At 71.8% G+C, this 111,235-nt stretch carries 108 protein-coding genes (2 of these 108 only partly in view); 53 read left to right on the forward strand and 55 right to left on the reverse strand.

Features of this window, described 5'->3' with window-relative positions; genetic code table 11:
• From ACTWPV_RS03885 to ACTWPV_RS03895, 3 genes are all read left to right on the forward strand, one after another.
• Positions 1–824: the end of an ABC transporter ATP-binding protein gene (locus ACTWPV_RS03885; RefSeq protein WP_443150617.1), read on the forward strand. Its footprint begins 1,246 nt before the window's first position; 824 of the gene's 2,070 nt are visible here — the last part of the coding sequence; the start codon falls outside the window, past its left edge; the stop codon is at positions 822–824.
• The gene (locus tag ACTWPV_RS03890; protein WP_347642117.1) at positions 821–2,536 is read left to right on the forward strand and encodes an ABC transporter family substrate-binding protein; all 1,716 of its coding nucleotides are present in this window, start codon (positions 821–823) and stop codon (positions 2,534–2,536) included. Before ACTWPV_RS03885 ends, ACTWPV_RS03890 begins: the two co-directional genes overlap by 4 nt.
• Positions 2,537–2,970: 434 nt before the next feature.
• Complete coding sequence (locus ACTWPV_RS03895; protein ID WP_443150618.1) at positions 2,971–3,474, forward strand: GNAT family N-acetyltransferase; 504 nt, start codon at positions 2,971–2,973, stop codon at positions 3,472–3,474.
• 43 nt (positions 3,475–3,517) lie between these two features.
• Here the strand turns inward: ACTWPV_RS03895 and ACTWPV_RS03900 are convergent, their stop codons facing one another.
• Positions 3,518–4,354 (reverse strand): NAD(P)H-binding protein, encoded by an 837-nt coding sequence (locus tag ACTWPV_RS03900; protein WP_443150619.1) that lies wholly within the window; start codon positions 4,352–4,354, stop codon positions 3,518–3,520.
• Positions 4,351–5,382 (reverse strand): saccharopine dehydrogenase NADP-binding domain-containing protein, encoded by a 1,032-nt coding sequence (locus ACTWPV_RS03905; protein WP_443150620.1) that lies wholly within the window; start codon positions 5,380–5,382, stop codon positions 4,351–4,353. Before ACTWPV_RS03905 ends, ACTWPV_RS03900 begins: the two co-directional genes overlap by 4 nt.
• Before the next feature lie 83 nt (positions 5,383–5,465).
• Here ACTWPV_RS03905 and ACTWPV_RS03910 point away from each other — a divergent pair, with 83 nt between their 5' ends.
• Positions 5,466–6,056, forward strand: a complete 591-nt coding sequence (locus tag ACTWPV_RS03910; protein ID WP_443150621.1) for a TetR/AcrR family transcriptional regulator — start codon at positions 5,466–5,468, stop codon at positions 6,054–6,056.
• Here ACTWPV_RS03910 and ACTWPV_RS03915 read toward each other — a convergent pair whose 3' ends face one another.
• Together ACTWPV_RS03915 and ACTWPV_RS03920 are read right to left on the reverse strand one after the other, a co-directional pair.
• Entirely contained in the window at positions 6,057–6,452 is a 396-nt protein-coding gene (locus ACTWPV_RS03915) for a peptidase inhibitor family I36 protein (RefSeq protein WP_347642124.1), read from the reverse strand.
• A gap of 234 nt (positions 6,453–6,686) precedes the next feature.
• Entirely contained in the window at positions 6,687–7,208 is a 522-nt protein-coding gene (locus ACTWPV_RS03920) for a snapalysin family zinc-dependent metalloprotease (RefSeq protein ID WP_443150622.1), read from the reverse strand.
• Positions 7,209–7,386: 178 nt separating this feature from the next.
• On the opposite strand from ACTWPV_RS03920, the gene ACTWPV_RS03925 reads away from it, so the two are divergent.
• A complete protein-coding gene (locus tag ACTWPV_RS03925; protein WP_443150623.1) occupies positions 7,387–8,514 on the forward strand; it encodes a serine hydrolase domain-containing protein in 1,128 nt (375 codons plus the stop codon).
• 25 nt (positions 8,515–8,539) lie between these two features.
• Here the strand turns inward: ACTWPV_RS03925 and ACTWPV_RS03930 are convergent, their stop codons facing one another.
• Together ACTWPV_RS03930 and ACTWPV_RS03935 are read right to left on the reverse strand one after the other, a co-directional pair.
• Complete coding sequence (locus ACTWPV_RS03930; RefSeq protein WP_443150624.1) at positions 8,540–9,619, reverse strand: NBR1-Ig-like domain-containing protein; 1,080 nt, start codon at positions 9,617–9,619, stop codon at positions 8,540–8,542.
• A 460-nt stretch (positions 9,620–10,079) separates the two neighbouring features.
• Positions 10,080–10,925: a LacI family DNA-binding transcriptional regulator gene (locus tag ACTWPV_RS03935; protein WP_443150625.1), complete on the reverse strand. Its 846-nt coding sequence runs from the start codon at positions 10,923–10,925 to the stop codon at positions 10,080–10,082.
• A 135-nt stretch (positions 10,926–11,060) separates the two neighbouring features.
• On the opposite strand from ACTWPV_RS03935, the gene ACTWPV_RS03940 reads away from it, so the two are divergent.
• Genes ACTWPV_RS03940 through ACTWPV_RS03955 form a run of 4 tightly spaced genes read left to right on the forward strand, consistent with a single transcriptional unit; the run spans position 11,061 to position 16,284 of the window.
• The gene (locus ACTWPV_RS03940; protein ID WP_347642131.1) at positions 11,061–12,392 is read left to right on the forward strand and encodes an ABC transporter substrate-binding protein; all 1,332 of its coding nucleotides are present in this window, start codon (positions 11,061–11,063) and stop codon (positions 12,390–12,392) included.
• A complete protein-coding gene (locus tag ACTWPV_RS03945) occupies positions 12,392–13,306 on the forward strand; it encodes a carbohydrate ABC transporter permease (RefSeq protein WP_347642132.1) in 915 nt (304 codons plus the stop codon). The genes ACTWPV_RS03940 and ACTWPV_RS03945 overlap by 1 nt, the downstream gene beginning before the upstream one ends.
• On the forward strand, positions 13,303–14,112 hold the full coding sequence (locus ACTWPV_RS03950; protein WP_347642133.1) for a carbohydrate ABC transporter permease: 810 nt from the start codon (positions 13,303–13,305) through the stop codon (positions 14,110–14,112). Before ACTWPV_RS03945 ends, ACTWPV_RS03950 begins: the two co-directional genes overlap by 4 nt.
• Before the next feature lie 3 nt (positions 14,113–14,115).
• Positions 14,116–16,284, forward strand: a complete 2,169-nt coding sequence (locus tag ACTWPV_RS03955; protein WP_443150626.1) for a family 43 glycosylhydrolase — start codon at positions 14,116–14,118, stop codon at positions 16,282–16,284.
• A gap of 25 nt (positions 16,285–16,309) precedes the next feature.
• Here the strand turns inward: ACTWPV_RS03955 and ACTWPV_RS03960 are convergent, their stop codons facing one another.
• Entirely contained in the window at positions 16,310–17,248 is a 939-nt protein-coding gene (locus tag ACTWPV_RS03960) for an alpha/beta hydrolase (protein WP_443150627.1), read from the reverse strand.
• A 58-nt stretch (positions 17,249–17,306) separates the two neighbouring features.
• On the opposite strand from ACTWPV_RS03960, the gene ACTWPV_RS03965 reads away from it, so the two are divergent.
• On the forward strand, positions 17,307–17,948 hold the full coding sequence (locus tag ACTWPV_RS03965) for a TetR/AcrR family transcriptional regulator (RefSeq protein WP_443150628.1): 642 nt from the start codon (positions 17,307–17,309) through the stop codon (positions 17,946–17,948).
• Here ACTWPV_RS03965 and ACTWPV_RS03970 read toward each other — a convergent pair.
• Complete coding sequence (locus tag ACTWPV_RS03970; RefSeq protein WP_347642137.1) at positions 17,945–18,469, reverse strand: hypothetical protein; 525 nt, start codon at positions 18,467–18,469, stop codon at positions 17,945–17,947. The two genes, ACTWPV_RS03965 and ACTWPV_RS03970, sit on opposite strands and share 4 nt — an antisense overlap.
• Positions 18,470–18,650: 181 nt before the next feature.
• Between ACTWPV_RS03970 and ACTWPV_RS03975 the strand changes: the two genes are divergently transcribed.
• Positions 18,651–19,973 carry an MFS transporter gene (locus tag ACTWPV_RS03975; RefSeq protein ID WP_347642138.1) on the forward strand — a complete coding sequence of 441 codons (1,323 nt, stop codon included), beginning with the start codon at positions 18,651–18,653 and terminating at the stop codon, positions 19,971–19,973.
• Here the strand turns inward: ACTWPV_RS03975 and ACTWPV_RS03980 are convergent.
• Positions 19,940–20,446, reverse strand: coding sequence for a hypothetical protein (locus ACTWPV_RS03980; RefSeq protein ID WP_443150629.1), 507 nt, complete (start codon positions 20,444–20,446; stop codon positions 19,940–19,942). The two genes, ACTWPV_RS03975 and ACTWPV_RS03980, sit on opposite strands and share 34 nt — an antisense overlap.
• Positions 20,447–20,466: 20 nt before the next feature.
• Between ACTWPV_RS03980 and ACTWPV_RS03985 the strand changes: the two genes are divergently transcribed.
• On the forward strand, positions 20,467–20,805 hold the full coding sequence (locus ACTWPV_RS03985; RefSeq protein ID WP_443150630.1) for a hypothetical protein: 339 nt from the start codon (positions 20,467–20,469) through the stop codon (positions 20,803–20,805).
• Positions 20,806–20,814: 9 nt separating this feature from the next.
• Here ACTWPV_RS03985 and ACTWPV_RS03990 read toward each other — a convergent pair whose 3' ends face one another.
• A complete protein-coding gene (locus tag ACTWPV_RS03990; protein WP_443150631.1) occupies positions 20,815–21,378 on the reverse strand; it encodes a hypothetical protein in 564 nt (187 codons plus the stop codon).
• Between the two features lie 89 nt (positions 21,379–21,467).
• Positions 21,468–21,878 carry a RidA family protein gene (locus ACTWPV_RS03995; RefSeq protein ID WP_347642141.1) on the reverse strand — a complete coding sequence of 137 codons (411 nt, stop codon included), beginning with the start codon at positions 21,876–21,878 and terminating at the stop codon, positions 21,468–21,470.
• 117 nt (positions 21,879–21,995) lie between these two features.
• Between ACTWPV_RS03995 and ACTWPV_RS04000 the strand changes: the two genes are divergently transcribed.
• From ACTWPV_RS04000 to ACTWPV_RS04010, 3 genes are all read left to right on the forward strand, one after another.
• Positions 21,996–22,442 (forward strand): DUF4383 domain-containing protein, encoded by a 447-nt coding sequence (locus tag ACTWPV_RS04000; RefSeq protein ID WP_347642142.1) that lies wholly within the window; start codon positions 21,996–21,998, stop codon positions 22,440–22,442.
• A 294-nt stretch (positions 22,443–22,736) separates the two neighbouring features.
• Positions 22,737–23,072 carry a hypothetical protein gene (locus tag ACTWPV_RS04005; RefSeq protein ID WP_347642143.1) on the forward strand — a complete coding sequence of 112 codons (336 nt, stop codon included), beginning with the start codon at positions 22,737–22,739 and terminating at the stop codon, positions 23,070–23,072.
• 94 nt (positions 23,073–23,166) lie between these two features.
• Positions 23,167–23,841, forward strand: a complete 675-nt coding sequence (locus ACTWPV_RS04010) for a TetR/AcrR family transcriptional regulator (protein WP_443150632.1) — start codon at positions 23,167–23,169, stop codon at positions 23,839–23,841.
• 11 nt (positions 23,842–23,852) lie between these two features.
• Here ACTWPV_RS04010 and ctaD read toward each other — a convergent pair whose 3' ends face one another.
• Both ctaD and ACTWPV_RS04020 read right to left on the reverse strand, forming a co-directional pair.
• Positions 23,853–25,550, reverse strand: coding sequence for an aa3-type cytochrome oxidase subunit I (gene ctaD / locus ACTWPV_RS04015; RefSeq protein ID WP_443150633.1), 1,698 nt, complete (start codon positions 25,548–25,550; stop codon positions 23,853–23,855).
• Positions 25,551–25,736: 186 nt separating this feature from the next.
• The gene (locus ACTWPV_RS04020) at positions 25,737–27,818 is read right to left on the reverse strand and encodes a SpoIIE family protein phosphatase (protein ID WP_347642146.1); all 2,082 of its coding nucleotides are present in this window, start codon (positions 27,816–27,818) and stop codon (positions 25,737–25,739) included.
• Positions 27,819–27,966: 148 nt separating this feature from the next.
• Between ACTWPV_RS04020 and ACTWPV_RS04025 the strand changes: the two genes are divergently transcribed.
• Positions 27,967–31,215, forward strand: coding sequence for an AfsR/SARP family transcriptional regulator (locus ACTWPV_RS04025; RefSeq protein WP_347642147.1), 3,249 nt, complete (start codon positions 27,967–27,969; stop codon positions 31,213–31,215).
• A 16-nt stretch (positions 31,216–31,231) separates the two neighbouring features.
• On the opposite strand, the gene ACTWPV_RS04030 is transcribed toward ACTWPV_RS04025, so the two are convergent.
• Positions 31,232–32,194: a phosphotransferase enzyme family protein gene (locus tag ACTWPV_RS04030; RefSeq protein ID WP_443150634.1), complete on the reverse strand. Its 963-nt coding sequence runs from the start codon at positions 32,192–32,194 to the stop codon at positions 31,232–31,234.
• A gap of 190 nt (positions 32,195–32,384) precedes the next feature.
• Between ACTWPV_RS04030 and ACTWPV_RS04035 the strand changes: the two genes are divergently transcribed.
• Genes ACTWPV_RS04035 through ACTWPV_RS04050 form a run of 4 tightly spaced genes read left to right on the forward strand, consistent with a single transcriptional unit; the run spans position 32,385 to position 35,125 of the window.
• Positions 32,385–33,626, forward strand: a complete 1,242-nt coding sequence (locus tag ACTWPV_RS04035; protein WP_443150635.1) for a Tm-1-like ATP-binding domain-containing protein — start codon at positions 32,385–32,387, stop codon at positions 33,624–33,626.
• The gene (locus ACTWPV_RS04040; RefSeq protein ID WP_347642150.1) at positions 33,623–34,444 is read left to right on the forward strand and encodes a phosphoenolpyruvate hydrolase family protein; all 822 of its coding nucleotides are present in this window, start codon (positions 33,623–33,625) and stop codon (positions 34,442–34,444) included. Before ACTWPV_RS04035 ends, ACTWPV_RS04040 begins: the two co-directional genes overlap by 4 nt.
• Before the next feature lie 16 nt (positions 34,445–34,460).
• Positions 34,461–34,868: a cupin domain-containing protein gene (locus tag ACTWPV_RS04045; protein ID WP_347642151.1), complete on the forward strand. Its 408-nt coding sequence runs from the start codon at positions 34,461–34,463 to the stop codon at positions 34,866–34,868.
• Positions 34,869–34,909: 41 nt separating this feature from the next.
• On the forward strand, positions 34,910–35,125 hold the full coding sequence (locus tag ACTWPV_RS04050) for a hypothetical protein (RefSeq protein ID WP_347642152.1): 216 nt from the start codon (positions 34,910–34,912) through the stop codon (positions 35,123–35,125).
• A 25-nt stretch (positions 35,126–35,150) separates the two neighbouring features.
• On the opposite strand, the gene ACTWPV_RS04055 is transcribed toward ACTWPV_RS04050, so the two are convergent.
• Positions 35,151–35,300 (reverse strand): Arc family DNA-binding protein, encoded by a 150-nt coding sequence (locus ACTWPV_RS04055; protein ID WP_347642153.1) that lies wholly within the window; start codon positions 35,298–35,300, stop codon positions 35,151–35,153.
• 37 nt (positions 35,301–35,337) lie between these two features.
• Between ACTWPV_RS04055 and ACTWPV_RS04060 the strand changes: the two genes are divergently transcribed.
• Together ACTWPV_RS04060 and ACTWPV_RS04065 are read left to right on the forward strand one after the other, a co-directional pair.
• A complete protein-coding gene (locus ACTWPV_RS04060; protein ID WP_443150636.1) occupies positions 35,338–36,534 on the forward strand; it encodes an RNA-guided endonuclease InsQ/TnpB family protein in 1,197 nt (398 codons plus the stop codon).
• A gap of 255 nt (positions 36,535–36,789) precedes the next feature.
• A complete protein-coding gene (locus tag ACTWPV_RS04065; RefSeq protein WP_443150637.1) occupies positions 36,790–37,689 on the forward strand; it encodes a hypothetical protein in 900 nt (299 codons plus the stop codon).
• Here the strand turns inward: ACTWPV_RS04065 and ACTWPV_RS04070 are convergent.
• Positions 37,649–38,206 (reverse strand): hypothetical protein, encoded by a 558-nt coding sequence (locus tag ACTWPV_RS04070; RefSeq protein ID WP_347642156.1) that lies wholly within the window; start codon positions 38,204–38,206, stop codon positions 37,649–37,651. The two genes, ACTWPV_RS04065 and ACTWPV_RS04070, sit on opposite strands and share 41 nt — an antisense overlap.
• 113 nt (positions 38,207–38,319) lie before the next feature.
• Complete coding sequence (locus ACTWPV_RS04075; protein WP_443150638.1) at positions 38,320–39,525, reverse strand: site-2 protease family protein; 1,206 nt, start codon at positions 39,523–39,525, stop codon at positions 38,320–38,322.
• A gap of 141 nt (positions 39,526–39,666) precedes the next feature.
• On the opposite strand from ACTWPV_RS04075, the gene ACTWPV_RS04080 reads away from it, so the two are divergent.
• Positions 39,667–40,698 carry a LacI family DNA-binding transcriptional regulator gene (locus ACTWPV_RS04080; RefSeq protein WP_443150639.1) on the forward strand — a complete coding sequence of 344 codons (1,032 nt, stop codon included), beginning with the start codon at positions 39,667–39,669 and terminating at the stop codon, positions 40,696–40,698.
• On the opposite strand, the gene ACTWPV_RS04085 is transcribed toward ACTWPV_RS04080, so the two are convergent.
• A complete protein-coding gene (locus tag ACTWPV_RS04085) occupies positions 40,679–41,008 on the reverse strand; it encodes a DUF3040 domain-containing protein (protein ID WP_347622585.1) in 330 nt (109 codons plus the stop codon). The genes ACTWPV_RS04080 and ACTWPV_RS04085 overlap by 20 nt on opposite strands.
• A 297-nt stretch (positions 41,009–41,305) precedes the next feature.
• On the opposite strand from ACTWPV_RS04085, the gene ACTWPV_RS04090 reads away from it, so the two are divergent.
• Positions 41,306–41,794 (forward strand): MarR family winged helix-turn-helix transcriptional regulator, encoded by a 489-nt coding sequence (locus ACTWPV_RS04090; protein WP_443150640.1) that lies wholly within the window; start codon positions 41,306–41,308, stop codon positions 41,792–41,794.
• Positions 41,795–41,905: 111 nt separating this feature from the next.
• On the opposite strand, the gene ACTWPV_RS04095 is transcribed toward ACTWPV_RS04090, so the two are convergent.
• Genes ACTWPV_RS04095 through ACTWPV_RS04110 form a run of 4 tightly spaced genes read right to left on the reverse strand, consistent with a single transcriptional unit; the run spans position 41,906 to position 45,317 of the window.
• Complete coding sequence (locus ACTWPV_RS04095; RefSeq protein WP_347642161.1) at positions 41,906–42,877, reverse strand: glycine betaine ABC transporter substrate-binding protein; 972 nt, start codon at positions 42,875–42,877, stop codon at positions 41,906–41,908.
• A 47-nt stretch (positions 42,878–42,924) separates the two neighbouring features.
• Complete coding sequence (locus tag ACTWPV_RS04100) at positions 42,925–43,692, reverse strand: ABC transporter permease (protein ID WP_347642162.1); 768 nt, start codon at positions 43,690–43,692, stop codon at positions 42,925–42,927.
• Positions 43,682–44,677 (reverse strand): ABC transporter ATP-binding protein, encoded by a 996-nt coding sequence (locus ACTWPV_RS04105; protein WP_443150641.1) that lies wholly within the window; start codon positions 44,675–44,677, stop codon positions 43,682–43,684. Before ACTWPV_RS04105 ends, ACTWPV_RS04100 begins: the two co-directional genes overlap by 11 nt.
• Positions 44,664–45,317 carry an ABC transporter permease gene (locus tag ACTWPV_RS04110; RefSeq protein ID WP_347642163.1) on the reverse strand — a complete coding sequence of 218 codons (654 nt, stop codon included), beginning with the start codon at positions 45,315–45,317 and terminating at the stop codon, positions 44,664–44,666. Before ACTWPV_RS04110 ends, ACTWPV_RS04105 begins: the two co-directional genes overlap by 14 nt.
• Positions 45,318–45,441: 124 nt before the next feature.
• Here ACTWPV_RS04110 and ACTWPV_RS04115 point away from each other — a divergent pair, with 124 nt between their 5' ends.
• Positions 45,442–46,260, forward strand: coding sequence for an IclR family transcriptional regulator (locus tag ACTWPV_RS04115; protein WP_347642164.1), 819 nt, complete (start codon positions 45,442–45,444; stop codon positions 46,258–46,260).
• Between the two features lie 16 nt (positions 46,261–46,276).
• On the opposite strand, the gene ACTWPV_RS04120 is transcribed toward ACTWPV_RS04115, so the two are convergent.
• Positions 46,277–46,978 carry a DUF4142 domain-containing protein gene (locus ACTWPV_RS04120; RefSeq protein WP_443150642.1) on the reverse strand — a complete coding sequence of 234 codons (702 nt, stop codon included), beginning with the start codon at positions 46,976–46,978 and terminating at the stop codon, positions 46,277–46,279.
• Positions 46,979–47,198: 220 nt separating this feature from the next.
• On the opposite strand from ACTWPV_RS04120, the gene ACTWPV_RS04125 reads away from it, so the two are divergent.
• The 4 genes from ACTWPV_RS04125 to ACTWPV_RS04140 all read left to right on the forward strand — a co-directional run bounded on the left by ACTWPV_RS04125 (position 47,199) and on the right by ACTWPV_RS04140 (position 50,434).
• Positions 47,199–47,576 (forward strand): hypothetical protein, encoded by a 378-nt coding sequence (locus ACTWPV_RS04125; protein WP_347642166.1) that lies wholly within the window; start codon positions 47,199–47,201, stop codon positions 47,574–47,576.
• A 104-nt stretch (positions 47,577–47,680) separates the two neighbouring features.
• The gene (locus tag ACTWPV_RS04130; RefSeq protein WP_347642167.1) at positions 47,681–48,286 is read left to right on the forward strand and encodes a Dps family protein; all 606 of its coding nucleotides are present in this window, start codon (positions 47,681–47,683) and stop codon (positions 48,284–48,286) included.
• Positions 48,287–48,349: 63 nt separating this feature from the next.
• Complete coding sequence (locus ACTWPV_RS04135) at positions 48,350–48,853, forward strand: hypothetical protein (RefSeq protein WP_443150643.1); 504 nt, start codon at positions 48,350–48,352, stop codon at positions 48,851–48,853.
• Between the two features lie 81 nt (positions 48,854–48,934).
• Entirely contained in the window at positions 48,935–50,434 is a 1,500-nt protein-coding gene (locus ACTWPV_RS04140) for a hypothetical protein (RefSeq protein ID WP_443150644.1), read from the forward strand.
• A gap of 25 nt (positions 50,435–50,459) precedes the next feature.
• On the opposite strand, the gene ACTWPV_RS04145 is transcribed toward ACTWPV_RS04140, so the two are convergent.
• From ACTWPV_RS04145 to ACTWPV_RS04155, 3 genes are all read right to left on the reverse strand, one after another.
• On the reverse strand, positions 50,460–50,801 hold the full coding sequence (locus ACTWPV_RS04145; RefSeq protein WP_347642170.1) for a TraR/DksA family transcriptional regulator: 342 nt from the start codon (positions 50,799–50,801) through the stop codon (positions 50,460–50,462).
• Positions 50,794–51,147: a TraR/DksA family transcriptional regulator gene (locus ACTWPV_RS04150; protein ID WP_443150645.1), complete on the reverse strand. Its 354-nt coding sequence runs from the start codon at positions 51,145–51,147 to the stop codon at positions 50,794–50,796. Before ACTWPV_RS04150 ends, ACTWPV_RS04145 begins: the two co-directional genes overlap by 8 nt.
• A gap of 91 nt (positions 51,148–51,238) precedes the next feature.
• Positions 51,239–51,613: a hypothetical protein gene (locus tag ACTWPV_RS04155; RefSeq protein WP_347642172.1), complete on the reverse strand. Its 375-nt coding sequence runs from the start codon at positions 51,611–51,613 to the stop codon at positions 51,239–51,241.
• A 236-nt stretch (positions 51,614–51,849) separates the two neighbouring features.
• Here ACTWPV_RS04155 and fdhA point away from each other — a divergent pair, with 236 nt between their 5' ends.
• Together fdhA and ACTWPV_RS04165 are read left to right on the forward strand one after the other, a co-directional pair.
• The gene (fdhA, locus tag ACTWPV_RS04160; RefSeq protein ID WP_443150646.1) at positions 51,850–53,073 is read left to right on the forward strand and encodes a formaldehyde dehydrogenase, glutathione-independent; all 1,224 of its coding nucleotides are present in this window, start codon (positions 51,850–51,852) and stop codon (positions 53,071–53,073) included.
• Positions 53,074–53,511: 438 nt separating this feature from the next.
• Complete coding sequence (locus tag ACTWPV_RS04165) at positions 53,512–54,138, forward strand: hypothetical protein (RefSeq protein ID WP_347642174.1); 627 nt, start codon at positions 53,512–53,514, stop codon at positions 54,136–54,138.
• A 120-nt stretch (positions 54,139–54,258) separates the two neighbouring features.
• Here ACTWPV_RS04165 and ACTWPV_RS04170 read toward each other — a convergent pair whose 3' ends face one another.
• Positions 54,259–56,205: a GH32 C-terminal domain-containing protein gene (locus tag ACTWPV_RS04170; RefSeq protein ID WP_443150647.1), complete on the reverse strand. Its 1,947-nt coding sequence runs from the start codon at positions 56,203–56,205 to the stop codon at positions 54,259–54,261.
• Positions 56,206–56,483: 278 nt separating this feature from the next.
• Here ACTWPV_RS04170 and ACTWPV_RS04175 point away from each other — a divergent pair, with 278 nt between their 5' ends.
• Together ACTWPV_RS04175 and ACTWPV_RS04180 are read left to right on the forward strand one after the other, a co-directional pair.
• A complete protein-coding gene (locus ACTWPV_RS04175; protein ID WP_443150648.1) occupies positions 56,484–58,073 on the forward strand; it encodes an ABC-F family ATP-binding cassette domain-containing protein in 1,590 nt (529 codons plus the stop codon).
• Positions 58,074–58,170: 97 nt separating this feature from the next.
• Positions 58,171–58,683: a MauE/DoxX family redox-associated membrane protein gene (locus ACTWPV_RS04180; RefSeq protein WP_443150649.1), complete on the forward strand. Its 513-nt coding sequence runs from the start codon at positions 58,171–58,173 to the stop codon at positions 58,681–58,683.
• A 526-nt stretch (positions 58,684–59,209) separates the two neighbouring features.
• Here ACTWPV_RS04180 and ACTWPV_RS04185 read toward each other — a convergent pair.
• Positions 59,210–59,674: an STAS domain-containing protein gene (locus ACTWPV_RS04185; RefSeq protein WP_443150650.1), complete on the reverse strand. Its 465-nt coding sequence runs from the start codon at positions 59,672–59,674 to the stop codon at positions 59,210–59,212.
• A 258-nt stretch (positions 59,675–59,932) separates the two neighbouring features.
• On the opposite strand from ACTWPV_RS04185, the gene ACTWPV_RS04190 reads away from it, so the two are divergent.
• Positions 59,933–61,285: a TrkH family potassium uptake protein gene (locus ACTWPV_RS04190; RefSeq protein WP_443150651.1), complete on the forward strand. Its 1,353-nt coding sequence runs from the start codon at positions 59,933–59,935 to the stop codon at positions 61,283–61,285.
• A gap of 21 nt (positions 61,286–61,306) precedes the next feature.
• Here the strand turns inward: ACTWPV_RS04190 and ACTWPV_RS04195 are convergent, their stop codons facing one another.
• Positions 61,307–62,323, reverse strand: coding sequence for a hypothetical protein (locus tag ACTWPV_RS04195; RefSeq protein WP_347642180.1), 1,017 nt, complete (start codon positions 62,321–62,323; stop codon positions 61,307–61,309).
• A gap of 79 nt (positions 62,324–62,402) precedes the next feature.
• Positions 62,403–63,995, reverse strand: a complete 1,593-nt coding sequence (locus ACTWPV_RS04200; protein ID WP_443150652.1) for a peptide chain release factor 3 — start codon at positions 63,993–63,995, stop codon at positions 62,403–62,405.
• Between the two features lie 111 nt (positions 63,996–64,106).
• On the opposite strand from ACTWPV_RS04200, the gene ACTWPV_RS04205 reads away from it, so the two are divergent.
• Complete coding sequence (locus ACTWPV_RS04205; RefSeq protein WP_443150653.1) at positions 64,107–65,612, forward strand: alkaline phosphatase D family protein; 1,506 nt, start codon at positions 64,107–64,109, stop codon at positions 65,610–65,612.
• Positions 65,613–65,665: 53 nt separating this feature from the next.
• Positions 65,666–67,660, forward strand: coding sequence for a SpoIIE family protein phosphatase (locus ACTWPV_RS04210; RefSeq protein ID WP_347642183.1), 1,995 nt, complete (start codon positions 65,666–65,668; stop codon positions 67,658–67,660).
• Positions 67,661–67,923: 263 nt separating this feature from the next.
• On the opposite strand, the gene ACTWPV_RS04215 is transcribed toward ACTWPV_RS04210, so the two are convergent.
• Positions 67,924–68,262 (reverse strand): hypothetical protein, encoded by a 339-nt coding sequence (locus ACTWPV_RS04215; RefSeq protein ID WP_347642184.1) that lies wholly within the window; start codon positions 68,260–68,262, stop codon positions 67,924–67,926.
• 39 nt (positions 68,263–68,301) lie between these two features.
• Complete coding sequence (locus ACTWPV_RS04220; protein WP_443150654.1) at positions 68,302–69,279, reverse strand: hypothetical protein; 978 nt, start codon at positions 69,277–69,279, stop codon at positions 68,302–68,304.
• 377 nt (positions 69,280–69,656) lie between these two features.
• On the opposite strand from ACTWPV_RS04220, the gene ACTWPV_RS04225 reads away from it, so the two are divergent.
• The 4 genes from ACTWPV_RS04225 to ACTWPV_RS04240 are packed head-to-tail and all read left to right on the forward strand — an operon-like array spanning position 69,657 to position 74,990.
• Positions 69,657–70,196 (forward strand): hypothetical protein, encoded by a 540-nt coding sequence (locus ACTWPV_RS04225; protein ID WP_443150655.1) that lies wholly within the window; start codon positions 69,657–69,659, stop codon positions 70,194–70,196.
• A complete protein-coding gene (locus ACTWPV_RS04230) occupies positions 70,193–72,679 on the forward strand; it encodes an Hsp70 family protein (protein ID WP_443150656.1) in 2,487 nt (828 codons plus the stop codon). Before ACTWPV_RS04225 ends, ACTWPV_RS04230 begins: the two co-directional genes overlap by 4 nt.
• Positions 72,680–72,681: 2 nt before the next feature.
• Entirely contained in the window at positions 72,682–73,545 is an 864-nt protein-coding gene (locus ACTWPV_RS04235) for an OmpA family protein (RefSeq protein ID WP_443150890.1), read from the forward strand.
• Complete coding sequence (locus ACTWPV_RS04240; protein ID WP_443150657.1) at positions 73,542–74,990, forward strand: hypothetical protein; 1,449 nt, start codon at positions 73,542–73,544, stop codon at positions 74,988–74,990. Before ACTWPV_RS04235 ends, ACTWPV_RS04240 begins: the two co-directional genes overlap by 4 nt.
• 7 nt (positions 74,991–74,997) lie before the next feature.
• Here ACTWPV_RS04240 and ACTWPV_RS04245 read toward each other — a convergent pair whose 3' ends face one another.
• Positions 74,998–75,993: an endonuclease/exonuclease/phosphatase family protein gene (locus ACTWPV_RS04245; RefSeq protein ID WP_443150658.1), complete on the reverse strand. Its 996-nt coding sequence runs from the start codon at positions 75,991–75,993 to the stop codon at positions 74,998–75,000.
• A 70-nt stretch (positions 75,994–76,063) separates the two neighbouring features.
• Here ACTWPV_RS04245 and ACTWPV_RS04250 point away from each other — a divergent pair, with 70 nt between their 5' ends.
• The gene (locus ACTWPV_RS04250) at positions 76,064–76,585 is read left to right on the forward strand and encodes an LppU/SCO3897 family protein (protein WP_443150659.1); all 522 of its coding nucleotides are present in this window, start codon (positions 76,064–76,066) and stop codon (positions 76,583–76,585) included.
• Positions 76,586–76,618: 33 nt separating this feature from the next.
• On the opposite strand, the gene ACTWPV_RS04255 is transcribed toward ACTWPV_RS04250, so the two are convergent.
• From ACTWPV_RS04255 to ACTWPV_RS04275, 5 genes are all read right to left on the reverse strand, one after another.
• Positions 76,619–77,830 carry a cytochrome P450 gene (locus ACTWPV_RS04255; RefSeq protein WP_443150660.1) on the reverse strand — a complete coding sequence of 404 codons (1,212 nt, stop codon included), beginning with the start codon at positions 77,828–77,830 and terminating at the stop codon, positions 76,619–76,621.
• A 29-nt stretch (positions 77,831–77,859) separates the two neighbouring features.
• Positions 77,860–79,056, reverse strand: coding sequence for an NAD(P)/FAD-dependent oxidoreductase (locus tag ACTWPV_RS04260; RefSeq protein WP_443150661.1), 1,197 nt, complete (start codon positions 79,054–79,056; stop codon positions 77,860–77,862).
• Positions 79,053–79,247: a ferredoxin gene (locus tag ACTWPV_RS04265; protein ID WP_347642193.1), complete on the reverse strand. Its 195-nt coding sequence runs from the start codon at positions 79,245–79,247 to the stop codon at positions 79,053–79,055. Before ACTWPV_RS04265 ends, ACTWPV_RS04260 begins: the two co-directional genes overlap by 4 nt.
• Positions 79,248–79,329: 82 nt before the next feature.
• The gene (locus ACTWPV_RS04270; RefSeq protein ID WP_443150662.1) at positions 79,330–79,980 is read right to left on the reverse strand and encodes a TetR/AcrR family transcriptional regulator; all 651 of its coding nucleotides are present in this window, start codon (positions 79,978–79,980) and stop codon (positions 79,330–79,332) included.
• A 2-nt stretch (positions 79,981–79,982) separates the two neighbouring features.
• The gene (locus ACTWPV_RS04275) at positions 79,983–81,203 is read right to left on the reverse strand and encodes a cytochrome P450 (protein ID WP_347642195.1); all 1,221 of its coding nucleotides are present in this window, start codon (positions 81,201–81,203) and stop codon (positions 79,983–79,985) included.
• 120 nt (positions 81,204–81,323) lie between these two features.
• On the opposite strand from ACTWPV_RS04275, the gene ACTWPV_RS04280 reads away from it, so the two are divergent.
• Positions 81,324–82,796: an MFS transporter gene (locus tag ACTWPV_RS04280; protein WP_443150663.1), complete on the forward strand. Its 1,473-nt coding sequence runs from the start codon at positions 81,324–81,326 to the stop codon at positions 82,794–82,796.
• A 220-nt stretch (positions 82,797–83,016) separates the two neighbouring features.
• Positions 83,017–86,061 (forward strand): MGH1-like glycoside hydrolase domain-containing protein, encoded by a 3,045-nt coding sequence (locus tag ACTWPV_RS04285; RefSeq protein WP_443150664.1) that lies wholly within the window; start codon positions 83,017–83,019, stop codon positions 86,059–86,061.
• A 31-nt stretch (positions 86,062–86,092) separates the two neighbouring features.
• Here the strand turns inward: ACTWPV_RS04285 and ACTWPV_RS04290 are convergent, their stop codons facing one another.
• The 10 genes from ACTWPV_RS04290 to ACTWPV_RS04335 all read right to left on the reverse strand — a co-directional run bounded on the left by ACTWPV_RS04290 (position 86,093) and on the right by ACTWPV_RS04335 (position 95,804).
• Positions 86,093–87,274 carry a phospholipase D-like domain-containing protein gene (locus tag ACTWPV_RS04290; protein ID WP_443150665.1) on the reverse strand — a complete coding sequence of 394 codons (1,182 nt, stop codon included), beginning with the start codon at positions 87,272–87,274 and terminating at the stop codon, positions 86,093–86,095.
• A gap of 3 nt (positions 87,275–87,277) precedes the next feature.
• A complete protein-coding gene (locus tag ACTWPV_RS04295) occupies positions 87,278–88,315 on the reverse strand; it encodes an ABC transporter ATP-binding protein (RefSeq protein ID WP_443150666.1) in 1,038 nt (345 codons plus the stop codon).
• A complete protein-coding gene (locus ACTWPV_RS04300) occupies positions 88,302–89,312 on the reverse strand; it encodes an ABC transporter ATP-binding protein (protein WP_443150667.1) in 1,011 nt (336 codons plus the stop codon). Before ACTWPV_RS04300 ends, ACTWPV_RS04295 begins: the two co-directional genes overlap by 14 nt.
• A gap of 2 nt (positions 89,313–89,314) precedes the next feature.
• Positions 89,315–90,184, reverse strand: a complete 870-nt coding sequence (locus ACTWPV_RS04305; RefSeq protein ID WP_443150668.1) for an ABC transporter permease — start codon at positions 90,182–90,184, stop codon at positions 89,315–89,317.
• Positions 90,184–91,110, reverse strand: a complete 927-nt coding sequence (locus ACTWPV_RS04310) for an ABC transporter permease (RefSeq protein ID WP_347642202.1) — start codon at positions 91,108–91,110, stop codon at positions 90,184–90,186. The genes ACTWPV_RS04305 and ACTWPV_RS04310 overlap by 1 nt, the downstream gene beginning before the upstream one ends.
• Entirely contained in the window at positions 91,107–92,156 is a 1,050-nt protein-coding gene (locus ACTWPV_RS04315) for a LacI family DNA-binding transcriptional regulator (RefSeq protein ID WP_347642203.1), read from the reverse strand. Before ACTWPV_RS04315 ends, ACTWPV_RS04310 begins: the two co-directional genes overlap by 4 nt.
• Positions 92,157–92,190: 34 nt before the next feature.
• Entirely contained in the window at positions 92,191–93,738 is a 1,548-nt protein-coding gene (locus tag ACTWPV_RS04320) for an ABC transporter substrate-binding protein (RefSeq protein WP_443150669.1), read from the reverse strand.
• Positions 93,739–93,750: 12 nt separating this feature from the next.
• Positions 93,751–94,089 carry a hypothetical protein gene (locus ACTWPV_RS04325; RefSeq protein ID WP_347642205.1) on the reverse strand — a complete coding sequence of 113 codons (339 nt, stop codon included), beginning with the start codon at positions 94,087–94,089 and terminating at the stop codon, positions 93,751–93,753.
• 8 nt (positions 94,090–94,097) lie between these two features.
• Positions 94,098–95,060, reverse strand: coding sequence for a DUF6772 family protein (locus ACTWPV_RS04330; RefSeq protein WP_347643122.1), 963 nt, complete (start codon positions 95,058–95,060; stop codon positions 94,098–94,100).
• 273 nt (positions 95,061–95,333) lie between these two features.
• Positions 95,334–95,804, reverse strand: a complete 471-nt coding sequence (locus tag ACTWPV_RS04335) for a PPOX class F420-dependent oxidoreductase (RefSeq protein WP_443150670.1) — start codon at positions 95,802–95,804, stop codon at positions 95,334–95,336.
• A 114-nt stretch (positions 95,805–95,918) separates the two neighbouring features.
• Between ACTWPV_RS04335 and ACTWPV_RS04340 the strand changes: the two genes are divergently transcribed.
• A complete protein-coding gene (locus tag ACTWPV_RS04340) occupies positions 95,919–96,626 on the forward strand; it encodes a ThuA domain-containing protein (RefSeq protein ID WP_443150671.1) in 708 nt (235 codons plus the stop codon).
• Positions 96,611–97,732: a Gfo/Idh/MocA family protein gene (locus ACTWPV_RS04345; RefSeq protein ID WP_443150672.1), complete on the forward strand. Its 1,122-nt coding sequence runs from the start codon at positions 96,611–96,613 to the stop codon at positions 97,730–97,732. Before ACTWPV_RS04340 ends, ACTWPV_RS04345 begins: the two co-directional genes overlap by 16 nt.
• Before the next feature lie 125 nt (positions 97,733–97,857).
• Here the strand turns inward: ACTWPV_RS04345 and ACTWPV_RS04350 are convergent, their stop codons facing one another.
• Positions 97,858–98,763 carry a class I SAM-dependent methyltransferase gene (locus ACTWPV_RS04350; RefSeq protein ID WP_443150673.1) on the reverse strand — a complete coding sequence of 302 codons (906 nt, stop codon included), beginning with the start codon at positions 98,761–98,763 and terminating at the stop codon, positions 97,858–97,860.
• Positions 98,764–99,090: 327 nt separating this feature from the next.
• Between ACTWPV_RS04350 and ACTWPV_RS04355 the strand changes: the two genes are divergently transcribed.
• Positions 99,091–99,714, forward strand: coding sequence for a methyltransferase domain-containing protein (locus ACTWPV_RS04355; protein WP_443150674.1), 624 nt, complete (start codon positions 99,091–99,093; stop codon positions 99,712–99,714).
• A 156-nt stretch (positions 99,715–99,870) separates the two neighbouring features.
• Here the strand turns inward: ACTWPV_RS04355 and ACTWPV_RS04360 are convergent, their stop codons facing one another.
• From ACTWPV_RS04360 to ACTWPV_RS04375, 4 genes are all read right to left on the reverse strand, one after another.
• A complete protein-coding gene (locus ACTWPV_RS04360) occupies positions 99,871–100,875 on the reverse strand; it encodes an NAD-dependent epimerase/dehydratase family protein (protein WP_443150675.1) in 1,005 nt (334 codons plus the stop codon).
• Positions 100,872–101,510 carry a TIGR04282 family arsenosugar biosynthesis glycosyltransferase gene (locus ACTWPV_RS04365; protein ID WP_443150676.1) on the reverse strand — a complete coding sequence of 213 codons (639 nt, stop codon included), beginning with the start codon at positions 101,508–101,510 and terminating at the stop codon, positions 100,872–100,874. Before ACTWPV_RS04365 ends, ACTWPV_RS04360 begins: the two co-directional genes overlap by 4 nt.
• The gene (locus ACTWPV_RS04370) at positions 101,507–102,172 is read right to left on the reverse strand and encodes a glycosyltransferase family 2 protein (protein WP_347776585.1); all 666 of its coding nucleotides are present in this window, start codon (positions 102,170–102,172) and stop codon (positions 101,507–101,509) included. Before ACTWPV_RS04370 ends, ACTWPV_RS04365 begins: the two co-directional genes overlap by 4 nt.
• A gap of 193 nt (positions 102,173–102,365) precedes the next feature.
• Positions 102,366–103,256, reverse strand: coding sequence for a sigma-70 family RNA polymerase sigma factor (locus ACTWPV_RS04375; RefSeq protein ID WP_443150891.1), 891 nt, complete (start codon positions 103,254–103,256; stop codon positions 102,366–102,368).
• A 126-nt stretch (positions 103,257–103,382) separates the two neighbouring features.
• On the opposite strand from ACTWPV_RS04375, the gene ACTWPV_RS04380 reads away from it, so the two are divergent.
• Complete coding sequence (locus ACTWPV_RS04380) at positions 103,383–103,685, forward strand: antibiotic biosynthesis monooxygenase family protein (RefSeq protein WP_347776586.1); 303 nt, start codon at positions 103,383–103,385, stop codon at positions 103,683–103,685.
• Between the two features lie 19 nt (positions 103,686–103,704).
• Here the strand turns inward: ACTWPV_RS04380 and ACTWPV_RS04385 are convergent, their stop codons facing one another.
• On the reverse strand, positions 103,705–104,286 hold the full coding sequence (locus ACTWPV_RS04385; RefSeq protein WP_443150677.1) for a flavodoxin family protein: 582 nt from the start codon (positions 104,284–104,286) through the stop codon (positions 103,705–103,707).
• 129 nt (positions 104,287–104,415) lie between these two features.
• Between ACTWPV_RS04385 and ACTWPV_RS04390 the strand changes: the two genes are divergently transcribed.
• The 4 genes from ACTWPV_RS04390 to ACTWPV_RS04405 all read left to right on the forward strand — a co-directional run bounded on the left by ACTWPV_RS04390 (position 104,416) and on the right by ACTWPV_RS04405 (position 108,331).
• A complete protein-coding gene (locus tag ACTWPV_RS04390; protein ID WP_443150678.1) occupies positions 104,416–105,642 on the forward strand; it encodes a LuxR C-terminal-related transcriptional regulator in 1,227 nt (408 codons plus the stop codon).
• Positions 105,643–105,780: 138 nt separating this feature from the next.
• A complete protein-coding gene (locus tag ACTWPV_RS04395) occupies positions 105,781–106,833 on the forward strand; it encodes an ABC transporter substrate-binding protein (protein WP_347642217.1) in 1,053 nt (350 codons plus the stop codon).
• Positions 106,833–107,660 (forward strand): ABC transporter permease, encoded by an 828-nt coding sequence (locus tag ACTWPV_RS04400; RefSeq protein WP_347642218.1) that lies wholly within the window; start codon positions 106,833–106,835, stop codon positions 107,658–107,660. Before ACTWPV_RS04395 ends, ACTWPV_RS04400 begins: the two co-directional genes overlap by 1 nt.
• The gene (locus ACTWPV_RS04405) at positions 107,636–108,331 is read left to right on the forward strand and encodes an ABC transporter ATP-binding protein (protein ID WP_347642219.1); all 696 of its coding nucleotides are present in this window, start codon (positions 107,636–107,638) and stop codon (positions 108,329–108,331) included. Before ACTWPV_RS04400 ends, ACTWPV_RS04405 begins: the two co-directional genes overlap by 25 nt.
• A 35-nt stretch (positions 108,332–108,366) precedes the next feature.
• Here ACTWPV_RS04405 and ACTWPV_RS04410 read toward each other — a convergent pair whose 3' ends face one another.
• On the reverse strand, positions 108,367–108,984 hold the full coding sequence (locus ACTWPV_RS04410) for a TetR/AcrR family transcriptional regulator (RefSeq protein WP_347642220.1): 618 nt from the start codon (positions 108,982–108,984) through the stop codon (positions 108,367–108,369).
• Between the two features lie 91 nt (positions 108,985–109,075).
• On the opposite strand from ACTWPV_RS04410, the gene ACTWPV_RS04415 reads away from it, so the two are divergent.
• Complete coding sequence (locus ACTWPV_RS04415) at positions 109,076–110,281, forward strand: cytochrome P450 family protein (protein ID WP_347642221.1); 1,206 nt, start codon at positions 109,076–109,078, stop codon at positions 110,279–110,281.
• A 196-nt stretch (positions 110,282–110,477) separates the two neighbouring features.
• Positions 110,478–111,235, forward strand: partial view of a substrate-binding domain-containing protein gene (locus ACTWPV_RS04420; RefSeq protein WP_347642222.1) — the 5' portion only. It continues 217 nt past the right edge of the window; 758 of the gene's 975 nt are visible here — the first part of the coding sequence; the start codon lies at positions 110,478–110,480; its stop codon lies beyond the right edge, outside the window.

Genomic DNA, 111,235 nt, shown 5'->3' on the forward strand with positions numbered 1-111,235 from the left:
GGCGCGTCGTGGTGCTCGGCAAGGACAGCGCCGAACTGGACAAGGCAGGGCGTAAGAGCCTCCGCCGCGATCTGCAGATCGTCTTCCAGGACCCGATGGCCGCGCTCGACCCGCGCATGCCGGTCGGCGACATCATCGCCGAGCCGCTGCGGGCGCACGGCAAGAAAGAGGTGCGCGAGAAGGTCGAGGAGCTGCTGGAGCTCGTCGGGCTGGCCGCGGAGCACGCCGAGCGTTACCCCCAGCAGTTCTCCGGCGGCCAGCGGCAGCGCATCGGCATCGCCCGCGCGCTCGCGCTGGAGCCGAAGCTGCTGGTGCTCGACGAGCCGGTCTCCGCGCTCGACGTGTCCATCCAGGCGGGCGTGATCAACCTGCTGGACGAGCTCAAGAGCAGGCTCGGCCTGTCCTACCTGTTCGTGGCGCACGATCTGGCGGTGGTCAGGCATCTGGCCGACCGCGTGGCCGTCATGTACCTGGGCAGGATCGCCGAGATCGGCACGGTCGAGGACGTCTACGACAGCCCCGCGCACCCGTACACGCAGGCTCTGCTGTCGGCGATTCCGCTGCCCGACCCCGAGATGGAACGCACCCGCAAGCGGATCCTGCTCGAAGGCGACCTGCCCAGCCCGGCCGACCCGCCGTCTGGATGCAGGTTCCGCACCCGCTGCCCCAAGTTCGCCGTGCTCAGCGAGGCGGAGCGGCGGCGGTGTGTGGACGAGGAGCCCTCGGTTGCCAGGCTGGCGAACGCCGTCGACCACGGCGCCGCCTGTCACTACGCGGAGGAAGTCGAGGTCATCACGGCCTCGGACAATCAGGAGGAAGAGTGAAGGTTCGTTACCGTGCAGCCGCTGGGCTGACGGTCCTGGCCATGGCCGTCGCCGCCTGTGGCGGCGGCGGCGAGACCAAGCAACCGAACGCCGAGCAGTCCAAGCAGGCTCAGCAGCAGATGTCGGAGACCCCGGCCATCAGCATCAACCCCGTCCCGTACGAGCAGGTCAAGGACGGCGGCACGCTGACCGTGGCGATCGGCCAGTGGCCGAGCCAGTGGAACGGCCAGCACGTGGACGGCAACCAGGCCGACACCGCGTTCATGCTCGACGCGTTCCTGCCGCAGCTGATGGTCTCCGACGAGAATGCTACTTTCACCGCCAACCCCGACTACCTGACCGACGTCAAGAGCGAGGTCGCCGACGGCAAGCAGGTCGTCACCTACACGCTCAACGACAAGGCCCAGTGGTCGGACGGCACGCCGATCACGTGGAAGGACCTCGAGGCCCAGTGGAAGGCCAACAGCGGCGAGAACGAGAAGTTCAAGCCCGCCTCGAAGGACGGCTGGGACAAGATCGAGTCGGTCGAGAAGGGCGACTCCGACAAGGTCGCCATCGTGACCTTCAAGCAGCCCTACCTCGAGTGGCAGGGCATGTTCAACCGCGGCACCTCGCACCTGCTGCCGGCCAAGCACATCGAGACGCCTGAGGCGTACGACAAGGACTACCTGCAGAAGATCCCGGTCACCGCCGGGCCCTTCAAGGTCGAGAAGCTCGACGAGGGCACCAAGACCCTCACCCTGGTGGCCGACGACAAGTGGTGGGGCAAGAAGCCCAAGCTCGAGAAGGTCATCATCCGGACGATCGAGACGCCAGCCGCGCAGGTGAACGCCTTCGCCAACGGCGAGATCGACGCCGTGGAGATCCCGCCGGGCAGCCCTGCCGACCTCAAGCGGGCCAAGGAAGTCCCCGACGTGGACATCCGCAAGGCGCTGAGCCCCAACTGGCGGCACATCACGGTCAACAACCAGAGCGACTTCCTGAAGGAGAAGTCGGTCCGGCAGGCCGTGCAGTACGCGATCAACCGTGACGTGATCACGCAGTCCGACCTGAAGGACATGGACTGGCCGCTGCAGACGCTCGGCAACCACGTCTTCATGAACAACCACAAGAGCTACGTCGACAACTCCGGCGACCTCGGCAAGTACAACCTGGAGAAGGCCAAGCAGCTGCTCGACGCGGCCGGCTGGAAGCAGGAGGCGGAGGGCCAGCTCCGCAAGAAGGACGGCAAGGAGATGTCGCTGACCTTCGTCGTCCCGGCGGGCGTGCCGTACGCGAAGACGGAGGGCGAGCTGACCCAGGCCATGCTCAAGGAGGCCGGCATCGGCCTGACCATCCGCCCGGTGCCCGATGACAAGTTCTTCACCGACTTCATCATCAAGGGCGACTTCGACCTGGTGCCGTTCTCCTGGATCGGCACGCCGCTCCCGATCGGCAGCCTGGCGCAGATCTACAAGACCGGCTCCGAGAGCAACTTCCCGAAGTCCGACGACCCGGCCGTGGACAAGGCGATCGACGCCGCGGTGTCCTCGACGGACCCGGAGCAGGCCGCCCAGCTGGCCAACGAGGCCGACAAGCTGATCTGGGACATGGTGCACACCATCCCGCTGTACCAGCGTCCTGACATCCAGGCGACCAAGAAGACCCTCGCCAACTACGGCGCTGAGGGCTACAAGTACAACGACTGGACGTCGATCGGCTTCACCGGCTGATCCTCGCGCACGACGAACCCCCGGCCGGGCCCGCCCTGCCGGGGGTTTCGCGTGTCCGTGGAGCCTGTTGGCGGGCTCTGTGGTCGTCGGGTAGGGTCGTGCCCGAATCGGTGCCTTCCGTCGACACGAAGGCATGGTGGTGTGGCGAGCGCCCGGAGGCGTCGCCGGAGGAGCAGGAAGGAGCGAGGAGCGTATGACCGCCCGCTGGGTGGCTGCCGCGAGCAGCATCCGTTCCTCTGCCCGTCCGGGCTCCCTGGGAGCCGGTCACCGCAGCTGAGCCGGGTCGCCGCGTGGTGTCACGCGGGCCCCGCCCTGCGCGCCGGCGCGGGAGTCCTCCCTCTGAGAAGGGCTTCTCCGTTGTTCGATCCATCCCTGTTCGCGGATGCGACGACGTCCACCTCACCCTGCCCGCCGCACACGACTGGAGCACACGCATGACCGACGATCTCACCCTGCGCGCCGAGAAGGCCGGTGACGTGGCAGCCATCAGGGCCGTGACCGCGGCCGCCTTCGGCAGGCCGGAGGAGGCCGACCTCGTCGAGGCGCTCCGCCGCGACCCGGCCTGGATGCCCGCCCTGTCACGGGTGGCGGTCTCCGGTGGCCGTGTCGTCGCCCACGCCCTGCTCACCCGCTGCCTCGTCGGCGAGACACCCGCGCTCGCCCTGGGCCCGGTCGCGGTCCTGCCCGAGACGCAGCGCCAGGGGCTGGGCACGCTGGTCGTCGAGGACGCGCTGCGGGAGGCGCGGGAACGCGGCGAAAGTGCCGTGATCGTGCTCGGGCACCCCCCGTACTATCCCCGTTTCGGCTTCACCATCGCCTCCCGCCACGGCATCGGCGTCACCTTCGACGTGCCTGACGAGGCGTTGATGGCCCTGTCGCTGGACGGTGCGCCGCTGCCGTCCGGCACGATCCGCTACGCGCCTCCGTTCGGCGTCTGACGGGCAGCCGCGGGCGCCACCCTCCCGGCGGCGCCCGCGGCGATCAGCGCCGGAACTCGCGCAGCGTGGTCGCCGGCCGGCCGCCGTAGCGCTCGATGCTCTCGGTGACCCGGTAGAGCGGGTGGTCGCCGGACCCGATGAGGCGGAAGATCGCCCACAGGTGCGTCAGGTGCTCGACCGTGTACGGGTCGCCGTAGACCTTCATGGCCCTGGCCTCCCACTCCTCGGGCGGCACGTCGGCGTACTCCGCCCCGAAGGCGTCGGCCACCTCGCCGATCGTCGCCATCTGCCCCGTCACCAGGCACACTGGGTCGGCGGGCGCCGGGTCGAGCAGCAGGCCGGCCGCAACCCTGGCCACGTCGGCGGCGGCGACGAGGGGGATCCGCGTGTCGCGCGGCCCCAGCGGGAGCGCCAGCCGGTCGCCCTCGGCGGCCACGGCCAGGTTCTCGAAGAAGACCGCGGCCCGCAGGTGCACCGCGCCCACTCCGGCCCGGTCGAGGACCTGCTCGGCCACCCAGTGCCGGCGCATGCGGGGCGTCAGCGCCTCGGGTGAGGCGTCCAGCTGCGACACCTCGACGACCCGTTCCAGCCCTTCCTCCCTGGCCGCCGCCGCCAGCACGGCCGTGGCGTCCAGCAGGCCCGCCGTCACCGGGTAGGTGAGGAACGCCCGGCGCACGCCGCGCAGGGCCGGCCGTACCGAGGTGATCTCCCGCAGGTCGCCGACCACCACTTCCGCGCCGCGCTCGCGCAGCTCGGCGGCCCGGTGGTCGTCGGAGCGCACGAACGCCCGCACCTGCGCGCCGCATTCCAGCAGCAACTCGGCGACGCGCCGGCCGGTGGATCCCTGCGGCCCGCCCGCCGCACCCGTGACGAGGATCATCGTTCCTCCGGCAGGGTCAGGGTGAACAGCCCGAGCCGCTCCAGGTCGCGCAGGAACGGCCCGGCGGGGAACGCCTCGGCCGGGCCGTACACGCCGGGGGAGCCGGGGCCGGCGCCGCCGGCCAGGCGCACGGCGGCCTCCACGGAGGTCAGCGCGCTCATCCGCCACAGGTCGCGGCCGCTCGCCCGCCCCGCGCGGCCCCCGTCCTCGGTGATCACCTGTGCGGCCACGGTGAAGTCGGAGCCCGCCCTGGTGGCGGCGTCGACGTGCTCGCTGCCGAACGCCTGCTCCTCCTGAAACGTGTGCGCCGTGAGCTGCGCCTCGACCTGCCGCGCCGGCACGTGCCTGGGCACGGTCAGCACCTCGGAGAACGGGACGGGCGCGATCATCGTGCGCGGGCCGAGCGGCGGGGGGAAGGGGAAGACGGCGTTGCGCGGCTCGACGTAGCCGATGTGCTGGGCGCCGTCGGTGTAGGTGATGCGCCGGGTGTCGGCGAACAACAGCTCCGCCGTGCTCCTGGCGCCCGTGGTCAGCCGCCAGCCGCTCACCGCGTACGCGGTGATCACCCGGTCGACGCCCGTCACGCCCGCCGCCACGGCGCCGGCGAGCAGGTCTCCCAGGCCGCCGTAGAAGCTCATCGCCGTGACCATGGTGATGCCCGCCCGCCTGGCCGGCTCGGACATGGCGTCGAACATCCACTTCGTGTGGTGCTGCTCCAGGGCGTGGTCCACGTAGTGGCAGCCGCCTTCGGCCGCGGCGGTGGCGACGGGCCCGCCGGTGTGCGTGAAGGGGCCCGCGCAGTGGATCAGCACGGCGGCCCGTTCGGCGAGCCGTCGTAACGCGGCGGGGTCGTCGAGCGCGGCCCGGTGCACGGGCGCGCCGCCGAGCTCGCCGGACAGGGCCTTCAGCCCGCCCTCGTCGCGCCCGGCCAGGATGACCTCGTGGCCGCGGGCATGGAGCTCGGCCGCCACGAGGCGCCCGGTGTGGCCGGTGGCGCCGTAGACGGCGATGTGCTGCGCTGCGGACACGGCTCGCCTCCATGTTCCATACTGAGGGTACGTAACTAGCCTCGAAGTTACGTACCGCGAGTATGCAAGTCAAGGGGAGAACGATGGTCGGCCGCACGCAGGCAGAGCGCTCGGACGAGACCACGGGGCGGCTGGTGCGAGCCGCTCGCCAGATGTTCGGCGCCGGGGGGTACGCGTCCACGTCGATCGACGCGGTGGCCGCCGCCGCGGGCGTCACCAAGGGAGCCGCCTACCACCACTTCGGCGGCAAGGTCGCCCTGTTCCGCGCCGCGTTCGTGCGCGAGCTGGAGGAGGTCTCCGCCGCGCTGGAACGGGCGGCGGGCGAGGAACGCGAGCCGATGGAGGCGCTGCGGCGCGGTTGCCGCACCTTCTTGGAGCACTGCCTCGACCCGGGGTTCCGGCAGATCGTGCTGCTGGACGCGCCGTCGGTGCTGAGCTGGGAGACCGTCCGGGCGATCGAGCACGATCACCTGCTACGGGTCCTGCACGACGGCCTGCGCGTGGCGGTCGCGGGCGGCCAGGCCGCGGACGGCGATCTGCCCGTCCGCGCCCGGCTCGTCTTCGGTGCCCTGTGCGAGGGCGGGATGTTGCTGGCCCGCTCCCAGGACCCGGCGGCCGACCTGCGGCGGCTCGCCGCGGAGGCCGACCGCTTCCTGGAGGCGCTCAGGCGTTGATCAGCCGTGCGAGTCGGTGACGGTGCCCTTGAGCGTGGTCTGGCAGGACGGGCCGTTCGGGCCGTCGAAGCGGACGGAGTCGAAGAAGTCGCGGAAGTCGGGGTAGAAGTTCCCCTGGTCGCGCGGGCTGGTCACCGCGGAGCAGCCGCCGTAATCGGCCTCGGAGAACAGGTGGATCCACGAGTCGGTACGGTTCCAGTCGGACTTGGCGCGGTCGGCCATGCCCAGGGCGGCGAGGTCGGGGGTGTCGGCGTTGATCTCGATGAGGTCGCCCGTGCCGTCGAGGCCGGAGAACATGCAGTAATAGCCGTCACGGCACCGGTCGTACCCGTCGGCCGCCTGGGCCGGGGTCGCCAGGGCGGCCAGAGCGGCGGCGGCGATCGGTAACGCCAGCATGTGAAGCTTCTTGCCCAACGTTCCTCCATGCTTGAAACTTTCCTTCGCCCTGAACATACATCGCACGATCTTGTCAGGAAAGGGGTTGATCGGCCCCTCTTCCGAGCCGTGCTCCGGCGTCCGCGTCGACGACGAACGGCACGTCACCGCGGGCGGGCTGGACGATGAGGAGGAGACGGCGCGCTCGCACCCACCACGTCCTTCGGCTTCCAGGCCACCCGGCCGGACGGAGGGTCAGCGGTCCACGTGCAGCCTGCCGAACTCGATCCGCGGGGTCGCGCCGGCGAAGTTGCGGTCGACCTCGGCCCGCTCGGCGCTGCTCGGGTTCGCGTTCGTGCAGCTCACCGGCGCGCTCGACCCCGACATCAGGTCAGAGCACCGGCCGGTGCGCCGGTCCGGGAGACCCAGGATGTGGCCCATCTCGTGGGCGGCGATGCGCAGCGGGTCGTAGCCCTGGCCGGTCGCCTGCCGGCCCATCCAGATCGTGCCGCGGCCCAGCCCGGTGGGCAGCGCCCGCGGCCAGCCGTTGTCGGCGTACACGACGAAGTCGGCGGGTGTGCCACGGACGAGCCGGACGTTCGACACGCTGGAGTTCCAGACCTGCGCCGCCCGGTCCACGGCGCTCACGAACTCGGCCGCGCGGCTCGCGTCGTACCGGATCGCCCTGACCATGGATGCGGCCTGCGCGGGCGAGCTGACCAGCAGGATCGCGAGGCCGACGGCTAAGGAGAGCATGAGACGGAGGGATCGTGGCATGGGGGCCTCCTCGGGGGTGGGGGTGCTGCAACGGGGGATCGCCCCAGCTCGAGCCGGGCGGAAACGGCGGAGAAACCACCGCAGGTCTAAACCTGTCGTCATCGGCCGGACCAGGGCGTCGGAATGCCTGACGCGGAGATCGTCCCGGCTGCTTCGGTAACAGGAAAGGATCTTGCTTGTGGATCGTGTGAAGGTGATCGGCCTGGCAGGTCTGGCCTGCGCGATGCTGACGCTGAGCGCCACGACACCCGCTACCGCGGCCGCCACGGACCGGCCACGGCTCGGCGACGTGCAGAAGGCTCTGACAGAGCTGGCGAAGAGCTCCAAAGTGGTCGGCGCGATCGGCGCCGTCTACATCGACGGCAAGAAGATCGACAAGGGCTCGGCCGGCACCCGCCTGCTGAACGACAAGGGCGGCAAGATCCCCGCCGGTGCCCGTTTCAGGGCCGGATCTCAGACCAAGGCCATGACCCAGGTCGTCATCATGAAGCTGGTCAGCGAGGGCAAGCTTTCCCTGGACGACAAGCTCAGCGACCTGCTGCCCGAGGTGGCGGAGAAGGACCTGGTGGAGCGGGCCGACGAGATCACCGTGGAGCAGATGATTCACCACACCTCGGGCATCCCCAACTGGTTCACCCCCGCGCTGATCGACTACCTGGACTTCACCACCTACTATCCGCCGATGGAGCTGGTCAAGAGGTCACGCGCGGTGGCACGGACCCAGGACCCGGGGGAGAAGTTCTCCTATTCCAACACCAACTACTACCTCCTCGGACTGATCATCGAGGACCTCACCGATCACTCGGTGGCCGCGGAGTTCGAGCGGCGCATCTTTGACCCGCTGCACATGGATGACACCTACCTGCCGGTCACGTTCCCCGGCCGTATCAAGGGCCCGCACGGGCACAGCTACTACCCCGACAAGAATGGCGAGCTGCACGACGTCGACCGCTTCAACATGAGCTACGGCTACGCGGCCGGAGGGGTGATCTCCACCACCGACGACCTGAGCGCCTTCCACCTGGCGCTCGGCAAGGATCTGCTGACGAAGGAGGAGAAGGACGCACTGAACGCTGGTCGGCCGGCCCCGCCTCCCTCAGAAGAGCCCTCCGACAAGGGCGTCTGCGGGGGTGAATACGGGAGCGTGGCGGGCAGCGCACCCAGTTTCAAAGCCATCACCTACGGTTCGCGAGACACCGGTGTGCAGTTCGTCGTGTCCGTAACGCTTGGTACGGCCCACAACGATCCCGCCGTCGAACCGCTGATCAAACAGGCGGCGGAAGCAGTCCTCTGCCCCGAGGAATAGCACATCCGCGCCGGGGACGCGGGCTTCAGGCCACGGTGACGTCGAGGAAGACGGGTTTCTTGCCGGCCAGCAGCGGGGTGCCGTCCTCGTCGGTCATCTTCCAGAAGATCTTGCAGCGGCCGGGGGAGTCGGCGGCGCGCACGCGTACTTTGATGTCGACCGTCTCCCCGGGCAGCACCGGTCCGATCCCGACCCGTTCCGGCGCCTTGCACGGGGTGTCGTTCATGCGGGTCAGATAGCGGTCCTGCCACGGGACGGTGCCCGCGTTGCGGATGCGCCAGACCTTGTCGAAGGAGGCGCCCCGCTCCACCACGCTCCCGTCGGGGAAGGTCACGTCCCCTTCGAAGGCGGAGTCGTCGCGCGGCGAGACGGTCTGCGCCGGGGTGGGCTGGGCCGTGGGTTCGTTCTCGTCGCTCCCTCCGAGCAGCGGCAGCACCCAGCCGAGCAGGATGGCGGCGACCCCGATCACGCCGGTCGCCGCGGCGAGCACGGTCGCCTTCCTGACCGGCGGCGTACGGCGAGCGCCCGGTCGCGGGCCGGAGGACGGTTCCGGGCCGCCGGAGGATGGTGCGGAACCATCGGGAGGTGGTCCGGGACCGTCGAGCGGTGCGCCGGACGGAGAGGAACCACCGGTCGGTGCGGCTTCGCCCGGCTGCGAGGAGCCGGGCTGCGAGGAGCGGTCGGGGGCGGTGGGGGAGGGACGGGTGGATGGGGGTGGCTCGGGCTGATCGGGCATGCGGGCCTCGATCGTGGCCTCGGCGGCCTCCCCGGCCTGCGCCTGCTCCCAGAGCCTCCGCCACTCGCGCCTGACCTGCTCGGGATCGCGGCCGAGCCGGTCGACCGCCAGGACGCGGACGAACTCCCACGTCGTCTCCCAGCTCGGCAGCGCGCTGCCCCGGGCGGCGGCCGCCAGCGACGACTTCGAGGCCGCCGCGCCGAGCCGGCCGGCCATGTCGGCGAACGAAGGGTCGCCCGCCTCCCCCTTGAGCTCCCAGAGGCGGTGGGCGAGCAGGGAGACGGGACCGGCGCCAGGGTCAGGCCGGATCGCCCGGCGCCCTCGCCGGGATCCCGTGCCTTCGTCCTGCGGTCCGGAGGACTCCGCCATCCCACCCCTGCTTCGGTCGAGCGCCCATGCGGCTGCAGAACCGCACCACGTCCAGACGGAACGAGGTTATCAAAGGTGTCCTGGCCGGCCGGACCCCTGGCGGGAGCCCTCTCGGGTGCGGGCCCCGGCCGGGTGGATGCCACCGCGAATTCACTCGGCCGGGGCCCCGAGGCGCCTCGGCGGCGAGCGCCCAGGCGATCAGGAGCGGCGTGTCAGCCGCCGCAGCGGTGGGGGGAAGGAGACGGTGACGGTGCGGATGCCCTCGTCGCCGTAGGAGCAGGTGAAGCACCTGGTCCTGCCGCGTACGACGTCGAGGGCCGGTTGCCGTCGCGGTGCTTTCCCCCACCACTGTTGCCCGCCGCGCAGGCTCCTGCCAAGCCATCAATGTCCGAACATTGTCCAGCGGACGTTGGACAAATGAACGCGCTGGTCAGAGGGGCATGATGAAGGAACGGGCCGGTCACGGGAACGCGCCGGACAAGCTGCTTTCGCGGGGCGTCAGCCGGTGGGGAACGCGCACCTCTCTCGGCTCGCCCGTGGCGCCGGCGAGGCGGTCGGCGAGCAGCGACACCGCCGACTCGGCGATCAGCGCCTTGCCGGGGGAGACGGTCGACAGCGAGGGCGTGGCGAAACGGCCGTCCTCGATGTCGTCGAAGCCCATCACCATGACGTCCTGCGGCACCCGGTATCCGCGCGAGAGCAGCGTGCGCAGGGCGCCGAGCGCCAGGGCGTCGTTGAAGCAGAAGACCGCGTCGGGCGCGTCCGCCCCCAGCAGTGCCGCCATCGCCTCGGCCCCGCCCGTCCGGTGCCACGCCGGGGCGTGGGCGATGAGCGACGGGTCCGCCGCCAGACCGCAGGCGGCCAGCGCCTGCCGGTAGCCCTTCAGCCGCAGGCGGGCGGTCGCCGCCGAGGGCGCGCGCTGGGCGAGGGCGAGCGGGCTGAACAGCAGGCCGTCGATCAGGTGGGACCGGCTGCCTCCGACGACGAGGCGCTCCTTGTCCGGGTCGCCCTGGGTCTGGTCGACGAGCACGGTCCAGCCCCGCTGGCCGGCGGCGGAGATGACGTGGGTGGCCAGCTCGGCGAAGTAGGGGTTGTCCAGGTCGGGCACGGCCAGGGCGACCACGCCGGAGCGGCCTGACCGCAGGTTCCTGGCCGACAGGTTGGGCCGGTAGGACAGCTCGGCGATGGCGGCCTGCACCCGTTCCCTGGTGGCCGCGCTCACGTGCGGATGGCCGTTGACCACGTTGGAGACGGTCTTGATGGACACTCCGGCGCGCTCCGCGACGTCCTTGAGTCGTGCCCGCACTCCGGTCCCCTTCCGCCGCCGATGACCCTACAGTGCCCGGTTTACAACGCTGTAACGACTTTCGCGCTGCCGGTTTACAACGTTAGAACCAACGATGTAGAACGGGGCAACATCACATGGGCAGGAGTGATTCACATGTCCCTGGAGAGCCTGACCCGGCGACGCGCGCTCGGCCTCGGCCTCGGAGCGATGGTGCTCGCCGGATGCGGCGGGGGCGGCGGCCCGAAGCAGGCGGCCCAGCAGTCGAGCGGACCGGCCACGGCGGCGCCCACCAGCTACACGGGCCCCACGGTGTCCCTCGCCTTCTGGAACGGGTTCACCGGCGGCGACGGGCCCTTCATGAAGCGGCTCGTCGAGCAGTTCAACAGCGCCCACCCGAACATCAAGATCACGATGAACGTCTATCAGTGGTCCGACTACTACTCGAAGGTGCCCGCGGCGGTGTCCGCAGGCAGGGGGCCCGACCTCGGCATCATGCACGTCGACAGCGTGGCCACCAACGCCGCCCGGCAGGTCGTGCTGCCGCTCGACGACGTGGCCGCCTCGCTCAGCCTGACCGAGGCGGACTTCTCGCCGCCCGTTTGGCAGGCCGGCGTCTACAAGGGCGCGCGCTACTCCATCCCGCTCGACGTGCACCCGCTCGGCATGTTCTACAACAAGACCGTCCTGTCCAAGGCGGGGCTCGACCCGGACAACCCGCCCAAGACGGGCGAGGAATACCTGGCCGCGCTGGAAACCCTGAAGAAGGCCGGGGTGCAGGGTCACTGGGCCACGCCGTTCCCCTTCACCGGGAGCATGCAGTTCGGCAGCCTGCTCCACCAGAACGGCGGCCGGCTGTTCGCCGACGACGCCGGCGTCTCCCGCTTCGCCGAGGAGCCCGGCGTGCAGGCGCTCACCTGGCTGGTCGATCTGGTCAACAAGGGCTACAGCCCGAAGAACGTGGGCCAGGACGCCGACTTCATCGCCCTTCAGAACGGCAAGGCCGCCTTCAACTGGAACGGCATCTGGTCCATCAACACGCTCCGGGAGCACGAGGACCTGGAGTGGGGCGTGGCGCCGCTGCCCCAGATCGGCACCGAGCCCGCCGCCTGGGCCGGCTCGCACCAGTTCGTGATCTTCAAGCAGCGCCGGCCCGACCAGAACAAGCTGACCGCCGCCAAGGTGTTCATCAACTGGATCAGCGGCCACTCCATCGAGTGGGCCAAGGCCGGGCAGGTGCCCGCGCGCAAGAGCATCCGCGAGAGCGCGGAGTTCAAAGAGCTGAAGGAGCAGGCGGCGATCGGCTCCCAGATCGACCACCTGTACTTCCTGCCGCCCGTGGCCGGCATCGGCGACGCCTCCGCGGTGGTCGACCAGGCCGTCAACGCGGCGATCCTGCTGAAGAAGAGCCCCAAGGACGCCCTCACCGAGGCGGCGGCCAAGGCGGACAAGATCCTTGAGCAGAACCGGAAGAAGTACGGCGCCTGATGGTCTCGCTCACCCTGAAGGGTGCCGCGTCCCGCACGGCCACCGCCGTTCCCCGGTCGGGACGCGCCACCCCCTACCTCTTCCTGGCCCCCTACCTGCTGCTCTTCGTCGTGTTCGTGCTGGCCCCGGCGATCTACGGGATCTGGATCAGCATGCACGACTGGGACTACCTGCTGGAGGCCAGGCCGTTCGTCGGGCTGGGCAACTACACCGCCCTGTTCGATCCGGAATCGGCGGTCTACGCCGACTTCTGGATGTCGATGCGGGCCACCGGCATCTTCACGCTGTTCAGCGTGCCGTTCCTGGTGGTGCTGCCGCTCGGGCTGGCGCTGCTGCTCCACCGGCCGTTCAGGGGGCGGACGTTCTTCCGCGGGCTGTTCTTCGCGCCGTACGTGCTGGGGGTGGCCGTGGTCAGCCTCATGTGGCGGCTGCTGCTCGACCCGAACCTCGGCCTGGTCGACTGGCTGCTCGGCACCGACATCGGCTGGACGACCTCGCTCCCCTGGGCGTGGATCGCGCTGGTCGGCGTGACCGTCTGGTGGACGATCGGCTTCAACGGCGTGATCTATCTCGCGGGCATGCAGGACATCCCGCGCGACCTCTACGACGCCGCCAAGGTGGACGGCGCCGGCAGGTGGGCCGAGTTCCGCCACGTGACGCTGCCCGGCCTGCGGCCCGTCGCGTTGTTCGTGGTCACCACGACGATCCTGGCCTCGGCCAACATGTTCGGCCAGTCGTACCTGCTGACCCAGGGGGCGCCGGGCGGTGAGACCAGGACGGCGATCTACTACATCCTCGACCAGGGTCTCAGCCAGTACAAGATGGGCAGCGCCGCGGCCATGAGCTACGTGCTGACGCTCGCCCTGATCCTGGTCAGCGTGCTCAACTTCCGCCTGTTCAGGAGGCGCTCGTGAAGCGCTACACGCTGCTCGCAGCGCTGGCCGTGGTGTTCGTGTCGCCGCTGCTGTGGGCGCTCGGCACCTCGCTGAAGAGCCAGTCGGAGGCCACCAGGATGCCGCCGACGTTGTTCCCGACCGAGCCGGTCACCCGGGCGTACGGGACCCTCTTCGAAGGCACGACGCAGACGCCGGTGCTGCGCTGGTTCGCCAACAGCCTGATCGCGGCCACCCTGCACATGCTGCTGGTCCTCGTGGTGTCGTCGCTGGCCGCGTACGCGCTGGCCAGGCTGGAGTTCCGGGGCAAGCGGCTGATGTTCGCCGTCATCGTCGGCACGCTGCTGGTGCCGGGGTTCGTCTTCCTCATCCCGCAGTTCCTGATCATCGACCAGCTGGGCTGGCTCGACAGCCTGACCGCGCTGATCGTGCCGGGCGCGGCGGGCGCGTTCGGGGTGTTCTTCCTGCGCCAGTTCTTCCTCGGCCTGCCCCGCGAGCTCGACGAGGCCGCGCTGGTCGAAGGGGCCAACCACTGGCAGATCTTCACCAGGATCACGCTGCCGCTGTCGAAGCCCGCGCTGGCCACGCTCGCGGTGCTGAGCTTCCTGGCCAACTGGAACGACTTCATCTGGCCGATCTTCGTGATCTTCAGCCCGGAGTACTTCACGCTCCCGCCAGGGCTGTCCATCCTCCAGGGCGCCTACACGATCGACTATCCGGTGATCATGGCGGGCGCCGTGCTGGCCAGCGTTCCGGTGCTGATCCTGTTCGCGCTGACCCAGCGTTACGTCATCGAGGGCATCTCTCGCAGTGGGTTGAAAGGCTGATATATGCATATCGCAGCGGTTGCCTCGCTCATCCTGTCGCTGGTGGGCGCCCCGTCCTATGACAATCCCGTGTCGCGGGACTTCGCCGACACCTTCGCCGACCCCGCCGTGATCCGCGGGCTCGACGGCTACTGGTACTCCTACGGCACCTCCGACCCGCTGCGCGAGGGAGAGGGCGAACATCACCGCCTGCCCATCGCCCGCTCCAGCGACCTGGTGGAGTGGACGTACGTGGGCGACGCGTTCGGGGAGGACGACCTGCCGTCGTACGCGGATCCGAGCACCCTGCTCTGGGCGCCGGACGTCCGCTATCTCGACGGCCGGTACGTCATGTACTTCACGGTCACCAACTCGGCGGGCACGCCACACCAATGGGACTACTCGATCGGCGCCGCCACCGCGCCCACGCCGACGGGGCCGTGGACGCCCGCACCCGAGCCGGTGGTTCCGCCGCGCCCGTCCGGCGACGCGTACTGGAACACGATCGACCCCTCGCAGTTCACGGACGTGGACGGCAAGAAGTACCTGTACTTCGGCGGATTCTTCGGCGGCGTGTGGGTGACCGAGCTGTCCGCGGACGGCCTCAGGCCCGTCGGCCGGCCCACCCAGGTCGCCGTGGACAACAAGTTCGAAGGCTCGTACGTCGTGCGCCGCGACGGCTACTACTACCTGCTGGCCTCGTCGGCGAACTGCTGCGCCGGCCCCACCACCGGCTACTCGGTGCTGGCCGGGCGCGCCACCAGCCCGCTCGGGCCGTTCACCGACCGGGAGGGACAGCCTCTGCTCGCCTCCCGCGCCGGCGGCACCCCCGTGGTCGCGCAGAACGGCAACCGCTGGATCGGCGTCGGCCACCACGCCCAGCTGACCGACCTGGCCGGGCAGGACTGGATGCTCTACCACGCGATCGACCGCGACGACCCCTTCCTGGACGAGCCGTACGGCGTCAACGAGCGGCCCATGCTGCTCGACCGGCTCGACTGGATCGACGGCTGGCCGGTCGTCCGCGCCGGGGCGGGACCGTCCGAACGCTCCTCCGAGCGGCCCGTGACGAGCGGGCACGTCGACGAACGGTTCTCCGGCGGCCTGTCCGGGTGGCGTGACACCGAGGGTTGGGCCGTACAGGACGGATATGTCCGGCATGACGGTGGTGAGCAGGCGACGCTGACGTCCAGGAAGGGCCTCGGCGGCGACCGCCGGGCCGAGACCGACCTCCGGCTCGCCGACGCGCGCCCCGGTGGCACGGCGGGACTGCGGATCGGCGCGGCCACCGCGGTGGTGTCGGACTCCGGCCTGACCGTCACGGCGGGAGGCGAGCGCCGCACGGCCACGCTGCCGGGAGGCGCTTCCACCTGGCGGAACCTGGCCGTCACCGTCAAGGGCAGGACGATCATCGCCGAGGTGACCTCGGCCCGGCTCGGAGACCCCCAGGCCACCGTGAGCCTGGACTCGCCCGTCCCGCTGTCCGGCGCGTTCGGGCTGGTCGCCAAGGGCACGGCGGAGTTCGACAACGTCAGCGTGGCCCGGCTCGCCAAGCCGGTCACCCGCATGGCGCCCGTCCCCGAGCCCGGCAGGAAGCTCGACGCCGAGGAGTTCGGCACCCTGGACCGCGCCTGGCAGTGGGTGCGCGAGGACCCCGCCGCCCGCGTCGCCGGCGGCGCGCTGCGCTGGCCGGTGCAGAACGGCGACCTGGTGGGAACGGGCAACTCGGCGAGCGTGCTGCTGCGCACGCCGCCGCGCGGCGACTACATCGTGGAGACCAAGGTGACGCTCGACCTGGGCGAGGACACCGTACGCAACCACCAGCAGGCGGGCCTCGTCGCCTACGCCTCCGACGACGACTTCGCCCGGCTCTCCCAGGTGGCCATCTGGAACACCCGGCAGGTGGAGTACGGCCGCGAGCTGCCGTTCGCCGACCGGCTGTCGTACGGCGGGAACATCGCCGGAGCCCCGGCGAGGACGACCTGGCTCCGGCTCGCCCACCACGTGGACCGGGAGACCGGGGAACACGAGTTCCGCGCCGGGTCGAGCCGTGACGGCAAGGCGTGGACGTGGGCCGGGGTGTGGACGTTCGGCAAGGACACGTCCCCGCGCATCGGCCTGGTCGCCCACGGCGGGGCCCAGCCCGCGGTCGAGGCCGAGTTCGACTACGTCCGCTTCTACCGCACCCGCTGATCCGGAAGCTCGCACCGGGGTCCTGTCAGGCGGCGAGCGCGGCCCGCAGGAACGCCGCGACCCGCGCCTGCCACTCCCGTGCCGACTCCAGCATCGCGGTCAGCTCGTGCGACCCGTGCACGTGCCCCGGCCAGCAGGTCACATGGGCCGCGATCCCCGCCCTGGTCAGCGCCCGGGCGTACGACTCGCCGTCGCCGCGGAGGATGTCGTACTCCGCCGTCATGATCAGGGCGGGCGGCAGCCCGGTCAGGTCGTCCGCCAGCAGCGGCGAGGCGTACGCGTGCCGGCGCTGCTCCGGAGCGCAGTACTGCTCGACGTTCGCGGCCAGCTCTTCCGGCGTCAGCACGACCGTGCCCGGGTCGACGGCCTGCCGGCCGGCCGTGAGGTCGAGTACGGGGATCTCCAGCACCTGGGCGCGCAGCGCGGGCCCGCCCTGGTCGCGGAGCATGAGGGCGGTGGCGGCGGCCAGGTTGGCTCCCGAGGAGTCGCCGCCGATCGACAGCCGCGCGGGGTCGATGCCGAGCAGGTCCGCCTGGCCGGCGACCCACCGGACGGCGGTGTGGCAGTCGTGGACCGGCACGGGGAAGCGGTGCTCGGGCGCGAGCCGGTGGGCGACCGAGACCACCACGCAGCCGGCCTCGGCGGCGAGGCGGCCGCAGACGGCGTCGCGGTGGCGCAGCTCGCCGAGCCACCACCCGCCCCCGTGGACGTAGACGTGGCAGGGCAGCGGCCCGGGACGTTCGGGCGTGTAGCCGCGCACCGTGATGCTCCCGCCGTCGACACCGATCTCGTGGTCCGTGACCGTCACGGGAGGCGCGGGCCGCGCCACCATGGCGGCCCGCTGGTCCATGCCGCGATGGATGGCGGCGCGCCGCTCGGCGACCGGGGTGGAGGCGTCCGGTACGTGCTGACGGGCTTCCTGGATCCTGGCCAGCATCGGGACGAGCTCGGCGAGCACCGGCATGGTCGGCCTTTCGGTACAGTGACTGTAAGTTTCAGTCACTGTACCGAAGGGGCGACGGATGGTCGAGCGCGTTCGCGAGCTGAAGAAGCGCGAGACCAGGCGGCGCATCGCCGAGACGGCCCTGCGGCTGTTCGCCGGCCAGGGTTTCGACGCCGTCACCGTGGCGGAGGTCGCCAGGGCGGCGGGGGTGACGGAGAAGACGGTCTTCAACCACTTCGAGACCAAGGAGGACCTCGTCTACGGCGAGGACCGGGCCTTCGAGGCGGAGCTGCTGGAGAGCGTGCGCGCCCGGCCGGCCGGGGAGCCGGCGCTCGCCGCCGCCGAACGTTTCCTCCTCGGGCGTTACCGGCGCCTCGCGACGGACCCGGCGTCGGGGGAGCGGGCGCGCATGTTCGCGACCCTTGTCGCGGCCAGCCCGGCGCTGCGGGCCCGCGAGCGCCGGATCCACGCCCGCTACGCCGACGCCCTGTGCGCCCTGATCGCCGGGGAGCAGCGCGCGGCGCCCGACGACATGCGTCCCCGGCTTCTCGCCGAGGCGCTGATGGTCGTGCACCGGGAGTCACTCGCCCTGATGCGCGCCGGCCTGCTGGACGGCACGCCTGGTGACCAGCTCGGGCCGCGCGCCGTCGCCGCCGCCCGCCGCGCCCTGGCCATGCTGGCCGGCGGATTCGCCGGCTACGCCCCAGGCCGCCCCGGCTAGCGCGGCGTCTCCGGGGCCGGCGGGGCGGTGGTGGCGGACGTGGGCGACGGCGGGACCGGGGGCGAGGTCCCCAGGTGGGCGAAATGACCCGTTCGCGGCTTGACCGGCACGGATACGCGCAGAGGAGGCGCACCGCGGAAGGTGAACGTCAGCGGCACCAGGCCACCCCGGATCCCGCTGGCCGTGGCGAGCGGCTGCTCGGCCGTGCCGACGGGCTGGTCGGGCCGCAGGGTGACAGGGCCGGGCAACCGCACCGTGCCGCCCCCTTCGACGGTGATCCGTTCGAGTTGCAGCGGTCTGTCCCCGGCGTTGATCAGCACGCCGTACAGAGGGAACCGCGGCGGCGGTTGGGCCGGGTGGGCGCCACCCAGGAGGAAGACGTTGCGCAGGCGCACCCCGCCCTGACCGTCGGCGTTGGCGCCGTCGTTCTGCGGACGCCACTGCACCCTGTCGATCTCGGCCGCCGAGCACCCGGAGGCGGCCAGCGCCACGGCGACCATGGCAGAGACGATGGGACGCATCGCACCCAACCCCCTTCGGCACCTCCGTCATCGCCCAGTCGCTACCCGTGACGACCCCGTCCAACCGCCGCCCGCCGCGAACCCGTGCAGGCACGGGAAAACCGGCGAAAAGAGCATGATGACCATCGGCGACACGTCCTGTAGCGTCGCGGATAACGCGGCACTACCGGAGGAGCGGTAGATGGCAGAGGACCAGCGACTCGACGCGACAGATCAGCAGAAGCGACGGCAGGTTGTCCGGGCGGTGATCGCCTCGGCCGTCGGCACCTCGATCGAATGGTACGACTTCTTCCTGTACGGCTTCGCCGCCAGCACCATCTTCGCGGAGCTGTTCTTCCCCACCAGTGACCCCACGACCGGCCTCCTGCTCGCCCTCGGCACCTACTTCGGCGGGTTCGCCGCCCGCCCGATCGGCGCCGCGATCTTCGGCCACTACGGTGACCGCATCGGCCGCAAGGCCACCCTCATCATCACCCTCATGACCATGGGCGTCGCCACCGCCCTCGTCGGCCTGGTGCCCACGTACGCGCAGATCGGCATCTGGGGCGGCATCCTGCTGACGCTGCTCCGCCTGCTCCAGGGCATCAGCGTCGGCGGCGAATGGGGCGGGTCCGTGCTCCTCGCCACCGAGTGGGGCAAGACGCGCGGCGGCCGGCGCGGGTTCCTGGGCAGCTGGCCGCAGTTCGGCGTCCCTGTCGGGCTCGTGCTCGGCTATCTCGCGCTGCAGATCTTCCAGCCGCTCGACCCCTACTGGGGCTGGCGCATCCCGTTCCTGCTCAGCATCGTGATGGCCGGGGTCGGCCTCTACATCAGGCTCGGCATCCTGGAGACGCCGGTCTTCACCAAGGTCCTGCGGGAGAACAAGGTCGAGCGCGTCCCCGTACGCCAGGTCATCGTGAAGAACTGGCGGGAGATCGTGCTGAGCGCCCTGCTGCGCACGGGTCAGCAGGCGCCGTTCTACATCTTCACCGTCTTCATCCTCACCTACGCCACCAAGACGCTCGGCTTCGAGGCGAGCGACGTCTACCTGTACGTCATCGTCGCGGGCGTCGTCTCGCTGTTCACCGTGCCGTTCTGGGGCTACATCTCCGACGTGGTCGGCCGCCGGAGGCTCTACATCATCGGCGCCGCGGCCATGGTGGTCTGGTCGTTCGTCTACTGGCCGCTGCTCGACACCCGCGTGCCCGCGCTGGTCTTCCTGGCCATCGTGGCGGCGGCGCCCATCCACGACATCCAGTACGGTCCGCAGGCCACGTTCATCGCCGAGAGCTTCACCGGGCGGTTACGCTACAGCGGCGCCTCGCTCGGCTACCAGCTGGCCTCGGTCACGGCGGGCGGGCCGGCCCCGCTGATCGCCGTCTGGCTGTACGCCACCTATGAGAGCTCGTTCGCCATCGCCGTCTACATGGCGATCTGCGGCCTGATCAGCGTGGCCGCCGCGTTCGCGCTCAAGGACCGCGCCCACATGGACTACGCGGTCGAGTACGACGAGGCCGGCCCCTGAAGCGGGCCCGGCACATGCTTCGAGGATCCTCGAAAGGAGGCCCCGCCCGGCGCGCCCGGCCCTAGGGTCGCGCGGGAAGCCGTACGGCCTGCCGGGCGGGGGAAGGAAACCGACATCACCATGACAGCGAGTCCCTGCGCGCGCTGCGGAGCTCCGATCCAGGCCGACAGGCACGCGCCGGGATGGTGGGTGGACCAGTGGAACGGGCGGCACTGCGGGGGCGACCCGCGCTTCCCGCACCAGGCGCCGCGCAGGAAGCAGGACCACACGCCCTGGATCGTCGCCGGCTGCGTGGCCGCCGTGGGCGTGCTGGCGGCGGCGGTCGTGGTGGTGGTCGTGCTGAACCGAGGGCCGGTCGAGCCCGCCGTGGCGCAGGTGGCGCCGACCCGGCCCAGCACGCGGGAGAAGGAGCCCAGCGCGACGCCGGACCCGCCGAAGGCGGCCGAGGCGCCGGTGCCCTGCGAGCCGGGCAAGAAGCGCGAAGGGCGCCGCGATGACCGAGGTCGACATCGTGGCCTCGACGCACGCCGAGAACCAGGGCACCACCGTCAAGAACACCGCCGCCCTGGCCACCGACGCCTTCGAGATCGCGGTGGTCCACCTGTGGCCCGGCAACAAGAAGCTGCAGAACGAAGCCAGGCAGGCCCTGGCCAGGGCACAACGCCAGTGCAAGCCCGACTACGACCCGCAGTCGGTGCCGCTCTCGATCGGCTACGAGATCGGGTGCGGGACGCCCATTCCCGTCACGGTGACCAGCAAGGAGGGCAAGCCGGTGCTGACCATCACGCAGTCGCTGGACATCGGGATCCCCTTCGACTACGGCTGGGACTGACGTGCGGCGTCAGACCAGGCCGACCATGAAGCCCTCGTCCTTGATCCACAGGTACGCCGCCGGGCGGAACCGCCGCATGCCGTCCTCGATGACCGGGATGTACTTCGGGTTGGAGCCGAGCGGCAGCCGGTAGCCGTTCTTGACCGTGTGGAACTCCCACAGGTGCTCCATCTCCTGGTGGCGTGAGCGGAAGCCCGGGTCGGCGGGGAAGAGGTCGAGGCGGACCATCGTCTTGCGCATGATGGAGTCGGCGAGTTCGACGCGGCGCTGCTGCGTGCGCGAGATGCCGACCCCGGACAGCTCGGCCCACGGCTTGCCCTGGGGATCGTCCCAGCGCACGCCGACGGCGTCGAGGACGAGCCGGCGCGGCCGGCCGATCCTGCGCCAGGCGATGACCGGCAGCAGGCCGATGCCCAGGAAGATCAGCCCGAGGATCCCGGCGACGACCGCGGTGCCCGCGCCGCCCTCCACCTGGCCGGTGAGCGCCGAGACGATCGAGATGAGTCCGATCACTCCCGCGACGGAGCCGCCGATCAGCGCCCTGACCCTGGCGTCCCCGCCGACGTCGATCACGACGGGAGGCGGTGCGAAGCCGGGGTGTTGCGGGGGGCGCGGTGGTTGGTGAGGGCCGTACGTCATGGACGTACCCGTCCTCGGCCAGGCTAGGCGCCGGCGATCACGGCGACCGCTTCGACCTCGACGAGCTGGTGGTCGTAGCCCAGCACGGTGACGCCCAGCAGGGTGCTGGGCACGTCGTGCGTCCCCATGTACTCCCGGTAGACCCGCCAGGCCGTCACCAGGTCGGCCTGGTCGGAGGAGGCGACGTAGACCGTGGTCTTGACGATGTCCGTCAGCGCGGCCCCGGCGCCGTCGAGCGCCGTGACGAGGTTGCGCATCACCTGGTGAGCCTGCTCGGCGTAGTCGCCCGGCGCCACCGTCGCACCCTTGGCGTCGAGCGGGCACGCGCCCGCCACCCAGATGGTGCGCAGCGGCGCGTCCACGGCCGAGGCGTAGGCGTATTCGACGTCCTGCGCCAGCCGCTCGTTGCGGATCAGTCTGACACCCGTGCTCATGGCTCTCCAACGCTTGTGGTCTCGTGCACCGCCACACGATACGCGAGCCCAGGTGGGTGCGACTTATCCGCCCGAGGGAGGGTAGCGGGAAACCGGTCAACGTCAAGGAGGCTCAGCATGAGTACTTCGCACAAGTCGGCGACGCGCTCGCCCGTGCAACTCGCCGCGCTGGTCGTCGGCCTGGTGTTCCTGCTCGTCGGAGTGCTCGGCTTCGTCCCGGGCATCACGACCGACTACGGCGATCTCCAGTTCGCCGGCCACCACTCCGAGGCGATGCTGCTCGGCATCTTCCAGGTGTCGATCCTGCACAACATCGTGCACCTGCTCTTCGGCATCGCCGGTGTCACGCTGGCCCGGTCGTGGCCGGGCGCGCGCGCCTACCTGATCGTCGGCGGGATCGTCTACCTGGTGCTCTGGCTGTACGGGCTGCTCGTCAACCAGGAGAGCGCGGCCAACTTCGTTCCGCTCAACACCGCTGACAACTGGCTCCACCTGGTCCTCGGCGTCGGCATGATCGCGCTGGGGGTGCTGCTGACCCGCGGGCGCGCCGCGGTCTCGCGCTGACCGCCGGCGGTCGACGGGGCGGGGGCGCGCGACGTACCTACGTTCCCGTATATGGGTAGCCATACGGGGATTTCTCACCTCCCTTTCCCCGGTGGGCGGGAGGCACGCTGGTGAGGTGCACACCAGAGGGGAGGGGCCATGCCGCGAGTCACTGAACAGCCGCAGAACATGCTGCGAGCCACTGAACAGCCGCAGAGCGCCCGTATGAGTCTGGATGCCCTGACCGGGAACCGATTTCTGGCGTTTCGGGACAATGTGGCCCTGTGGGTCGGATGGGGCGCTGACGAGCCGGCGGTGTCCTGGGAGTTGTCGGCGACGCCGTCGGCGGTGCCGAGCGCCCGGCGGATGGTCGCGACCCGGCTGCGGGCGTGGGGGCTGCGGGACCGGGTCGAGGCCGCCGAGACACTGGTCGGCATGCTGGTCGACGAGGCGCTGCGGCACACCGCCGGCAAGATCGTGATCAGCTTGTCCGCCGAGGACGGGTGGTGCAGGTGCGAGGTCGGGCAGTGCCCCGGTCCGGCTCGCCGGGCGCGGAAGCTGCTCGACCGCCTGGCCTGCTGCTGGGGTGTCTCCATGACGGCGGGCGAGGAGGCCGTCTGGTTCGAGCTCCCCGAAGCCGGGCGTCCCTGACCCCCTCCGCACCTGGGCCGGGGCCGGCCTGACCGGTCCCGGCCCTCGTGTCCGCCGCGCGGTGCCGCCCGCCGGACCGCCTACCATCGGCGGTGTGAGCACCACGACGGGCAGGCCGCGCCGCGCGGGACGGCCGCGCAAGGAAGACGCCAAGGACACGCGGGCCGTGCTGCTGGAGGTCGCCCTCGACCTGTTCGTCGAGAAGGGCTACGCCGCAACGTCCGTCCGCATGATCGCCCGAGCCGCCGGGCTCAGCGACGCCGGCCTCTACGGCCACTTCGCCGGCAAGCGCGCGATCTACGACGAGCTGCTGGCCTCGGCCGGCCCCGGCGCGGTGGGGCAGGTGATCGTGGAGCTGTTCCCCGGCCCCGAGGCGACGCCGGACGACCCCGAGACGTTCCTGCGCGAGTGCGTCGCCCGCGTGATCGAGTTCTTCGAGAAGCCGGCCGCGCGCAAGTTCAGCCGGCTCCTGCTGCGCGAGGAGATCGCCGACAACCCCGGCGTAGTCAACGAGATGATCTCCCAGGGCACGCGGACGCTCGGCCCGATCTTCTCCCGGTGGGCCGCGCGCGGCCTGCTGTCGCCGCGCGTGCGCGCGCGGCTGCTCGCCGGCGAGCTGGACGGCGGCGAGCTGGCCTGGGAACTGCTGGCGCCGCTGGTGTTCATCCGGCTCACCTACCTGCACGGCCCCGATGACCTGCACGACGAGGGCAGGCGTCGCGCCGCCTCACACCTGGAGCTGTTCCTCGACGCGGCCGTCCGCCGCTAAGTCGCCGTCGCTCAGGTCTCGCGCTTCGCCTGCTCGATCTCCGCGTCGTGCTGCGGGTGCCACATGTGCGGATAGTGCAGGTCGAACGCCGGCCGTTCCGAACGGATGCGGGGCATGGACGTGAAGTTGTGGCGCGGCGGCGGGCAGGACGTCGCCCATTCCAGCGAGTTGCCGAACCCCCACGGGTCATCGACGGTGACGCGCGGGGCGCGGCGGGCCGTACGCCAGACGTTGTACAGGAACGGCAGCGTCGACAGGCCGAGGATGAAGGCGCCGATCGAGGAGATCAGGTGCAGGCCCGTGAACCCGTCGATGGCGCTGTAGCTGGCGTAGCGCCGCGGCATCCCGGCCACGCCCAGCCAGTGCTGCACGAGAAATGTGGTGTGGAAGCCGATGAACAGGGTCCAGAAGTGCCAGGCGCCGAGCCGGTCGTCGAGCATCTTGCCGGTCATCTTCGGCCACCAGAAGTAGAACCCGGCGAACATGGCGAACACCACGGTGCCGAACACCACGTAGTGGAAGTGCGCGACGACGAAGTAGGAGTCGGTGACGTGGAAGTCGAGCGGCGGCGAACCGAGGATGACGCCGGTCAGGCCGCCCAGGAGGAACGTCACCAGGAAGCCGACCGAGAACAACATCGGCGACTCGAAGCTCAGGTGCCCGCGCCACATCGTGCCGACCCAGTTGAAGAACTTCACGCCCGTCGGCACCGCGATGAGGAACGTCATGAACGAGAAGAACGGCAGCAGCACCTGCCCGGTCGCGAACATGTGGTGCGCCCACACGGTCATCGACAGCCCGGCGATGGCGATGGTGGCGCCCACGAGCCCGATGTAGCCGAAGACGGGCTTGCGGCTGAAGACAGGGATGACCTCGGTGATGATGCCGAAGAACGGCAGCGCGATGATGTAGACCTCGGGGTGGCCGAAGAACCAGAACAGGTGCTGCCAGAGCATCGGCCCCCCGTTCTCGGCCAGGTAGACCTGGGTGCCGAACCTGCGGTCGGCCTCCAGCGCGAGCAGGGCGGCGGCCAGCACCGGGAACGCCATCAGCACGAGCATGCTGGTCAGCAGCACGTTCCAGGTGAAGATCGGCATGCGGAACATGGTCATGCCGGGAGCGCGCATGCAGATGATCGTGGTGATGAAGTTGACCGAGCCGAGGATGGTCCCCAGACCTGCCAGCACCAGCCCCATGATCCACAGGTCGCCGCCCGTGATGGGGCTGTAGACCGAGTCCGACAGCGGCGTGTAGGCGAACCAGCCGAAGTCGGCCGCTCCGTAGGCGGTGAAGAACCCGCTCGCCACGATCAGCCCGCCGAACAGGAACAACCAGAAGCTGACCGCGTTCAGCCGGGGGAAGGCGACGTCGGGCGCGCCGATCTGCAGCGGCATGATGACGTTCGCGAACCCGGCGAACAGCGGGGTCGCGAAGAGCAGCATCATGAGCGTGCCGTGCATGGTGAACAGCTGGTTGTACAGCTGCGGGCTGACGAGCTGCAGGTCCGGCTGGATCAGCTGGCTCCGGATGACCAGCGCCATCAGACCGGCGAAGAGGAAGAAGGCGAACGACGCGATCAGGTACATGTAGCCGATCACCTTGTGATCGGTCGAGGCCAGCCAGGCCGCGATGAGCCTGCCCTTGCGGCGGAGCCGTGGCGGCTCCGGCGGCGAGGCGAGCGGCTCGTCCCGGGGCTTGAACGTGGTCATGTACGGTCTCCGTCTTCCCAGCTCAACGGGTATCGGCCGGCCAGGGCCCCTGTACGAGCGTGCCGCCGGCCACCTGCCCGACCAGCCTTCGCTACCCTGGCGCTACCGCCCGAACCACCGCCATACCGCGGGACGACTGATCCGTTACGCCCCCATGGGAGCCGGCCGTCCGCCAGGACCACCGCTTCACCGGTCCTCGACCGGCGCCCGGCCTTTCACCTCGTGCCGGGCGGCCGGCTCAGGGAGCCGCAGCGCGATCATGGCCACGTCGTCGTCGGCCGACAGCGGCAGAGCACTGAGCAACTCGTCGCAGAACCGGTCGAGAGGCTGGCGCGCGAGCGCGCACGCGTGCCTGCGCAGCCGCTCCAGGCCCTCGTCGAGGTGCTCGTCGTGCCGTTCCACGAGGCCGTCGGTGTAGAGCAGCAACGTGCTCAGCGCAGGCAGCGGCTCCCGCGCGGACACGCACCGGGTGTCGTACGGGATGCCGAGCAGCGGGTTGGCGCCGTCCTCGAGGAAACGGCCCGCGCCCTCGCCGGTGACCAGCAGGGGCGGCGGATGGCCGGCCACCGCGTAGTTCAGCCGGTGACCGCCCTCGTCCTTCTCGACCCTGGCCAGCACGCAGGTCGCGGTCTCCTCGCAGTAGAGGGTCTTCATCGCGATGTTCAGCCGGGCGAGGATCTCCCCAGGAGGCTCCTGCCGGTCCACGACCAGTCCTCTGAGCATGTTGCGCAGCTGACCCATGGTGACCGCGGCGCGCAGGTCGTGCCCCGCGACGTCACCGATGGCCAGCACGGTGGCGCCGTCGGGCAGCACGAACGAGTCGTACCAGTCGCCGCCCACGTCGGCGGCGGTGGGGCTGGCGCGGTAGCGTGCGGCGATCTGCATGCCGGGCACCCGCGGCGGTTGCGCCAGCAGGCTGTGCTGCAGGGCCACCGCGACCTTGTGCGTGCGCTGGAACCGCATCGCGCTGCTCAGGTTGTCATGGGCCTGCTCGATCATCTCGCGCAGCAGGGCGACGGTGCTCTGGCCGATCGGCGCGCGGTCACCGCAGGCGGCCGCCGTGACCACCGCCGCGAGCGTGCCGTCGACCACGACGGGCAGGAGCGCGATGCTGTTGGCCCTGGTGGCCTCCAGCCAGGTGCGTGTGCCCGCCGGCACGAGATCACCCAGCGGCGACCCGGGGGCGAACGTCGTGCGGAACGGCCTTCGCCGGCGTACCACGGCGGCGAACCCGCTGTCCGCGGCCAGGCGTTCCTCGCTGAACGGCGGGAGCCTGGGCAGCCCGGCGCGGGCGGCGGTGGCGATGCGCTCGGCCACGAAGTCGCCGCCTCGCGCCAGCCCGTCGGCGAGGTCGATCACCAGGTGCACGCCGCATCCGTCGGCCAGGTCGGGCACGATGACGTTCGCCAGCGCGCCGAGCATGCCCTCCAGGCTCGTCCGGTCGGCCGTCGCGGCGGCGGCCGAGTCGAGCAGCCGCTGGCGCCGCTGCTCCTGCCACTGCTGCTCGATGTCGGTGCAGGTGCCCACCCACTCCACGAGACGGCCGTTCTCCTGGATCGGCACGGCGCGAGCCTGGAAGTGCCGGTACGTGCCGTCGGTCGTGCGGAGCCGGTAGACGTGCTCCCACACCTCGGAGACCTCCTTGACCGCGCTGGTCCACGACGCCTGCGTGGAGGCGCGGTCGTCCGGGTGGACGGCGTTCATCCAGCCGTCGTCGCGGAAGTCGTCCCATGACTGGCCGGTCGTCCGCTCCCATCCCGGGCTCGGCTCGATCACCAGGCCGCCGGGGTCGGCCACCCAGACGATCTGCGCGCTGACCCGGACCAGGCTCTGGTATCGCCGCAGGATGCGGCGGCGCTCGTCGGCCACCGCCTGGAGCCGCTGCGCCACGGTGGCCGGGTCGGTGACGTCCAGGAAGACCGCGAGGACGCCGTACGTGCCGTCCTCGAAGGAGACCCGCGAGAGGCTGAAGGTGAAGAAACGTTCCCGGTCCTCCAGGCACTCGCCGCCGGGGGCGTCGGTGCGGACCACCGGCGTGCCCGTCCTGAGCACCTGGTCGAAGATGGGGACGTAGTCCTCCTGGGCCACGTGCGGAAAGGCGATCCTGAGCGGGGACCCGATCGGCCGCTCTCCGAACAGGGACCGGTACGCCTCGTTGGTGTACAGCAGCCGGTGGTCGGGCCCGCGCGTCACCGCGATCCCCACGGGCGCCGGCTCCAGCACCTCGAAGGTCAGACCACTCACCCGCTGCCCGTAGACACCGTCCATTGCGACTTATCCCCCGATGACGCCGTTCACGGTGATTCGCGAGCCCGCCAGACTCCTACCCTTTCCCGGCGCGACGGGAACACGGCAGGTCACGGCTCCGGCCGCACGACGCCTCAGGACCTTCGGTCCCGGCGATAGCATGTCGGGGATGGCGCGGCATGAGGTGGCGTTCAAGATTCTGGGTCCTCTCGAGGCCGTGGCCGGCGGGCAGCCGGTGCGGCTGCGGGGGCAGCGGGCCAGGGCGGTGCTGGCGATGCTCCTTGTGGCCGAGGGCCAGGTCGTGAGCACCGACCGGCTGGCCACGGCGTGGGGCGATGACCCCCCGACATCGGTGCGCAACCAGGTGACGATCGCCGTGGCCGTGCTGCGCCGGGCGCTGCGGGAGGCCGGCGCCGATCCCGGTGCCATCGTGACGGAGAGCTCGGGCTACCGCCTGAGCGCCCCCGCGACCGACGCGGCGGTCGCGGAGAGCAGGATCGCGGAGGGGCGACGCGCCGCCGAGGAAGGGCGGGAGGCCGAGGCGAGCACGCTGTTCGGCGAGGCGCTGGCCCTGTGGCGCGGCCCCGTCCTGACCGAGATGGAGACGGAGGACGTCCGCGCCGCCGCGGCCCGGTGGGAGGAGATGCGGCTGGCCGTCGCCGAGGAGCGGGCCGAGCTGGAGCTGCGGCTCGGCCGGCACAGCGAGCTGGCGGCCGAGCTCGAGGCGCTGCTGGCCGAGCATCCGCTGCGCGAGCGCCTGCGCGGCCTGCTCATGCTGGCGCTCTACCGGTCGGGACGGCGGGCCGGCGCGCTGGAGGTCTACCGCACGGGGCGGCGGCTGCTGGTCGACGAGCTCGGGCTCGACCCCGGGCCGGAGCTGCGCCGGCTGGAGGCGGCCATCCTGGCCGACGACCCGGAGCTCCGCGCGCCGCCGCGTCCCGCGCGGCAAGCGGGCGCGCCGGTGCTGCTGGTCCCCGCGGAGCTCCCCGCGGGCTCGGGCGGGTTCGTGGGCCGCGACGGCGAGCTCGCCGTGCTGGCCGAGTGCCTGGCGGCGGAGACGGCGCCCGCGGTCGTGGCCATCGCCGGCACCGCGGGCGTGGGCAAGACCAGCCTCGCCGTGCACTTCGGTCACCGGCACGCCGCCTCGTTCCCCGACGGGCAGCTGTACGTCAACCTGCGCGGCCACTCCCAGGGCCCGGCGATGGCGCCGGTCGAGGCACTCATCCGGATGCTCGGCTCGCTGGGCGTGCCGGCCGAGCAGATCCCGCCGGACGAGGAGGCGGCCGCCGGGCTCTACCGGTCGTGCCTGGCGGGCAGGCGTGTGCTCGTGCTCCTCGACAACGCCCTGACCGCCGAGCAGGTACGCCCCCTGCTGCCGGCCGCTCCCGGCTGCCTGGCGCTGGTCACGAGCCGCAGCCGGCTGGCCGGGCTCGTCGCCAGCCACGGCGCCCGGCAGCTCAAGCTCGACGTGCTCGGCCACGCCGACGCGCTGGCCCTGCTGGCTTCCGCGGTCGGTCATGACCGCGTGGCCGACGAGCCGGAGGCCGCGGTGGAGCTCGTACGGCTCTGCGCCCACCTTCCGCTGGCCCTGGGGGTGGCCGCCGCCAACATCGCCGTCAACCCGCACTGGTCGATCGCCGGCTACGCGGCGGCGCTGGCCGCCGACCGGCTGGGCTCCCTCGAGATCGACGGCGAGTCGGCGGTGCGCGCCGCCTTCGGCCTGTCGTACGCGCGGCTCGCTCCCGGCGCCCAGCGGCTGTTCCGCCTGCTCGGGCTCGCGCCCGGCCCCGACATCACCGCCGAGGCGGCGGCGGCCCTGGCCGGCTCCGGCACCGAGCAGGCCGCCCGCCTGCTCGACCGGCTCGCCGCCGCGCACCTCGTCGACGAGCACCTGCCACGCCGCTACGCCTTCCACGACCTGATGCGCCGACACGCCAGAAGCCAGGCCGAGCAGGACGACGCGCCCGCCGACCGGCTCGCGGCGGTCGAACGGCTCTGCTCCTGGTACGTCTCGACGGCGACGCGCGTCGCCCGCGTCGCCTACCCGTCACGGACCTGGGCGCCCACCACCTCACCGACAGCGGCGGAGCCCGGCCAGGAGCCGGTGAGCCGCTCCGCGGGGTCCGGCCAGGAGCCGGTGAGCCGGCCCGCGGGGTCCCGCCAGGAGCCGGTGAGCCCGTCCGCGAGCTCCGGTCCCGAGCCGGTGAGCAGCGCCGACGCGGTGGCCTGGCTGGACGTCGAGCGCGCCAACCTCGTCGCCGTCGCGGCGCACGCCGCCGACGAGGGGCCCCGCCGCTTCGCCTGGCAGATCGCCGAAGTCCTGCGCCCCTACTTCGGTTTCGGGGCCGAGCCCGCCGACGCGGAGGCGCTGGCCGAGGCCGCGATGCGGGCCGCCGCCGCGGAGAACGAGCCGCTGGGCCAGGTGACGGCCCAGCTCAGCCTGGCCATGACCAGCCGCCTGCGCTCCCGCTACGCCGAGGCGGTGGCGGCTTTCGAGGCGGCCGCCGTGCTGGCCCGGCGGGCCGGCTGGCCGCAGGGTGCGGCCGCGGCGCACAACAACCTGGCCGCCGTCCACGTGGAACGGGGCGCGTTGCGGGAGGCGAAGGGGACCTTGCACGCCGCCCGGGAGATCTACCACGCCGCCGGGCAGCTCAGGACCCAGGCGGTCGTCGCCTCCAACCTGGGCGCGGTCTGCCTGCAGCTCGGCGCGCTTCATGAGGCGGAGGCGCACATCCGCGACGCCGAGAGGTTGCGCGAGGCTGCCGGCGAGGGACTCAACGGCATCGAGCTCACCAACCTGGCGAGCGTCCGCCGGCTGCTCGGGCACATCGACGAGGCGCTCCAGCTCGCCGGGCGGGGGCTCGAGAGCAACTGCGAGAGCGGCCGCTCCGTGGAGGTGCCCAAGAGCCTCGGCGTCCTGGCGCAGATCCACCGCGACGCGGGCCGCCTCGACCTGGCGCTCGACCACGCGCGGCAGGCCGAGCGCCTGGCCAGGGAGGTCAGGAACGGCTACGCGCTGTGCCTGGTCACCACCATCCTCGGCACGGTGCACACCGCCGCCGGCGATCACGCGGCGGCCGCCGGCGTCCACACCGCCGTGCTGGGCCAGGCGCGCGCCGCCGGCATGAACTACGTGATCGTCAGAACGCTGCTCGGCCTGGGCCGCGCCTACCTCGGCCTCGGCTCCATGGAAACGGCGATGCCGCAGGTCAGCCGGGCCCTCGCCATCGCGCGCGCCGGCGGATACCGGGTCGAGGAAGGCAACGCCCTCACCACCATGGCCGAGATCCACCGTGCCCTCGGCGACCCGAGGCGCTCGGCGGAGTGCGCCGGGCAGGCCCTCGCCGTGCACCGCGAGACCGGGTTCCGGCTCGGGGAGGAGCGCGCCCTCGCCCTGCGGGACGTCGCGCTCCGGTGACGCCGGGCGCCTGCCGTCAGCGCAGCGGGAACCGGCCGGGGTCCACCGTGGCGAGGTCGCGCAGGAAGCCGCGTTTGCGGGGGTCGTCCCAGTCGTTCCACTCGGCGGCGTCGATCAGCGTCCACACGCCCCATTCCAGGAGCATGTAGCGCACGGCCACCGGCCACAGCGCCAGTTCGGCCTCGGTGAGCCGGACGTGCCGCCGGTACGCCGAGGAGAACGCCGACCACTCGCCGCCCGTGAAGAGCCGGGGCGGCGCGGTGGCCATCTCGTTGTGGAACAGCAGGGCGGCCAGCGCCAGGTCGAGGATGCGCGGCGCGTACTCGGCGTTGTCGGGGTCGATCAGCACGGGTGCCCCGTCGACGTAGACCAGGTTGCCGGCCTTGTAGTCCATGGACACCGCGGCCCGCGGGAGCCCGCCGTCGCGCACCGGCGGCAGCGTCTGCGCCATGAAGGACTCCAGCCACGGCTCGAAGCGGGCCGTCACCTCGTCGCGCAGGTCAGGCGCGTGCTCGCCCAGCACCCGCCGCAGCCCGGTGACGTCCTCCTCGACCGAGGCGGCGTCGTGATCGGGCCAGCCGAACTCCGGCATGCCGTCGCCGGCCGGCCGGGCGGCGTGGATGCGGCCGAGGAGGTCGCCGGCCGCGGCGACGTCGTCAGGGGAGCCGGTGTACGGGCGGCCGTCGACCCACGGGTAGGCCACCCAGACCCGGTCGCCCACCTGGGCCGGGTTGTCGACGCGCAGGGGGAGCGGGGTGACCACGCCGACGTCCTCCCCGGCGAGCGCCTCCACCCATCGGGCGATCGCGGCCGCGGCCGACACGGGGCCGGTGGTCCGCTTGATCACCGCCTTGGCGCCGTTCAGCCGGACGGGGAAGACAGGGGCGTACGGATAGAAGGAGCGCTCGGGCCTGCCCTCTTCCCCGACGGCGAAGTGCTGGAAGACGTCGGCGAAGTCGGCCGCCCGGTCGTGGGTCATGTGCGCTCCTGCGGTTCTGGGCCGGCGGGGTGCCGAATCTATCCGAAAGCCGCCCGCCGCCGACACCGGTTATCGGGCGGGTGCCGGCGCCCTCCCACGCCTGGCCCGCCGGCCTTGCCGGGCCAGGCGTGGGAGTGCGCCGGGGCGGGCAACATCCAGGAGGTCTCCGAACAGAGGGGTGTGGCAGGACATGCCGTCCGTCGTGCTGATCGGCACACTCGACACCAAGGGCGAGGAGTACGCGTGGCTGCGCAACCGGCTCGTGGAGCTGGGCAGCGACGTGGTCGTGGTGGACGCCGGCGTCGGCGTCCCCAGCCAGACGCTGCTCGCCGACGTCTCCAACGAGCAGGTCGCCGAGGCGGGAGGAGGCGACCTGCGGGCGCTGCGCGACGCCGGCGACCGGGGCGCCGCCGTGACCACCATGGGCCAGGGCGCGGCGGAGATCCTGGCCCGGCTGCACGCCGACGGCCGCGCCGACGCCGTGCTGGCGCTGGGCGGCAGCGGCGGCTCGTCGATCGCCGCGCGGGCCGTGCGCGACCTGCCCATCGGCCTGCCCAAGCTGATCGTGTCCACGATGGCGTCGGGAGACGTCTCGCCGTACGTCGGGGCGAAGGACGTCGCGATGATGTACAGCGTGGTCGACATCGCGGGCATCAACCGGCTCTCCCGAGCCGTCCTCGGCAACGCCGCCGCCGCGGCCGCGGGGATGGCCCGCTCGCACCAGCTCGCCAGGGCCCGGCTGACCGCGGGCGGATCCGATCGGCCGCTGGTCGGCGCGTCGATGTTCGGGGTGACCACTCCGGCCGTCGACGCCGCGCGCGAACGGCTCGCCGAGCTCGGCTACGAGGTGCTCGTCTTCCACGCGACCGGCGCGGGCGGGCGGGCGCTCGAAGGGCTCGCGGCGAGCCGGATGCTGGCCGGCGTGCTCGACCTGACCACCACCGAGCTGGCCGACGACCTCGTGGGCGGCGTCCTGTCCGCGGGGCCCGACCGGCTCACCGCGGCCGGCGCGCACGGCGTGCCGCAGGTGGTCGCGCCCGGCGCGCTCGACATGGTCAACTTCGGTCCCCGCGACAGCGTGCCCGCCGAGTTCGAGGAGCGCCTGCTGTACGTGCACAACCCCACCGTGACGCTGATGCGCACCACGGCAGGGGAGATGGCCGAGCTGGGCCGCAGGGTGGCCGCCAAGCTCCGCGACGCGAGCGGTCCCACCGTGCTGTTCGTGCCCCGCCGGGGCGTGTCCGCCCTGGACGCGCCCGGCGGCGCCTTCGCCGACCCGAAGGCCGACGAGGCCTGCTTCGAGGCCATGGCCGAAGGGCTGCGCGGCTCCGGCGTGCCCGTCGAGGAGCTCGACCTGCACGTCAACGACCCCGCCTTCGGCCGCGCCATGGCGGAGCGGCTGCACCACATGATCTCCGGAGGTGCCACGTGAACAGGCAGGACGTGCTCGACAGGCTGCGAAGCACGGTCGCGGCCGGGCAGCCGATCGTCGGCGCGGGAGCCGGCACCGGCCTGTCGGCCAAGTGCGCCGAGGCCGGCGGCGTCGACCTGATCATCATCTACAACTCGGGCCGCTACCGCATGGCCGGGCGCGGCTCGCTGGCCGGGCTGCTGCCGTACGGCGACGCCAACCAGATCGTCGTCGAGATGGCCGCCGAAGTGCTGCCGGTCGTGCGTGACACGCCGGTGCTCGCCGGCGTGTGCGGCACCGACCCGTTCCGCGTCATGCCGCTCTTCCTCGACCAGCTCAAGGCGATGGGGTTCGCCGGCGTGCAGAACTTCCCGACCGTGGGCCTGTACGACGGGACCTTCCGCCAGAACCTGGAGGAGACCGGCATGGGCTACGACCTGGAGGTGCAGATGGTGCGCCAGGCCCGCGAACGCGACCTCGTCACCGCCCCCTACGTCTTCGACGAGACCCAGGCGCGGGCCATGGCCGAGGCGGGCGCCGACGTGCTGGTGCCGCACGTGGGGCTGACCACCAAGGGCAGCATCGGCGCCGGCACCGCGCTGACCCTCGACGAGGCCGCCGAGCGCGTGCAGGCCATGCGCGACGCGGCCGTCGCCGTCCGGCCCGACGTGCTCGTGCTCTGTCACGGCGGCCCGATCGCCGAGCCGGACGACGCCGCTTACGTCCTGTCGCGGACGAAGGGCGTGGTCGGCTTCTTCGGCGCCTCGTCCGTCGAGCGGCTGCCGACCGAGCGCGCCATCACCGAGCAGGTACGGGCCTTCAAGTCCCTCACGTTCTGAAAGCGAGGAACCCGACATGCACGTCAGCCCCAACAGCGTGCCGACGATGGCCTTCGACTGGGGATCGATCAAGTGGTTCGTCACCCCGTCGGCCGTCGAGGGGGCGAGCAGCACCCTGGGCGAGGTCATCGTCAACCCGGGCCGCGGACACGCCCGCCACCACCACCCCGGCGCCGAGGAGATCATCTACGTCATCTCGGGTGAGGGCCGCCAGATGGTGGACGACGGCGAGGAGTTCACCATCAAGGAGGGCGACACGGTGCACATCCCCGCGGGCGTCTACCACTCGACGTACAACACCACCTGGCGGCCGTTGCGGCTGATCGTCACGTACACGCCCGGGGGAGAGGAGAAGGCACTGGAGGCCGCGCCGGACCTCACGCTGCACGAGCCCGGCGGCGTCGCGGAGTGGCGCCAGGCCTGACCCCGCGCGAGCCTGCAACCTTTCGCCCGGCCGGTCGCGTTGTGACGGGGCGAGAGGAGATCACGCTGGCCCGCCTGCGCTCGCTGGCGCCCGAACTTGCCGGGGTCGCCCTGGTGGTGGCGGGTTCGCAGCCGGCCGTCGCGCTGTTCCTCTGGCCGGCCGCGGGCGTGCTCGGCGGGGTGGTCATCAGCCGCTACCGGGTTCGTCCGCAGTGCTCCGGCCTTCAGGCCGGGGGTGAAGCGGACTCTCCCGCGTAGCGGGGCAGGGAACCACGAATCGCCGTCAAGGCGATTCGTGGTGCGCCTCGGCGGCGGCGAGCGCGATCTCAAGCAGGTGCACGATCTGAGAATTCAGGGATCGCCGCTCGGTCTCGGCGCGGGCGGCCACCCGGGCGTGGACGTCGTCGGGCAGCCGGAGCGTCATCCGAATCATGACACCATCGTAGTGTCATATCGGATAGGATCGTACCGTGCAGCTCCGGTACAACTTCCGCCTCTACCCGACCGCCGGTCAGCGTCAAGCGCTGGCGCGGGCGTTCGGGTGTGCGCGGACGGTGTTCAACGACGGGCTGCGCGCACGGCAGGACGCCCGCGAGCAGGGACTGCCGTACGTCTCGGACGCTGAGCTGTCCAAGCGGGTCATCACGCAGGCGAAGCAGACCTCGCAGCGGGCCTGGCTGGGCGAGGCGTCGGCGGTGGTGCTGCAGCAGGCGCTGGCCGACTTGAACACGGCCTACCGCAACTTCTTCGCCTCGATCACCGGCAAGCGCAAGGGGCCGAAGGCCGCCGCGCCCCGGTTCCGGTCCCGCAAGGATCGGCGGCAGGCGATCCGGTTCACCAAGAACTCCCGGTTTTCGGTCACGGCGGGTGGGAAGCTGCGCCTGCCGAAGATCGGGGACGTGCCGGTGCGCTGGTCGCGTTCCCTGCCGTCGGAGCCCTCCAGCGTCACGGTCGTTGTGGACGCAGCCGGGCGATACTTCGCCTCGTTCGTGGTCGAGGTCGGAGACGAGCAGCTGCCAGAGGCCACGAACGAGGTCGGTATCGACCTGGGGCTCACCCGCTTCGCGGTCCTCTCGGACGGCCGGAAGATCGACAACCCGCGGTTCCTGCGCCGCGCCGAGCGGCGGCTGCGCAAGGCACAGCAGGCCCTGTCGCGGAAGGCGAAGGGGTCGGCGAACAGGAAGAAGGCCGTCGTCCGCCTCGCCCGCGCACACGCGAGGGTGGCCGACGCGCGCCGGGACTTCGCGCACAAGCTCTCCACCCGGATCATCCGTGAGAACCAAGCGGTGATGGTGGAGGACCTGTCTGTGAAGGGCCTGGCCCGCACGAAGCTGGCCAAGAGTGTGCACGACGCCGGATGGTCGGCGTTCGTGAACATGCTCGCCTACAAGGCCGCCCGGCACGGCCGGATTTTGGTGAAGGTCGACCGCTGGTTGCCTAGCAGCAAGCTGTGCTCGGCCTGCGGCGCGGTTGCCGAGTCCATGCCTCGGGACGTCCGGTCGTGGGCCTGCCCGTGCGGCGCGCACCACGACCGGGACGTCAACGCCGCGCTCAACATCCTCGCCGCCGGACGGGCGGAGAGGCTAAACGCCTGTGGAGGCCAGGTAAGACCACCGCTCACGGTGGCGCAGGCCGGTGAAGCAGGAAGCCTCAGAGGTGCCGCATGAAGCGGCACGGGCTGAATCCCCGGCCGTCAGGCCGGGGAGCGCGTCAACTGGACCGGCAGCTCGCCCAGCGGCTGCGGGAGGCGGACGCCGAGCGGGAGGCGACCGCGAGCCGGGCGCGGCTGGCCGGGCAGGGCAGCGTGGCAGGTCCTGCACAACAGCGCCGATCCCGACCTCACCCACGACGTCGAGTTCAGGGTCAGGGAGGGAGACGGCACGCTGCTGCTCGTCCCCAGCCAGGTCGAGCTGCTCGGTCACGTGCTGACGGAGTTGCGGCCGCGCGGCCGGGTCACCGTGTCGGCGCGCGGCACGGGCCCGCTGGGGCAGGAGCGCCGGCTCGTCGTCGACGGCCGGTCGGTGCGGCTGGCGGCCGACCCGGGACGCGTGGCCGGGCCGTACGATCTGGGCCCGCTCATCATCGGGCTGAGCACGCTGGGCTCGCTCGCCCATTGCCTGCCGTCGTTCGAGGCGGTGCCGTGGCCCGCGGGCGTCGCCCTCGCCTGCGCCGGGCTCCTGCTGGCCTGGCGCGCGCACCTCGCCGTACGCGCGGGGAAAGCGGCGGCGCGGCCCGGCGTCGTCGCGGCCGCCCTGCTCTTCGGCGCCGTGGACGCGATCACCAGCACGCTGCTGATGAGCAACGTGGCCAGCGGCGGCCTGATCCGCGCGCCGTTCCTCTACTTCCTGGACTTCGTCATCCCGCTCGTCGTCTTCTCCTGGCCGGACCTGCGCCGCGAGCACCGGTGGGCGGCCGTCGCCGCGTCCGCGGCCATCGTCGCGGCCGGGACGGCGCTGCTGCCCGCGCCGCCGCAGCCGCGGGACCTCGTGATCCTGGTGTGGCCGGCCATCTTCGCCGTGGGCGCGACGGGCGTGCGGACGATGTTGCGCCAGGACTCCGCCGACCTGGACGCCCTCATCGCCCGCCGCCGGCGGGCCGCCGAGCGCGAGGGCCACGCGCGGGGGCGGGCCGAGGTGTTTGAGCTGGTCGAACGTGACGTACGGGCCGCGGAGGAACGCCTGCGCCGGCACCGGGGCACCATCGATTCGGTGCTGGCCGCGCACGCCGCCGAGCGCCTCGGCGACATCCGCGGCCGGCTCCGCCTGTCCGGCGCCGCGTCCGCTAGAGCGGGCGGCGGCGCTCAGGGCCGCACACCTGCTTGATCCCGTTGTCGGCCTCCATGCCCCAGCCGATGCGCGCCGCCCGGTAGTCCTGCCTGTTGGCGTCGGTGAAGTGGATCGACCTGACCCGGTTCCCGCTTCCGATCCGCACCCAGCCACTGACCGGTTCCTCATTCACCGGGATGCCCGGCCCTCGCACGACACTGCGTGCCGGGCGGAAGTCACCGTCCCCACGGATGTGGAACCGTACGACCGCCGTCGCGAGCTTCGGCGGGACGTAGAAGAAGAAGTCGCACGTCGTCCAGGTGTACCTGACCATGTAGGCGACCTGGACGCAGACATGCCTGCCGTTGGTCCACGTCCAGGCGATCCCCTTGCCTTCGGCGGAGTCCCTGAACCACTGGTCGGTGCCCGGGCACTTGTCGGTGCCAGCCTCATGGGTGGTGACCGCGGGCCTGAAGGAGAAGGTGGACGACGCCGACCCCGCCGCGGGGCTCGCCGCGACCAGGGTCCCTGTCAGTGAAAGTGCGGCCGCGACGGCCGCAGTCCTCGCTCGCACGTTACTCTCCCCGTCCTCTCGGCGTGCGTTGCGAGGCAACCGTAAGCCCGGCGGGTGCGCGTTTCCCCGTGCGGGAACGCGCACCCGGCTGCCCTATCCTGCGCGGCGGCGGGTCAGCGGCCTGAGCGGTCGAGGGGCCGGTCCGGATGACGCGTCGTCAGGTCGGCGCCCCGGGGGGCGTGGTACGGGTCGCCGGCGTGCAGCCCGGCGGTCTGGATCACGCGGCTGATGTCGCTGGGCGTGAGCAGCCCGATCAGCCGCCCGTCCGGGTCGAGCACCACGGCGCGGCCGTCGGCGCACCCGCCCATCCTGGTCAGCAGGTCGGTCAGCGCCTCGTCCGGCCGGGCGGCGGGCACCTGGCCGGGAGGGCAGGCGATGTCGCGCAGCCGCGTCACCGGCCGCGCGTCCGGCGGCACCTGCCGGATGCGGTTGAGCGTGACCAGCCCGAGGAAGCGCATGTCGTGCTCCACCAGCGGATACGTCGACAGCCGCTCGCGCATGACGACCCGGTCGACGAGCTCGGCCACGGTCTCGTCCGGGTGGGCGATGACCAGCCGGTCCGACATGACGTCCCCGACCCTGACGCCGTGCAGCGCGGAGCCGAGTTGCGCCTGCTGCTCCTCGGCGCTGGCGGCGTTGACGAGGAACAGGCCGATCAGGGCCAGCCACAGCCCCTGGAACCCGCTCCCGGTGACGATCTGCAGGAAGCCCAGAACGATGAGGACGTAGCCGAAGGCCCGGCCGGCGCGGGCGGCGGTCACCGCCGCCCTGGTGCGGTCGCCCCACCGCGACCACAGGGCGGCGCGCAGCACGCGCCCTCCGTCCAGCGGCGCGGCCGGGATCAGGTTGAACACGGCCAGGATCACGTTGACCGCGGCGAGGTAGACGAACATCCCGGCCAGCAGCGGCGCCCCGTCGGCGGCGGCGACGAGGAGCGCGATGGCCCCGAAGATCACGCCGCACACGAGGCTGGTGAGCGGGCCCACCGCCGCGATCTTCAGGTCGGCGCCCGGCGAGCGCGGCTCGCCGCGCAGCTCCGCCACCCCTCCGAGCAGCCACAACGTGATGTGCGCCACGTCGATGCCATGGCGCTCGGCCATGAGCGCGTGGGAGAGCTCGTGGGCCAGCAGCGAGGCCAGGAACAACAGGGCCGTGGCCAGCCCGGCCAGCAGGTACACCACGGGAGAGTAGCCGGGGAAGACCGCGGGGAACCGGCCGAAGGCGAGCCCGACGAGCAGGATCACCACGATGACCAGCACGCTGGCGTTGAGCCCGACCGGAATCCCCCCGATCCGGCCGAGACTGATGGATGAGCGCATCCGCCCTCCCCACGGTACGAGTGTCCGCTCCACGTACCCACAAAAGGCACGTCCACGCAGTGACGCGGGTCGGCGCAGCGTCCAGGAACAACCGTGCGAAGAAGCGGTAGGATCAGCGGTGACCACCGGACACGAGGAACGATGTCGAGCATCAAAGAGGTCGCCCGGCTCGCCGGGGTCTCCGTCGGCACCGTGAGCAACGTGCTCAACCGGCCCGAGATGGTGGCCCCCGAGACGCGGCTGCGGGTGCAGGCGGCGATCGCCAGGCTCGGCTACGTCCGCAACGGCTCCGCCCGGCAGTTACGGGCCGGTCGCAGCCGGACCCTCGGCGTCGTCGCCCTCGATCTGGCCAACCCGTTCTTCATCGACGTGCTCAGGGGCGTGGAGACCGCGGCACAGCCGCTCGACGTCAACGTCATGGTCTTCAACAGCAACAAGGACGCCGCCCGCGAGGCGGGGCTGCTGCAGACGTTCGAGGAGCAGCGACCGCTGGGCGTGCTGATCACGCCGGTCAACGACAGCGGCGAGGAGGAGCGGTTGAGCCGGCTCCTCTCCCGCGGCATCCCGGTGGTGCGCTTCGACAGCTCCGCCCCGCACAGCCACGGCTGTGCCGTCGCCGTGGACGACGTGCTCGGCGGGCGCCTGGCCGGGCTGCACCTGCGCGAGCGGGGGCATCACCGCATCGCCTTCGCCGGCGGGCCGTTCACCGTCCGCCAGGTGCGCGAGCGGCACCACGGTCTGGCGAGCGTGCTGGGCCCGGCCGACGCGCTGACCGTCATCCCGCTGCCCGACCTCACGGTGGTCACCGGGCGCACGGCCGGCGCGGAGATCGCCGGGCTCCCTCCCGACGAACGCCCCACCGCGCTCTTCTGCGCCAACGACCTGGTCGCGATCGGGGCGTTGCAGGAGATGACCCAGCGGGGCCTGCGGGTGCCGGCCGACGTGGCGATCCTCGGCTATGACGACATCGACTTCGCCGCCGCGGCTGCCGTGCCGCTGTCGTCGATCCGGCAGCCGCGCGAGCAACTCGGCCACACCGCCGCGCTGATGCTGCTGGAGGAGGCCAACCAGCCGGCCGGTCACGAACATCGCCAGGTCGTCTACCAGCCCGACCTGGTCGAACGCGCCTCCACCGCCGCTCACTGGAGCGGCGTCAGCTCATCTGGTCGTTGAGCTCGGTGGCGCCGGGGCCGGGGAAGGGGCCGTTGAAGGGGATCGCGGTCGGAGACGGCCGCAGCGTGCCCGACCAGTCCTGGTAGGACAGCAGGATGGCCACCGCGAGCACCAGGACGACGCTGGTGGCCGCGGCCAGCGCCCACAACACGACCGCCGGAGTGCTCAGGGCGTCGAGCCCGCGGGGCGGATCGGGCTCGACGCCCTTGCCGCGCGGCCCCGCCAGCAGCTTGTCGAGCACGGGATCCTCGTGCGCCAGCCGCTCCTCGATCTCCGCGAGCGCTCGCCGCTCGTCTCTGGACATCGCCATGTCTCAGGCCGTCTCCACATGACGGGAACGGCGGCCGGTCTGGAGAGGGGGCACATGCACCTGAGGGACTCCCAACGTGGCTCTCCACATTCTTGCAGTATGCAACATTAGTGACTCCGCTGTCACCGCGGGCGGAGTTCCGGGATCCGTCCCCGCGCGCGTGGCGCGCCGTGGTTGTCGAGGCCGGCCCGCGATCACGCGACCTGCGGATCCACGGAATCGGCAGCCGGGTCGCCCTGCGGATCCACGGCCTCGACCGTGTAGAACAGTTCTATGCCAGAGCGTCAATCCGCCCAGATGAACGGTGAGGATCAGGCCGCTGTCATCTCGGCGGTGCTGGCGGGCTCGCGGCTGCTGGTCGCGATCGCGGCGCGCTCGCTCGGCGCCGTCGCCGACCGGGTGACGTTGCCGCAGTTCCGGATGCTCGTGGTGCTCTCGGGACACGGCGAGACCAAACTCGTCACCATGGCGGAGCTGCTCGACGTCAATTCCTCCACCGCCATGCGGATGGCCGACCGGCTCGCCGCCGCGGGACTGGTGGTCCGCGAGGTCAATCCGATGAACCGGCGGGAGAGCCTGATGCGCCTGACCGATGAGGGCAGGCGCATCGTGGGCCAGGTGACAGCCCGCCGCCGGGACGAGATCGCGGCGATCGTCTCGCGCATGTCGCCGGCGGAGCGCCAGGCGCTGGTCTCGGCGATGACGGCCTTCAACGAGGCGGGCGGCGAGCCGGCGGCGCCGGCCCTGGGAGCCGGCAGTCACCCGCTCGGCTGGCCCGACGCCTGAGCGGGCACGCCACGTGCCACCCGGCCCGACGGGCCCGCAACCTGGGCGAGCGCCGGGTCCGGCGGTCCGTCACCTGATGGACCCCAGGTGACGGACCGCGCGATCAGGGGGTCAGGCCGCGCTGCCGAGGAAACCCTGCTTGTCCAGCCAGTCGGCGGCGACCTTGCCCGGCTCCATGCCCTCGACGTCGACCTGCGCGTTGAGCTGCTGCATGGTCGCGTCGTCCAGCTTGGCGATCACGGGCTGGAGCACCTTCTCGATCGCCGGGTTCTTCTGGTAGGTCTCCTCCCGCAGGGTCATGGCCGCGTTGTAGATCGGGAAGAACTTCTTGTCGTCCTCCAGCACGGTGAGGTCGAGAGCGGCGATGCGGCCGTCGGTGGTGAACACCTCGCCGAAGTTGCAGGTCTCGCCCTTGTCGGTCTCGGTGTAGACGACGCCGGTGTCGAGCAGGGAGATGTTGTCCTTGGGGATGGTCATGTCGTACGCCTTGCTCAGGCCGGGCAGCCCGTCGTCACGGGTCGAGAACTCCGTCTCGATGCAGATCGTGACTTCCTTGGGGTTGGTCTTGGCCAGCTCGGCCACGTCGGAGACCGTCTTGACGCCCAGCTCCTTGGCCTTCTCGGAGCGGATGGCCAGGGCGTAGGTGTTGTTCAGCGGGGTGGGGCCGATCCAGTGGATCTTGTTCTTCTGGAGGTCGGCCTCCGCGGTGGCCTTGAACTGCTCGGCGGAGTCCTGGATCGGCTTGGTGTTCTTCAGGAACTCGATCCAGCCCGTGCCGGAGTAGTCCCAGTACATGTCGATCTCTTTGGACTCCAGGGCCTTGCGGTTGGGCACCGTACCGCCGAGGTTGGTCTTGTCGACGATCTCGGCCCCGTGCGCCTTGAGCAGGTGCACGGCGATCTTGCCGAGGACGATGTTCTCGGTGAAGTCCTTGGAACCGACGATGTACTTGGTCCCCTTGAGCTCGTCGCCCGCGCTGCCGGCCTCGACGGCGTCGGAGGAACCGCAGGCGCTCAGGGTCGTGATCGAGAGTGCGGCGGCTGCGAGCAGGGTGAACGTCCGTCGAAGCGGGCGGGAGAACATTCGAAGCACCTTCTTGCTATGTGATCGGGTGATTACCGAAAGCGTGGTCACATGCCGCGTGGCTTGAGCAGGTCCTCGGCGAGCCCGCCGAGCCAGTCGATGAAGAAGGCGATGCACGCGGTGAGCACGCCTCCGACGATGGTCACGGGCATGCGGTTGAGCTTGAGGCCGTTGACGATCAGCTCGCCGAAGCCGCCGGCGGCGACGAAGGCGCCGAGCGTGGCGACGCCCACGGTCAGCACCAGCGCGGTGCGCAGGCCGGCCAGGATGGCGGGCACGGCCAGCTTGAGCTCGACCCGGCGCAGGATCTGGCCCCTGGTCATGCCCATGCCGCGGGCGGCCTCGATGAGCGCCGGGTCGACCTGCTGGACCCCGACCATGGTGTTGCGCAGGACGGGCAGCACGGCGTAGGCGACGAGGCCGACCAGCGCGGTCTGGAAGCCGACGCCCATGAGGAACGTGGCCAGAACGAGCAGGCCGATGGACGGGACCGCCTGGCCCAGGTTGCCCACGGTGAGGATGATCGGGGTGATCAGCCGGTTCCTCGACCGCGAGGCGGCGATGCCCAGCGGGATCGCGATGATCACCACGAGCGTGGTGGCGGCCACCGTCATCTGGATGTGCTCGACGGCCTTGGCCAGGATCACCGCCTGGTTGAGGCTGCGCTGCTCGATCGAGTCGAGTTCGAGCGTGCTGACCCAGGCGTACAGGGCGACCAGGACGGCGCAGAGGGCGACGGGCGTGAACAGGTGGCGCGCGCCGAACGTACGGCCGAGCTTCCGGGACCGCCCGACGGCCAGGGTCTCAGCGGTCACTGGACACCACGTCTTCCTGCGCGCCGGACCGGGTGCCCACGGCCTCGCACAGGGCGGAGTAGGTGAGCACCCCGGCCGGTGTGGCGCAGCTGTCGGCCCCATGGGCGATCATGGTGTCCAGCGCCTCGCGGAGGCTGGCGTCGGCGGACACCCGCGGCAGGCCCGGGCCGGCCGGCGAGCCCGTGGCGGGCACGTCCGACACGCGCATCAGCGCGAGCCGCTTGAGCGTGGCGTCCTGCCCGATGAAGCTCGCGACGTAGTCGTCGGCGGGGTCGGCGAGGATGGCGGCGGGCGTGTCGTACTGCGCGATGTGCGATCCCTCGCGCAGCACGGCGATGCGGTCGCCCAGCTTGATGGCCTCCTCGAAGTCGTGCGTGACGAAAATGATCGTCTTGCGCAGCTGCTTCTGCAGTTTGACGAACTCGTTCTGCAGGTGCTCGCGCGTGATGGGGTCGGTGGCGCCGAACGGCTCGTCCATGAGCATCACGGGCGGGTCGGCGGCCAGCGCCCTGGCCACGCCCACGCGCTGCTGCTGGCCTCCGGAGAGCTGGCGGGGGTAGCGGTCGCGGAAGGCCGACGGCTCCAGGTTCACCAGCGACAGCAGCTCGTCGACGCGGGCGGAGATCCGGTCGGCCGTCCAGCCGAGCAGGTTGGGGACCAGCCCGATGTTCTGCGCGATGGTCTGGTGGGGGAACAGGCCCACCTGCTGGATGGCGTACCCGATGTGGCGGCGCAGCTGGTCGGGGTCGAGGCTCAGCACGTCCTGCCCGCCGATGCGGATCTCGCCGGACGTCGGCTCGACCAGGCGGTTGATCATCTTCATGGTGGTCGTCTTGCCGCAGCCCGAGGGGCCGACGAAGACGACCAGCTCGCCGGCCGGGATGTCGAGGGTGACGTTGTCGACCGCTGGGGCGGGCTGGCCCGGATAGTGCTTGGTCAGCGAGCGCAGCTCGATGCGCACGCCTTCGGTGTCACGGTCGAACACGAAGCCCCCTCGGGGTGGTGATGTAGCGAACGGCGAAGAAGAACAGGTCGAACAGGATGGCGATGACCACGATGCCCAGCGTTCCCGCGAGGGTGGCGTTGAGCGAGTTCACCGAGCCGAGCCTGGACAGGCCCTCGAAGATCTGCGTGCCCAGGCCAGGGCCGTCGACGACGGCGGCGATGGCGGCGATCCCGATCAGCATCTGCGTCGAGATGCGCACGCCGGTCAGGATCAGCGGCCAGGCCAGCGGAAGCTGGACCCGCAGCAGCAGCCGGGTGCGGCTCAGGCCCATCCCGCGGCCCGCCTCGACGGTGGCCGCGTCGAGGCCGCGCATCCCGGTGACGGTGTTGCGAATGATCGGCAGGAACGCGTAGGCGGTCAGCGAGACCAGCGTGGATCCCCAGCCCAGTCCGACGATGGGGATGAGGAGGGTGAGCAGCGCGAGCGACGGGACCGTCAGGATCCCGGCGGAGATCGCCACCGAGGTGCTCCGCACTTTCGGGGCGTCATAGGCGAGGAGCCCGATCCCGACGCCGGCCACGGTGGCGATCGCTATGGCGATCCCCACGACGAGGGCGTGCTCGGCTGCAGCCAGCGAGAGGGTGTCCCAGCGTGAGACCACGTACTCGCTGAAATTCATGGGGGTACCGGCTTCCTTTACGCTTGCATGGGTTCGCAAACGTATGCGATTAGTTGCGGTGAGCGCAAAACTAGGTGCAACTAGCGCAACAGTAGTGCAATGGTTCTGTTATGAACGGATAGGGATGACGGACAAGCCGATGGTGCCCTCGGCAGGTCTACGCCGGGACATGGAGATCCTCGAACTTCTCGCAGGTCACGGGGATGGCCGCGATGCCGACGGGTTCGGTGTCAGCTGGATCGCGCAGCGGCTGGGCCGGGAGAAGAGCCAGGTGTCCAGAGCGCTGCGCGCGCTCGAACTCGAAGGCATGGTCGAACGCGACCCGATCACCCGGCGCTACCGCCTCGGGTGGCGGCTGTTCGCGCTGGCCGCACGCACCCAGCACGCCAGGCTGGTCCAGGTCGCCGCCCCCTACCTGCGGGGCCTGGCCACCGCCTTCGACGAGGACGCCTACCTGTGCGTGTTGCGCGGCAACCTGGTGCTGACGCTGATGTCGGTGCCGTCGTCGCGGGTCTACCACCGGGTCTGGGAGGGCATCTCCGTGCCGCTGCTCATGGCCGCCGCGGGCCGCTCCCTGGTCGCCGACTGGGACGACCAGCGGATACGCGAGCTGCTGCGCGCCACCACCCTGCCCTCCGGGCTCGACTCGGCGGTCAGCGGCACGGAGGAGTGGCTGGCCGACCTGGCCCACGTACGGTCATGTGGTTACGCCGTGACGGACGTCGAGCTGGAGGACAGCAAGGCCGGGGTGTCGGCGCCCGTACGCGATCACCGGGGGCTGATCACGGCGGCGCTCAGCGTGTCGGTGACCCGGACGCACACGGCGGCCCGGCTGCACGAGATCGGCGCCGCCGTCGGTGAGGCGGCGCGCCAGCTGTCCATCTCGCTGGGCCTGGTGCCGGACGGCCGCCCGGTCATGTCGCCCAGGGAGGGGTCGCTGTGACAGGGGCTGCCCGGCGTCAGGCGCTCGGGGTCGGGAAGCTCTCCGGCGTGGTGAGTCCGGTGCTCTCGAGCAGGCGCTGGTGGTTGAGCACGGCCGCGTTGCACTGCTCGGAGAACGCCCTGACCAGGGTGTTCTGCGTGCTGCCGCGGACCGTGCCGATGAGGCCGAAGATCTGGCCATGGGCCAGGCGCAGCCATTTCACGTACGTGGTGTCGTAGTCGATCCCCGTGCGCCCGGAAATGTCGGACATCCAGCTCTGCTGGTCGTCGGTGGGCCTGACGGGCAGCTCCACGTTCAGCTTGGTCGCGAGGTCGCGTGCCGCCTCGTCGAGCTCGTGGTGCTGCGACGCGATCTCGGAGCTGATCTTGCGGACCTTGGCCGTGCTCGCCTTCTGGACGGCCTCCTGGGCGATGACCATCTCCCACAGGGTGGCGAGCCGGACCTTCTTGATCAGCGAGCGGTCCGTCTCCGACAGCGGCCCCCACTTGGTGAGCCACATGCCCGAATCGCCCTCCTGATCCGCCTTGGGGGTCTCCGCGGCGTCCTGCGTCTCCTCGGGGAACGCCGTGTCCGTCGGCAGCGGGGCGGTGGTCTGCACGGCGGCGACATCAGGCAGGCCGGCGCTCTGCGCGGGGAACGACGGGGCGCACGCGCCGAGCGGGACCATCGCGGCCAGGCCGCAGACGACGATAACCGGACGGCTGCGTCGGAGTCGCATGTGCCGTCATCCCCTCTGGGTTTCAGGGCTCGGGCCCTGCATGGGCTGCGCCGGGTCACTACGGGATACGCGGCGTCCGCGAGAAGCGTTCAGGTGGCGGGCCGAAAAGGCGCGAGGCGTTGGGCCGGAATGCGGCGACAGTCCGTTGCGCGAAGCAACGGACTGCTAGGGTGGGCTCGCACAACACGCTCCCCCCACCTGGACGGATGCCATGAACCCGATGGAACCAGGCGCCTACGGGGCTCATCCTGACTTCGACATCGGGTTCGACCGCCACGGCCGCATCGCGCTCCTGCACCTGAAGGGCCGCCTCGCCGGGGTGGCATCGCTCGTCCTCCAGCAATACCTCGTCAAGGTGCTGGTCGCCCGGATACCGCCGCTGTTCATCGTGAACGTCGAGGGCCTCACCGAGACCGACGACTCGGGGCGCGAGACGCTGCGCTCGGCCGACCGGCACGCACGGGCGTCGGGCGGGCGCATGATCGTCGCGGGTGGCGGCGGGGCGCAGCGCCTGGAGCTGGGCGCCCTGGACCAGGTGGACTCCGTCGACGACGCGTTCGCCGAGCTCACCCGCTCCGGCGCCGGCGACCTGCTGTAGCGGGCGCACGGGTCTTTTCCGATTGATGGGCGAACGTGGTGCTCGTACGCCCTGGTCCAGGGGAATGTTCGGTCCGACGTGACCCGTACAGGAAGGATCGGACCGTGGCCACCATCAAACGCACCGCCAAGTCTCGCCGGAAAGGGTCCAGCCAGCCGTGGATTCACCAGGACGGCGTGGAGATCCAGGAGTTCGGCACGGTCCGCATGTTCCCGCTCGGGCTCACGTACGAAGCGCGGATGTACTCCTGCCAGCGCCTCAACCAGGTGCTCGCGGACACCCAGATCCTCTACAGCCTGTACAAGAAGCACCACTGGCTGATGCGCGGCCCGACCTTCTACCAGCTCCACCTGCTGCTCGACAAGCATGCCGCGGAGCAGCTCGAGCTCGTCGACGCGCTCGCCGAGCGGGTGCAGACCCTCGGCGGCGTGGCCGTCGGCGATCCGCGGCACGTCTCCGAGATCACCGTCATCCCGCGCCCGCCGGACGGCGCGGAGGAGGTGCCCGCGATGTTGTCGCGGCTGATCGAGGCGCACGAGGCGATCCTGGTGGCGGCGCACGACGCGGCCGCCCGCGCCGCCGAGATGGGCGACGACGGCACCAACGACCTGCTCGTCTCCGACGTCATCCGCACGGGAGAGCTGCAGACGTGGTTCCTCATCGAGCACCTCGTGGACACACCGCTGGTCGAGGCGGCCCGCGACCGCTAGAGCGGCCGTTGGAGCGACCGGCCGGTGATGCGCCGCGTGGCGGCGTGAGGCATCCTCTCAAGGGTGACGTCCAGGAGCATCCCCCGCACCATGCTCGTACGCCGCTTGCGCAACCTGGCGGTGCTCGAGCCGGTGAACATCGTGATCTTCGGCGTGGTGGCGTTCGTGCTCCTGCCCGCGCCGCTGAACGCGGTCAACGTGACGGGGTTCGTCCTGGTGGCCGTGCACCTGCTGATCGGCGGCGGCTACTGGGCGATCAAGGTGCGGCAACTGCGCGCGCGGCTGCCGGAGCCGCCGTTCATCGGCGCCTTCGGGTGGTTGCGCCGGTTGTGCGAGGCCGGCCTGATCGCCGGGCTCGTCATCCTCGCGGTGTCCGTGGCGCGCGAGGCTCCGGGGTTCGGGTCGGCGCCGGGGTTCCTGTTCTACCTGCTGGCGGTGGCCGAGTACGTGAACTATTTCCACTGGCAGCTCAGCCACCAGTCCGCCGGGGACATCAGGCGGCTGCTGCGGACGCGGCGGTTGCACCGCTCGCATCTCCACCTCGACATGCGCGCCCATCGAGGGTGAGCGTCACCGGCGGGCATACGTTCGGAAAAGTCCTGCCGTTACGGCCGTCCCGCGCCCGCGTCGCGCGCTAAGAACATGCCGGTGAGTTCATCGTTGCGTTCACGGCCGCGCGCCGACCCGTGGCGCGTGCTGCTCGTTCTGGTGGCCGCCTCCTACGGGATCGCCCAACTGCTCCTGGTCGGCCCGGGAATGGGGCTGGGCTGGGACGAGGTCGTCTACGTCAGCCAGGTCGACCCGCGTGTGCCCGCGGCTGAGTTCATCGCGCCGCGCGCCCGCGGCATCACCCTGATCGTCGCCCCTCTCGTGCTGGTCACGTCGTCGACGGAGGCGTTGCGAATCTACCTGTGCGTGCTGTCGGCGCTGGCGCTGGCCGTGTCGTTCGGCACCTGGCTGCGGGTGCGCCCAGGACCGGTCGTGCCGATGGCGGCCCTGCTGTTCGCGTCCTTGTGGTCGTCGCTGTTCTACGGCAACGAGGCCATGCCGAACCTGTGGGTGGCGTTCTCGGCGGTCGCGGCGACCGGGTGGTGCGTGCGCTGCCTGCGCCAAGATGGCGGGCTCGGCCCGCTGCTGGGGCTGGCGGCGAGTGTGGCCGCGGTGGGGCTGCTGCGCCCGCCGGACAGCGTCTGGCTCGCCCTTCCGCTGGCTGTGGCGCTGCTGATCACACCAGGCCGGCGGCGGGTCAAGGCCGTGATCGCGCTCGGAACGGGCCTGGCCGCGGGCTGGGCCGACTGGATCGTGGAGGCGTACGTGCGCTTCGGCGGGCTCGCCGCACGCTGGCAGGCCGCAGGCGCGGCGAACGAGACGGGCCTGCACGTCTCCCTGTACGAGCACGCCCGGGCACTCAACGGGCCGCTGCTGTGCCGGCCGCCCGCCCACTGCGGGCCCGTCGTACTGCCCTGGCTGGTGTGGTGGAGCACGATCCCGGTCCTCGTCCTGCTCGGCCTGTACGCGGCTCGGCGCTCGGCCCTCCTGGCCGAGTGCGCGCTGCCTGCCGCCACCGGGCTGGCGCTGGCCGTGCCGTACGTTTTCCTCGTCGGTTACGCGGCGCCCCGGTTCCTGCTTCCCGCGTACGCGCTGCTGGCCCTGCCCATCGCGTACGGTGCGGTCTGGGCGCTGGAGAGGTCGCGGCGGGCCGGGTTCGGCCTCGTCGCCGCCGGTCTGCTCGCCCAGTTCACGATGCAGGGGCTCACGCTCGACAAGGTCGTTGCCCTTCGGGTGACCAAGCGGCAGGCCGACGTCGAGGTGGCCGGCGCCCTGCGGGCCGCCGGTGTGCACGGCCCGTGCCTGGTGTACGGCGAGCACGCGGTGATCATCGCCTACCGGCTGGGCTGCGACGGGCACACCGTGCTGGACTGGCCGCGCGGCGACGAGACGCCGTCCGCCGTGCGCGACGCCCAGGACGCGGGCAAGCGGGTGGTGGCCGTCGACAAGGGCCGGCCGGTTCCCGCGCCGTTCCTCCTGGAATGGGAGAAGGGGCGGCTGCCAGGGGCCCGGCCGGGCGCGTGGCACGCGTACTTCCCGCGCGCCGAACCGTACGGCCGGCCGGCGCCCCGATGGTCGCGCCGGGAAGAGCGGGGCTGACTCCGCTCTTCCCGGCCCGGCGCCGTCAGGCGGCTTCGTGCCGACGCTGGCAGCCGATGCAGTAGCGGGCCAGCGGCCGGATCTTGAGCCGCTCGAACGGGATGCCCGCCTCGCAGTGCGAGCAGCGCCCGTAGGTGCCCTCGGACAGTCGTTCCAGGGCCTGGCCGAGCTCGGCGATGGCACGGTCGGCGGCGGCGATGTTGACGAGCAGTTCCTGCCACGTGTCGTCGGCACCACTGCCCTCGCGCGCCGCCGCCTGCAGACCGGTCAGCTGGTTGCTGCGCCGGGACAGTTGCTCCTGGAGCTCCTGACGCAGCGTCTCGGCCTGCACGCTGCTGAGGTGGGTCGTTCCGTTGGTGTCAGTCATGCTGATGTCCTCTCTGGAGCGCGCACCGGTCGCAGATGCTCCGGTACGGCCTCCGCAGGAGCTGTTCGTAGGCGATGAAAGTCCCGCAGCACCGGCACGTGCCGTAGATGCCCCGGTCCATGCGGTCGAGCGCGGCCTCGATCTCGGACGTGCGCGGATCGGCCGTGACGCCAGGGGTGGCATCCGCCGGCCGGGGGCGGGACAGGGCGGCCGCGAGCTGGTCCTGCAGCAGCTCACGGAGTTCTTCCAGCCGCGCCAGGTGCCGCTCGTAGTGCTGCAGGTGCGTGTGGACTGATCTGACGTCGGCCATGTCGATGTTCGGCTCCTTGCTTGCGGGAAACGGCACACCTCCGGGGTGGCCGAAGGAGCGCTCGCGAGCGGGCCCGGGCATGCGTGACCGGGCCTGGCGCCGCGCGAGCGGCAGGAGAAGAGGAGCGCTAGATCAGCGGCGGGCTGCGCGACCCGGCGGTGCGGTGCGCGAGTTGCTGGGGATCGCGGATCCCGCCCGGGTCGAGCCCGGACGCGGGCGACATCGCGAGCCGGCCGGCCTCGTGGCGGCGTTCACCGCGCAGGGGCGGCCACAACGGCAGCACCTGCCGCTCGCCGGTCGCCGTCTGCGGCGGCATGCTCGACAGCTGCGCGTCCCATGCCTCCGGTGTCCACGTCTGCGTGGCGCCGAGGCCGGGTTGGTACGCACGGCCGCCGCCGTGCCAGTTGTAGGTGGATCCGACCAGCAACAGGGACAGCAGGACCAGGCCCATCACGCTGGTGAACGCGATGGGCCCGCGTGGTGTTCTCCACGGTCCCGTCATAAGGCCGACCATAGCCCAGACAGTGGGAAAAGGCATGCGTGCCGGCTCGGCGAAACCGGCGGCCCGCCCGTGCCGCCGAGGCCGGCCCTGTCCGGCTCCTGGGTGACTCCCGTCGCGACGGGTAGAATCGGGCATTGAGGTATGAATTCCGCAGATCGCGGCACAGCCGCGGCGGCTGGAGGTGATGCCCTCTCTCCGAGAAGACCGTCACTCCACTGCGCGAGGGAAGGAACGTCATGCCTGGCAACAAAGCCGTCGTCTACGAAGGTCCAGGCAAGGTCGAGGTACACGAGACCGACTACCCCGAGTTCGAGCTCAAGGACGGTCCGGGGGTGAACCAGGGCAACGTGGGGCGCAAACTGCCGCACGCCGCGATCCTGAAGACCGTCGCGACCAACATCTGCGGCAGCGACCAGCACATGGTCCGCGGCCGCACCACGGCTCCTCCGGGCCTCGTGCTGGGCCACGAGATCACCGGCGAGGTCGTGGAGACCGGGCCGGACGTCGAGTTCATCAAGACCGGCGACCTCGTGTCCGTGCCGTTCAACATCTCCTGCGGGCGCTGCCGCAACTGCAAGGAGCGCAAGACGGGCGTCTGCGAGAACGTCAACCCCGACCGTCCCGGGTCGGCGTACGGCTACGTCGACATGGGCGGCTGGGTCGGAGGACAGGCGGAGTACGCGCTGGTTCCCTACGCGGACTGGAACCTGCTCAAGTTCCCGGACAAGGACCAGGCCATGGCCAAGATCCTTGACCTGGCCATGCTCGCGGACATCTTCCCGACGGGTTTCCACGGTTGCGTGAGCGCGGGCGTGGGCCCGGGATCCACCGTCTACATCGCCGGCGCCGGCCCGGTGGGGCTGGCCGCCGCCGCGTCGGCGTTCCTGCTCGGCGCCGCCGTGGTGTTCGTCGGCGACCTGAACAAGGAGCGCCTGGACCAGGCGCGCAGCTTCGGCTGCGAGACCATCGACGTGTCCGCCGGCGAGCCCAAGGACCAGATCGAGCAGATCCTCGGCGCGCCGGAGGTCGACTGCGCCGTCGACGCCGTGGGTTTCGAGGCCCGCGGCCATGGGCGCGAGTCGGAGGAGGAGCATCCGGCCACGGTGCTCAACACGCTCATGGACGTCACGCGGGCGGGCGGTGCGCTGGGCATCCCCGGCCTGTACGTGACCGGAGACCCTGGTGCGGCCGACGAGGCCGCCAAGCACGGATCGTTGTCGATCAAGATCGGTCTCGGCTGGGCCAAGTCGCACAGCTTCGTCACCGGCCAGTGCCCGGTCATGAAGTACAACCGAGAGCTGATGATGGCGATCCTGCACGACCGGGTGCAGATCGCGAAGGCGGTCAACGCCACGCCCATCTCGCTGGACCAGGCGCCGCAGGGTTACCACGAGTTCGACGAGGGTGCCGCGCGCAAGTACGTGCTCGACCCGCACAACATGTTGTCCACGGCGGCCTAGCGCCGCCGCGGGCCGCGAGCGGAGCGTCCGATCCGCTCGCGGCCCTTTCGTGTTTCCGTGCGATCGCAGTTATCAAGCGTTATCACAGTTTCTCGCGTTTTCTTGTCGCGCCTAACATATAGAGGCGAATGTCCGTTATTTCGTGCCATGTCGACTTGTCTTGAGTAGGGTTGCGTGGAGTGCCCGTATCGAGCTGATGAGTCGATATTGACTTTTTTTCACTAGTTCTTTCCCGGTGCTGGGACTTCGGGCGCGGCGTGGCGTTGTTGCGCAGGTCGCGGCAACTGTAAGCATCGTACCGATCTCGTTGGCTTGCCCGGCCGACAGTCGCGGCCACGGGTCGCATTCCGAAAGGAACGGTACATGTTCACGCTTATTCCCCGAACCGAGAAAACAGCTATGTCCGCCCGGTCCAGAATGGGACATTCGCTGCGGCGTATGACGAAATCGACAGTGCACGGCACCTTGACCATGGCCCTGGTCGTCACCATGGCCCCGGCGGCGCTCGCGAAGGACGACGACGACCGCCTCCGCAAGTTCCGTCACCGCGACCACCACGGACGGTGCAGCCCGCACACGTTCTTCAGGGTCAAGCGCCTCTCGCCGCGCAACTTCTTCGTGCCGCGCACCCGCTTCATCGACGGCCCCGGCGGTTCGATGACGGTGTCCGTCACGCGCGAGCACGAGGTGCTCGCCTTCCTCGAGACCGAGCGGGAGAGGAGGATCGACGTCACCTCCACACGTACCCCCGAGGACCCCTCGCGCTTCCACGTCACCGAGGTGGTCAGAGCCCTGCGCAAGATGGGGCTTCCTCACCTGGAGGAGCGGCACATGGTCTTCACCGGGCACGAATACACCCGGGAGATCACCAAAGGCAAGTACGGCAACATGTGGTACCGCGTCTTCGGCTACCGCGTCGGCTGGTCGGCCTGGCGAGTGCTCGGCACGTGCCGCCACGTCGAGGTCGGCACCGGCATCGCGAACGTCCCCTCCCGGGTGGAGGGCTGGCGTTACTGGGAGACCAAGCATCCGAAGTTCAAGAACCGCCTGCTGTCCTGGAAGTGACGAGGCCGAGCCCGTGACCCCGGACGCACCGGGACCTCGGCACGGTGGGCCGGGGACTCGATGCCAAGTTCGCGGAGGTGGCGGGCTGCCTCGCAGCCCTGGAGCCGTGGCCTTTCGTGGTCAGCTCACCCGGATGTTCTGGAACTGGGCCGTGCCGTCGAAGACGTTGAGCCCGAAGTGGCCGCTCGCGTACTGGTCGTCCTGCGCGTCGATGACGGGCTCGGCACGATCGTCCAGATAGACCTTGATGTTCTGCCCCCGCGTCACGACCTTCAGATGGTAGGTCTGACCCGCCTTGATGGGCGCCCTGTACGTGGCGATGTCGCGGCCGGGCCGCCACAACTTCACCACGCCCGCCTTGCTGTCGACGTTGGCCGTGTAGTGCCTCCCCGCCCGCGGGTCGGCCCGGAACGTGAGCGCCGCCGCGGTGCCGTCGACCAGCCGCACGTCGCCCTCGTAGGTGAAGTCCGACCCGGTGTGGTCGCTGAGGTAGAACGCGTCGCCGCCGGCCGAGCCCTGCTTGCCGGCCGCCACGTCGGTCCACGACCCGCTGACCACCCGCCACTGGCCGGGCAGGTTGTGCTCCAGCGTCGGCTCGCCCATGCCCCACGCGGGGGCGAGCTCGTGGATGCGGAGCGAGACGAGCCTGACACCGCCGCCCTCGACGTGCAGCGCCACGCCCCTGCTGTCGGCGCGCGGATCGAAGGCCACGTTCCTGGTGATCGAGGCCAGGCCGTCGTTGCCGAACACCTCCAGCTGCCCCCGGTCCACCAGGAGCCGCATCGTGACCCGGCCGCGGGAGGGTTCCAGGGGAGCGCCCATGAGCGTGCGGGCCGCCGTGTCGTAGAGGACCTCGCTCCCGGCGTCGCCGCCCGGCCGTACGTCCAGCTTGAACCCGAACCGCTTGGCGGTGGCGCCTCTCACGTCGAACTCGGCCTCCACCTCGTACGTGTCGAGGGACTGGTCCCGCAGCAGCTTCGCGGCCGACGCCGGGGTGAGCCCGCGGCCGTGCCACGAGGAGGTCCGGTAACGCAGCTTCTCCAGCTCCTTGATGGGCTGCCGGGTGACGCGGACGCCGTCGCCGGTCGTGCGCAGGCCGAGCACGGTGGGGAAGCTGGCGTTGCCCGTCCAGGTCGCGCCCTGGTTGCCGCCCATCCAGGCCATCTGCACCACCCTGTCGTCGGGCATGTCGTTGAAGACCTGCCCGGCGTAGAAGGAGCCGCCGGCGTGGTTGGTGCCGTGGTCCATGCGCTGCGGCCTGTCCCAGCCGGTGGTGAAGGCCGTGCCGTCGAAGTCGCCGACGACGTACTCGCCGCTCGCGTCGGTGAGCACCCACTTCGTCCTGCGCCTGTCCCCGTCGACGGGGAGGGCGAAGAAGTCGGGGCACTCGAACAGCCAGTCGGCCGCGTACCTGCTCTGGAACGTCCAGTCGAGCAGGTCGGGGGAGGAGTAGATGTTGACGCCGTTGCCGCCCGCGTCGGACCAGACCAGCATCACCCACCGCTTGGTGGCGGCGTGCCACAACACCTTGGGGTCGCGGCTGGTGCCGGGCATGGTCACGACCTTGCGCCCGTTGTCGTACGCCTTGAAGGTGCGGCCCGCGTCGGTGCTGTAGAAGACCGAGACGCCGTTGGTGCCGGAGAAGACGACGAGCGGGTCCTCGGCTCCCTCGCGCAGGCCGGAGGTGTTGGCCGCGTCGACGACTCCTGCCCCTGACCACAGGTCGCCGGGGTGCACGCCGGGTTCGAGGGCGATCGGCTTCTGGGTCCAGTGGACCAGGTCGGTGCTGGTGGCGTGGCCCCAGTGCATGGTGTCCCAGCCGAGACCGTGCGGGTTGTGCTGGTAGAAGAAGTGGTAGGTGCCCTTGTAGTGGAGGAGCCCGTTCGGATCGTTCATCCAGCCGCCCCGCGAGCTGAAGTGGAACTGGCCCCGGTACGGCTCGGTGTACGTGGTCGGCTGGTAGGGGAACTCGGGGTGCTCGGGGGCCTGGGCGGCGGCCGGAGCCGCGGCGACGACCATGCCGGTGAGCGCGATGAGGGACGTTAAGCCGCGGGCGAGCCGTCTCATGACATCAGGGCCTTCCATCTCGGGGAGTGCGAGTGTCAACGTTGACATATGTCAACGTTGACATCGGCTTGCAGAGCATCATCGGCCCTGCTTCCAGAAACGTCAATGCCTCGTCCGCGTAACAGGACCGGCGTGCCGCGCGGGCCCGGCGGTAAAGGGGAGGAAGGTTCGCGAAGCGGCCGGTACACTGGCCGCATGTCTACGCCCCGGATCTCTTAGCCAGGACACCCGCTTCCGCGTCACCTGTGTGTCCTTGAGCTTATCCGGAGCGTCATCCCATGATCACCTTCCGTGGTGTCGACGTGCGCGTCGGCGCCCGCCTCCTGCTGTCGGGCGTCACCGCCCACGTCGCCCCCGGCGACCGCGTCGGCCTGGTCGGCCGCAACGGCGCCGGCAAGACCACCCTCATGAAGATCCTCGCCGGCCAGGCGCAGCCCGCGGCCGGCTCCGTCACCCGCTCGGGCCCGGTCGTCCACCTCCCGCAGGACCCCGCCGCCGCCGATCCGGACACCGCCGTCCTCGGCCGCATCCTCTCGGTCCGCGGGCTCGACCAGGCCGTACGCGCCCTGCGGTCCGCCGAGAGCGCTCTCGCAGACGCCGCGGACGAGCGGGCGATGGCCCGCTACGCCCGTGCGGAGGCCGAGTTCCAGGTCCGCGGCGGCTACGCGGCGGAGGCCGAGGCCGCGAGGGTCGCCGCCGGGCTCGGCCTGCCCGACCAGGCCCTCGCCCGGCCGGTCGGCACCCTGTCCGGCGGGCAGCGCCGCCGGGTCGAGCTGGCCCGCGCGCTCTTCGCCGAGCAGGGCGTCCTGCTGCTCGACGAGCCGACCAACCACCTGGACGGCGACTCCATCGCCTGGCTGCGCTCCTTCCTGGCCGGCTACCCGGGCGGCCTGGTCGTGATCAGCCACGACACCGGGCTGCTGGCCGACGTGGCCAACCGGATCTGGCACGTGGACGGCGACCGGGCCGCGCTCGACGTGCACAACACCGGCTGGCACACCTACCTGGCCGACCGCGAGGCCGACGACCGGCGCAGGGCCCGGCTGCGGGCCGCCGCCGAGCGCAAGGCCGCCGCGCTGCACGCCCAGGCCGGGCGCATGCGCGCCAGGTCGGCCACCGCCGTGCGCGCCAGGGACATGGCCCGCCGCGCCGACCGCATGCTCGCCCAGACGCAGCCCGTACGGCGGGACGAGAAGGTGGCGCGCATCCGGCTGCCCGAGCCCGCGCCCTGCGGCCGGATGCCGCTCGGCGCGATCAGCCTGACCAAGTCCTACGGCACGGTGCCGGTGTTGCCGGGGATCGACCTGGCCATCGACCGGGGGAGCAGGCTCGTGGTGCTGGGGCTCAACGGCGCCGGCAAGACGACGCTGCTGAAGCTGCTGGCCGGGCACGAACGTCCCAGCGCCGGCCGGGTCGTGCCCGGCCACGGGCTCAGGCTCGGCTACTTCGCCCAGGAGCACGACACCCTGGACCCGGCGCACACCGTCGGGCAACATCTGGCCGGCGTCGCCCCGCACCTCACCGGCGGCGAGGCCAGGACGGTGCTCGGGTCGTTCCTGTTCGGCGGCGACGACGTCGACAAACCGGTCGGAGTGTTGTCGGGCGGGGAGAAGACCCGGCTGGCGCTGGCCGGGCTGGTCAGCTCGCGGGCCAACGTGCTGCTGCTCGACGAGCCGACCAACAACCTCGACCCGGCGTCCAAGGCCGAGGTGCTGGCGGCGGTCGGGGCGTACCGGGGGGCCGTGGTGATGGTCACGCACGACCCCGAGGCCGTCGAGGCGCTGCGGCCCGACCGGGTGCTGCTCCTGCCCGACGGGGCCGAGGACCTGTGGAACCCCGGGTACGCCGACCTGATCGCGCTCCGGTAGGGCGCGGCCGTCCAGGCGCGCCAGGAAAGGACCAACCGGACGCCAACGGCCAGGTGCAGGGTGTGCCGATGGCGACGCCGACGGGCCGGGGGTGAGGATGGGGGAGTTCCTCCGGGTCTTTCCGCCGGTGCTGCTCGTGGTCGTCTTCGCGGTCTCGTCGCTGGCGAAGGTCTCCGGCGCGGAGGCGTTCCGCGGCTTCGCCGCCTCCGTGCGCGCGTTGCGGCTGCTCCCGGACCGGTGGGCGGGCACCGTGACGGGCACAGTGGCGGGCACAAAGGCGGGTGCGGAGCTCGTCACGGCGGTCCTGCTGCTCACCCCGTGGCGCGCGGCCGGGCTGGCTCTCGCGGCGGCGGTGCTGGCCGTGTTCGCCGGGGTCGCCCTGGTGACGCGGCGGCGAGGGCTCGCCGTGCCCTGCGACTGCTTCGGGGCGGGGCCGGCGAGAAGGCTCGGCGGCTCGTCGTGGAGCGCCGTGCCCGGCGGGCTGCCGATCGGGAACCCGCACATCGTCCGCAACACGGTTCTGGCGGCGGTGGCGCTGTCCGGGCTGTTCGGGGGCGCGGACGCGAGTGCCGGGGCGGTGGGGGAGGGCTCGCCGGTGCGGCGGCCGTGATCTGCGCCGTGGCCGCGCTGCGGTTCGAGGACATCGCCGTGCTGTTCGCTCCGGCGGAGCCCATCCGGGCGGCCGACGCCCGCCCGCCGGTGATGTTGCCGGTGGGCGGCGCGCCGGGTGACTTCGTGGCGGCCGACGTCGACGGCGCGAAGATGTCCAGGCAGGACCTCGGCGCCGGGCTGGTGGGCTTCTTCTCCGCGACCGGTCCCGTGTGCGCCGTGCGGCTGCCCCGGTTCATCGAGCTGGCCGCGCGGCACGACAACGTGATCGCCGTCGTCGTCGGCGAGCCCGGGGAGACCGTGGAGCCGGCCGGCGCCCTGCGGCCCGTCGCCCGCGTCTTCACCGAGCGCCGCGGGGAGAGCCTGTCCACGGCGTTCGGCGTGTACGGCTACCCGGCGACCTGCCGGCTCGACGGCACGGGCACGGTGCTCGCGCACGACGTGGAGCTCGCGTCAGCGAGGACGCCTCCGGGGATCCACCGCCGCGGCGGTGTGCCTTCACCGGCGGACGGTGAGGGACGTCCCCGTCAGTTCCATACCGCCGTGCCGGCGTTGTGGACCCGGGTCAGCGTGGCCAGGAGACCGCCGGGCGGGTCGCAGAACTGGAAACGTTTGTCCAGCCCGGTCACCTTGAGCAGTCGGGCCAGGCGGGACTGGACCCCGCTCAGCACGAGGCGGCCGCCCGCGGCCTCGGCGGTGTTGGCGGCCGAGATCAGCGCGCCCAGCCCCGAGGAGTCGCAGAAGCCGACCTCACGCAGGTCGGCGATGATGAAGGGCGGCGTGCGGCGTGACATCGCCTGCAGCAGGCCACGGCGGAACTCGGGCGCCGAGGTCATGTCGAGGTCGCCCGTCACCGTCAGGACGGCGGCTCCATCGCGCTGGGTGACGACGCAGGTGAACCCGGTCCGGTCTTCGCTCCCCATGCCGCTCCTCCGCTCCCAGCATCCGCGACGTCCCCGCCCGGGACGTGCGGCGATCGGGGTCGCCCCCATGATTGCACAGTGCAACGGAGCCGGGAAGTCATGGGCATGGCGCCATGATCCGCGTACAACCCTCCCTAAGCCTCAGAAGGGGCAGACGCCCAGGTGGCGGGCGCCCGACCTCTGTTGGCGGCGCCGCCGCGGGCTGCGCTAGCGTATGGCCCGGAGTGCCGCGGGTGAGGTCGGCGCGTCAGCCCGGGCGACTCGACGGAGGCTCCACATGAGTGACAGCGGCGGTGGGGCGGGCGGCCCTTGCGGCCGGGAGGCGGGATGACGCCGCGCCGGCCGGCGGTGCCGGGGCGCGGCCGGCATCCGGCCGTGGTGATCGCCACCGGCTTCGGGCTGGCGGTGCTGGTCGGCACGTTGCTGCTGGCCACCCCTGCGGCCACCGCCGGCGGCGAGCCCTCGCACTGGCTGACCGCGCTGTTCACGGCCACCTCCGCGGTCTGCGTGACCGGCCTGGTCGTGGTGGACACGCCCACGCACTGGTCGGTGTTCGGCGAGGTGGTCATCGCGCTGCTCATCCAGGTCGGCGGGCTGGGCATCATGACGCTCGCCACGCTGATCATGGTCATCGTCTCCGGCAGGGTGGGGTTGCGCGCCCGCCTGAGCGCGCAGCTGGAGACGAAGTCCGTGGTGGCCGCCGACCTGCGCCAGGTGCTGCGCAAGGTGGTGCTGTTCAGCCTGGTGTGCGAGGCGGCCGTGGCCGCCGTGCTCACCGTCCGCTTCGTCGTCGGGTACGGCGAGCCGCCAGGCCGGGCGGCCTACCTGGGCGTCTTCCACGCGGTGTCGGCGTTCAACAACGCCGGTTTCGCGCTGTGGCCGGACAACCTGATGCGGTTCGTGGCCGATCCGTGGATCTGCCTGACCGTCGCCGTGGCCGTCGTCGTCGGCGGGCTGGGCTACCCGGTCGTCTTCGACCTGCTGCGCCACTGGCGGCGCCCCAGCCGCTGGTCACTGCTGACCCGGGTCACCGTCGGGCTCAGCGCCCTGCTGATCGCGGCGGGCACGATCGCGTTCCTCGCGGCCGAGTGGCGCAACCCCGGCACGATGGGCCCGCTGGACGACTCCGCCAAGCTGCTGTCGGCCTTCTTCGCCGCGGTCATGCCGCGCTCCGGCGGGTTTAACACCCTCGACATCGGCCAGATGAACCCGTCGTCGTGGCTGGTCACCGACGTGCTGATGTTCATCGGCGGCGGCAGCGCGGGCACGGCGGGCGGCATCAAGGTCACCACGTTCGGCTTCGTGCTGTTCATGGTCTGGGCCGAGCTGCGCGGTGAGAGCCAGGTCAACATCGGCCACCGCCGGCTGCCCGCCGCCACCCAGCGCCAGGCGCTGTCCATCAGCCTGCTGGGCGTCTTCCTGGTCATGGTCTCGACCTTGCTGATGCTCACGATCACCTCCCACGGCCTGGACCAGGTGCTGTTCGAGGTGATCTCGGCGTTCGCGACCAACGGGATGTCCACCGGCATCACCGCGAGCACCCCGCTGGCCGGGCACGTGCTGCTCAGCCTGCTGATGTTCGTCGGCCGCATCGGGCCCTTGACGCTGGGCTCGGCGCTCGCGCTGAAACAGCGCACCCGCCGCTACGAACTTCCGGAGGAACCCGTGATCGTCGGTTGAGCCGCGGCGGGCGCCACCGGATCACTCCGGCGACGAAGGCAGGGGACGCAACGGGCCCCAGCGGTCGGCGATGCGGTTGGCCACGACGTAGATGAGGTTGACCGTCACGATCGCCGGGGCGATCACCCCCACGAAGCCGGCGAACTCCCGCTCGAACGCCACGGCCAGGATCACCGCCGTGATCCCGTTCTGCTGCGCCAGCCCGAGGTGCACACGGTCGGTGACGGGCAGCCCGTGGGTGAGCACCAGCGCCGCGAGCATCTGCGCGGCGAACGCGGCGAGGCCCAGCAGCATGCCCTTCATCAGGTTCGCCCCGCCCACCAGCAGCAGCCCCATCAGGAACGCGGACAGCGCGAACGCCGCGGTCACCGCTCGCGCCAGCCACCGCGAGTCGGGCATCCGCAGGTAGAGGCCGGCGGTGGCCACGCCCAGCATGAGGGAGCTCCAGGCCGCGGAGACGACCGCGGTGGCCGCCGCCAGGTAGCTCAGCAGCGGCGGAGCCTTCCTGATCAGCCGCCAGACCCCGTACGCCGCGGCGGCGAACAGCGCGTTGAGCCCCAGGTCGGCCAGGTAGGAGAGGGTGAGCCCGCCCTCGGCGGGCCTGGTCAGCGACACGGCGTAGAACGCGAGGATCACCGTGACGGGGTCGTCGAACGAGGACCACGCCCCGAGAATGGTCTTGGCGCGTGACGACAACCGGTTGTCGGCCATCACCGCGGCGACCGACAGCGGGTCGATCTGGGCCACGGCGATCGCGAGGATCATCGCCCGCGGGTCGCCGGTGACGAGATACATCACGCCGGCGATGAAGGCCGCCTTCAGCAGCACGCCGACGGTCACCGCGAGCAGGATCAGCTTCCCGTGCTGGCGGGCCTCGGTGCGGTCGATGCCGTGCGTGCTGCCGTACAGCCCCACCGCCAGCAGCAGGCTGCTCAGCAGCAGGTAGGCGCCCGAATGCTCCAGGCCCGTGACGTCGCCGAGGTCGGCCGCCGCCCAGCCGAGCCCGACGAGGAGCAGCAGGAACGCGATCTTGACCAACGTCTCACTCCCCCTGCGGGCCGGGCTCTCCGAAAGGGTTCATATCACTGCGCCGGGCGCGGCACCAGACGGCGGGGAATCACCCGGGCTCCTGGCTGGTGTCGGCGATCAGCGGCTCCAGGACGATCCCGGGATTTTCGCGCATGATGGACCGCATCCGCCACTGGTCGGTGAACAGCGCCAGCAGCGCCTGGTCGCGGCCGCGCTCCAGCACCTCGGCGCCCCGCCGGCCGGCCAGCAGCGGCACGGAGGCGGCCTCGGTGCGCCGGGCCAGGGTGTAGTCGAGCCGGTCGAGGCTGATCTGCGCGCCGAACTCGGCGGACAGGCGGTGCTGCACCACCTCGAACTGCATCGGCCCGACCGCCGCCAGCACCGGCGCCTGGTCGCCGCGCAGGTCGGAGCGGAGCACCTGGATGACGCCCTCGGCGTCGAGCTGGTCGATGCCGCGCCGGAACTGCTTGGCCTTGCTGGAGTCGCGGGCGCGGGCGACGGCGAAGTGCTCGGGCGCGAAGCTGGGGATCGGCGGGAAGGTCACCGCGGACCCGTCGTAGAGGGTGTCGCCGGGGCGCAGCGCGGTCGCGTTGACCAGGCCGACCACGTCGCCGGGGTACGCCTCGTCCAGCGTGGTGCGCTCCTGGCCGAACACGCTCTGCGCGTATTTGGTGGCGAACGGCCGTCCGGTGGCGGCGTGGGTGAGCACCATGCCCCGCTCGAACCGGCCCGAGCAGACGCGTACGAACGCGATCCGGTCACGGTGCGCCCGGTCCATGTTGGCCTGCACCTTGAACACCAGCCCGGAGAACGGCGCGTCCAGCGGGCGCACGGCGCCGGCGACGTCGGACCGGTCGTCGGGCGGGGGAGCCAGCTCGACCATGGCGTCCAGCAGCCGGGCCACCCCGAAGTTCGGCAGCGCCGCGCCGAACAGCACCGGGGTCGACTCGTGGGCCTCGAAGGACTTCTGGTCGTGGTCGGCGCCGATGGCCGCCAGCAGCGAGACCTCCTCGCCCGCCTGCTCCCAGTCATGCCCCAGCTCGGCGCGGGCGCGCTCGGCGGTCAGCTCGTCCTGCTGGGCCCGGGTGGCCCCGCCGGGGGTGCGGGTGTAGCGGACGGCGCGCCCGGTGGCCCGGTCGATCACGCCGTGGAAGTGGCCGGCGGCGCCGAGGGGCCAGGTGACGGGGGTGGGCCGCAACCCGGTGCGCTCCTCGATCTCGTCGAGCAGTTCCAGGGCGTCGCGGCCGGGACGGTCCCACTTGTTGACGAAGGTGATGACCGGGATGCGGCGATGGCGGCACACCTGGAACAGCTTCATGGTCTGCGGCTCCATGCCCTTGGCCGCGTCGATCAGCATCACCGCGCAGTCGACGGCGGCCAGCACCCGGTAGGTGTCCTCGGAGAAGTCGGCGTGGCCCGGGGTGTCGACGAGGTTGAACACGTGGCCCCGGTAGTCGAAGCGGAGCGCCGCGGAGGTGATCGAGATGCCGCGAGAACGTTCCAGCTCCATCCAGTCGGAGGTGACGCCGCGCCGGCCGGCCTTGCCGTGCACCGCCCCCGCCGCGGTGATGGCGGAGGCGTGCAGCGCCAGCGCCTCGGTCATCGTGGACTTGCCCGCGTCCGGATGGCTGATGACGGCGAACGTCCGGCGGCGGCGGCCTTCCTCCCTGATGTCGGTCATCGTCCTATCTTGCCGGGTCATCGCGCATGGCCGTGACGGGTGTCATGCGGGGCGGCGCCGGCTGGCGTGTCCGCGCACCGGTAACCCGCGCTTGTGGCGATCATTCTTCCTGTGCTGAACCGGAGGTCGTTTCTCGCGATGGGGCTGGCGTCGGGCCTGCCGCCCCTGGTGCCGTCCGCCGCTTTCGGCGAGCCGTTCACCCTGGGGGTGGCCTGCGGCGACCCCCAGCCCGGCGGGTTCGTGGCATGGACCCGCCTGGCCCCGCAGCCGCTGGCCGAGGACGGGTTCGGCGGCATGCCCGCGGCGCCCGTCCCCGTGCACTGGCAGGTCACCAGCGACCCGGCGGGCAGGAACGTGGTGCGCCACGGCGTGCAGGTGGCGTACCGCGCATGGGCGCACAGCGTGCACGTCGAGGTCACCGGCCTGCAGCCGGGACGGGAATACTGGTACCGGTTCAAGGCCGGCCCCCACGTCTCGCCGGCCGGGCGGGCGCTGACCGCTCCCGTGCCGGGCTCGATGCCCAGGTCGCTGCGCGTGGCCGTCTGCTCGTGCGCCAACTACCAGCACGGGCACTTCACCGCGTACGCCAGGATGGCGCGCGAGCGCCCCGACCTGATCGTGCACCTCGGCGACTACATCTACGAGCAGGGCAGCGACCACGTGGCGCTGCCCGGCGGCAACGTCCGCGCGCACGAGGGGCCGGAGGTCGTCACCCTGGCCCAGTACCGCCGCCGGCACGCGCTCTACAAGACCGACCCCGACCTCAGGGAGGCCCACGCCGCCGCCCCGTGGGCGGCCATCCTGGACGACCACGAGGTGCTCAACAACTGGACCAACCTGATCCCGCCGCAGCGCCGGGAGGCGGCCTTCCGCGCCTACTACGAGCACATGCCCCTGCGCCCGCCCGCCCGTCCCGGCAGCACCGCCGTCCAGCTCTTCCGGCAACTGCGCTGGGGCAGGCTCGCCACGCTGCACATGCTGGACACCCGCCAGTACCGCGACCCGCACCTGTGCGGCGCGGGCTACAGCTCGTGCCCGGCGCCGGCCGACCCCGCCCGTACGATGATCGGCCTGGACCAGGAGAACTGGCTGCTCAGGGGGTTCCGGCGCTCCCGTGCCCGGTGGGAGCTCGTCGGGCAGCAGGTCTTCTTCGGCCAGCGTGACCGCGACCCCGGCGAGGGCCGGCTGGTCCGGCAGGACGCCTGGGACGGCTACACCGGCAGCCGGCAGCGGATCACCGAGGGCTGGGTCAAGGCGGGCGTGCGCAACGTCGTCGTGCTCACCGGCGACGTGCACGCGCACTGGGCGGGCGACCTCGTCCTCGACTACGACGATCCCGGCGCGCGTCCCGTCGGGGCCGAGCTCGCGGTCACCTCCATCGCCAGCGGCGGGGACGGCCGCGACGACGATCCGGCCACGGACCCGCTGCTGGCCGCCAACCCCCACCTGAAGTTCCACCTGCGGCGCAGGGGCTACCTCATGGTCGTGGTCACGCCCGGCGCGCTCAGCGCCGACTTCATGACCGTCCCCTATGTCAGCACGCCGGGAGCCGCGGCGCTGACCGCGGCCACGTTCACGCTGTCCGACCTCGTCGACGGGTTGCGCCGCCAGGCGTGACAGGATCATGATCACAACCGGTATCATCGCAGGTCATCGCTACAATAAGAGTGATGAATCCCTTTTCCTGGGACGAGTCAGGTGTCCCCGCGGTCGTGATGACCGACGCCGAAGGCATCGTGACCGGCTGGACCGATGCCGCGGAGAAGCTGCTCGGATACCACGCCGGCGAGGTCCTGCACCGTTCGAGCTCGATCTTCTTGGAGCCGGGCGACCGGAGCGCTCGGGGCGACGGCGGGCGCTGGTCCGGTCTCGTCATGGCCCGCCACCGCGACGACGGCCCGCTCCTCCTGCACGTCCATGGCGCCCGTCTGCACGCCGCGGCGCAGCGCGAGAGCTGGCTCCTGACGCTGGCAGCGGACGGCCCGCCGGTGACGGAGCCGATCCTCAGCCGCGCGCCCGTGGCCATCGGCGTCTGGGACGCCGGCCTGCGGTGCGTCTGGCTCAACGAGACGGCCCGACGCCTGGGCGACGTCTTTCCCCACTACCGGCTCGGCAGCCGGCCCGAGAGCACACCGGGCCTCGACGGGGAGGCCATCGCGGGAGCGATGCGGAGGGTGCTCGACGACGGGACGCCGGTGCTCGACCGCGAGTGCCGATGGGCGTCCGAGGACGAGTCCGCCGAGCAGACCCTGTCGACCTCGCTCTACCGCCTCGACGGGGCGGACGGGCGGCCGCTGGGCGTGTGCGCGCTGGCCATGGACACGAGCCGCAGCCGGGCCCGCGACCGGCTGGCCATGCTCGGAGAGGTCAGCATCAGGATCGGCAGCACGCTCGACGTCATGAAGACCGCGCAGGAGCTCGCCGAGCTGGCCGTGCCGGGCCTCGCCGACTACGTCACGGTCGACGTGTCAGAACACGTCCTGCCCGACGACGAGCCCCTGCGCCGGATGGACGCCACCGAGGTGAGCGTCCCCGTGTTCCACCGCGCGGGCGCGGCCTCGATCCACCGGGAGTTCCCCGAGTCCCTCTGGCGGCGCGGCGAGGTGGTCTTCGTCCCCCCGTCGTCCCCCTTCACCGCGGTCCTGTCCTCAGGCCGGTCCCACTTCGAGCCCGTGATGGACACCTCGCCCTGCACCTGGCTCGACGTCGACCCCGACCGGGCGGAGGTCATCCACGAGACGGGGATGCACAGCCTGATCATCGTCCCGCTCCAGGCCAGGGGGGACATCCTGGGCGTCGCCGTGTTCGTCCGCACCGAGAATCCCGCGCCGTTCACCGAGGACGACCTGAACCTCGCGGAGATGCTGGCCGCCCGCGCCGCGCTCAGCCTGGACAACGCCCGCCAGTACACCCGCGAGCGCACCGCCGCCCTGGCCCTGCAGCGCGACCTCCTGCCGCGCAACCTCTCGGGCGGGGGAGCCGTCGACCTGGCCTGGCGTTACCTGCCCTCCAACGTGATCGGCACCGTCGGAGGCGACTGGTACGACGTGATCCCGCTGGGCGACGGCCGGGTCGCCCTGGTGGTCGGCGACGTGACCGGCCACGGCATCAACGCCGCGGCGACGATGGGACGGCTGCGCACGGCCGTGCGCACCCTCGCGTACCAGGGGCTGCCGCCCGACGAGGTGCTCGCGTTCCTGGACACCATGGTGGTGCGCCTGGCGGAGGAGGACGCGGGCGCGGGCGACGCGCCCCTCGACACCACGGGAGCCACCTGCGTGTACGCGGTCTACGATCCCGTCACCCGGCGCTGCGCCATGGCCGGGGCCGGGCACCCGCCGCCCGCGATCGTGCACCCGTCCGGGGAGGTGCGCTTCGCCCGCCTGCCCAGCGGCACACCGGTCGGCCTGGGGCTCGGCTCCTACGAACGCGTCGAGGTCGAAATCGCCGAGGGCAGCCTGATCGCCCTCTACACCGATGGCCTGGTCGAGCGGCGCGGGGCCGACATCGACGCGGGCCTGCAGCGCCTCGGAACCGCCCTGGCCGCACCCACCCTCCCGCTGGACGACCTGTGCGCCCGGGTGATCGGCACGATGGTGGACGACACGCCCTCCGAGGACGACATCGCGCTCCTCATCGCCCGCACGCGCACCGCGCCCTCCTGACCTCGGCGCGTCCGGCGTCCGCCCAGGCGGTCACCTCGTGTCCGAGACCCGGGATCCGGCCGGGCGCGCGTTCGCGGCGGACGTCGCGGTGCTGAGACGGCGCGGTGGTGACGTCGAACTCGACGCTGCGCTTCCGCGAGCGGGACGAGGCCGGGGCGCGGCTGGTCGAGCACGGGTAGACGGTGAAGGAGGTTCGCGGGGCTCCGGACCGGCCCGGGAGGGAGTGCGTGTTCTTCGCGCAGCGACCCGAGGAACGAGCCGGGTCACGGGTCGTCCTCGTCCGCCGCCGGCGTCTCGTCGGCCATGACCCTGGCCGCTATCACGTAGTCGACGCGGACCGCGCGGTAGGTCTCTCCCTCGGAGACGTGTTCGGGCAGGCCGGTACGGCGGCTGCCGGACCCGGACTCGTGGGCCGGTTCACCAGAGAACGTGACCGCCACCGAAGGCGCCTCCTCGAACGCCACGCTGTCGGCGCGGACCGTCGCGGAGAAGACGATGTCCGCATCCGCGACAAGCCGCGCACCCGGTCGCCTGTCGGGCCGCCTGTCGGGACGCCTTTCGTGCGGTTCGCCGGCTCGCCTGTCGCGGCGCTCGTCACCCATGTCCGTCCCGCCTCCTCCGGTCGCGCTGCCGTCCTGTCCTCACTTGCGGCCGCGGCTCTGAGCCAGGTTGCGTAGCCGGCGTACGCCTGCGCGCCGCGCGGCTCTCCCCAGCTCGCGCAGGGCAGGGCCGAGCGTGGTCGGTGCCGGTTTCCGCGGCTCTCCGTCCTGTGGTCCCCCGTCCTGTGGTTCCCGGAGCCCCGGCTCTTCGTCATGCGGCGTGCGTGGCTTCTCGTCCTCGCCGGGCAGCCCGTCCGCGCCCTGGGGCTTCGCGGCTTCCGCGTTCGCCGGGGCGGTGCCCGCCGCGTCCTCGGCGGCCTGCTGAGCGGTGGCCGGGACTTCTCGCGCCGCGCCACCGGCAGCGCCCGCCACCTGCTCCGCCGCGCCACCGGCGGTGCCCGCCACCTGCTCCGCCGTGCCCCGCAGCGTGGAGCCCGTGCTCTCGCCGACGTCGCCGACGGTTCGCCCGGCGCCTGCTCCCACATCGCCGGCCGCCTGCGCGGCGCCCGAGCCCACCTCTCCCACGGCCTGCGCGGCGCCCGCGCCCACATCGCCGACCGCGCGGCCCGCGCCTGCTCCGACGTCTCCCACGGCCTGTCCGGCGCCTGCTCCGACGTCTCCCACGGCCTGTCCCGCGCCTGCTCCGACGTCGCTCACAGCACGTCCCGCGCCCGTGCCGACGTCGTGCACCGCCCGGCCGGCGCCGGAGCCGACGTCGCGGACGGCGGCACCGACCCCCCGGGTGATGTTCTCGATCAGCTGGGGATTGTCGTCGATCGTCTCCAGGACGTCCCTGATGATGAGGGCGACGTTGTCGAGCCGGACCTTGAGCAGCGCCTGCGCCTCGACCCCCAGAATCTCGAGGTTCACCCGGCCCAGGGCGACGTCCGCCCCTACGTGCAGATGCAGCAGGTCGAGGACGTCCGCGTCCAGCGACACGCGTGCCCGCAGATCATCGACCTCGAGCTTGATCTCGTCGACCTTGACGATCGGCACGTCGAGGTAGACGTCCGGGTCCACGGCACCGCCTGACGAGTTCGCCTCAGACGGCGCCGGGCGGCTTGCAGCCGGCTCCGGCAGGTTTTCGGACATGTCTTCCCCTCGGGTGGCTTGTCGCAGCCCCTGGCTCACTGCCCGGTGCACCGCAAAAGGGACATATGTATGTATAAAACCGGGTAAAGCATGCCCGCCTGGGGGTTCTGGTTCTCTCCGATGACTGAGGACATAGGGCGAACGCCCAAGCCGTTCTGGCCGAATCCTCCGCACGCGTGTTGCCGGCGGTCCGCCACCTGACGCGCCTGAACTTTCCTTCATAGCACGGTGGCCCTGGGACCGGTCCCAGGGCCACCGCACTATCTTGCTTTGCCAACTTGCACAAACAGAAAAGGGGGGCTGACGTGGCCCTGCTGAGCTCCATCAGAGCCCACATGCGGCAACTGCAGCATCCTCGGGAGTTCAGGATCCACGCCGCCGTGTGGCCGGCGGACGCCCTTGCGGCGTTCGAACGGCTGGCAGCCGACGAGCTCGTGAGAACGGCTCATGAGCCCATGCCGGCGGAACCCGCGCGGAGCGGCTCCGAGCGGATCCAGCACGACACCCTTTCCGGCTCATCCGTCGCCGATGTGGTGACGTGCATCTGGCGGCTCGACCGGCGGGTACGACGGGTGCCCGGGGTGACCCGATCCGCGACCCGCCATCTGGAAATGGCGTGGGACTCGCTCGTCCAGGCCGGCGTCAAGATCCAGGACCATCTGAACGACCCCTTCGACCCGGGACTTTCGATCAAGGTGCTGTCCTACCAGCCCGCGCCGGAGCTCGACCGCGACCGCGTGGTCGAGACGATCCGGCCCAGCATTTACCTGAACGACCAGATGATCCAGCGAGGAGAGGTGATCGTGGGCACCCCCGACCCCGTCGCGAAGGAAGCCGCTCAGTGACCAGGACCACGATCGACTACGGCATCGACCTCGGCACCACGAACAGCTCGATCGCCGTGCTGAACGGCGTCGACGTCGAGGTGATCAAGAACAATGACGACCAGTCCGAGAGCACTCCCTCCGCGATCTGGATCGACCGCAGGGACCGGCTCTACGTGGGTGACCGGGCCAAGAAGAAGAACGAGATCGACCCCGCGAACACCTGCATCGAGTTCAAGAGCAAGATGGGCATGACCGGCCAGGCCAAGGTCTTCCCCAACGGCGACCGGTCGATGACCCCCGAGCAGTTGTCGGCCGAGGTGCTGAAGTCGCTGAAGGGCGACGTCGCGCAGCGGTACGGCGAGGACCTGCGGGCGGCGGTCATCACGGTTCCCGCGGCGTTCGAGCTCAGCGCCTGCGAGGCGACCGAGCAGGCCGCCCGGCTCGCCGGACTGGCGCACGCCCCCCTGCTGCAGGAACCGACCGCCGCCGCACTCGCCTACGGGTTCCAGTCGACCGCGGACAACGCCTTCTGGCTGGTGTACGACCTCGGCGGCGGCACGTTCGACGCGGCCGTGGTCAACATCAGGGACGGCGAGTTCACCGTCGTCAACCATCGGGGCGACAACACCCTCGGCGGCAAGCTGATCGACTGGAAGATCGTCGAGGATCTGCTCATCCCCGCGCTGGCCCGGCAGCACCGGTTCGCCGACCTCCGCAGGGGAAACCCGCGGTCGCTCGCCGTCATCGCCCAGCTCAAGCAGGCCGCGGAGCAGGCCAAGATCAGGCTTTCGCGGGCGGAGTTCGCGGACATCACCATCGAGCTCAAGGACGACCGCGGCGAGCTGGTCGAGTTCGAGTACGACCTGCGGCGGGCGGACGTGGAGCGGCTCACCGAGCCGTTCGTCGTGCGGTCGGTGAACTTGTGCAGGAAGGCGCTGGAGGAGCGCGGGCTCGGCGCGGCCGACATCGAGAAGGTGCTGCTGGTGGGCGGGCCCACCCTGTCGCCCTACCTGAGGGAGCGGCTCGCCGACCCCAGGGACGGGCTCGGGATCCCGCTCGACCACAGCAGGGACCCGATCACGGCCGTCGCCACGGGCGCCGCCGTCTTCGCGGGGACGCAGCGTCTGGACAGCATGGAGCCGCTGCGCGTGCCGGCCGCCGGCGAGTACGCCGTCGACCTGGCCTACGAGCCGATGGGGCCGGAGACCGAGCCGCTCATCGGCGGCCGGGTGTCGGGGGCGGGCACCGAGGGGTTCGCGATCCGGCTGGTCAACCCCGAGGCGCAGCCGCCCTGGTCGAGCGGGAAGATCGTGCTGGACTCCGACGGGACGTTCACCACCACGCTCTGGGCCGAGCGCGGGCGTGCCAACACGTTCCACATCGAGCTCACCGACGCCGCGGGGACGCGCCGGAAGCTCTCTCCTGACCGGCTCACCTACCGCGTCGGTACCGTCGACTCCCAGCCGGTGCTGACCAACTCCATCGGCGTCGGGCTGGAGAACAACGAGTTCAGCGAGCTGGTCAAGCGGGGCACCCCGCTGCCGGCGCGGCGCAGCCACCGGCTGTGGACCACCGTCGCGCTCAGCAGGAGCGAGAACCAGGGCTTCATCAGGATCCCCATCCTGGAGGGTGAGCACCCGCGGGCCGACCGCAACCGGGGGATCGGCCGGCTGCAGATCGATCCGGGCCAGGTCACCCGCGACGTGCCGGCGGGCAGCGAGGTGGAGTTCTCCGTGGTGATCGACCAGTCGAGGCTGGTCGTCGCCCGGGCCTACATCCCCCTGCTCGACGAGGAGTTCGAGCACGTCGCCGACCTCCGTACGGAGACGGCCCCCACGTACGACGAGCTGGCGGGCAGGATCCGCGCGGAGAAGCACCGCCTGAGCGAGGCCCGCACCCAGGCCGCCGACCTCGGAGACGCGCGGGCCCAGGCGCTGCTCGCCACGATCGACGCGGAGGCGACGGTCGCGGACGTCGAGGCGCTGGCCGACGCGGCACGCGCCGATCCGGACGCGGCGACGGCCTGCGGCAAGCGGCTGCGCGACCTCCAGGCCGCCGTCGACGGGGTGGAGGAGGTGATGGAGTGGCCGAAGCTGGTCGCGGAGGCGAAGGAGGCGATGGCGGGCGTCAGGGAGATCGTGCTGGCCAGGGGCGACTCGAACGACGAGCGGACGCTGTCCTCCCTCGAGTCCGCGACGCGGGAGGCCATCACGGCGCACGACACCGCCCTGCTGGGCAGGCGCATGCGGGACCTTTGGGAGCTCGCGGGGGACGTACTGGACCGCACGAACGAGCTGCCGGTGATCCGCTTCGACCATCTCCGGAGCCTGCAGCCGGAGATGCGTGACAGGGGCGAGGCCGCGCAGCTCATCGCCACCGGCAGGAAGGCGGTCGAGCAGGGCGACGTCAGGACGGTACGCGACGTCAACCGCCAGCTGGAGCAAATGTTGCCGGAGCCCCCGCCGCTCGACCTCAGCAGCACGGTCGTGAACGGCTCGTGACCATGCCGCCGTCGATCACCCGCGAGCTGACTCTCGCGCAGGCCAGGGCCCTGGCCAGGGACGGACGGTACGCCGAGGCCGTGGACCTGCTGGAGGACCTCCCGGGGGACACCAGCGTGGCGGTGCTGGACCTGCTGGCCCGCGTGCACGCCCAGCAGGGCGACCTGGACCGCGCCGACCAGTGCTGGGCGGAGGCGGAAAAGATCGCGCCCGGCGCCACCGAGATCGCGGCGGGGCGGCGCCGGATCGCGGCCATGCGCCCGGTCGGCCGGCGGCGCGGGACCGGCCGGGCGCTGCTGGCCGGCTGCACGGTGCTGGTCACGGCCGCCGCGCTGGCCCTGCTCGTCGACATCCGGATGGAGACGGCCAGGCTGGGGGCGGCGCAGCCGCCTGCCGCGCCCGTCGTCGTCACGCAGACGGTCCCGGCCTCGCCCTCCCCGCCGGCCGAACGTGACGTCCTGGCCGGCGTGCGACTCCAGGTTCCGGGCGTGCGGGTGAGCCGGTCCCGGCAGGAGATCTCCGTCGCCTTCGAGGACGCCCTGTTCAGCGAGGGCGCCACCCTGACCCGCAGGGGGAGGGCCGTGCTCGGCGATCTGGGAGCGCGCCTGCGCCCGTACGCGGGTGAGATCGAGGTCGCCGTCATCGGCCACACCGACAGGAACGCGATCCTGCCGGGCGGCGAGTACGCCAGCAACACCGACCTCGGCCTGGCCAGAGCCGTCTACGTGCGTGAGGTGCTGCGCGCCGCGTCGCGCATCCCCACCACCAGGTTCGCGGTGTCGTCCATGGGCGGGCTCATGCCGCCGTTCCGGGACGACGCCCGCAACCGCACGGTGACCCTGCGCATCTCCGGAGCCACCCGATGACGCTTGCCGACCTCAAGCCGGACCTCTACCGGCAGAACGCCTTCCGGATCACCGGGCTGCCCGTGCGCGCGACGGCGCGCGAGGTCCGGCGGCACACCGACCGGCTGCTTGTCATGGAACGCCTCGGCAAAGCGGGCACGACCCAGGGGATGCTGCCGCCGGAGCGGCCGTTCGACGACGACGCCACGCAGCGGGCGGTGCAGCGCCTCAGAGATCCGGTGGTCCGGCTGGTGGACGAGCTCTTCTGGTTGTGGCCCGTGGACGGTGACGACGCCGCCATGGCCGCGCTGCTGCGGGGCGAACCGGACGAGGCGCTCCACATGTGGGAGCACGCCGAGCGAGGGCCTGCCGGGGCCGTCGCCACGCACAACCTCGCGGTGTTCTCCCTGGTCAAGGCGCTCGAATCGGACGAGCTGGACGACGATCGCCTGCGGTCGTGGCGGCGGGCGTACGCGTGCTGGGCCAAGGTGATCGCCGACGACACCTTCTGGGACCTGGTGCGGGCCCGGGCGGAGGAGATCGACGATCCGCGGCTGACCGCGCGCACGGTCCGGCGGATGCGCGACGACCTGCCCGCGGCGCTGCTGTCGATCAGCGCCCAGCTCGCGGCCAGGGCCGTCAGAGAAGGGCGGCTACGGGACGCGCGCAGGCACGCCGGAGTCATGAGGGGGTTGGGGCAGGCGTCCCAGCTGGTCGACGACGCCCTACGGGCCGCGCTGGAGCCGGAGGCGTCCAGGATGAAGGCGCTCTGCGAGGACGCGTACCAGCAGCTCAAGCCGGATCCCGGCCGCGGCGACGAGATCGCCGAGCGGCTCCTCGACGAGGCCAAGCCCTTGCTCAGGGTGCTCACCGAGGTGCTGCCCGACGACCACTGGGCGGTGCGGGACGCCGGCGACGATCTCGCCCATGCGGCACTCGCCTGCGTGGTGGCCTTCGTCAACGCGACGAAGGAGAACCGGCGTGCACTGGACCTGCTCGATCACGCGCTGGCCCTGGCGGTCACGGACCCCGTCCGCGACCGGGTCCAGGAGAACATCGACATCATCAGCGGCAACCTCTCCCTGCACGCCTGCTTCTTCTGCGGCCGGGACGCGGACCTGTCGGCCGCCCTGGAGCACAAGATGTACGGGGATGTCAACCACCTGCAGTGGAAAACCACGTGGCGGACGGCCACGATCCCCGTGCCGCGCTGTGCTCGCTGCAAGAGCCGGGCCGCTCGGCGGCGGATCGTGATACCCCTGCTCATACTGCTGGTTGTCGCCACGGTCATGGCATTGATCGCGAGTGTCGCCGTCGTGTTCGGGCTCATTTTGATCGCGCTCGACGCCCTCCTCGTGATCCTTGTGGTGGCCTTGGCCCCTGGCCGCTCCGTCGCTGAGTTTCCCCCGATAACAGATCTGCTGCTCAAGGGCTGGAAATACGGCGCCCGCCCGCGGGGGACCTGACGGCCGGCTACGGTCGCAGCCGCAGGTCCGCGAAGAGCGCCCGGTGGTCGGAGCCCGGCAGGTCGTGCACCTGGACGGCGACCGCGCCGGCCCGGCCGTCGGTCAGCACGTGGTCGATGGCCACCAGCGGGGGCAGCCCCCGGCCCTGCGGCCAGGTGGGCACCAGGCCCTGCCCGGTGGCCGCGGCCGCGTCGGTGTAGCCGGTGGCCAGCAACCGGCGGAAGACGGCGTGGTCGAGGGTCGCGTTGAAGTCGCCGGCCAGGATGCGCGGCGGCCCGGAGGCAGGTGCGGGAGGCAGCGCGGCGACCCCGGCGTGCCACTCCGGCACCGTCGAGGGCACGGGCGCGACCGGGTGCACGACCACGACCTCCACGGCCGAGCCGCCGGGCAGCGTCACCTCCACCACCGGCATGTGGTGCCCGACCGGCTGGAACAGGCCGGTCCGCTCCCGCAGCGGGTGGCGCGCGTACACGCCGCTGCCCTCGGGGCCGCGGAACATCGGCCGGCTCACCTGGTACGGCAGCAGCGCCGGCAGCCCGGCGGCGGCCAGCCGCGCACCGGCCGACCAGGTCACCTCCTGGAGGCTCAGCACGTCGACGTTCAGCCGGCGCACCAGGTCGACGAGCACGGCGGCGTCCCCGCGGCCGCCGTTGAGGTTGGCGGTGAGCACGCGCAGCGGCCGCCCCTCGGCGGAGCCGGGGCCGCCCAGCGTCCGCGGCGCCACGCACCAGATGAGGCACGTGCACACGGCCAGCATGAGCGCGATGGCGGCCCTGCTGCGCACGGCGACCGCGACCGCCAGCATCGCCAGTGCCGCGACCGTGAAATAGGGCGTGAAAGAGACCATCGGCACCAGGAAGGCGCCCGTCTCCAGCCCTCCGGCCCGTACGGCCGTTCCCAGCGCGAACAGCACGGCCACCGCGATGGCCGGCCGCGCTCCCCGCACCCGGCGGCGACGGGGCGGCGCTTCCGGCGCCGCCTCCGCGTCCTGTTGAACCAGCACAGTCGCACGGTAAACGGTCATTCTTAACCGAAGATGAGGATCCGGTCCGGTCTGCTGCCAAGATGGGACGGTGGTGAAGGGCAAGATCGTGTTACTGGCGATGATCGGCGCGTCGGTCCTTACCGGATGCGCCGCGGAGAACGACCCGTCGCGGGCGCGGCAGGGCGACTGCCTGGAGGCGCTCGGGGAGGGAAGGAAGACCACCGATTTCCGGATCGTCGGCTGTGCCGCGCCGGAGGCGGCGTACCGGGTGGCCATGCGGCTCAAGCGCGGCGAGCGGTCGTGCGGGAGCACCACCTACGGCTACGCGAGCAGCGGATACGTCAGGGGCGGCGGCTGGCATCTGTGCCTGACGCTCAACGCCGAGGTGGGCGAATGCTTCCATCAGGAGGTCGGCTTCCCCACCGGCAAGGCGACCAAGGTGGCGTGCGGGCCGTCGGCGACGTACAAGATCGTCAAGCGGGTCGACGGGACCGCCGACAAGGAGCTGTGCGGCGAGGACGCCGCCTACCCCGTGCGCAACGACCTGGCCCGCCCGATCTACCTGGTCTACCCGGATCCGCCGCTCACGATCTGCACCGACCGCGCGTGACCGTGCCCGCCGGGCGGCGGGCACGGACGAGTTTCACCAGGTCACGGGAAGTTCGTGGACCCCGTAGACGGACCCGTCGTGCTTGAACGGGATCCGCTCCAGATCCGCCGCCAGCCGCAGGGTCGGGATGCGCCGGTAGAGGGTGCCGTACACGACCTGCAGCTCCATCCGGGCCAGCGACTGGCCCAGGCACTGGTGCACGCCGAAGCCGAAGGCCACGTGGTGGCGGGCCTCGCGGCGCAGGTCGAGCCGGTCGGGGTCGGGGAAGGCGGCCGGGTCGCGGTTGCCGATGTCGTTGGCCAGGATCAGGCCCTCGCCGGCGCGGATGACCTGGCCGGCGATCTCGATGTCCTCCAGCGCGACCCGGCGGCGCCCGTTGTGCGTGATGTGCAGGTAGCGCAGCAGCTCCTCCACGGCCCCCGCGATCAGCTGGGGATCGTCGGCGCTGCGCAGCAGGTCGAGCTGGTCGGGGTGCTCCAGCAGGGCGAGCGTGCCGAGCGCGATCATGTTGGCGGTGGTCTCGTGCCCGGCGATCAGCAGCAGCACCCCCATCTGGCCCGCCTCCTGCCGCGACAGCTCCCCGGCCTTGACCCGCTCGGCCAGCCGGGACAGCAGGTCGTCGCCGGGCGCGGCGAGCTTGTCGCCCACGAGGCCGTCCAGGTACGCGGCCAGCCGCCCGACGGCGGCGGCGCGCTGCTCTGGGGTGGCGTCCCGCCTGATGACGACCTTGCTGTTGTCCTGGAAGAACCCGTGGTCGTCGTACGGCACCCCGAGCAGCCGGCAGATCACCAGCGAGGGCACCGGCAGCGCGAACGCCTCGACCAGGTCCACCGGCTTCGGACCGGCCAGCAGCTCGTCGATCAGGTCGTCCACGATCTTCTGCACGTCAGGCCGCATGGCCTCGACCCGCCGGACCGTGAACGGCGCGGTCACCATGCGCCGCAGCCGGGCGTGCGCGGGGTCGTCCATCAGGATGAAGCCGATGGACGAGCCGCCGCTGATCCTGGCCGGGCTCGGATAGCCGGGACGGGTGACGTCGGCGCTGACCCTCCGGTCGCCCAGCAGCGCCCGCTGCTCGGCATAGCGCGTCACCAGCCACGGCGTGCTGCCGTCCCAGAGCCGGACCCGCGTGAGCGGGCCCTCCTCCTGCCGGGAGCGCAGCTCCGGCGGCGGGTCGAACGGGCACCCGGCCGCCCGGTCCATCGGGAACCCAGGAATCCCTTTCTCGTCGGAAATGGCCGTCATCGTGTGATGTGTCCTTCCACAGTGGTCGGTCACCGGGCCGCGGTGAGCCCCGCGAACGCGTCGATCTCCTTGCGGCGCAGGCGGGCCTGCTTGGGCATGTTCCAGCCGAGCACGCCGGTGACCCTGCCGCCCTCCCGGTGGAGCGCCACGAACCGGCGCTCCGCCGGGTCCCCCTCCACGACGGTCGCCTCGCCGGACGGCGTCCCGTGCACCTGGATCCTGGCGTCGAACTGGTCGGTCCAGAAGTACGGCACCGGGCGGTAGGCACGATCCTCGCCGAGGATGCCGGCCGCGACGATCCCGGCCTGCTCGGTGGCGTTGGTCCGGTTCTCCAGCCGCAACGACGTGCCGAGCCCGTCGTGGTGCCAGCGGGCGACGTCGCCGGCCGCGTAGACGCCTTCGGCCGCCCGGCAGCGCGGATCGCACACCACGCCGTCCTCCAGGCGCAGGCCGCTGCCCGCGAGCCAGCCGGTCGCCGGGTCGGCGCCGATCGCCACCACGACCACGTCGGCCGCCAGCACCTCGCCGGTGTCCAGGCACACGCCCGTCACCCGACCCCTCCGCCGGCCCTGCCCGTTCTCGCCGGCGAGCCCGGCGACCCCCGTGCCGGGCCGCAGGCGGACCCCGCGTTCGGTGTGCAGGCCGGCGAGCAGCGCCGCGGCGGCCGAGCCGAGCTGACCGGCCAGCGGCGCGGGCTGCGGCCCGACCAGCGTGACCTCCGCCCCCAGCCCCCGTGCGGTGGCGGCGATCTCGGCGCCCAGCACCCCGTCCCCGGCCACCACGAGCCGGACGGAGGGACGCAGTTCCGCCCGCAGCGCCAGCGCGTCGTCGAGGGTGCGCACCACATGGACCCCGGCCAGCCCGTCCTGCCCGGGGAACGCCCGGGGCCGCAGCCCCGTGGCGATGACGACGGCGCCCGCCCGCAGGACCCGCCCGGAGGCGGTGCGGACCGTGCGCGCGGCGACGTCCAGGCCGGTGGCCGGGTCGCCGAGGACGAACTCCGCCTCCAGCGCCTCCAGCGCGGCCTCCGTCCGCAACCGGGCGCGCCCGGGTTCCCAGGCGCCGGACAGGACCTGCTTCGACAGCGGCGGCCGGTCGTAGGGCGGGTGCGGCTCGGCTCCGATGACGGTCAGCTCGCCCCGGTAGCCCTTGCGCCGCAGTGCCTCCACGGTGGCGAGCCCGGCGGCGCCGGCCCCGACCACCAGGACGCCGGAGGGTACGCTCACTCGCTCAGCTCGATCGCCGCCGCCGGGCAGACGTCGGCCGCCTCGCGCACGGTGGCGTGCAGCCGCTCGGGTGGTGCCGCGTCGAGCAGGACCACGACCCCGTCGTCCTCCCGCTGGTCGAACACCTCCTGCGCGAGCAGCACGCACTGGCCGGCGCCGCAGCACTTGTCCTCATCGACGGTGATTCTCATGATGGGTTCCCCTTCGTTCGTGCATCGGTCGGGACAGGACTGGTCGACGGGGCCAATCGACGGGGCCAATCGACAGGGCAGGTCAGGGAGCGCGCGTGACGGGCGCCTGCCACATTCCGACGATCGCGTCGATCAGTCCGGTCGCGGCGTCCTGCCAGCTGGCCCGGGGTGTCGGGACTCCTTCGGCCAGGGCGCGCTCGCGCTCGGCGCACATGTGCACCATCAGCTGGCGGGCCATGTCGTTGCGCTCGGCGCGCACGTCCGCGGGCAGCGCGGGCAGGCACCGGTCGAGCCCGTCGATGATCTGCTGCAGGGAGGGGGAGGTGAGCGACTCCTCGACCATGATCTCGCGGAGCGTGGGATCGGTCATCACCTGGGCGCCGAACCGGGCGAACCAGGTCGGGCTGCCCAGGGAGGCCAGATGCTCGGCGATCGGGCGTACGAGGCAGGCCACCCAGTCGCGCACCTCGGCGGAGTCGCCGACCTCGGCCACCATCCGCCCGCGGATGCGCTCGGTGTGCTCGGCGTGCTTGCGGGCGATCGCCCGCACCAGGTCCGCCTTCGTGCCGAAGTGGTAGCCGACGGCGGCGTTGTTGCCCTGGCCGGCGGCCTCGCTGACCTGGCGGTTGGACACGGCGAACACCCCGTGCTCGGCGAACAGCCGCTCCGCCGCCACCAGGATCTGCTCCCGGGTCGCGCTGGCCCGTCCGGCCCTCGGGGTTCTGGCGGCCACGGTCACCACCGCACCGGGACCTCGCGCAACCCGCCGACGGCCAGCCCTTCGACGCGGTGCAGGTCTTCCGCGGGGACGGCGAGCTCCAGCGAGGGCAGCTTGCGCAGCAGCACCTCGAGCACGGTCTGCAGCTCGGTGCGGGCCAGCGACTGCCCGAGGCATGAGTGCGCGCCGGAGCCGAACGCCAGGTGCGGGTTGGGGACGCGGTCCAGCCTCATCTCCCCGGCGCGCTCGAAGGCGTTCTCGTCGCGGTTGGCGGCGGCCATGCTGCACACCACGGTGGTGCCCCGGGGGATGACGGCGCCGGCGACCTCGACCTCCTCGCCGATGTAGCGCGGCATGCCGAAGCCCGGGTTGGCGTCGAACCGCAGCGACTCCTCCACCGCGGAGCGCACCAGCGAAGGATCGGCGAGCAGCCGCTCCCAGCGCCGCCGGTCGGCGAGCAGCATGGCCACCATCTTGCCGATCATGTTGGCCGTCGTCTCGTGCCCGGCGACCAGGAGCCCCATGCCGGTGGCGACCAACGCTGTGTCGGGCATCGTCTCGCCGGCGGCGTCGGCGCCCTTGATGAGCTCGCTGAGCAGGTCGTCGCCCGGCCGCGCGCGCCTGGCGGCGACGTGCTCGCCCATGTACGCCACGAACTCGGTCTGCGCCGCGTCGATCTCCGCCTGCGTGTAGCGGGTCAGGTTGAGCAGCGTGTCGGACCAGTACGCGAACTTGTCGCGGTCGGAGTCGGGGACCCCGAGCAGGTCGCAGATCACCCACACCGGCAGTGGGAAGCCCAGGCTCGCCTTGAGGTCGGCCGGATGGCCCTGGGCCACCATGTCGTCGATGAGCCGTTCGGCCATCTCCTCGATGCCGGGCTTCAGCGCGGCCATGCGCTTGGCCGTGAACCACTTGCCGACCATGCGCCGCCACCGCTGGTGCCCTTCGCCGCCCTGCGGGATGGTCGTGGCCATCGAGCTGTTGAACACGCCGCCCGACTCGTTGGCCGCGATGCGGGCCGCGTCGTCGGCGTTGAGCTGCCGGGTGAAGCGCGGGTCCGACAGCACCAGCTTGACGTCGTCGTACCTGGTCAGCAGGGAGGCCTGGTCGCCGCTGGGGAGCGTCACCCGCGCGACGGGGCAGCGCTCGCGCAGCCGCGCCCACTCGGCGGGCGGCTCGAGCGCGGCCTCGCTGGGAATGGGGTAGTTCAACGCCTGTTCCACGTCGTCGTGGCCCATCACGACCTCCTCTGGACTGACCGCGGATTTCGCCGCCAGTTAACCGGGCCGGTTAGCTTAAGTCAAGCGACTGATTTAAGATGGCGCGCCGTCCTGTTTCGCCACCCACGGAGGCACCACATGCCCCACGTCCCTGCCGAGCCCGCCGCACCGCCACGCCGGCCCACCGTCGTCGTGGCGGTGCTGGCCTTCGCCGGGATCGTGGTCGCGCTCATGCAGACGTTGATCATCCCGTTGATCCCGCAGCTGTCCGCGCTCCTGGGTGCCACCGCGTCCGACGCCACCTGGGTGATCACCGCGACCCTGCTCGCGGGCGCGGTCGCGACGCCGGTGGTGGGGCGGCTCGGAGACATGTACGGCAAACGCCGCATGCTCCTCGTCAGCCTCGCCCTGCTGGTGGCCGGCTCGGCCATCGGCGGCCTCAGCGACACGCTGGCCCCCATGGTCGTGGGACGCGCCCTGCAGGGCCTGGCGGCCGGCGTCATCGCGCTGGGCATCAGCATCATGCGCGACGAGCTGCCACCCGAGCGGCTCGGCTCCGCGACCGCGCTGATGAGCGCCTCGCTGGGCGTCGGCGGCGCGCTCGGCCTGCCCGCGGCCGCCCTGCTCGCGGAGAGCACCGACTGGCACGTGCTGTTCTGGACGTCGGCCGGCTTCGGCGTGCTCGCCGCCGTGCTCGTGGTGAAGCTCGTGCCCGAGTCCAGTGTGCGCAGCGGAGGGCGATTCGACCTGGTCGGCGCCGCCGGCCTGTCCGCCGGGCTGATCTGCCTGCTGCTGGCCATCTCCAAGGGCGCCGACTGGGGATGGGCGGGCGGCCTGACGATCGGCCTGTTCGCCGCGTCGGCCGTGGTGTTCGCGGCCTGGGGATGGTGGGAGCTGCGAACCAGGCAGCCGCTGGTCGACCTGCGCGCCACCGCGCGCCGCCAGGTGCTGCTCACCAACCTCGCCTCCGCCGTGTTCGGCTTCGCGATGTTCGCCATGTCCCTGGTGCTCCCGCAGGTGCTGCAGCTGCCGGTCGCCACCGGCTACGGCCTGGGGCAGACGATGCTGGCCGTGGGCCTGGTGCTCGCGCCGTCCGGCCTGGTGATGATGGCCATGGCGCCGGTGTCGGCGCGCGTGTCCCGAGCCAGGGGCCCCAAGGTGACGCTGATGCTCGGCGCCGCCGTGGTCGCCGCCGGCTACGGCCTGAGCGTCGTGCTGATGTCCGCCATCTGGCACCTCGTGCTCGTCTCCGCCGTGATCGGCGCGGGCATCGGCATCGCGTACGGCGCCATGCCCGCGCTCATCATGGCCGCCGTCCCCGTCTCGGAGACGGCGGCCGCCAACAGCCTCAACACGCTGATGCGCTCCATCGGCACGTCCGTCTCCAGCGCGGTGGCGGGCGTGGTGCTGGCCCAGCTGACGGTCACCTTCGGCGCGCTCACCGCGCCGTCCGAGAACGGCTTCCGCCTGGTCATGGCGATCGGCAGCGGCGCGGCACTGGTCGCGCTCGCGATCGCGGCGTTCCTCCCCGGCCACCGCCGCTCCGGCGCCTTCCCGGCCACCTCCCGCGTGCCCACGGGGGCCCCGGCGGAGGCGCCGGGGAGCGGCTGACGCCGGGGAGCCCGCCCGCACGGATCGGCGCCTGCTCCACCGCGCCGAGCGCCACCACGGCGACGACAGCGGTTTCCCGGACGGGCGAATCTTGCGTATCGCCGGCGAGTGGTCAATAGTTGAGCAATATCGGTCAGGTTCGGTCGATCAGATGACCGGAACTGAGCGGGCCCGGGTGCCGCCCGGTCGCCGTCACCCCCCGAGAACGCCCGAGGTGACCATGAGACGCACGGCCGCCGCGCTGGCGATGCTCGCGGTGCTCGCCGCGCCGCACGCCCTGATCCCCGCCCCGGCGGCCGCCGCCCCCGAGCCCTCGCCGACGTATCCCGAGGTCGGCAGGGGCACGGACTTCCTCGACCACCGCGCGCTGCTGGCCGGCCTCGCCGAACCCAAGTGGTACGAAGCCAACATCCCCTTCCTGGACGTGCCCGACCAGGAGATCCAGGACGTCTACTACTACCGCTGGAGCACCTTCAAGCGGCACATCCGCTACACCGACTCCGCGACCGGCCACATCATCACCGAGTTCCACAACGCCCCCGGCTACGCCGCGCCGCTGGGCGGCATCGTCGCCGCCGCGGGCCACCACGTGTACGAGGGCCGCTGGCTGCGCGACCCCCGCCCGATCGACGACTACCTCACCTACTGGTTGCGGGGCCCCGGCGCAGGGCCCAAGCCGAAGGAGGACTTCGTCAACGAGGACACCGACGACTGGGCCCACCAGTACGCGTGGTGGGCGGCCGACGCCGCCTACCAGCGCTACCTCGTGACCGGCGACGCGTCCTTCGTCGAGAACCTGCTGCCCGACCTGGTCCGCCAGTACGACAAGTGGGGCGGCCAGTACGACGAGCGGCTCGGCCTCTACTGGTCGGTGCCGGTGTGGGACGCGATGGAGTACACCGCCTCCTCCTACGAGACCGACCCCGAGGACCCCTATCACGGCGGCGCGGGCTACCGGCCGACGCTGAACGCCTACCAGTACGGCGACGCCAGGGCCATCGCGGCGATCGCCGGGATGCGCGGCGACAGGTCGCTGGCCGAGACGTTCGAGCGGCGGGCCGACGCGCTGCGCGACGCCCTGCACCGCCACCTGTGGGACCCGGAGCGGCGGTTCTTCTACCACAAGGCCCGCGCCGACCTGGACCCCGAGCAGAAGCTGGTGACCACCAGGGAGCAGATCGGGTTCGTGCCGTGGGCGTTCGGCATGGCCAGGCCCGGCACCGAGCGGGCGTGGGCGCAACTGCTCGACCCGCAGGGGTTCGCCGCGCCGTACGGGCCGGCCACGGCCGAGCGGCGCAGCCCGCTGTTCATGAAGGACGCGCTGAGCGGCTGCTGCCGCTGGAACGGGCCGAGCTGGCCGTACTCGACGTCGACCACGCTGACCGGGCTGGCCAACCTGCTCAACGGGCGCGAGCAGGACGTGGTGACCGCCGCCGACTACTACCGCCTGCTGCGCGGGTACGCGCTCACCCAGTACAAGGACGGCCGCCCGTACGTCGCGGAGGCGCACCACCCCGACGAGCCGCGCTGGATCTACGACGGCAAGGGCCACAGCGAGCACTACAACCACTCCACCTTCAACGACCTGGTGATCAGCGGCCTGATCGGGCTGCGCCCGCAGGCGGGCGGCAAGGTCGTGGTCAACCCGCTGGCCCCCGCGGGGTGGACGCACTTCGCGCTGGAGAACGTGCCCTACCACGGGCACAACGTGACGGTCCTGTGGGACCACGACGGCACGAGGTACGGCCAGGGCAAGGGCCTGCGCCTCTACGTGGACGGCAGGCTCGCCGCCACCCGGCCAGGGCTCGGCGAGCTGGCCGCCCGCGTGCCGGGCCCGGCTCCCGACCGCGCCGAGCGCCCGAGCAACGACGCCGCGAACCCGCACGGCACCGGCCACCCCAAGCCGTTCGCCTCCTACACGGGCGCCATCGACAACGTGTGGGACGCCGTGGACGGGCGGATCTTCTACGACGACATCCCGCACAGCCGGTGGACGAACCACCGCTCGCCGAACCCCGAGGACCATCTCGGCGTCGACTTCGGCGTGCCGACCCGGGTGAGCGACGTGCGGTTCCACAGCTACGACGACGGCGGCGAGGTGCGGGCGCCGGCGTCGTACCGGCTGGAGTTCCTTGACGGCGGGGCGTGGCGCGAGGTGCCCGGCCAGGCGCGCACGCCGGAGCGGCCCGCAGGCGCGGCGCTGAACCGGGTCACGTTCCCCGAGCTGACCACGACCGCGATCCGGCTGGTGTTCGTGCCGCAGCCCGGCGCGTACGTCGGCGTCACCGAGCTGCAGGCGTGGTCGCCCGCCGCCGGCGACACCAGCCTCGACGCGACCGTCACCGGGCAGGGCACGCCCGCCGCCGTGACCACGACGTTCGCCAACCACGGCCGCAGGCCGGCCACGAAGGTGAAGGTCGAGCTGGCCGTGCCGCCCGGCTGGTCCGCCGAGCCGCGCGGCAGGACGGAGACTCCCGTGGTGCGGCCGGGCGGCGAGTTCGCGGTGCGCTGGCGGGTGTCGCCGCCGGACGGCGAGGGGCCGCGCCCCGACGTCCACCCCGTGCGGGCCTTCGCGACCTACGACCGGCAGGTGCGGGCGGTGAGCGCGTACGCGCACGTGGAGCGGGAGCTCGACCCGGCTGCGTACGCGAAGGTCGAGGTGGAGGACACGTTCGCCACCGACACCTCCGCGGGCTACACCGTGCACCGGCCGGAAGGCGGCGAGGCCGAGCCGGAGATCACGGTCGGCGGGGGCAGGTTCGCGGGCAGCGGCGCGCGGCCGTTCTTCGGCGTGGTCGCGGGACCGGCGGGGCCGTCGTCGGCCGACGCGATCAGCGTGGTGACGGCCGGCTCCTTCGCCGGCACCGGCAGCGCCGAGGACAGCGTGTTCGTCGGCTGGGTGAAGGACCAGGACAACTACGTGACCGCCTGGTACAACCACACCCGCAAGCAGTCGGGCATCAACGTGCGGGTCGGCGGCCGGTTCCTCGACACGCCCGGTGACGCCGCGCTGACCCTGGAGCCCGGCGACCGGTTGGCGCTGGTGCTGTCCGACGACACCATCACCTCCTTCGCCCGGACGGCGGGAACGGCCGGCGGGTCCACGACGGGCGGCGCACCCGGCGAGTGGCGGCGGCTGCGCACCGCCTCGATCGGCGGCACCCTCGCCACGCCGCAGGCCCGCGAGGGCTTCCGCCACGGCTTCGGCCTGCGCGGCACGTCCGGCACGATCGCGATCGCGGGCCTGGAGGGCCGCAGCGGCTAGACGGGCCGCCCGTCCCGCCACGGGCGTCCTGCTACGGCTGGGTCGCCGGCGCGGCCACCTCGCGCATGCGCTCGAAGTTCGCCACGTACTGCTCGTAGACCTTCCGGTTGTTCAGCCGCAGCAGCACCTCGTCGTTGCGGCGCAGCGAGGTCTCGTTGTAGTTGTGGCTGCCGGTGAACACCCGGCGGGCGTGGCGGTCGCCGTCGTACGAGCCCTCGACGAGCAGGTATTTCGAGTGCACGCGGCCGGGCAGCGCGGCCCCGTCGCCGAGGGCGCGCACCTCGACGCGCGGCTCGGCCAGCAGGAGCTCCTTGACCTCGTCGTCCATGATCCCGTAGACGATCCGCACCGTGCAGCCCTGGGCCGCCAGGTCACGCAGCCGCCGCGGGATCGCCACGCGGTAGGCGTCCCACTCCGACATGCCGACCCTGATCGTCGTCCCGCCCCGGCAGGACACCTTGCCGAGCTCGTCGACGACGGGGTCGCCGCTCGCCTTGGGGAAGAAGCCGGCCCGTACGGAGCCGCCGGGCCCGCCGGTCTGGACGACCCGGTAGTAGTCGAGGTTCTTGCGCTCCGCGGCGAGGTCGGAGAAGTAGCCGGCGTAGGCGTCGTACAGGCGCCGGTTGCCGGGCAGGACGACCGCGTTGTTCCAGTACGTGGTGGAGTTGAGGTCGGTCAGGTTGGCCGACGACTGCACCACCACCTCGGAGGCGTGGCCGGTGCGCGAGAACAGGTAGAACTTGTTGTGCTGGCCCTTGTTGCCGATGCAGGCGGCGGTGCCGCCGGAGGGCGGGCCGGTGCACACGTGCAGCCAGGAGCGCGCCGAGGTGTCCGTGCCCAGCGCCGCCGCCAGCTTCTCCGCGACGGCCGCGCCGCGCCTGTCGCCGTCCAGGACGACCTGCACGTCCACGTCGCGCTGGTGCGCCTTGACGAGCTCGTCGGCGAACTCGGTGCCCGCGGCGCCCGACATGACGAAGTGGGCGACCTGGATGCGGGCGCCCGTGGGCGTCTGCTTGACGAGGCCGCAGAGCTTCTGGACGAGCGCCGTCCCGTCCCCGCTCATCGGGTCGTTGAAGACGGCCGCCGTCGTCACCGGCGTGGCGGGCGCGTCCGCGCAGGTGCTCGCGGAGGCGGCGGCCGGGCCCGCGCCCGCGAGCACGGTGGTGGCCATCAGGGCGCCTGTGGCGAGCGCGGGCAGGAACGTGCCTGGCATGGATCACTCCTTTGTGGGACGGCCGCTCTCGGGCGCCGTCGTTGCGGGGGGCGGAAGCGCTCCGGGGAAGTGGCAGGCGACCGGGTGACCCGTGTCCCGTTCGACCAGCGCCGGTTCCTCGTCGCGGCATCGATCCTGGGCCTGCCAGCAGCGCGTACGGAAACGGCAGCCTGTCGGCGGGCGCAACGGTGAGGGAACATCTCCGGTCAGGACGATCTCGTCGCGCCCGCCGCCGGGCCGCCAGTCGTCCAGGCTGGGCGCCGCCGACAGCAGGGCCTGCGTGTACGGGTGGGCCGGGTTCCGGTAGATGTCCTCCTTGGAACCGGTCTCGACGATCTTGCCCAGGTACATCACCGCCACCCGGTCGCACAGGTGCCGGACGACGCCCAGGTCGTGCGAGATGAACAGGTACGACACGCCCAGGTCGCGCTGCAGCTCCTGCAGCAGGTTGAGGATCTGCGCCCGCACCGAGACGTCGAGCGCGGACACGGCCTCGTCGCAGACGATCAACCGGGGCCGCACGGCCAGCGCCCTGGCGATGCTGATGCGCTGGCGCTGCCCGCCCGAGAACTGGTGAGGGTAGCGGCCGGCGTGCTCGGGGCGCAGGCCGACGCGCTCCAGCAGGGCGCGCACCTCCTCGTCCCACCGCTCGCGCGGCACCAGCCCGGGGTGGATGCGCCACGCCTCCTTGATGAGGGCGGCGACGGTCATGCGCGGGTTCAGCGAGGCGTACGGGTCCTGGAAGACGAGCTGGATGTCGCGGCGCAGCCTGCGCAGCTCCCTGGCGGGCAGGGTGCCGAGGTCGCGGCCGTCGAACAGGACCCTGCCGCCGGACGGGCGCACCAGGCCGACGATGGTCCGCGCGATCGTGGACTTGCCGCACCCGGACTCGCCGACCAGCCCGACGGTCTCGCCCGCGCCGACGGTCAGGCTCACGCCGGCCACGGCCCGCACCTCGCCCCCGCGCCGGCCGATCCCCGGCCGCAGGCGGTAGCTCGTCACCAGGTCGGACAGCTCCAGCAGGGGTTCAGCCCCGGCCATGCGCGATCACCTCCTCCGCGAAGTGGCAGGCACTGGTACGCCGAGCGCGGAGCTCGCGCGGGGCGGGGTCGTCGGTGCGGCAGACGTCCCTGGCGAACGGGCAGCGCGGGTGGAAGGCGCAGCCGGCGGGCCGCGCGGCCAGGTCGGGCGGCCGGCCGTCGATCGCCTCCAGCGGGGCGCCGAGGTCGCGGGGGTCGGGCACCGCCCGCATCAGGCCCAGCGTGTACGGGTGGGCGGGCCGCTCGTACACCTCGGCCACGGTGCCGGTCTCGACGATGCGGCCCGCGTACATGACGGCCACCCGGTCGGCCGCCCGCGCGACCACGCCGAGGTCGTGGCTGATGAGGACCATGCCGAGCCGCTCGGCCCGCTGCCGCTGCCGCAGCAGCCGCAGGATCTGCGCCTGGACGGTCACGTCCAGCGCGGTGGTGGGCTCGTCGGCGATGAGCAGCCGCGGGTCGAGCGCCAGCGCCATCGCGATCATCACCCGCTGCCGCATGCCGCCGGAGAAGCGGTGCGGATGGTCGTCGAGCCGCCGCTCGGCATCGGGGATGCCCACCTGCGCCATCAGCTCCGCCGCCCGGCGGCGGGCCTCCGCCCGGCCGGTGCCGCGGTGCCTGCGGAACATCTCCGCGATCTGGTAGCCCACCGTCAGCGACGGGTTCAGCGCGCTCAGCGGGTCCTGGAAGATCATGGAGATGCGCTCGCCCCGCAGCGCCTGCCACTCGCGGCCGGACAGCCCGGCGACGTCGCGGCCCTCGATCGAGACGCGCCCTCCCGCGATGCGCGCCGACTGCGGCACCAGCCCCATCAGGGCCTGCGCGGTCACGCTCTTGCCGCTGCCGGACTCGCCGACGATCGCGAGCGTCTCGCACTCGCCGACCTCGAAGGACACCCCGCGCACGGCCCGCAGCGGCCCCGCCGGCGTGTCGAACTCCACGGCCAGGTTCTCGACCTCCAGCAGCGGGGCTGCGGATCCGTTCGCCCTTTCACTCATCGTCACAGCTCCGTCATCGGGTCGGAGGCGTCGCGCAGCAGGTCGCCGAGGACGCCGATGCTGACCACGACGAGCGCCAGGGCGGCGCCCGGCACGGCCGCGATCCACCAGGCCGAGGCGAGGTAGTCGCGGCCTTCGGCGATCGTCGAGCCCCAGGACGCCTGCCCGGCGGGCACGCCGAGGCCGAGGAAGCTCAGCGACGCCTCGGCGACCATGGTCAGGCCGACCTGCACGGTGGCCGCGACCATCAGCGGCGGCAGGCACGACGGCAGGATGTAGCCGGCGAGGATGCGGGCGTGGGAGGCGCCCATCACCCGCGCCGAGTCGACGAACTCCCGGTCGCGCACGGCGAGCGCCGAGCCGCGCACCACCCTGGCGAAGATCACCCATCTGGTGACCGCCAGGGCGATGATCACGTTCACCATGCTGGGGCCCAGGACCCCGGCCAGCAGGATGGCCAGCAGCAGGCTGGGGAAGGCGAGCTGGATGTCGCCGACCCTGGAGATGATCCCGTCGGCCCAGCCGCCGAAGTAGCCCGCGAGCATGCCGAGCAGCAGCCCGACCGTTCCGCCGACGGCCACGGTCACCAGCGCCACGGTCAGCGAGGTGCGCATCCCGGCCAGCACCTCGGCCAGGAGGTCCTGCCCGACCTGGTCGGTGCCGAGCCACGCCGTCGCGCCGTCGGACAGCCGGGCGCCCGGCGGCAGCAGCCGGTCGACCGGGTTGGTGCGGGCCGCGTCGTACGGCGCCAGCAGCGGCCCGAGCAGGCCGGCCAGCACGAACAGCAGCACGGTCCCGAGCGCCAGGTGCGCGCGCAGGGGCAGCGCGGCCAGCCGGCCGGCGAGCGTCGCGCCTCGCACGTTCACTGTCATCAGGCGTTCTCCAACTGGATCCTGGGGTCGAGATACACGTAGAGCACGTCGACCAGCAGGTTGAGCAGGATGTAGCAGACCGTGATCACGGTCAGGACGGCCTCGACCACGGCGTAGTCGCGGAAGGTGATCGAGTCGATGAGCAGCGACCCGATCCCGGGCCAGGCGAAGATCACCTCGACGATGACGCCGTTCGCGATGAAGTAGCCCATGAGCAGGCCCAGCATGGTCACCACCGGCACCAGGGTGTTGCGCAGCACGTGGATGGAGAAGACCACCCGCGGGCTCATGCCCTTGGCGTGGGCCGTGCGGACGTAGTCCTGGTTCATCTCCTCGAGGATTCCGGTGCGTACGAGCCGGCCCAGCCAGCCCACGAACGGCAGCGCCAGCGTGAACGCGGGCAGCAGCAGGCTGACCATGGTGCCGTCGGCCGTGCTGGGCAGGATCTGCAACCAGCGCGCGAAGATGAGCGAGAGCATGATGCCGATCCAGAACGGCGGCAGCGCCTGGCCGACCAGCGAGGACACCGAGACCAGGTGGTCGGCCCAGGTGTTCGCGCGGCGGGCGGCGAACGTACCGGCCGCGAAGCCCAGCACGATGGTGATCACCATCGCCCACGCCGACAGGGACAGGGTCGAGCCGAGGCGCTCCAGGCAGGCGTCCAGGGCGCTGACGCTCTGCCGCCAGGAGTGGCCGAAGTCGAGGGCGACGACGTCCCGCATGTGGGTGGCGTACTGGACGAGCAGGGGCTCGTCGAGCCCGAGGTTGCCGCGCAGCTCCTCCAGCGCCTCGGGCGTGGCCTGGCTGCCGAGGATCAGCTCGGCCGGGTCGCCGGGCAGCACCCGCAGGGCGATGAAGACGATCGTGATCGCGCCCCAGATCTGGAGCAGCGCCTGGGCGAGCCGCCGTCCGAGGTAGGCGGTCATGTGCCGCCCCCGCCGCTCGACGCCCGCACGACCAGCCGGGGCGGGAACAGGACCTGCTCCGGCGCCCCCGCCGCCGCGCCGAGCCGCCGCAACATGCGGTCGACGGCGGACACGGCGATGTCCGCGGCGGGCAGCTCCACGGTGGTGAGCGAGGGGATCACGTAGGGGGCGAACGGGTGGCCGCCGTAGCCGACGACCAGGATGTCGTCGGGGATCCGCAGCCCGGCCTCGTCGGCGACCCGGTAGACGCCGAGCGCGAAGTAGTCGTTGCCGGCCACGAACGCCATCGGGCGCTGCGCGGACCGCACGACCTCCCTGGCCAGCCGGTACGCCTCGCTCGGGTCCCACGGCATCGCGCTCTGCTCCAGCCGCCGGGTCGGCACCCTGATCACGGTGTCGGGTTCGACGGGCAGGCCGCTGTCGGCCATGGCCCGCCGGTAACCCTCGACGCGGTCGGCGACCGCCGAGACGCCCAGGTCCTCCTCCAGGAAGTAGATCTTCCTGGCGCCCTGGGCGACGGCGTGCCTGGCGGCCTCGTAGCCGCCCTTCACGTGGTCGACGCCCACCAGGTCGGCGTTCAGCTCGGGCACGTCACGGTTGATCAGAACCAGCGGGACGCCGGCCGCGCGGAAGCGCCGCCAGTGCTCGGCCCCCTCCTGCACCGTCACCACGAGCACCCCGTCCACGCCGCGCCGCAGCAGCTCCTCGGCCGCGCGCCGCTCGTTGGCCAGGCTCTCCTCCGTCGCCATCAGCAGTAAGGAGTAGCCGTGCCGCCGGCAGTGCTGCTCCATCCCGCTGATGAGCTGGGCGTAGAACGGGTTGGACGGATTGGTGATCACCATGCCGAGCGTGCTCGCGGAGCCGAGGACCAGCGACCTGGCCGTGGAGTTGGGCACGTAGCCCAGCCGCTCGGCCTCGGCCTTCACCCGCTTGCGCGTCTCCAGGCCGACGCTGTCCTTGTCGGCGAGGGCTCTGGAGACGGTGTTCACGGAGACGCCGAGGCTCTCGGCGATGTCCTTCAGTGTCGTACGGCGTGCCTCACGCATGGCGCTCCCGGGCTGGGGTCTGGTCTCGCACGGGTCACCCGGTGGCCGACACCGTGCGGAACTCGGGCTGGCTGTTGGCCGCGGGGACGAATCCCGCGACGGTGGAGCGCAGCCCGTACGTGGCGGCCAGCGCCGCGGGGAAGACGCCGACCGCGTCACGCCAGATGATCTCGCATGCCCGGCCGTACAGCGACTTGCGCTCGTCCTGGTCGGAGGTGGCCTTGGCCTTGGCGAGGATGCCGTCGAGCTCCTTGTTCGCGTAGCCCATGCGGTTGGCCTCGCTGGTGTAGAGCCGGCCGAGGGTGTAGTCGGCGTCTCCGGTGGTCACCGTGTTGACCTGGAGCTCGATGTCCCAGTCGAGCGCCGTGAGCCGCTTGAGCCAGGCCGCCTTCTCGATCTGCTGCGGCTCGACGACCACGCCGACCTTGGCCCAGGCCGAGATGATCGACTGGGCCAGCTCGGTGGCGAGGGGCCCGGTGTCCTTGAACCACATCATCGAGGTGCGGATCCCGGAGCCGTGACCGGCCTCGGCCAGCTCGCGCCTGGCCAGGTCGGGGTCGTATTCGTAGGGCTTCTGGGGGGCGTGACCGAAGACGGCGGACGGGATCGGGGCGTCCATGATGGCGGCGGCGTCGCCGTACAGGCTGGAGACGATGGTCTTGACGTCGAGCGCGTGGAGCAGCGCGCGGCGCACGCGCGGGTCGGAGAAGGGTTTCCTGCCGCAGTTGAACCAGGTGAGGAAGTAGTTGACGCCCGGCTTGCTCTCGATCTTCACGCCGTCGACGCCGCGCAGCCGTCCGAGCTCGTCGGGCGGGATGATCCAGGTGACGTCCACCTCGCCGTTCTGCAGCGACGTCATGCGCGTGGAGGACTCGGGGATGTACGGCAGGCGCAGGCCGGCCAGCTTGGGCGCCCCGCCCCAGTAGCCGGGCGCGGGCTTGAGCAGCAGCTGCGACGAGGGGGTGAACGACTCGACGGCGAAGGGGCCGCTGCCGATCGCGTTGCGCGACAGGTCGCCCTTGCCGATCTGGGCGGCCGGCAGGATGAAGGCGAGGGCCAGGTTCACCAGCAGGGTGCCGGCGGGCTCCTTCGTGGTGATCGTGATGGTGCGGGGGCCGGGGGCCTTGATCGTGTCCACCGTGGACCACAGCGGTTTCTGCGGGCCGTCGGAGGCGGCCAGGCGCTCCAGCGACGCCTTGACGTCGGCCGAGGTCAGCTTGCCGCCGTCGTGGAAGACGACGCCGTCGCGGAGGGTGAACTCCCACGTCGTCTCGTCGGGCTGGCGCCACGACGTGGCCAGGCTCGGCGCCGCCTTCTCGCCGTCCCAGGCGACGAGCGTGTCGTAGATCTGCCGGTTGGCGAGCAGCGACGCCTCGTCCACGGCGCTCGGGCCGTGCGGGTCCAGGTCGTTGATCGCCTGGTAGAACGCGGCGCTGAGCGGCCGGTTCCCTCCTGCGGCGGGTCCCGTCCCCTTGCCGCCGGGGGCGCACCCGGTGACGAGGGCGGGGAGGGAGGCGCCGGCGGCCCCGGCTCCCAGGAGGGCCAGGAACCGCCGCCTGCCCACTCCCTCCGTTGCCGTCATGTCGAGCTCCTCTCAGCTCTTGAGTGCCAGGTAGATCAGGACCTTGGCCTTCGGGTCGCCGCCGGTCAGCGTGGCGCGCAGGCGCAACCAGTGGCCGAACTCGCGCACCCGCATGGACACCAGCCCGGGTTCCGTGGCGATCTGCTCGGTGCTCCCGTCGTCGTCGCACCAGTGCAGCCCGTCGGGGGAGATCTGGGCGGTCAGCCGCAGGGCGGGCGCGTCGCCCTCCAGAGCCAGGGTCCGGACGAACCAGCGCGCCTCCGCGGCCCAGCCCGCTTCGTACGGCTCGGTCGCGAAATCTGCGGTGAAAGTGGTGTTGCGTTCAAGAACGGCGGTAAGAGCGTGCCTCATGCCGGTGCTCACCAATCCACGGAAATCAGTGCGGAATCAAGGAAAAGGAAGTTGCGTACCGGAGAATGGGTGCGCACGCTCACGTAGAAATTGAGCAGGTTCTCCAGGCCGTCGTACTTGTCGGGATAGGCCGGCACCGGGACCTGGCGCATGTCCATGATCCGGTCATTGACCTGCAATTCGATGTTCGTCCGCGTCCTGGTGTCGAACTGCCAGCGCAGATAGTGCCAGTTGACCTTGGTCGGCACCTCGTTGTAGCAGAGGAACTGCGGCTCCTCGTCGAGCGGGCGCCAGTCCTCGGGGTTCGGCGCGGTGAAGTCCTCGGTGGGCGAGAGGTTCTCCTGGTTGTGCAGGTTCTCCCTGGGCGTCGGCTCGGGCACCACGGGGTACATCCAGCGCCTGGTGAAGTTGTGGTCCAGGTCGGTGTTCTGGTAGCGGGCGACGCAGTGATAGCGGATGCCCTCGCCGTCGCACAGGTCCGTGGCCACGGTGAATGCCCCGAACTGGGCCTCGGACGGGTGCAGGTTGCCGTCCCACTCGATGTCGCCGAAGCTGTTGCCGAGCGAGGACTCGGCGGTGGCCGCCTCGCTCTTGTAGGTGAAGTACGTCTCGAACTGCACCACTCCGCGCCTGGCCATGGTGAGCCGGCGGATCGCCACCGCGGTGTGGCCGGTCACCGGCCGGGTGGCTACCTTGAGCGCGTAATTCCCGCTCATCGCGGCGTGCGTGCCGATGTCGAAGAAATCGCACGCGCTGAGCTGCGGCGGGCGGAAGTCGCGCATGTGCACGTCGACCGTGTCGAGATTTCCGTGGCCGTCGTGGTTTCCGATGAGTTCGCACCAGCCGTGCGTTCCTGTATTGAACTCGTCGAAGGCGAGTATGCGGGGGAGCGGGTTGAACTTGGAGAGTTTGGGGTCTGCTGCGATCAGCGCGCGCCGGAGGTCGTCGGCCGGAACACGGGTGGTGTCCACGCTCAAGGGGGCGTCCTTCTCGTCGACAATTCCCTGGGGAGGATGAACGTTCACGTGAACGTTAATTCCAGGTTTCGAGGACGCTAACTCGCCCAATTGCGGATGTCAAGGGACCTACGCGGACATTCCGACGAGAGGTCGTGGCTTCGCGCGCCGCGCCCAGCCGCTCAGCGCCGTGCTCAGCGCCGTGCTCAGCGCCGTGCTCAGCGCCGTGTTCAGGGGATCGGGCGGCGGCGGCCGGTGCCGCCGCCCGATCGTCGAGACGTCCGGGTCTCAGTCCCCGGACACCAGACGCGCGGGGAACCCGCCGGTCGCGATGGGCCCCCAGCGCTCGATGTGCAGGCGGATCAGCGACTTGTCCTGGCGCCGCATGGCCGCCCGGTACTCGTCCCAGTCGGGGTGCTCGCCGGCGATGCACCGGTAGTACTCGACCAGCGCCTCCAGGGCCTCCGGTATGTCGAGCACCTCGGCGCGGCCGTCCACCTGGACGTACGGGCCGTTCCAGTCGTCGGACAGCACGCAGATCGACGCCCGCTCGTCACGGCGGGCGTTGCGCGCCTTGGCACGGTCGGGATAGGTGGAGACCACGATCGTGCCGCCCGCGTCGACGCCGCAGGAGACCGGCGAGAGCTGCGGCCGCCCGTCGGCGCGGGTGGTGGACAGCAGGCCGTGATGCCTGGGGCGGAGGAAGTCGAGCAGCTCGGGCAGCTCGACGCGGCGTGCGGTAGCGATGTTCGGAGCCATCTCATGTGCCTTTCGCTCAGCTGAGGTCACGATCCTTTCACCGGCCCGGCCTCCTGGAACGCGGGGCGGGATGCGACCATCGGAGTCGTTGACCACAGAACGATGGGTGATGGCATGACAGGTGAGAACGGCAGGAAGGCCCTTGTGGTGCGGGGAGGCTGGGAGGGGCACGCCCCCGTCGAGGCCACGGAACTCTTCGTGCCCTTCCTGGAGAAGCAGGGATTCGAGGTGGTCAAGGCGGACTCTCCCGCACTGTACGCGGACCCCGCGTTCATGTCCGGCGTCGACCTCGTCGTGCAGTGCTACACCATGGGCACGATCGAGCGGGCCGAGCTGCAGGGGCTGGAGGCCGCGATCCGCGCCGGCACCGGGATGGCGGGCTGGCACGGCGGCATCGCCGACTCCTTCCGTAACTCATCCGACTACCTGCACCTCGTCGGCGGGCAGTTCGCCTGCCACCCGGGCAAGGGCCCGGACGCCGACGACGTGGGCAGGCAGGAGCACTACTTCGTCCCGTACACCGTGAACATGTCGCCCGAGGCGGCCGGCCACCCCATCACCGAGGGCATCGCCGACTTCGACCTCGTCACCGAGCAGTACTGGGTGCTGACGGACGACTACGTCGACGTGCTGGCCACGACCACGCAGCGGGTGCGCCCGTGGGACCCGTGGCACCGCGAGGTGACCTCGCCCGCCATCTGGACCCGCCGGTGGGGGAAGGGCCGGATCTTCGTCGCGACCCCGGGGCACAGCGTCGACGTGCTCCAGCACGACAGCGTACGCACCGTCATCGAAAGGGGCATGGTGTGGGCGAGCCGGTGAACGTGGGCGTCGTCGGGTGCGGCGCGATCTCCGCCCAGTATTTCCGCACCATCGAACGGCTGCCGCAGGTGCGGCTGGTCGCGGTGGCCGACCTCGACCTCGACAGGGCGCGGGAGGCGGTACGGCCCTACCCCGGCACCGACGTGCTGAGCGTGGCCGGGCTGATGGCCGACCCGCGCGTCGACGTCGTGCTCAACCTGACCGTCCCGGCGGCCCATGCCGAGGTCGCGTTGCAGGCCATCGCCGCCGGCAAGGACGTCTACTGCGAGAAGCCCCTGGCCGCGAACGTGGCCGACGCGGCGCGGGTGCTGCAGGCGGCCGGCGAGGCCGGGGTGCGCGTCGGCTGCGCGCCCGACACGGTGTTAGGGACGGGCACGCAGACCGCGCGCAAGGCGATCGACGACGGCCTGATCGGGCGGCCCGTCGCGGCCACCGCGACGATGATGACGCCGGGTCACGAGCGCTGGCACCCCAACCCCGACTTCTACTACGCCCCCGGCGGCGGCCCGCTGCTCGACATGGGCCCCTACTACATCACCTGCCTGGTGACGCTGCTCGGGCCGGTCGCGACCGTCGTCGGCGCCGCCGGGCGCACCCGGGCCAAACGCACGATCGGCTCGGGCCCCCGGCAGGGCGAGGAGATCCCGGTCAGCGTCGACACCCACGTCACCGGGGTGCTCGTGCACGCGTCAGGGGCGCTGTCCACGCTCGTGATGAGCTTCGACGGGGTCGCGACCAGGTCACCCAACATCGAGGTGCACGGGGAGAAGGGCTCGCTCGTCGTACCCGACCCGAACCACTTCGACGGCGCCGTCCTGGCATCGGTGCTGGGGGAGGAGGGCTGGCGGGAGCTGCCGGCGGCGGCCGGCTACGTCGAGGCCGGGCGCGGCGTGGGACTGGCGGACCTCGCGTCGGCCGGACTCCACGCGGCCGGCGGCGCGGAGCCGCGCGCGGGCGGATCGCTGGCCTTCCACGTGCTCGACGTCATGGAGTCGCTGCTGGACGCGGCGCGCTCCGGCACGGCGGTGACCACCGCGAGCACCTGCGAACGCCCTCCGCCCGTGGCCCTGCGCTCCCTCGCCGGCGGGCTCGACGGCCTGCCGTAGGCGTGCGACGGTTCGGCCCTCCGTCCCGTCGTGGACGGGACGGGGGGTCTCGGACGGAGGACCGCCCGGCCACCGGCCGCCGGGCCTCCTCGCCTACGCGCGCGAGCAGGCGGTGAGGAACGTGTTCACGATCGAAGAGCCGGGCGCTGGAGGTGCCAGACGACGACGGCGGGGACGCCGTCGATGGCCGCCCGCGCCGCCTCGGGCGCGTGGTCGACCAGGACCCACGGCCACAGGTCCCAGGGGCCCAGGGTCCCCGGCTCCTTCGGCGGATCCTGCGGTTCGGGAACCTCGGCGCCGGGCTCCCGAGGCTCCTCGCAACGGCGCACCTCCAGCCCCGCCCCCAGCGCGGCGCGTACGTAGTCGCCGATCCGGTGGTGGTAGGTGGCCACGCGGGCGGGCCGGTCGTCCGGCAGCCGCAACGACGGGATGATGCCGCGGGCCACGCCCTCCGGGTGGATGTCGGAGAGCACCACGTGCCCGCCCGGGCGCAGCACCCTGGCGAACTCGGCCAGCACCGGATCCAGCGAGGGGACATGGGTGAGCGCCAGGGAACAGACGATCAGGTCGACGGAGGCGTCATCGACCGGCAACCGGTCGAGCGGGCCGAGCCGGAAGTCGCCCTCCGGCACCCGCTCGCGAGCGCGGGCGAGCATGTCGGGGGAGCTGTCGACGCCGATGACCCGGTGGCCGCGACCGGCCAGGGCCGCGGCGAACCTGCCCGTGCCGCACGCGGCGTCCAGGGCTAGGCCCGCCGGCAGCGTGCCGACGATCTCCTCGATGATCGGCTCGTCGTAGGAGAAGGCCGAGTTGGGATCGTCGTACGTGCGGGACCAGATCCGGTAGCCCTCGACGGTGTCGACGCGGACGACGTCGACGGCGGCATCGGCCAGTGCCGGATCGTCCAGCAGGCGCCGGATCTCGGCGATGCGCGCCTCGACGAACGCGCGGTCGTGCTCGCCGGTGAAGGAGCGCATCAGAGCCATGCCTTCGAGGCCGAGCACGTAGGCCAGGGGGTTCTCGTACGTCACGGCGACACGCTAGCGACGGGGCGAACGCGCGTGCCAACGCTTTTCCCGCGCATGCGAATGCTCAGGGTGAACGAGGAATAACAGACGGTATATCCGGTAAGGACACCAGCATCCGACATCGGATTCGGGGGGATGAGTGCCGGATACGCCGCCCGGCCGCGCGCCTGACGCGTCCGCGGCACCACGTCACGAGGCCGCGCGACCGAGAACGCGCACCGGCCCACCCAGCCCGCGTCCGGGTCCGTCCGGCCCGCGTCCGGACGCGCGCGGCATCGTGCCGGACGCTCGGGGGAAACGGATCCGATCCCCCGCGGGAGCCGGGGCGCCATGATCGGCGCGTTCTACGAGCACAACCTGCGAGGACGGTACGTCGAGGTCGAGTACGCCGACGGCCGCGTCCGCCCGCTCGCCGCCGAACGCTGGCTGCGGCCCATCGACGGCGACGACGACGTGCTGGACCGGTGCGGCGGCCCCACCCTGGACGTCGGTTCTGGAGCCGGCCGGCTGACCGCGGCGCTCGCCCGCAGGGGCGTCTTCGCCCTCGGCATCGACATCACCCCCCTGGCGGTCGAGCTGACCCGGCGCGCGGGCGGCCTGGCCCTGCTCGGGTGCGTCTTCCAGCCCGTTCCCTGCGCCGGGCTGTGGGCCGAGGCACTGCTGGCCGACGGCAACATCGGGATCGGCGGCGATCCCGTGGCGCTGCTGCGGCGCCTGCGGCAGCTGGTCAGGCCGGGCGGGTCCGTGCTCGCCGAGGTGCGCGCGCCGGGTTCGGGGAGCACGGTGGACCGCGTACGGCTGCGCCAGGGTGGCAGCACCGGCGAGTGGTTCCGGTGGGCGACCGTCTGCGCCGACGACATCGGCCCGCTCGCCGCAGGCTGCGGCTTCCCCACCGTCGACCTGTGGACCGTCGCCGGCCGCTGGTTCGCCACCTGCACCGGCCCGACACCGTAGCCGGTCTTCCTGGGCAGGGCGAGGCGCCGCGGTGACGCCGGTGGCCCGGCTCCAGCGAGTGGCTGCGGAAGCCATGACGCTCTCGCTCCGGTGAGTGGTGTGGTGGCGGTGGTGGTCCGGCTCGGGCGGAGTGGTGTGGTGGGGGGTTGGTCCGGCTCAGGCGAGTGGTGCGGTGGCGAACTCCTTCATGCCCTCCGCGAAACGGATCCGAGCCCGGAAGCCGAGCTCCGCGGCGGCCCGGTGCGGCGCGGCCACGATGTGGCGCACGTCGCCCAGCCGGTACTCCCCGGTGGTGACCGGCTCGGGGCCGCCGCGCTGGGCCGCCAGCTCCCCGGCCAGCTCCCCGACGGTGTGCGGCTCTCCGCTCGCGATGTTGTACGCCGCCAGGCACCCCGCCCGGCCACCGGCGAGGGCGGCCACGTTGGCGCCGGCGACGTCGCGGACGTGGACGAAGTCGCGCGTCTGCCCGCCGTCCTCGAACACCCGGGGCGCACGACCGGCCTCCAGCGCCGACCGGAAGATCGCCGCGACCCCCGAGTAGGGGGTGTCCCTGGGCATCCTGGGGCCGTACACGTTGTGGTAGCGGAGGGCGACCGCGGTGCCGCCGGTCTCGCGCGCCCAGTTCGCGGCGAGGTGTTCCTGCGCGAGCTTCGTGGTGGCGTAGGCGTTGCGCGGATCCACCGGCGCGTCCTCGTCGATGGGGGAGCAGCGCACCTGGTCGCCGCAGCGGGGGCAGCACGGCTCGAACGACCCCCGCGCCAGGTCCTCGGCCGAGCGCGGGCCGGGCCGCACCCGGCCGTGCCGCGCGCAGTCGTAGGCGCCCTCGCCGTAGACCACCATGGAGGAGGCCAGCACCAGCCGCCTGACGTCGCGGGCGGCCATCGCGGCCAGCAGCACGGCCGTGCCGTACACGTTGGTCGAGGCGTAGCCGGGCAGGTCGGCCACGTCCACGCCGAGGCCGACCCTGGCCGCCTGGTGCACGACCGCGCCGGCGCCCGCCAGCACCCGGTCGAGCAGTACGGGGTCGCGTACGTCCCCGCCGGAGCGCAGGTCGAGCGGCACGACCTCGTGACCTGACGCCTCCAGCGCCGCCACCACGTGACTGCCGATGAACCCGGCGGCGCCCGTCACCACCACCGTCCGGTCACGGGCGCCGGTCACAACCGCGTCCCGGTCCCGGCGAGCGCGGCGGCGTAACGGGAGTGGGGGGCCAGCGCCGCCACCTCGACCGCGTCCGCCATGGTGTCCACGTCGGTCAGGCACGGCAAAGACGCGACGCTCATCCCCGCCTCCTCCATCCGCCGCAGCTGCACCTCTCCGGTGTCCGGCTCCGACATGGGCACGCCGAGCAGCAGCGCGGGGTCGGGGTCGCGCAGCCCGAGCAGCCAGAAGCCGCCGTCGTTCGCGGGGCCGAACACCGCGTCGCGGCCGTCGAGCAGGGCCACGGCCTCGGCCAGCAGGTCCGGGGTGATCTGCGGGGTGTCCATGCCGATCAGCACGACGGGGACGGGCAGCAGCCGGTACGCGTCCTCGAAGGCCGCCGCCAGCCGCTCGTCCAGGCCGCCGCCGCGCTGCGGGAGCACGGTGAATCCTGAGGGCAGCCACGTTCCGGGCGCGCCGTCGAGGGCCAGCACCCGGCGTACGGCGGGCGCCCGGGCGACCGCGCGCAGCGTGTCCTCCAGCGCGGCCCCGGCCACGGCGGCCGCCTCCTCGGAGGTGAGCGGCGGGACGAGCCGGGTCTTGACCTTCCCCGGCACGGGCTCCTTGGCGATCACGACGATTTGAGTCTGGTTCACGCGGTTCCGTCCTGGCGGGTCATGACCCGCCGCATGTCGCCGATGGCCCGCAGGGTGCCGCGTACGGTGCCGGTCACCTTCGACCGGCCGTTGCGGGGCAGGTAGTCGACATCGACCTCGACGATGCGCCAGCGCGCGGCCCCCGCGCGCAGGACCATCTCCAGCGGGTAGCCGAAGCGCCGGTCGACGATCCCCAGCCGGAGCAGCGCGACGCGCCGGCAGGCGCGCATCGGCCCCAGGTCGCGCAGCCGGGCACCGGTACGGCGGCGCAACCGCCTGGCCAGCACGGCGTTGCCCAGCCTGGCGTGCGCCGGCCACGACGCGCCGGGCCGGCGGACCCGGCGGCCGAGGACGAGGTCGGCCTCGCCGGCCATGACGGGCCCGCTCACCCGGGGCAGCTGCTCGGGATCCAGCGACGCGTCGGCGTCCATGAAGCACACGACGTCCGAGGTGGCGGCGGCGAGCCCGGCGTGGCAGGCGGCGCCGAACCCCGTCCGCGGCTCGCTCACCACCGTCGCGCCGAGCTCGGCGGCGATCTTCGCTGAACCGTCGGCCGAGCCGTTGTCGACCACGATCGGGTGGAAGCCGTGCGGCATCCGCCCGAGCACCCACGGGAGGGCCGCCGCCTCGTTGAGGCAGGGCAGCACCACGTCGATCTTCATGCCGCCGACGCTACTGCGATGTCCCGGTTCGCACCCTTGCGCCGGGTGCCGTCTTTCCGAGAAATGACCAGCTCAGAGCCATCAGGAGAACCGGACGCGGCAGCCGGCCCACCGGCTCCGGCCCTCTGAGGCCCGTCCGCGTAGCGCACCGTCCGGGCCGGTGGGGGCACCGCGTGGTTCCGGACTCCACCCGTCAGCCCCGCGGCAGGGCCAGGTCGAGCCGCGCGACACGTTCGGGGTCGGAGAGGATGTCGATCGCGGCGATCCTGCCGTCGGCGATGGTGAAGCCGAGAACCGATCGCGGCCGGCCGTCCTCGCTGCTGATCAGCCCGGCCGCCCCGTTCACCAGCACGCGCTGCACGGTGTGGGTGGTCGTGAACCGCTGGAAGTTCGGGGCGTGCCCGGCCACCGCGGCGGCGCCGCTGATCGTCCACGAACCGCCCTCGGCGAAGGCGCCCGCGTCGATGCGCAGGACCACGTCGGGATCCAGGACGGCGAGCAGCGCGGTGAAGTCACCGCCGCGAGCGGCCGCCAGGAAGGCGTCGACGACCCGGCGCTGGCGTACGGGGTCGCGGTCGGGCGACGGGACCGTCCCTCGTACGCGCTGTCTGGCCCGGCTGGCCAGCTTCTTGGCCGTGTCGGGGGAGCGGTCCACGATCGTGGCGATCTGCTCGAACGGCACCGCGAACATGTCGTGCAGCACGAAGGCCAGCCGTTCCGCCGGACGCAGCGAATCCAGCACCACCTGCAGCGCCAGGCCGACGGCGTCGGCGATCAGCGCCTCCTGCTCGGGGTCGCCGCCGTCCTCGGGGCTGACGACCGGATCGGGCAGCCGCTGCTCCAGAGGGGCCTCGCGGCGCGCGGCGCGTGCGCGCAGCATGTCCAGGCAGACCCGGCCGACCACCGTGGTGAGCCAGCCGCCCAGGTTGCCGATCGCGCCGGAGTCCGTACGGCTGAGCCGCAGCCACGCCTCCTGCACCGCGTCGTCGGCCTCGGTGAGAGAGCCGAGCATCCGGTACGCCACCGCCTTCAGGTGGGTGCGGTGTTCTGCGAATCGTCCGGCCAGGAACTCGTCAGCGTCCACGGTCACGTCATCCTTCGATCAGGGTCGTTCCCTTCCTTGACGGAACGGACCCGGCGAAGGTGACGGATCCGGCGAACCCTAATGTGTACCCGTACGGCAGGAACGCGTGAGCGGGAAGGGAAGCCCATGATCGCCCGCATCTGGAACGGCGCCACCCCGGCGGAGAAGTCCGGCGACTACCTGAAGCTGATGCGGGAGGTCGCGCTCCCCGACTACCGGTCGACCCCCGGCAACCGGGGCGCCTACGTGCTGCATCGCCTGGACGGCGAGGTCGCGCACTTCCAGATGCTGACGTTCTGGGACTCGGAGGAGGCGATCAAGGCCTTCGCCGGCGACGACGTCACCGTCGCGAAATATTACGACTTCGACGACGCCTTCCTGCTGGAGAAGGAGCCCCGGGCCGTCCACCACCACGTGTACGACACGTGACCCGCGGCGCGCCGCCCGCTCAGGCCGCCTTCGCGGCGGTGAGGAGGGCGGCGTACCCGGCGACCCGGGCGCCGAGGTGCTGGGCGGTGCGCAGGTCGGAGTCGTGCATCAGGTCGGGCCCTTCGTCGATGTTGGACTGGGCGGCCGCGCCGAGCCAGACACCGAGCCGGTTGAGGTCGTGCTCGGAGGCGGTGCCGGCGTTCCATCCGGACTTCAGGCCGAGGCCGACCCAGAGCATGCCGTGCTGCGCGGCCAGCAGGGCGAGGTATTCGAGCGTGTGCAGCTTGTCGCCGCTCATCGATCCGGAGTTGGTGAACCCGGCCGCCAGCTTGCCCTCCCACGCCTGGTCCTGCCAGCGGCTGACCGAGTCGCGGGCGAAGGTGTGGAAGTCGGGGCTGGCCGAGCCCATGTAGGTGGGCGTGCCGAAGACGATCGCGTCGGCCGCGTCGAGAATCGACCACTGCGCCTCCGTGATGCCGTTCACCGGCACCGTCTCGGCCTTGACGCCGGCCACCGCCGTCGCCCCGGTGCGCACCGCTTCGGCCAGCCGCGCCGTGTGCCCGTACCCGCTGTGGTAGGCCACCGCCACAAGAGTCATCATGTTCTCCTCAAAGTCCTCATGCCGACAGCCTGGCGCGGCGGCCGTCCCGGGCGAACCGGCCGTTCGGGTGGTCCGCGCCCACCCGAACGGGTGGCCGTTACCGCGGACGGCCGGGCTAATCTGAACGCCATGGCCGATGAGTCGTGGTCGGGCGCCATGTCCGCGGTGCTGGACGTGCTGCGGGCGCCGTTCGACGAGATCCTGCCGCGGTTGTCACGCGTGCTGGCGACCGTGCTGCCGCATGACGGGCTGGCCCTGCTCGCCGGCGACTGCGTGCTCATGTCTCCGCTGCTGACCCACGGCCTCGACGAGGTGACCGCCGATGAGATGGAGCCGCTGCTCGGCCGGGTCGACGTGCGCACGCCGTGGCTCGGGCGGCTCCGGCTGGGCGGTGAGCCGCGCCAGGTGCTGGCGGTCGCGGTCAAGCCGCCCGAGTCGCGAAGTGGCATGGCCGCCATCGTCCTCGGCGACGACGCCGAGCCCTCGCCCGCCGTGCGCGGCCTCGTCCAGCAGCTCGTGGAGGTCGCCGTGCTGCACCTCGCCGACCTGGTCACCGGCGCCGAACGCGTCGGCGCGTTCACGGCGGTCCCCGACACCGACCTGGCCGACGCGCACGCCGCCACGCTCACCGCGCTGCTCGGGGTGCTGCGCTCGCGCAGGCTCGACGACGCCGCGGCCCGCCGTACCGCCATCGAGCTGGCCGTACCCGCGCTGATCGAGACGCGCAACGGCGGCGAGCGGGAGGCAGGAGAGGAGCGCGCGGGCGAGGCGTTCGGCATCCTCACCGACAAGCTGTCGCTGCTCACCCGGTACGACGCCATCGCCCTCGATCTGGCGGCGCCCGAGCCGCCGGGCCGTCCCCTGCCGGGGGTGGTGGCGCGCGCCGCCAGATCCGTGGCGCTCGGCGCGGTGCTGGCCATGCTCCAGCAGGGCGGGGTGAGCCGGATCAGGGTGTCCTGGCAGGTGGCGGATCTCGTGCTGCGGGTGACGGTGCGCGACGACGGGCCGGGCACGATCGCCGCCGACGCGCTGCCGGTCCACCGGCTCCGCGACCGCCTGGCCGGGCTGGGCGGGGTGCTGGAGGCCGACCCGGTTCCCGGCTGGGGCACGACGATCGTCGCGTCCGTCCCGATCGCCGCCGGGCCGCCCGCGGCCCCGCTGGATGCGCTGAACCCCAGGGAGCACGACGTCCTCGACGAGTTGGCGCTGGGCCGTCGCAACCGCGCGATCGCCGAGCGGCTGGGCATCAGCGAGAACACCGTCAAGTTCCACGTGGCCAACATCCTCGGCAAGCTCGGCGTCACCACCCGGGGAGAGGCCGCCGCCCTGGCCCGAGGGCTCCGGCGCACCGGCTGACCTGCGACCCCACGGGCTCGCGACCTCCTCCATCCCGTAATTACCAATAAAATTGGTAGGAAATATTGATTTAAGAGTGGGGCGTGCCTATCGTGAGGAGGACTTGATCTCCTGTCGCACGTCGAAGGGCCATGCCGGATGCCTGTTCCCTCCCTGTCGCGCCCCGCGCTCGCCATGCTCCTGCTCGCCGCTCTGACCGCGTGTGCCCAGGCCGGCGCGGGAGAGCGGCCGGCGGCGGCGCTCCCGGCGGACGCGCCGCTGCCGAGCTCCGTTCCCAAGGGCACCAAGCTGATCATCGGTGACCCCTCGACCAAGGTCGCGCTCCAGCTCTCGGGTGAGATCGACGCGTTCTCGTTCGCCATCGAATGGGCCAACATCAGCGGCGGCCCGCAGACCAGCGAGGCGTTCCGGGCGGAGGCGCTCGACGTCGGCGCGGTCGCGGACATCCCGCCCGTCCACGCGACCTGGACCGGGCTGTCCGTGAAGATCGTCGCCGCGAAGTTCCGCAAGGACCCGCTGAACCACCCGATCTACGAGCTCGGCATCGCGCCGGGGGCGAACGTGAAGACCCTGGCCGACCTGCGCGGCAAGAAGATCGCCTTCAGCCCCGGCCAGGCGCAGGGCGCCCTGATGCTCAGGGTCCTGAAGCGGGCTGGGCTGACCAAGGACGACGTCACCCTGGTCGAACTGCCGAGCACCGGCGACGTCTACCCGAACGCGCTGGCCTCCCGGCAGGTGGACGTGGCCCCGATCGGCGGCGTCAACATCAAGCGGTACCTCACGAAGTTCGGCAAGGACGGCGCCACCACCGTCCGCCACGGCCTGCGCGACGACCCGGCCCACCTGTACGTGCGCCGGCAGGTGCTGGAGGACCCGGCGAAGGCCGCCGCGCTGCGCGAGTACGTCGCCGCCTGGGCGCGCGCCACCCGCTGGACCTACGAGCACCCCAGGGAATGGATCGACGGCTACTACGTCAAGGACCAGGGCCTGTCCGCCGCCGACGGCCGATATCTGGTCGACCAGGCGGGCGAGCCCGAGATCCCGGCAGACTGGTCGCAGGTCGTCGCCCGGCACCAGGAGACCATCGACCTCCTGGCCGAGGAGACCGGCAACCCGCCGCTGAAGGCCCAGGACCTGTACGACTCGCGCTTCCAGACGGTCGGCGCCGACGCGGTCAAGGACGGTGCCTGATGACGCTCGTCACCTCCCGCCCGGCGAGCGCCGCCCCGCGCCCGCGTGCCCGCCGCCGCCTGCGTCCCGGCCGGCGGATCAGGCTCGGGTTCCTGCTCGGCCCGTTCCTGCTGCTCGCGCTCTGGGCCGCCGCCTCGGCCACGGGCCGGCTCGACCCCCGCTTCCTGTCCGCTCCGTGGACCGTGGTCGCCACCGCGTACGATCTGGTCGGGACCGGTCGGCTGCAGGACCACCTGCTCGCCTCGGTCCAGCGGGTCGTGCTGGGGCTGGCGATCGGCATCCCGCTCGGCACGCTGCTCGCGCTGGTGTCCGGGCTGAGCCGCTGGGGTGAAGCCCTGATCGACGGCCCCGTCCAGCTCAAGCGGGCCATCCCGTCGCTCGCGGTGATGCCGCTGCTGATCCTCTGGCTGGGCATCGGCGAGGTGATGAAGGTGACGGTCATCGCCGTCGGCGTGCTCGTGCCGATCTACATCCACACCCACAACGGCCTGCGCGCCATCGACAGCCGCTACGTCGAGCTGGCCGAGACGGTCGGCCTCGGGCGTGGCGCGTTCGTGCGGAAGGTGGTGCTGCCGGGCGCGCTGCCCGGGTTCCTGCTCGGGCTGCGGTTCGCCGTCATGACGGCCTGGCTCTACCTGGTCGTGGCCGAGCTGATCAACGCCACCAGCGGCATCGGCTACATGATGGACCTGGCGCGCACGTACGGGCAGACCGACGTCATCCTCGTCGGGCTCGTCCTGTACGGCCTGCTGGGCCTCTTCTCCGACGCCGGGGTCAAGCTCGTCGAGAGGAGGGCGCTGTCGTGGCGACGGACGTTGGCGAGCTGATCCGCGTCGAGGGCCTGACCCGCCACTACGGCTCGCGGGCCATCCTGGACGGGCTGGACCTGGAGATCGCGCCAGGAGAGTTCGTGGCGCTGCTCGGGCAGAGCGGGTCGGGGAAGAGCACGTTGTTGCGGGCGCTGGCCGGGCTGGACTTCGACGTGGCGGGCGACGGGCTGATCGAGGTGCCGGCGCAGGTGTCGGTCGTCTTCCAGGACGCCAGGCTGCTGCCCTGGCAGCGGGTGCTGGACAACGTCGTGCTCGGCCTCGACGGCGCCGTGGAGCGCGGCCGGGAGAGCCTGGCCGAGGTGGGCCTGGCCGGGCGGGAACGCGCCTGGCCCAACGAGCTGTCGGGCGGCGAGCAGCAGCGGGTGGCGCTGGCCCGGTCGCTGGTGCGCGAGCCCAGGCTGCTGCTCGCCGACGAGCCCTTCGGCGCGCTCGACGCCCTGACCAGGCTCAGGATGCACGGGCTGCTGCGCCGCCTGGTCGAGCAGCACCGGCCCGCCGTGCTCCTCGTGACCCACGACGTGGACGAGGCGATCGCGCTGGCCGATCGCGTTCTCGTGCTCGACAGGGGCCGGATCGCGGCGGAGCAGCGGCTCGGCGCCGGCGCGGGCGCCGGCCAGATCCGCGCCGAGCTGCTGCGGGCCCTCGGCGTGACCGCGGAACGCGGGTGAGGCGGCCCGCGCGCTCCTGACGGACGGGCACGGCGTCAGGCCGGCGGGCCGGAGGGCCCCGGCCTGGCCAGCAGCGGCATGACGGCCTGGTCGATGTACTCGTCGATCTGCTCGTCGTCGGGTGACGTGCCGTGGTGCATGAAGTGCTGCAGCAGCAGGCCGCTTCCGACCAGCACCGGGATGGCGGAGGCCGACCCGGCGGTGATCTCCCCGCGGGCGGCGGCCTGGCGCAGCAGCTCCAGCATGGCCCGCTGGCGGGGGCGGACGAGTCTCTCCATGACGGCCTCGGCGACCGCAGGGTGCCGCCGCCGCTCCGCCACCAGGGTCATCAGGACGTCGCCGGCCTGCCCGGCGAGGGAGCGGGCCATCATGCGGGACGCGGCACGGAAGTCCTCGCGGATCCTGCCGGTGCTCTCATGCCCTTCCGTCGAGGGCAGGACGTGCTCCAGCGCGTCGATGGCGAGGTCTTCCTTGCTGGGCCAGTAGCGGTAGACCGAGGTCTTGGCCGCGCCGGCTCTCAGGGCCACCCCTTCGATGGAGACATCGCCGTAGCCGTGCTCCACCAGCTCGTCGAGCATCGCCTGCCGGATGGCCTGGCGCATGGCCTCGCGGCCGCGACGCTTGGCGCGGGGCGGGCTTTCCTCGTCGCTCACACTGCCCACTATAGCAACGCTTGCGTATCTATACGCCGAGTCGTAGCGTCTTATAGATACGACACCGTTTCTACAGAGGGAAGAGAGCGACATGGACGATGCGTATTCCCGCTACGCGACGCTTCGCGAGGCCGGCCCCGTGCACCGTGTCGCCACGCCGCTGGGCGGCGAGGCGTACATGATCACCCGATACGAGGAGGCCCGCGCGGCGCTGCACGACCAGCGGCTGTCCAAACACCCCAAGAACGCCCCTGGCTTCCTGCGCGACTCGGGGCTCGTCACCGAGGCGGCGGGACCCGTCGGCGTCAACATGTTGTCGAGCGACCCGCCCGACCACACCCGCCTGCGCCGGGTCGTCGGCAGGGCGTTCACGCCGAGACGCGTGGAGGCGCTGCGCCCGCGCATCCAGCAGATCACCGACGACCTGCTCGACGCGCTGCCCACGGGGGAGGAGATCGACCTCATCGACCGGTTCGCCTTCCAGCTCCCGATCACCGTGATCTGCGAGATGCTCGGCGTCCCCGTCGAGGACCGCGACAGGTTCCGTGCCTGGACCCGCGCCATGACCCTCGTCGTCTCGACGCCTGACGAGAGGCGGCGGCGTGAGGAAGGCATGGCGGCGCTGGAGGTCTACCTGTCCGGCCTGATCGAGCGGTGCAGGAGCGGCGTCGACCGCGAGGTGCCGCACGAGGACCAGCCCGACCTGCTCAGCGCTCTGATCGTGGCCGCGGACGAACGGGGCGAGCTCGACGAGGACGAACTGCGCGGCACGCTCATGCTGCTGCTCATCGCCGGGCACGAGACCACGGTCAACCTCATCGGCAACGGCACGCTCGCCCTGCTCCGCAACCGGGACCAGCTCGACGCGCTCATCGCCGACCCCGGGCTGCTGCCTTCGGCCGTGGAGGAGTTGCTGCGCTATGACAGCCCGGTCGAGAACGCCACGTTCCGCTTCACCCTGGAGGACGTTGAGCTCGGCGGCTTCACGATCCCCGCAGGAAACCTGGTGCTGGTCTCCTTGGCCGGGGCCGACCGCGATCCCCTGCGCTTCGACCGCCCGGGCGAGCTCGACCTGGCCAGGGGGGACAACCCGCATCTGGCGTTCGGGCACGGCATGCACTTCTGTCTCGGGGCGCCGCTGGCCAGGCTGGAAGGCATGGTGGCCTTCGCGTCCCTGTTCGGGCGCTTCCCCGGGATCCGGCTGGCGTGCCCGGCGGAGCAGCTCCGGTTGCGTTACCAGAGCCCTCTGGTGATCGTCCGCGGGCTGGAGGCGCTGCCCGTGGTGCTCGAACGCTGACCGGCCCACCGCCCCTCCCCCCATAGGGGGCGGTGGCCGCAGGGACCTCTGTGCAGGCAGTTTGTGCTGTGGCGGGTAGCGCGTGCTCATATGAGCAAATTTCGGCTCATGTGTTGCTGCCAGGTGAACGGGCGACTTAGCGTGCGTTACCACGTCACATACGGAGGTCCCTATGCGTGGATTCCGGCTGTTCAAAATGCCTGTCCTCCTTCTTTCCGCCATCGCCCTGGCCGCGTGCTCGGTGTCGACCACCCCCGGCGGGTCCACCGCCGACGCCGGCCAGGAGGCCGGCGACGGCCCGCTCGTCATCGGCTTCAGCCAGGCGACCCAGCAGTCCCCGTTCTACGTGCAGCTGCGCGAAGGAGCCGAAGCCGCCGCCGAGAAGGCCGGCGCCACGCTCTACTTCGCGGACGCGGGCGGGGACGTCACCAAGCAGAACAACGACGTCCAGGACCTCATCACCCGGCAGGTCGACGTCCTGCTCATCAACCCGGTCGACCCGCAGGGCGTGCAGCCCGGCCTCGCCGCCGCCAAGGCCGCCGGAGTGTCGGTGGTTACCGTGGACCGGCCGGTCGCCGAGGGCGCGGTCGCCCACGTCGGGCGCGACAACAAGGCGATGGGCGAGCTCGTCGGCAAGCGCCTCAGCGAGCAGCTCGGCGCCAAGGGCGGCACCGTCATCGAGATCAAGGGAGACGCGGGCGGCGCCGTGGCACGCGACCGCAGCGCCGGATTCCACGAGGCCGTCAAGGCCAACCCGAAGATCAAGATCGTGGAGGGGCCGTACGCGGACTACGTCCGGGCCAAGGCCGTCACGGCCATGCAGGACCTGCTCCAAGTCAACCCCGGCGTGGCCGCCGTCTACGCGCACAACGACGACATGGCGCTCGGCGCGCTGAAGGTGCTCAACGAGAGCGGCAAGAGCAAGGTCCTCGTCGCCGGCGTGGACGGGCTCAT

It is taken from the genome of Nonomuraea sp. KM88, assembly GCF_052245635.1.
Lineage (GTDB): Bacteria > Actinomycetota > Actinomycetes > Streptosporangiales > Streptosporangiaceae > Nonomuraea.

What these genes read in the sequence shown, in the direction of transcription:
- ACTWPV_RS03895 (WP_443150618.1), top strand. Translation starts at nt 2,971, where the DNA reads ATGACCGACGATCTCACCCTGCGCGCCGAGAAGGCCGGTGACGTGGCA.
- ACTWPV_RS03900 (WP_443150619.1), bottom strand. Translation starts at nt 4,354, where the DNA reads ATGATCCTCGTCACGGGTGCGGCGGGCGGGCCGCAGGGATCCACCGGC.
- ACTWPV_RS03910 (WP_443150621.1), top strand. Translation starts at nt 5,466, where the DNA reads ATGGTCGGCCGCACGCAGGCAGAGCGCTCGGACGAGACCACGGGGCGG.
- ACTWPV_RS03915 (WP_347642124.1), bottom strand. Translation starts at nt 6,452, where the DNA reads ATGCTGGCGTTACCGATCGCCGCCGCCGCTCTGGCCGCCCTGGCGACC.
- ACTWPV_RS03920 (WP_443150622.1), bottom strand. Translation starts at nt 7,208, where the DNA reads ATGCCACGATCCCTCCGTCTCATGCTCTCCTTAGCCGTCGGCCTCGCG.
- ACTWPV_RS03930 (WP_443150624.1), bottom strand. Translation starts at nt 9,619, where the DNA reads ATGGCGGAGTCCTCCGGACCGCAGGACGAAGGCACGGGATCCCGGCGA.
- ACTWPV_RS03940 (WP_347642131.1), top strand. Translation starts at nt 11,061, where the DNA reads ATGTCCCTGGAGAGCCTGACCCGGCGACGCGCGCTCGGCCTCGGCCTC.
- ACTWPV_RS03945 (WP_347642132.1), top strand. Translation starts at nt 12,392, where the DNA reads ATGGTCTCGCTCACCCTGAAGGGTGCCGCGTCCCGCACGGCCACCGCC.
- ACTWPV_RS03955 (WP_443150626.1), top strand. Translation starts at nt 14,116, where the DNA reads ATGCATATCGCAGCGGTTGCCTCGCTCATCCTGTCGCTGGTGGGCGCC.
- ACTWPV_RS03960 (WP_443150627.1), bottom strand. Translation starts at nt 17,248, where the DNA reads ATGCCGGTGCTCGCCGAGCTCGTCCCGATGCTGGCCAGGATCCAGGAA.
- ACTWPV_RS03965 (WP_443150628.1), top strand. Translation starts at nt 17,307, where the DNA reads ATGGTCGAGCGCGTTCGCGAGCTGAAGAAGCGCGAGACCAGGCGGCGC.
- ACTWPV_RS03970 (WP_347642137.1), bottom strand. Translation starts at nt 18,469, where the DNA reads ATGCGTCCCATCGTCTCTGCCATGGTCGCCGTGGCGCTGGCCGCCTCC.
- ACTWPV_RS03975 (WP_347642138.1), top strand. Translation starts at nt 18,651, where the DNA reads ATGGCAGAGGACCAGCGACTCGACGCGACAGATCAGCAGAAGCGACGG.
- ACTWPV_RS03985 (WP_443150630.1), top strand. Translation starts at nt 20,467, where the DNA reads ATGACCGAGGTCGACATCGTGGCCTCGACGCACGCCGAGAACCAGGGC.
- ACTWPV_RS03995 (WP_347642141.1), bottom strand. Translation starts at nt 21,878, where the DNA reads ATGAGCACGGGTGTCAGACTGATCCGCAACGAGCGGCTGGCGCAGGAC.
- ACTWPV_RS04000 (WP_347642142.1), top strand. Translation starts at nt 21,996, where the DNA reads ATGAGTACTTCGCACAAGTCGGCGACGCGCTCGCCCGTGCAACTCGCC.
- ctaD (WP_443150633.1), bottom strand. Translation starts at nt 25,550, where the DNA reads ATGACCACGTTCAAGCCCCGGGACGAGCCGCTCGCCTCGCCGCCGGAG.
- ACTWPV_RS04020 (WP_347642146.1), bottom strand. Translation starts at nt 27,818, where the DNA reads ATGGACGGTGTCTACGGGCAGCGGGTGAGTGGTCTGACCTTCGAGGTG.
- ACTWPV_RS04025 (WP_347642147.1), top strand. Translation starts at nt 27,967, where the DNA reads ATGGCGCGGCATGAGGTGGCGTTCAAGATTCTGGGTCCTCTCGAGGCC.
- ACTWPV_RS04030 (WP_443150634.1), bottom strand. Translation starts at nt 32,194, where the DNA reads ATGACCCACGACCGGGCGGCCGACTTCGCCGACGTCTTCCAGCACTTC.
- ACTWPV_RS04035 (WP_443150635.1), top strand. Translation starts at nt 32,385, where the DNA reads ATGCCGTCCGTCGTGCTGATCGGCACACTCGACACCAAGGGCGAGGAG.
- ACTWPV_RS04045 (WP_347642151.1), top strand. Translation starts at nt 34,461, where the DNA reads ATGCACGTCAGCCCCAACAGCGTGCCGACGATGGCCTTCGACTGGGGA.
- ACTWPV_RS04055 (WP_347642153.1), bottom strand. Translation starts at nt 35,300, where the DNA reads ATGATTCGGATGACGCTCCGGCTGCCCGACGACGTCCACGCCCGGGTG.
- ACTWPV_RS04075 (WP_443150638.1), bottom strand. Translation starts at nt 39,525, where the DNA reads ATGCGCTCATCCATCAGTCTCGGCCGGATCGGGGGGATTCCGGTCGGG.
- ACTWPV_RS04080 (WP_443150639.1), top strand. Translation starts at nt 39,667, where the DNA reads ATGTCGAGCATCAAAGAGGTCGCCCGGCTCGCCGGGGTCTCCGTCGGC.
- ACTWPV_RS04085 (WP_347622585.1), bottom strand. Translation starts at nt 41,008, where the DNA reads ATGGCGATGTCCAGAGACGAGCGGCGAGCGCTCGCGGAGATCGAGGAG.
- ACTWPV_RS04090 (WP_443150640.1), top strand. Translation starts at nt 41,306, where the DNA reads ATGAACGGTGAGGATCAGGCCGCTGTCATCTCGGCGGTGCTGGCGGGC.
- ACTWPV_RS04095 (WP_347642161.1), bottom strand. Translation starts at nt 42,877, where the DNA reads ATGTTCTCCCGCCCGCTTCGACGGACGTTCACCCTGCTCGCAGCCGCC.
- ACTWPV_RS04110 (WP_347642163.1), bottom strand. Translation starts at nt 45,317, where the DNA reads ATGAATTTCAGCGAGTACGTGGTCTCACGCTGGGACACCCTCTCGCTG.
- ACTWPV_RS04115 (WP_347642164.1), top strand. Translation starts at nt 45,442, where the DNA reads ATGACGGACAAGCCGATGGTGCCCTCGGCAGGTCTACGCCGGGACATG.
- ACTWPV_RS04120 (WP_443150642.1), bottom strand. Translation starts at nt 46,978, where the DNA reads ATGCGACTCCGACGCAGCCGTCCGGTTATCGTCGTCTGCGGCCTGGCC.
- ACTWPV_RS04125 (WP_347642166.1), top strand. Translation starts at nt 47,199, where the DNA reads ATGGAACCAGGCGCCTACGGGGCTCATCCTGACTTCGACATCGGGTTC.
- ACTWPV_RS04145 (WP_347642170.1), bottom strand. Translation starts at nt 50,801, where the DNA reads ATGACTGACACCAACGGAACGACCCACCTCAGCAGCGTGCAGGCCGAG.
- ACTWPV_RS04155 (WP_347642172.1), bottom strand. Translation starts at nt 51,613, where the DNA reads ATGACGGGACCGTGGAGAACACCACGCGGGCCCATCGCGTTCACCAGC.
- fdhA (WP_443150646.1), top strand. Translation starts at nt 51,850, where the DNA reads ATGCCTGGCAACAAAGCCGTCGTCTACGAAGGTCCAGGCAAGGTCGAG.
- ACTWPV_RS04165 (WP_347642174.1), top strand. Translation starts at nt 53,512, where the DNA reads ATGACGAAATCGACAGTGCACGGCACCTTGACCATGGCCCTGGTCGTC.
- ACTWPV_RS04170 (WP_443150647.1), bottom strand. Translation starts at nt 56,205, where the DNA reads ATGAGACGGCTCGCCCGCGGCTTAACGTCCCTCATCGCGCTCACCGGC.
- ACTWPV_RS04175 (WP_443150648.1), top strand. Translation starts at nt 56,484, where the DNA reads ATGATCACCTTCCGTGGTGTCGACGTGCGCGTCGGCGCCCGCCTCCTG.
- ACTWPV_RS04180 (WP_443150649.1), top strand. Translation starts at nt 58,171, where the DNA reads ATGGGGGAGTTCCTCCGGGTCTTTCCGCCGGTGCTGCTCGTGGTCGTC.
- ACTWPV_RS04185 (WP_443150650.1), bottom strand. Translation starts at nt 59,674, where the DNA reads ATGGGGGCGACCCCGATCGCCGCACGTCCCGGGCGGGGACGTCGCGGA.
- ACTWPV_RS04190 (WP_443150651.1), top strand. Translation starts at nt 59,933, where the DNA reads ATGACGCCGCGCCGGCCGGCGGTGCCGGGGCGCGGCCGGCATCCGGCC.
- ACTWPV_RS04200 (WP_443150652.1), bottom strand. Translation starts at nt 63,995, where the DNA reads ATGACCGACATCAGGGAGGAAGGCCGCCGCCGCCGGACGTTCGCCGTC.
- ACTWPV_RS04210 (WP_347642183.1), top strand. Translation starts at nt 65,666, where the DNA reads ATGAATCCCTTTTCCTGGGACGAGTCAGGTGTCCCCGCGGTCGTGATG.
- ACTWPV_RS04215 (WP_347642184.1), bottom strand. Translation starts at nt 68,262, where the DNA reads ATGGGTGACGAGCGCCGCGACAGGCGAGCCGGCGAACCGCACGAAAGG.
- ACTWPV_RS04235 (WP_443150890.1), top strand. Translation starts at nt 72,682, where the DNA reads ATGCCGCCGTCGATCACCCGCGAGCTGACTCTCGCGCAGGCCAGGGCC.
- ACTWPV_RS04240 (WP_443150657.1), top strand. Translation starts at nt 73,542, where the DNA reads ATGACGCTTGCCGACCTCAAGCCGGACCTCTACCGGCAGAACGCCTTC.
- ACTWPV_RS04255 (WP_443150660.1), bottom strand. Translation starts at nt 77,830, where the DNA reads ATGACGGCCATTTCCGACGAGAAAGGGATTCCTGGGTTCCCGATGGAC.
- ACTWPV_RS04265 (WP_347642193.1), bottom strand. Translation starts at nt 79,247, where the DNA reads ATGAGAATCACCGTCGATGAGGACAAGTGCTGCGGCGCCGGCCAGTGC.
- ACTWPV_RS04275 (WP_347642195.1), bottom strand. Translation starts at nt 81,203, where the DNA reads ATGGGCCACGACGACGTGGAACAGGCGTTGAACTACCCCATTCCCAGC.
- ACTWPV_RS04280 (WP_443150663.1), top strand. Translation starts at nt 81,324, where the DNA reads ATGCCCCACGTCCCTGCCGAGCCCGCCGCACCGCCACGCCGGCCCACC.
- ACTWPV_RS04285 (WP_443150664.1), top strand. Translation starts at nt 83,017, where the DNA reads ATGAGACGCACGGCCGCCGCGCTGGCGATGCTCGCGGTGCTCGCCGCG.
- ACTWPV_RS04290 (WP_443150665.1), bottom strand. Translation starts at nt 87,274, where the DNA reads ATGCCAGGCACGTTCCTGCCCGCGCTCGCCACAGGCGCCCTGATGGCC.
- ACTWPV_RS04295 (WP_443150666.1), bottom strand. Translation starts at nt 88,315, where the DNA reads ATGGCCGGGGCTGAACCCCTGCTGGAGCTGTCCGACCTGGTGACGAGC.
- ACTWPV_RS04300 (WP_443150667.1), bottom strand. Translation starts at nt 89,312, where the DNA reads ATGAGTGAAAGGGCGAACGGATCCGCAGCCCCGCTGCTGGAGGTCGAG.
- ACTWPV_RS04305 (WP_443150668.1), bottom strand. Translation starts at nt 90,184, where the DNA reads ATGACAGTGAACGTGCGAGGCGCGACGCTCGCCGGCCGGCTGGCCGCG.
- ACTWPV_RS04310 (WP_347642202.1), bottom strand. Translation starts at nt 91,110, where the DNA reads ATGACCGCCTACCTCGGACGGCGGCTCGCCCAGGCGCTGCTCCAGATC.
- ACTWPV_RS04315 (WP_347642203.1), bottom strand. Translation starts at nt 92,156, where the DNA reads ATGCGTGAGGCACGCCGTACGACACTGAAGGACATCGCCGAGAGCCTC.
- ACTWPV_RS04320 (WP_443150669.1), bottom strand. Translation starts at nt 93,738, where the DNA reads ATGACGGCAACGGAGGGAGTGGGCAGGCGGCGGTTCCTGGCCCTCCTG.
- ACTWPV_RS04325 (WP_347642205.1), bottom strand. Translation starts at nt 94,089, where the DNA reads ATGAGGCACGCTCTTACCGCCGTTCTTGAACGCAACACCACTTTCACC.
- ACTWPV_RS04335 (WP_443150670.1), bottom strand. Translation starts at nt 95,804, where the DNA reads ATGGCTCCGAACATCGCTACCGCACGCCGCGTCGAGCTGCCCGAGCTG.
- ACTWPV_RS04340 (WP_443150671.1), top strand. Translation starts at nt 95,919, where the DNA reads ATGACAGGTGAGAACGGCAGGAAGGCCCTTGTGGTGCGGGGAGGCTGG.
- ACTWPV_RS04355 (WP_443150674.1), top strand. Translation starts at nt 99,091, where the DNA reads ATGATCGGCGCGTTCTACGAGCACAACCTGCGAGGACGGTACGTCGAG.
- ACTWPV_RS04370 (WP_347776585.1), bottom strand. Translation starts at nt 102,172, where the DNA reads ATGAAGATCGACGTGGTGCTGCCCTGCCTCAACGAGGCGGCGGCCCTC.
- ACTWPV_RS04380 (WP_347776586.1), top strand. Translation starts at nt 103,383, where the DNA reads ATGATCGCCCGCATCTGGAACGGCGCCACCCCGGCGGAGAAGTCCGGC.
- ACTWPV_RS04385 (WP_443150677.1), bottom strand. Translation starts at nt 104,286, where the DNA reads ATGATGACTCTTGTGGCGGTGGCCTACCACAGCGGGTACGGGCACACG.
- ACTWPV_RS04390 (WP_443150678.1), top strand. Translation starts at nt 104,416, where the DNA reads ATGGCCGATGAGTCGTGGTCGGGCGCCATGTCCGCGGTGCTGGACGTG.
- ACTWPV_RS04395 (WP_347642217.1), top strand. Translation starts at nt 105,781, where the DNA reads ATGCCTGTTCCCTCCCTGTCGCGCCCCGCGCTCGCCATGCTCCTGCTC.
- ACTWPV_RS04400 (WP_347642218.1), top strand. Translation starts at nt 106,833, where the DNA reads ATGACGCTCGTCACCTCCCGCCCGGCGAGCGCCGCCCCGCGCCCGCGT.
- ACTWPV_RS04415 (WP_347642221.1), top strand. Translation starts at nt 109,076, where the DNA reads ATGGACGATGCGTATTCCCGCTACGCGACGCTTCGCGAGGCCGGCCCC.